Source organism: Arthrobacter sp. UKPF54-2, from assembly GCF_007858535.1.
In the GTDB taxonomy this organism is placed as follows: domain Bacteria; phylum Actinomycetota; class Actinomycetes; order Actinomycetales; family Micrococcaceae; genus Arthrobacter.
In genome coordinates, this window is sequence record NZ_CP040174.1 from 743,304 (window position 1) to 855,367 (window position 112,064).

Sequence of the window (112,064 nt, forward strand, 5' to 3'; positions counted from 1 at the left end):
GGCCTCCTGAAGGGCGGCCTCGTAGTCCAGCTCCGTCACCGAACCGCCCTTTTTGTGCAGCACCAGCCACACTCCGGGGCTTTCGGCGTGGTGCTCCTCCAGCCAGGCGCGCCATTCGGCGGCGTCTTTCACCAGCAGTTCCTTTAGCTCAGCAGCCATGGCACCATTGTGCTCCCGGCCCCGAACCATCAGGGAGACCCCCATGCTGCGTGTCCGCCCCATCCACTTCACTTCCCGCCCGGACCAGTGGGAGCGCCTGCTGGAGGATCTTGGCATGGTCAAGACCGGCGACGAGCCCACCTGGCGGGAGTTCGACGCCGGCGCCGGACGCCTCGCGCTGCACGTCGTGGAGGCCGCAGCGGCGGAGGACGGGACCACGGCGTTCGGCGTCGAGGCAGGCGACCTCGCGGAGTTTGCCCGCCGGACCAACGTGGCCGGTGCGGGCACCGCGCCCGGCACCACCGCCGAGCTCATCGAGACGGACCGCGGCCCCTCGTGCCGGGTCACCGCCGCTGACGGCTTCAGTTTCCTCGCCGACCCCGCCACCCGCGCGGCCGACGGCAGCTGGGCCGGCTCCGCGGAGGCGGAAGCGGATCTCGCCGTCGTCGGCGTCTGGTTCGCCGCGGATCCGACGGCGGCGGCCCGGACACTGCGTGACATCGGCGCCCGGCCCCGCCCGTTAGCCGGCGCTGCCGGGACCGGCGGCGCCGAGGCGGACGCTGTGGAAACGGAGACCTTCACGGCGAAGAACGGCGGGGTGCTGATGGTCGGTGCCGCCGGGGCTGCGGCGGGAACCGGCAGCGCCGGGCTGGGCTTCGAATACGGCGGCAACCTTGAAGGGCTCCGGGAACGGCTCGCCGGGGCCGGGCACGAGGTGGCGCTGGTGGAGGAGGCGGCCGTGGCGCTCCTGCACGTTGGCAACCCGGACGCCGGCGGCGCGGCCCACCCGCACGCCCTCTGGATCTCCGCAGCGCCCGCCGGCGGCCGACCCGTGTGACCACGCCCGGCGCCCGGGGATGCGGTAGAACTTAACCATGAACGTTCGCACTCCCGACCCCAATCCCGGCTGGCTCTCCGACGACGATCTTTTCGAGGCCCGCGGCCGACTGCCCATGGTCTACGTCGAGGCCGTCCCGGTCCGGCTGGACCCGCTCGGGTTTGTGAACGAGGTCGGGACCCTGCTGCAGGCCGACGAGGACGGCACCATGGTCCGCTCCCTGGTCTCCGGCCGGGTGCTGTACCGCGAGACCATCCGGGCCGCCCTGCTGCGCCACATGGAAAAGGACCTCGGCCCGCTCGCCTTCCCGCAGCTGCCGATCAGCCCGGTCCCCTTCACAGTGGCCGAATACTTTCCCTCCCCCTCGCACACCGGCTTCACCGACGACCGGCAGCACGCCGTCGCGCTGGCCTACATCATCCCCGTGACCGGCGAGTGCTCGCCGAGGCAGGACGCCCTCGAGTTGACCTGGATGACGCCGGAGGAAGTGATGAGTTCGGACGTGCAGCTGGAATTCAGCGGCGGCCGCGGTGCGCTGATCCGCCAGGCGCTGGCGTTCGCGGGCGTGGGCCACTAGGGGGATTGCGCCCCGGGCGGCCGGACCCGCGGGGACGCCCGGAGCGCCCCGGCGTCCCCGACTTCGCGCGACCGTCTTTGTAGACTGGTGAGCGGACCGAAAGAGAATTTAAGGACTCCAGATGACCCACCCCACAGCCTCCCTGAACTACAGCGAAAGGCAGGCGGGATCTCTGCGGACCGGGGATCTGCTGCTCCTGCCCGACGCCGAACGCACCGCCGAGATCGTGCGCGTGGACGTCGACAACGACGATTTCGGTTCCCCTGCCATCGTGCGCGCCACCCTCACCGGGGGCGGCGTGCTGCGGATCGCCGCCGGGTCCGTGGTCCTGGTCCTGGACCCCGTGCCGGACTCACCGGAAGCTTCCCCCGCCGACGGCGCGATCCCGGCGGCCGACGCGGCCGGCCCGGGCGCTGACTCCCCGGCCGACTCCGGGGACGACTCCGCGGACGGCGGCGCCCCCGGACTGCAGCTGGTTGAGCACCTTCCCGACGGCGACGGCGCACCCGCGGCTCCCGGCGTCGTCGTCCCTCCCCGTCCGGTGGCCCCGCCGGTGGCCAGCGGCCCCAGCGAAGCGGACCTGGCCCTAATTCCGGCCGCGGACGGAACCCCCGAGTCGGTTGTGGAAGCCGCGGCCGAAGCGCACCCCGACGCACTCGGGGTGCTGCTGCTCAGCGACCGGCTCACCAAGGGCATCAACACCAAGTCCGGCAGCTGCCTCAAGGACCTCAGCGACCTGGCCCATGAACTCTTTGTGGTGCTCAAAGACGCGGAGAACGCCCTCGCCGTCGCGGACCTGCTCAACGTGCTCCCCTTCGACGGGAACCCGGGCCGCTGGGCCTCGGTGGAGGCGTCGCTGGCGCTGGCCAGCTACATTTGCCGCCAGCGCGGGGAGGAAGAACGCGCCGAGGTTTACGAGAAGTTCCTCCGGGCGCCGGACGAGATGGAGACGGACCCGTTCAAGGCCCGGATCAACGCCAAGGTGCGCCAGCGTTCCCTCAACGAGCCGAACCTGTATGACAAGGAAATCTTCCGGGCGATCGACAACTCCAACCCGGACGCGGAGCGTGAATGGCGGCTGCTGCGGCTCGAGGCGCTGCTCTTCCTGCGCGCGCACGGCGGCTCCCAGACCATCGGCGCCCCCGAACTGGAGCGGCGGATCGGCAACGAGCTCGAGTCGGTCCGCGGCTGACCGTTTGGCCCTACCCCGCCGCGGCCGTGCGTTGTAGATTCACCCCATGACGAACAATCTCAGCGTGGTGATCAACTCCGACGCGCCGCAGGTCTGGACGATGCTGCGCGAACCCGCGAAAGTGGCCCAGTGGCACGGCTGGGAGGCCGACGACCAGGCCGCCGAGATCAACGCGATCTACTTCGGCCCCGACGTGGTCGAGAGCGCGGACCATACCTCCCTCGTCGTCGACGGCGGCGATATCTTTACCCTGAAACCGGTCCCCACCGGCACGGAAGTCAGCGTGACACGCGCGGCCATCGACCATGACTCGGAGTGGGCGGCCTGGGACGAGGACATCACCCAGGGCTGGCTGACGTTCCTGCACCAGCTGCGGTTCGCCCTGGAGCACCACCCGCACGGCAAACGGCGGACGTTTTTCTTCTCGGTCCCCGGCACCGGGGGCTCGGCGATCGACAAACTGGGCCTGTCCGACGTCCCCAAACCCGGCGAGCCGTACGCGCTCACCCTGGCCACGGGCGAGGAGATTTCGGGCAAGGTCTGGTTCCGCAGCAACCACCAGGTGGGCCTGACCGTGCACAGCTACGCCGAGCACGGCGACGGACTGGTCATTGTGGCGGACCAGCCCGTCATCCCCGACCTCCGGCCCGACGGCGGCTCGCTGGGGATCATCTCCACCTACGATCTCGGCGCCCACCAGCTCGACGCCATCCGCGGCCGCTGGGACACCTGGCGGGCTGAGAACTACCCCACATCGGACCCGCTGCACTAAGGCTTCCGCGGTGTTAGCTGGCACACTTGAACCGTGCCAGCCAATCCTGACTTTGCGTCCACGCCCGCCGCGCCTGCCAAGCAGTCCGAGTTTTCCTTCCGGGTGGGCAAGCGCCTGAGCGAAACGTGCTCGCCGTCGGCCGCGCAGGTTGCCGCCAACGGCGGGGAGTTCCTGGGCCGGACCGGCACCATCACCACCCCGCACGGCGAGATCCAGACCCCGGCGTTCATCGCCGTCGGCACCAAGGCCACGGTCAAATCCGTGCTGCCGGAGTCCGTCGCCGAGCTCGGCGCGCAGGCCGTGCTGGCCAACGCCTACCACCTGTACCTGCAGCCCGGCGCGGACATCCTGGACGAGGCCGGCGGCCTGGGCGCCTTTATGAACTGGCGCGGGCCCACCTTCACGGACTCCGGCGGGTTCCAGGTGATGAGCCTGGGATCCGGGTTCAAGAAGGTCATCGACATGAAATCGGTGGACACTTCAGGGCCGGACGACGCCGTCGCCCCCGGCAAGGAACGCCTCGCCCACGTGGACGAGGAGGGTGTGTGGTTCAAAAGCCACCTCAACGGCGACCGGCACCGGTTCAGCCCCGAGATCTCGATGAACGTCCAGCACCAGATCGGCGCGGACATCATGTTCGCATTCGATGAACTGACGACGCTGCAGAACTCCCGGGGCTACCAGGAGGAGTCCCTAGAACGCACCCGCCGCTGGGCCGAGCGGTGCATCACCGAGCACTTCCGGCTTACGGAGCAGCGCGCCGGCAAGCCGTACCAGGCCCTGTTCGGGGTCATCCAGGGCGCGCAGTACGAGGACCTGCGCCGCAAAGCGTGCCGGGACCTCGGCGCGATGAACTTCGACGGCTTCGGCATCGGCGGTGCACTGGAGAAGGAGAACCTGGGCACCATCGTGCGCTGGTGCAACGAGGAACTGCCGGAAAACAAGCCGCGGCACCTCCTCGGCATCTCCGAGCCGGATGACATTTTTACCGCAATCGAGAACGGCGCGGACACCTTCGACTGCGTCTCCCCCACCCGGGTGGCCCGCAACTCGGCCTTCTACCACCCCACCGGCCGGTACAACCTCTCCGGCGCCATGTACAAGCGCGACTTCGGCCCGCTCCAGGAAGGCTGCGACTGCTACGCCTGCCTGAACTACTCCCGGGCCTACATCCACCACCTGTTCAAGGCCAAGGAAATGGTCTCCGCCACGCTGATCTCGATCCACAACGAGCGCTTCGTGGTGAAGATGGTCGACGACGCCCGCCGCGCCATCGAAGACGGCACCTTCTTCGAGTTCAAGGCCGAAACCCTGGGCCTGTACTACTCCTAGGCTTCTGCCGGGGCCCATCCGGGCGCCAAACCCTGGACGGGCTCCTAGCTGCGTCGGCTATCCTGACCGGATGTTTATCGAGATTCCTGCCGCTGACGGCACAGCCGAGGCCCTCGTGGCGCGTCCTTCGACCGGCGAGGGCCCCTTCCCGGGCGTCATCTTCTACATGGACGCCTTCGGCCTGCGCCCCCGCATCCAGGAGATGGCGCAGCGCATCGCCGACTGGGGGTACGTCGTCCTCGCCCCCAACGTCTTCTACCGCGAAGGCACGGCAGCGGAACTGGCGCCGGCCGGTGACATGGGCACACCGGAGGGCCGTGAGGCCGCCGGCGCCGCGGCGTTCCCCCGGGTCGGGCGCCTCACCTCGGACAAGGCGCTGCCGGACATCGACGCCTGGCTACGTGATCTTCGCGAGCTCGACGGCGTCGCGGACGGCCCCATCGGCGTCACCGGTTATTGCATGGGTGCACGCCTCGCGGTCCGCACCGCCAACGCCCACCCGGATCAGGTCGCGGCGTGCGGCGGCTTCCACGGCGGGGGCCTGGCCACCGACGAGCCGGACAGCCCGCACCTGGGGCTGGAGCATGCCCGTGCCACGTTCGTGTTCGGCCATGCCGACCATGACCGCAGCATGGGGCCCGACGCCGTCGCGCGGCTGGGCGAGGCGCTCGACGCGGCAGGGCTGACCGCCATCAACACGATTTACGACGGCGCCCCGCACGGCTACTCGATGGCGGATACTTCGGCGTTCCACCCGGAAGCCACGGAACGGCACTTCCGCGAGCTCCGCGACCTCCTCGACGGGACACTCAAGGCCTGACGCACGGCCCGGCTTTGGCCGTTTCGACGGTTCCCTGCGTGCTCGATGTAACCAGACAGCCGTTCTGCAGGGAGCCGTCGAAACGGCGTTGTCCACATACCCCCACGGCGCTCTGGAGCAAGCCCGGCGCTTGGTCAATGCTGGTCCCATGCCCACCAAACTTCCCGATGCCGGGACCCTCTGGCGCACGGATCAGCTTTTGGCATCCGGACGAAATTCCCGGGCCATTGCCAGACACGTCCGGGACGGAAGCCTCGTCCGGCTCCGCCGTGGCTGCTACGCCCGCGGCGAGTGGTGGCGGGGCCTCGATGCCCCATCCCGACGTCGGCAGCTGATTTCTGCGCATGCGCTTGGAACGCTGACGACGTCGGCGGGAGGCTTCGTGTACAGCCACATCTCAGGTGCCAGCCTCCATGAACTCCAGCTGTGGAAGGTCGATGACCGCGTGCACCTGACGCAGAACGGCTGCCCCTCGGGATTTTCGCACGGGCGCGACGTTGTCGCCCACACCAGGCGGGTGACAAGCCGCGAGATGTGCTTCGTGGACGGATTGCCGTGCACGTCCCTGGAACGCACGGTCGTGGATTGCTGCCTGATGTTCACCGTGCCGCAGGCTTTGATCCTGATCGACCATGCGGCGCGCCTGGGGGCGGACCTCGGCATGATCCGCGCCCAGTGTGCCGCCCTCGCGGGGCGTAACGGCGTGGTGGCGCTGCGCCGGGCCCTCGAGTTGGCTGATCCTCGCTCCGAATCAGCCGGGGAGAGCCTGACGAGGGAACTGCTGCACCGGATCGGGATTGCGCCGCCGGAGGTGCAGTACAGCGTTCTGACGCCGCTCGGGGAATACCGGCTGGACTTAGCCTGGCCCGAGCGCAAGGTCGCCCTCGAGTTCGACGGCAAGAGCAAGTACTTCGCCTACCGGCCCACGGGAGAGGTCCTATTCGCGGAGCGGCAGCGCGAGAAGGCGCTGACGGAGCAGGGCTGGACGTTCCTCCGCGTCGAGTGGAGGGACCTGTTCAACGAGGTGGAGTTCAAATACCGGGTCCTGCGGGCGCTAAACCGCGGCGCGGGGGCTGGCTCCGCGCCGTTTCGACGATCCGCTGCCGGCTAGACGCTTACCGGCGTCGAGCGGGCACGGAAGCGTCGAAACGGCGGATTTTGCGGGCGGAGCTAGACCGCCCCGTAGCTTGGTTCGCGCTTCTTCACCCAGCCGATGGCGAGCGAGGTCAGCGGCACGAAGGCGAACTCCACGAGCGTCTTGTAGAGGAACCCCACGAGGACGTAGTTCGCGAACATCCCGACGTCGCTGATCCCGATCACCGAGGCGGCGATGCTGCAGAAGATCAGCGTGTCCACGAACTCGCCGGCCACGGAGGATCCCATGATGCGGGCCCAGAGGGATTTTTCACCCGTCCGGGCCTTCATCCTCACCAGGATCCAGGAGTTGATCGTCTGGCCGGCGAGGAAGGCCAGGAGGGACGCGAGCACAATCTGCGGCACTGGGCCCAGCGCTCCTTCGAGCGCGGACTGCTTGGCAGCGCCGTACTCGTCGTTGAAGCCGGGCAGCACGATGATGATCCAGTAGCAGAGGGACGCGAAGACGGACAGCGCGAAAGTGGTCAGGATGGCCTTGCGCGCAACCTTGAAGCCGTAGACCTCGCTGATGACGTCGCCGAGTATGTAGGCGAGCGGGAAAAGGAAGAAACCGCCGTCGGTGATGATCGGGCCGATGGCGACACCCTTGGACGCGCCGATGTTGGACAGGATCAGCACCACGGCCATAACGGCCAGCATGATGCCGAAGTACGGCGAACCGATCGAGGCGAACTTCGGCGCGGCGGCAGCCGGGAAGGTCTTGGCGGTGGTCATGGGTATTCCATTCGTAGTGGTTCGCTCGGCGGCCCGGTTCGCGTAAACGAACCCGGAACGGCCGGCTGTATTAGCACTGGGAGGCTCCGGCAATTCACGCCACGAGCCGCACCCATTCTCTCACCCGCACAGCACCTGCCGGAGCAGCCGGAGCACGCATTCCGGAGCAGGCCTTAACCGACGACAGCGGGCCGACGGCCTCCGGGACCGAAGTCCAGAAGCCGGCAACCCGCCGTCGTGGGCGTCCGAACCCTAGCGGCGCGAGGCGTCCACGAGGTCCTTGTCGTCGTCCCGGCGGCCGTCGCCCGTCCCTGCCGCGGCAGCGGCGGGCTCCCAGGCGTGGCCCTGTTCGTGGTCCAGGTGCGTGGACTTCTTGTTCTTCAACGCGAAGACGTAGACCAGCAGCGAGATGGCGATGGCCACGGTGACGTAGGTGAAGAACAGTTCCTCCTGGCCGGCTTTCTGCAGCGCCGCGCCGATCAGCGGAACCGTGCCGCCGAAGAGCGAGTTGGCGATCGCGTAGCCCAGGCCGACGCCGAGCGCGCGGATGGAGGCCGGGAAGAGCTCGGCCTTCACCAGGGCGTTGATCGAGGTGTAGCCGCCGACAATCAGCAGGCCGCCCATCATCAGCAGGAATGCCGTGAGCGGGTCCTTGGTGCCGGCCAGCGTCGAGAGCAGCGGCCAGGTGAACAGGACACCGGTGATGCCGAACCAGAGCAGCAGCGGCTTGCGGCCCACCTTGTCCGAGATGATGCCGTAGACCGGCTGGAGCAGCATAAAGATGAACAGCGCCCAGAAGTTGATCACCGAAGTGTCCGTCTTGGCGATGCCGGAGGTGTCATTCATGAACTTCAGGATGAAGTTGGTATAGGTGTAGAACGCCACGGTGCCGCCGAGCGTGATGCCGATGCAGATCAGCAGGGGCCTCCAGTAGCCGGTGAACAGGAGCTTCATGGTGCCCGGCTGCGCTTCGCCGGCCACCGCGGGTGCCTTGGCGGCTTCGAGCTGTTCGGCCGAGACGGTCTCTTCCATGGAGCGGCGCAGCCACAGGACCACGAGCGCCGCGACGCCGCCGATCGCGAACGGGATCCGCCAGCCCCACTCGCCGAGGTCGGCTTTCGGCATCACGTTCTGCAGGATGACCAGGACCAGCAGGGCCAGCATCTGGCCGCCGATCAGTGTGACGTACTGGAAGCTGGAGAAGAATCCGCGGCGCTTGGAGGTGGCGGCCTCGGACATGTAGGTCGCGCTGGTGCCGTACTCGCCGCCCACGGAGAAGCCCTGGATCACGCGGATCAGGACCAGCAGGATCATGGCCCAGAGTCCGATCACGTCCTGGGTGGGGAGCACCGCGATGGCGAACGAGCCGGCGGACATCATTGTCACGCTCAGCGTCAGCGCGGCCTTGCGGCCCTTGCGGTCGGCGTAGCGTCCGAAGAACCAGGCGCCGATCGGGCGCATCAGGAACGACGTCGAGAAGACGGCCATCGCCTCGAGGCCGGCCTGCAGCTCGTCCTTGGAGTTGAAGAAGTGCGCCTGGAAGTAGGCCGCGAAGACGGTGTAGACGTAGAGGTCGTACCACTCGACGAGGTTGCCTGCCGAGCCTTTGAGGATGTTGCCGACGGCTTTTCGGGTCTGGGCCGCTTCGGACAGTTGGGTGCTCATCAATGAACCTTCCTGGATCCGGCGTCGCAAGAGAGCAACACCGTCCGCCACCCTAGTCCCCGTGATCCAGAACACTCGGTTTTTGGTCATATTGGTCATGCGCACAATGCGGGCGGGTTTCCGGGGCTGGCAGGATGGGTCCATGACTTCTTACGCCGTGGACAACGTGACCTCCGACGCCAGCGCCTACCCCGCCGTCGCCCTGACCATCGCCGGTTCCGAGGCAACCGGCGGCGCCGGCGCGCAGGCGGACCTGAAAACCTTCCAGGAGCTCGGCGTCTTCGGCATCGCCAACCTGACCTGCATCGTGTCTTTCGACCCGAAGGACAACTGGAACCACCGCTTCGTCCCCGTTGACCAGCAGGTCATCGCCGACCAGCTGGAGGCGACGACGGCGGCGTACGGCCCCGCGTCCGGCGCACCGTCCGTGCTGGACACGGTAAAGATCGGCATGCTGGGCAGCCCGGCGACGATCTCGACCGTGGCCGAGGCGCTGGCCGACTCTGCTTTCCGGAACGTGGTGCTGGACCCCGTGCTGATCTGCAAGGGCCAGGAGCCGGGCCACGCCCTGGACACCGACCAGGCCCTCAAGGCGCAGATCCTGCCGCTGGCCACCTTCGTCACGCCGAACCATTTCGAGGCCGAGTCGCTCTCCGGGCTGGAAATCACCGACGTCGAATCCCTCAAGGCCGCGGCCGTCCGCATCCACGAACTCAGCGGCGCCGCCGTCCTCGCCAAGGGCGGCGTGCGCCTGGCCGGCCCCGACGCCGTCGACGTTTACTACGACGGCGAGACGCTGGAGGTCCTGTCGGCCCCGAAGGTGGGCGAGGTCGCAGTTTCCGGCGCCGGCTGCTCGCTGGCCGCCGCGGTGACAGCCGAGCTGGCCAAGGGCGCGACGCCGCTGGAGGCCGCCCGCGCGGCGAAGGACTTCGTCACTGCGGGCATCCGGAACCGGGTGGCCTCGGGCGCACCGTTCGACGCGCTCTGGCAGGGCGGCCCACGCTAACCGGTTCCGGCCAGTCCTGCCGTTTCGACGGTTCCCTGCGCGCTAGATGGCACGTGACATCGAAGCTGCACGGAACCGTCGAAACGGGGCGGCCGCGGGCCGGTTCAAGAGCCAGCGGCGCGCGGGTCTGACACCCTGCCCATAAAGAGCGGCAGCCCGGTCTCGACGTGGATGATCTCGTACTGGAACGGCCGGTCGAACCTGATCGCTTTTGTCTGAACCGCACCGCTGACGGCGCGGGCGTTGATCTGGGTCACGGCGGCGGCAACCGTGCCCTTCTCCGCCACCGTGATGTTGGCGGACTGGCCCGCCTGCGTGATTTCGAGTCCGGGCTGGATCGCGTTGAAGTCGGTCGCGGTCTGGAGCATTTCCCTCAGGCCCAAGGCTGCGAAGACCTTGCGCAGCTCGAAGCTGCTCTTGTGGTCCCACCGTGGCAGGAAGATCTGGGTCGGGGCGGGCGCCGCCGTCGCAAGGGTCCCGGCGGCGTCGGCGAGGGCCTGCGGTCCGGGCATGGCGGCCCCGGCGTCGGGCAGCACCAGCCGCATCACAAAACCCTCGGCGTAAGGCAGGTCCACGGCCTGCCATCCCGCACCCCGGGCGGACGCGAGGTCCTGCACCGCGGACATGGTGGGGACGGTGACCGGCCCGCCGGCCGCCGTCGTGAAGGGCAGGTCTGAGGTATCGGCCGGGTCGAAGGGGACGTTCCACGCCGACGCGAAGTACACCGTGTTGAGCAGGCTGAGGGTGTTGTCCTTGCTGTACTCCGCGGGCGCTTTTTGGATCCGGCCGCCGGTGTTCTTGTTCACCCAGGCGTCGATCGCCGGTTTGGTGGTGCTCTCATCCTGAAAGTCCACCGGGTACACGCCCGTCCCGTAGTACCGGGCCAGGGAACGCAGGTAGCCTTCCCCGGTGGGCGCGCTCTTGTCCACGAACAGGCCGTTTGCGCTGTGCAGGACCGGCTTGCGCGGCGGGTTCTTTTCGTCCACGGAACCGGGGTCGCCGTCGAAGGCTTCCAGGGATCCGAGCAGCGCATTCAGGGCCTCGTCGCGGTGTTGCGCGGGCAGGCCCAGGGCGCTGTCCATCTCGGCGGCCGTCGTCCCCGATGCTCCTGCCCGCAGCATGGCCAGGGCAATCAGCAGGCTGCCCGGCGACGCGACCACGTTTCCGTTGCCGGCGTCCCCGCCGTCGGCGAGGAGCGCGGCACCCAGTGTCCGTGCCGATGACCGGAACTGCTCCAGCTCGTCCGGGTAGGCGGCGCGGTCCGCCGCAACGCGCTCGACGCCGTCGGCCTTCAGCAGCGCCGGCGGCGAGGCCGCACAGGCGGACAGGACCAGCGCCACGCCCGCGGCGGCTGCAACAAAACGCGCCGGAATCTTCTGTTTCATCGCGCCCCCAAGGCCCGCACAACCGCGTGGAACGGCGGGGTTCCGCCTACCGCCAGTCAAGCACCGGCACCGGGAAAGAGCGACAGCACCCGGGTCACGATTTGGCGCGGATTCGTCGGGGAATGCCGGTCCGTCGCCGGACCGTCTCAGCGCCGCGGGATGTTCCGCAGGTTGCTGCGCGCCATGCTCACGGCCTCGCCGGCGCCCCGGTTCAGGACCACCTTGGACATCGCCGTGGCGAAGCCCAGGATCTGCGCGCCCTTGATCTTCGGAGGGATCGAGAGGGCCTTGGGGTCGGTGATGAGCTCCACCAGCGAAGGCCCCGGGTGCGCGAACGCCTCCCGGTAGGCGGCCTCGATTTTCGCCGGGTCGGTCACGCGGACGGCATGGAAACCGAGGGCCCGGGCAACCTCGGCGTAGTTGGCGTCCGGCACGTCCACCCCGAAATCCGGCAGCCCGTCCACCAGCATCTCCAGCTTGACCATCCCGAGGGTGGAGTTGTTGAAGACCACCACGTTGACCGGAAGCCGGTGCGCCGCGACCGTGATCAGCTCCCCCAGCAGCATCGACAGGCCGCCGTCGCCGGAGACCGAGACCACCTGGCGTCCCGGGTATGCGAGTTGGGCGCCGATGGCCTGGGGCAGCGCGTTGGCCATGGAGCCGTGCAGGTAGGAGCCGATCAGCCGCCGGGTGCCCAGCGGGTTGATGTACCGGGCGGTCCAGACGTTGCACATGCCGGTATCCGCGGTGAAGACCGCATCTTCGGCCGCCACCTGGTCCAGCAGCGACGCCGCGTACTCGGGGTGGATGGGCTGGGTTTTTTCGACCTTGCGGGTGTACGCCCCGACGGCCTTGTTCATCAGCCGGTCGTGCTTTTTGAGCATCGCGTCGAGGAAGCGGCGGCTCTTTTTCGGCTTCAGCAGCGGCACGAGCGCGGCGAGCGTGGGCAGCACGTCACCGTGCACGGCGACGTCGACGTCGGTCCGCCGGCCCAGGTTCTGCGCGGCCCGGTCCACCTGCGCGGTCCGGGTTCCGGGAAGGAACTGGTCGTAGGGGAAGTCCGTGCCGAGCAGGATCAGCAGGTCCGCATCCTCGATCCCCTCGGCCGCGGCCCCATAGCCGAGCAGCCCGGTCATGCCGATGTCGTAAGGGTTGTTGTACTGCATGAAGTCCTTGCCGCGCAACGAGTGCCCGATCGGCGCGGAGAGAAGTTCGGCGAGCGCAATCACCTCATCGTGGGCGCCTTCTACGCCGGCGCCGGCGAAGATGGCAACCTTACCGGCGTCGTTGATGGCGTCCGCCAGTTCCCGCACACTGGCCGGGTCCGGCACCAGCGCGGCCGGCCGGAACGACGCCGGCGCCGGAGTTTCGGCGGTCGCCTCCAGCCCCGCGATGTCACCGGGCAGCGTTACGACGGCGACGCCGCGGAGGGCGACGGCGTGCTGGATGGCGCTGTGCATGACCCGCGGCGCCTGCTCGGCCGTGCTGACGAGTTCGGAGTAGACCGAGCATTCGTTGAAGAGCCGGTCCGGGTGGGTTTCCTGGAAGAAGCTGCTGCCAATCTGCTTGCTGGGGATGTGCGAGGCGATGGCCAGGACCGGGGCGCCGGAGCGGTTGGCGTCGTACAGGCCGTTGATCAGGTGCAGGTTGCCGGGCCCGCAGGACCCGGCGCAGACCGCGAGCCTGCCGGTCAGCTGGGCTTCGGCCGCGGCGGCGAACGCGGCGGCCTCCTCGTGCCGGACGTGAATCCAGTCGATCCCGCCCTTTGCCGCACCGCCGGTCTTGCGGACGGCGTCGACGATCGGGTTCAGGCTGTCCCCGACAATCCCGTAGATCCGCTGCACGCCGGCAGCCTGGAGTTGTTCGACAAGCTGGGTGGCAAGTTCCTTGGCCATGGGTGCACGCTCCCGCGAGATGGATCGATGAGCTGACACTGGCCAATATAGCCCGCAAACCAGCGGACGCTCCCTCAGATCCGGCAGCGAACCACCAGACGCTCCCGCAGGTCCGGCAGCTAACCACCAGACGCTCCCGCAAATCCTGCAGCTAACCACCAGACGCTCCCGCACTAGAGGTGAGGGAGCGTCACCCGAATACACGCACGATGTGAGGGAGCGTCGGACCACGAACCGCAGGACGTGAGGGAGCGCCGGGGGTCGAGGGGGCAGGTCAGTTGCCGGAATGCGCCTGCAGGAAGGAGTAGACCTCGGTCTCGTCCACGCCGGGGAAGGCGCCCGGGGGCATCGCGGCGAGCAGGTGCGAATGCGCCCGGGCCGAGGGCCACGCGTTGCCCGCCCACTCCGAGGCGAGGGCGGCCGGCGGGCGCTTGCAGCAGCTCTCGTCCGGGCAGGTCGACTTGGAGCGCTCGGTGGTGTCTCGGCCGCGGAACCACTTGACCTGCGCGTACGGCACCCCCACGGAGAGCGAGAACTCCCCGTTGGCGGACCGCTCGGTCCTGGCCGTGCACCAGTAGGTCCCGGCCGGGGTGTCCGTGTACTGGTTGTAGGCGCTGAACTTGTCCGGTACGTCGAACACCACGCGGGAGGTCCAGTTCTTGCAGGACGGCTGGCCCTCGATGGCGCCGGTGTGGTCCTGGGGGAACGTCACGCCGTCGTTCTCGTAGGCCTTGTAGATGATGCCGCTCTTGTGCGTCTTCTGGAAGTGGGTGCGCAGGTCCAGGTGCTGGGTGGCGAGGTTGGTGAAGCGGTGCGCGGCGGTCTCGTAGGACACGGCGAACGCGTCCCGGATGTCCTCCACCGCAATCTCCTTGGCGGCCTTGGCCTTCTGCAGGAACTCCACGGTGGCCTGCTCGGGCAGCAGCAACGCCGCGGCAAAGTAATTCGTGGCGACGCGCTGCATCAGGAAGTCGCCGTAGTTGGTGGGCGTCTGGTGGCCCAGGACGTAGTGGCCCAGGGCCTGCAGCAGCACCGACCGGGGGTCGTGATCGCTCCGGGCGTTCTGCGTGAGGTAAATTCGGCGGTTCTTCAGGTCCGTCACGGAGCGGGTGGAATGCGGCAGATCGCCCACGTGGTGCAGGCTGAAGCCGAGGTGCCCGGCGATGTCCGCAATCACGTGGTGGGACAGCGGGCCGGACGTGTGGCCCACCGAGGCCAGGACCTTCTGCGCTTCCGCCTCATACTCCGGGAAGTAGTTGTTGCGCTCGCGCATCATGGCCCGCAGTTCACCGTTGGCGCGGCGTGCCTCCTCCGGGGTTGCCACCTGCTCATTGAGCCGGCGTTCGAGCTCATGCTGCAGCCCCACCATGGACTCAAGCACGTCCATCGGCAGCCGCGAACTGATGCGGATCTTGGGCAGGTTCAGGGACTCGTAGATGGGGCTGCGCTGGTAGCGTTCCAGCTCGATCTCCAGGGCCGCGCGGCGGTTCGGCGGTTCCGCGCCGAGCAGCTCGTCGATGCTGACGCCCAGCGCCGCGGCCAGCTGCTGGAGCAGGCCGAGTTTGGGTTCGCGCTTGCCGTTTTCGATCAGGCTGAGCTGGCTGGGGGCTGTTCCGACGGCGGCGCTCAGGTCATCGAGCGTCAGCCCCGCAGCCTTGCGCAGGTGCCGGACCCTCCGTCCCATGCTGATGACGTCCACCTCGGGTTCGGCGGGGACTGAGGGGGATACGGCCTGGCGGTTCCAGCTGCTCGGATGCATTTCTTGAGAATACGTGAAGAAGTGCAATTCTTTCCAGAGTTTCCCCCTAGAAAGCCCCTTGAAAGTGAAGAAAAGTAGATCTCACAGAAAGATTCACCACCCCGGAACAACCGGCGGACCCCGCACTCAAGCGGTCACCGCCGGCCCGGACACATCAAGGAGACACAGATGACTGCAGCATTTGAGCCCACCCAGCAGCCGTCCAGCCAGGACACGACAGAGCAGGCCGCCGCCCTGGAGCTCGAGTGGGCCGCCAACCCGCGCTGGGAAGGTGTCACTCGGGACTACTCAGCTTCCGACGTCGTGCGCCTCCGCGGCCGGGTCTCCGAAGAGCACACCCTAGCCCGCCGCGGCTCGGAGAAGCTGTGGAAGCAGCTCACCGAGGAGCACAAGGAGGGCAAGTACACCAACGCCCTCGGCGCCCTGACCGGTAACCAGGCCGTGCAGCAGGTCAAGGCGGGCCTCCGCGCCATCTACCTCTCCGGCTGGCAGGTCGCCGCGGACGCCAACAACTCCGGCCACACCTACCCGGACCAGTCGCTGTACCCGGCGAACTCCGTTCCCACCGTGGTCCGCCGCATCAACAACGCGCTGCTCCGCGCCGACCAGATCGAGTTCTCCGAGGGCATCCAGACGGTCGAGGACTGGATGGTGCCGATCGTCGCCGACGCCGAGGCCGGCTTCGGCGGCCCGCTGAACGCCTACGAGCTGATGAAGTCCATGATCCAGGCCGGCGCCTCGGGCGTGCACTGGGAAGACCAGCTCGCCTCGGAGAAGAAGTGCGGCCACCTCGGCGGCAAGGTCCTCATCCCCACCCAGCAGCACGTCCGCACGCTGAACGCCGCCCGGCTGGCCGCCGACGTCGCCGGCACGCCGTCGGTCATCATCGCCCGCACCGACGCGGAGGCCGCCACCCTGATCACCTCCGACGTCGACGAGCGCGACCAGGAATTCATCACCGGCGAGCGCACCCCGGAGGGCTTCTACAAGGTCCGTAACGGGATCGAACCCTGCATCGCCCGGGCCAAGGCCTACGCCCCGTACTCCGACCTCATCTGGATGGAGACCGGCACCCCGGACCTGGAACTGGCCCGCAAGTTCGCCGAATCGGTCAAGGCCGAGTTCCCGGACCAGATGCTTTCCTACAACTGCTCGCCGTCGTTCAACTGGCGCAAGCACCTCGACGACGCCACGATCGCGAAGTTCCAGCGCGAACTCGGCGCCATGGGGTTCACCTTCCAGTTCATCACCCTGGCCGGCTTCCACGCCCTGAACTACTCGATGTTCGACCTCGCCCACGGCTACGCCCGGGAAGGCATGAGCGCCTACGTCGAGCTGCAGGAAAAGGAATTCGCCTCCGAGTCCCGCGGCTACACCGCCACCAAGCACCAGCGCGAAGTCGGCACCGGCTACTTCGACGACATCGCCACCGCGCTCAACCCGAACGCATCCACCCTCGCCCTGGTCGGATCGACCGAAGAGGGACAGTTCCACTAACGCTTACGACGGCGGCAGTCGCCTACGGCCTTCGGTCCGGCATTGCTCTGCCTGCTATTCCCCATGTCCGGGTCCGACCTCGCTGAGCGAGGACGGGCCCGGACACAGGGCCCCTTTTACGCAGGCTGCCGCAATCCCGGCACCTTCGGCCTAGCGCGCACGTCACCGTCCGCCGTCGAACTTGCTTCTTCGCTAAGGAGAGATTTGAAATGAACAGCTTCACTGACAACTTCACGATCAACGGGGTTACGTTGACTGCCCAGCCGATTTGCCGGCAGAGCGAGGTTCTGACGCCGGACGCGCTGGCGTTTGTGGCCAAGTTGCACAAGGCGACGGCGGGACGGCGGCAGGAGCTGCTGCAGGCACGGCGGGAACGCCGGCAGCAGATCACCCGGGCCCAGGACCCGCATTTCCTCCCCGAGACCGCCGCCATCCGCAACGACCCCGAGTGGCGCGTCGCTCCCCCCGCTCCGGGCCTGACCGACCGCCGCGTCGAGATCACCGGCCCGGTGGACAAGAAGATGGCCATCAACGCCCTGAACTCCGGCGCCAAGGTCTGGCTCGCGGACATGGAGGACGCCTCCACCCCGTCGTGGCGCAACGTCATCCAGGGCCAGCTGAACCTCACCGACGTCCTGGAGCGCCGGATCGACTTCACTTCCCCCGAGGGCAAGGAATACAAGCTCCGCGCGGCCGAGGAGCTGCCCACCATCGTGGTCCGGCCCCGCGGCTGGCACCTGCCGGAGAAGCACATGCTCATCGACGGCGTGCCGGTGGCCGGCGGGATCGTGGACTTCGGGCTGTACTTCTACCACAACGCCCGCCGCCTGATCGCCCAGGGCAAGGGGCCCTACTTCTACCTGCCGAAGATCGAGAACCACCTCGAGGCACGTCTGTGGAACGACATCTTCATCCTGGCCCAGGACCTGCTGGGCATCCCGCAGGGCACCATCCGCGCCACCGTGCTGATCGAGACCATCACGGCAGCGTTCGAGATGGAGGAGATCCTCTACGAACTGCGCGAGCACGCCGCCGGGCTGAACGCCGGCCGCTGGGACTACATCTTCTCGCTGATCAAGAACTTCCGCACCCGCGGCCCGCGCTTCGTCCTGCCGGACCGCGATCAGGTGACCATGACCCAGCCGTTCATGCGGGCCTATACCGAACAGCTGGTCCGGGCCTGCCACAAGCGCGGCGCGATGGCGATCGGCGGGATGGCCGCGGCCGTTCCCAACCGCAAGGACGAGGCGGCCAACGCCATCGCCCTGGAGAAGGTCCGCGCCGACAAGACCCGCGATGCCGCCGACGGCTTCGACGGTTCCTGGGTGGCGCACCCGGACCTGGTGCCGGTCTGCCGCGAGGTGTTCGACGGCGTCCTGGGCGACCGCACGGACCAGCGGGACCGCCTCCGCGAAGACGTCATCCCGGATGACCGTGCGCTGATCGACATTGCCTCCACCACGGGCACGATTACCGAGCGCGGCGTGCGGATCAACATCGAGGTGGGCATCCGCTACATCGAATCCTGGCTGCGCGGCAACGGTGCCGTGGCCATCCACAACCTGATGGAGGACGCCGCGACCGCGGAGATCTCCCGCTCGCAGCTGTGGCAGTGGATCTTCTCCCGGGCCATCACGGACGCTGGCGATGTGATCACGCACGAATGGGTCGAAGACATGCTGGACGAGGAGTTTGCGAAGCTGGAACGCTTCGAGGGCGACCGTTTCGCCGACGCCCGGGACATCTTCGAGGAGGTCACGCTCAGCAACGAGTTCCCCGCCTTCCTGACGCTCCCGGCGTACGACCGCTACCTGCACGAGGCCCGCGACGGCGCCGACACGGCGATCCACGCCGCCGACCTCGTCGCGGCCTAAGCCCGCGGACTAAACCCCGCAGCTCGGGACCGGGCGCCGCTGACGGCACCCGGTCCCGGCCCTCCAGATTTCCGTCCGCCGGGCTGCCACGCCCTTCGCAACAGGCTCCCCGAGATCCGGGGCGGCAGCCCGGCAACGGAACACCCTCCCCGTCACACATCACCGGTGCGCGAACGGCAATTTGAGGCCCGTGTTTTCTCGGAAAACTCGGGCCTCAAGTGTCCGTTCGCGCTTTTGCGGGGCGGACCGGCTAGTGCGCCTTGGGGATGTGGCGCAGGGACAGCGCACAGCCGAGGATAAACAGGGCCACGGACCCCAGGATCATCAGCAGCGGCCCGGTCCACGAGTCCGAGACGCCGTGCACGTAGCCCAGCAGCGTGGGGGCCACGGCGCCGAAACTGTAGCCGGCCCCCTGGACAACGGCGGACATCCGGCCCGCCGATGCCTGGTCGCGGGCCAGCCGGATAATCGCAATAAAGATCAAGGTGATGCCGCCGCCCTGCGCCACCCCGCCGAACGATGACCAGAGCCACCACAGCTCCGGAGCCAGCAGCAGTCCCACCGGGACCGTCAGCCACAGCGCCCCCAGGGTGAGGCCGACCGCCGTCGTACTGGCGAAGCGCGCCGCCAGCGGGACGCCCAGGCCGCCGGCGATCGCGAGGATCTGGAACAGTGAGGAGCCGGCCCCGGCCGCCGACGGCGCCAGGCCCAGCTCGTCGGCAAGCAGGCTGGGCAGCCACGCGGTCACGCCGTAGTAGGAGAACGCCTGGCCGGCGAAACCCGCGGTCAGTGCCACGGTGATCCAGCGCGAGGCCGGCCGTCCCGCTGCCCGGGTGGGATCCGTCCCCGGGATCGCCTCGGGCCGGAAGGAACGGGCCCCGACGGCCAGCACCCACACGGCAGCCGCCGCGAGCGCGAAAAGTGCGCACGCCGCGATCGCCGGACGCCACCCGAGCAGTTCCGCCAGCGGGGCCGTGATCATGGACGTGACAAAGGACCCGATGTTCAGCGCCGCGGTGTAGGTGCCCATGGCGGCGCCCTGCTGTGACGGGCTGAAGTCGCGCCGGATGATCAACGGGACCACGATATTGCCGATCGTAATCGCGACGCCCAGGATCACAGTGCCCAGCATCTCGAGCGCGCCGCCGTCCGCGGAACGGACCACGACGCCGAGGAGCACACCCAGCAGAGTGAGCGTGATAGCGAACTCCGGGCCCAGCTTCCGGCCGGTGAGCGAGGCCAGCGGCGCGGCGAGCGCGAAACACAGCACCGGGATGCCGGTCAGGAACCCGATTTCGACCGGCGAGAAGCCCAGGTCGCTCCGCATGTCTCCGACGACCGGCGCCACCGCGACGAACGGGCCGCGCATGTTGAGGGCGATCAGTCCGATTGCGATCATCAACAGCCAGCCGCGGGGGCTCTTCGCCGCCGCGCTCATCCGGCGGTCCGCGGCCCGGCGGCCTGGCAGAAATATGTTTTCATCAGTCCCATTGCTATCACGGGCCGCCGCGGCCCGCGCGGCGCCCCCGCTACATGACGGCCCGCGCTTCACGAACGGCACGCGCCGGGGCCACCGGACTAGGGTCTTGGCATGACGCACCTGATCCGGAAGGCCGCCGCCGACGACGCCGGGCCGCTGGCCGAACTCGCCGCCGTCACCTTCCCGCTCGCCTGCCCGCCGGAATCCCGGCCCGAGGACATCGCCGCGCACCTGGCGAACACACTCAGCGAGGCCAGCTTCCGCGGCTACCTCGCCGATCCGGATGTCACGGTGTTTGTAATCGACGCCGGCGGGGAGCTCCGCGGCTACAGCCTGCTCGTGGACCGCCGCACGGAGGATGCCGAGGTGGACGCGGCCCTGGGCGCCGGGCGGAGTGTGGAGCTGAGCAAGTGCTATGTCCACCCCGACCACCACGGGATCGGCGCGGCGGCTGAACTTATGCACGCCAGCGTCGCCGCGGCGGAGGGCATGGGCGCCGCCGGCCTCTGGCTCGGTGTGAACAGCCAGAATGCCCGGGCCATCAGGTTCTATGAGAAGTCGGGCTTCCGGAAAGTCGGCACGAAGTCCTTCACGCTGGGGGCAAGCGTGGAACACGACTTCGTGATGGAACTCCGTCTCGCCCCTTGACCCCACAGCATGGGCGGGAATGGTCCGGGCACGTGCTCGGTTATCGCCAGCATGAAGATTGAGATCTGGTCCGACGTGGCCTGCCCCTGGTGCTACATCGGCAAGCGCCGCTTTGAAACTGCCCTCGCGGCCTTCCCGCACCGCGACGAGGTCGATGTGCAGTGGCGCAGCTTCCAGCTGGATCCCTCCCTGCCCGAGCATTACGACGGCACCGAACTGGACTACCTGTGCACGCGTAAGGGCATGGCCCCGGAGCAGGTCGCCGGCATGTTTGAGCACGTGGCCTCCCTGGCCGGCGCCGAGGGCCTCAACTACCGCTTCGACGCCGTCGTAGTGGCCAACAGCTTCACCGCGCACCGCCTGATCCACCTCGCCGCGGCACACGGGAAGCAGGACGCCGCGAAGGAACGGCTCCTCAGCGACCACTTCGAGCACGGCCGCGACATCGGCAGCCGCGAGTACCTGACCTCGCTCGGCCTCGACCTCGGGATCGGCGCCGGCGAACTGGACGAGCTGTTCAGCACCGACAAATACGCCGACGACGTCCAGCACGACTTCGCGGAGGCCCGCGCCCTCGGCATCAGCGGGGTGCCGTTCTTTGTGATCGACCGGAAATTCGGGCTCTCGGGCGCCCAGGCTCCGGAAACCTTCAGCGCGGCCCTGGATCAGGCCTGGCAGGAAAGCCACCCGCTGGTGATGGCCGACGCCGGTGCTGCCGCCGGGGCGGACGCCGGTGCATGCGGCCCGGACGGCTGCCCTGTCTGAGGCTGGTCCCCCGGCAGCCTCCCGAACCAGCGCGAACGCACCCCTGCGGCCCCAAAAAGCCGCGGGGCCCCAAGTGTCCGTTCGCGCGTCAGGCGGGCTGCGCCAGGGCTGCCGGGACGTTGGCCCCGAGGCCCGGCGTGGCCGCGGACCGGACAATGTCCAGTGCCTCGACGTCGAGCAGCTTCCGGGCACCCGTCCGGGCATCCAGGATCCAGAACAGTTCCATCAGCGGGATGGTCTGCGTGACCCGTCCGCGGTGGAACAGCTTGCCGTTGTGCCACGCCTCGATCTGATCCCCCACGGCCAGTTCCCCGCACGTCCGGATCGTCGTGCCATTCGCGTCCATTGCCAGTTCCTCCCCCTCGGCGCCCCGCCGTCGGGGAGCCCTTGCCACCAGCATGCCCGGGCGATGTTTCGCCGCGGTTTCCGGGGTGTGAGGTTCTCGCGTCGCCGACGGCGCCCCGCCCGGCAGTGCCCGCCGGAACTTGGCCGCTTTTACTGACAGATGGGGCTAAAGTGTCCGTATGCCCAGGATTTCGGCCGCGAGCAACGCCGCCCAACGTGCCGAGACGCAGCGCCGCATCCTGACAGCTTTCGGCGAACTGCTCTTCACGCACGGGCTGCCGGGCCTGACCATGACCGACGTCGCCCGGCACGCCCGGATCGGCCGCACGGCCGTCTACAACTACTACGCGGACATTGAAGAGCTGCTCATCGCCTACGCCCTGGACGAGACCGAGCGCTTCCTGGTCGAGCTGCGCGATTCGCTCGCGTCGCTGGAGAACCCGGTGGAGCGCCTGGCCCTTTACGTGCGCGCCCAGGTGGCCGACCTGAGCCGGCGGCACCTGCCGCCGGGGCCGGCCATGGGCGCGGTCCTGTCCCCCGCTTCCTTCGCCAAGCTGGCGGACCACGTGGGCGAACTCAGCCTTCTGCTCCAGGACATCCTGCGCGACGGCATGGCGCAGGGGTACCTCCCCGAGGCGGACATCACCCAGCTCGCCCAGCTCATCCACGGCACTCTCTCCTCCAGCGCCGCCCGGGGCGACGGGGCCGGCGCGGAGCCGGAGGCGGAAGCCCGGATCGCACGGACGGTGCGGTTCATCCAGCTGGGCGCCGGCGCCAGGTTCGACGACGACGGCCGCCCCCTCCGCAGCGCCGCGTAGCCGCACTCGATGCCGGAGCTCCCAGCCGCAAACGCGGCGGCGGCTCAGGGGTTGGGGCTGGGCGGTACGAGGGTAGGAACGACCGGCCATTTGGGATCGTCCACGACGCGGCGGGTTTCCCGCGGGCAGCTGAGCTTGCCGGGCGTCTGGTCCACGAGTTCCGGTTTGGCCAGGTCCTTGAAGTCGCCGGTGAGGATGACGTCCACGCTCGGGTCGCTGCGGCCGTCCTGGACGTAGTCCGAGCCGGGAAGGTTGCGCTGGACACTGAATGCCGCGGACTGGCCGGCGGCGCCGGATACCACCAGCGCCACCCCGCGGTAGCCGCTCTGCGTGTTGCCCACGGAACCCACCACAAACTTGCGCGCCAGGAACTCGTCGGCAACCGTCCGGGCCAGGCCCGGACGACTGGTGGAGTTGTAGACGTTCAGGTTGATCTTGTCGTGCGGTGTGTAGTCGAACGACGCATCCGGGCACAGCGACGCGGCCGCCTGGCTGCGCTCCGTCGTCGGGATTTTAATTTGGCCGTTCATGATGGCGAGGGCCACCACAATGGCGGCAGTAACCAGCCCGACCAGGAGCACCAGGACCACCCCGTGCAGAATCCGCCGGCGCATCCGCACCGGGTTTTCCAGCTCGTCCTGCTCCACGAACGTGGCCCGCAATTCGGAGCCGGTGATGACGTGGTGCCCGTGCAGGACGGTGGGGTCCTTTGGCGTCCTAGCCATTTATCACCAGGACGCGGGCGTGGATCGCGGTGCGCTGGTGCAGTGCAGTGCGGACTGCACGGTGCAGCCCGTCCTCGAGGTAGAGCACGCCGCGGAACTCGACCACGTGCGGGAACAGGTCGCCGAAGAAGGTCGAGTCCTCGGCCAGCAGGGCCTCAAGGTCCAGGGTGCGTTTGGTGGTCACGAGTTCGTCCAGCCGGACCGGGCGCGGCGGCAGCGCCGCCCAATCCTTGGGCGTGTTGAAACCATGGTCGGGGTACGGGCGTCCCTCGCCCACAGCTTTAAAGATCACCATGCAAGCCTAAGGAAGATCCCTGGCCAGGGGAATCACTGAGGCCACGGCGCCGGAGGTTGTGGCCAAACAGTGACCATTTGTCACTGAAATGCCGTAACGGCGGGGCGAACCGGCGCCCCGGCTGAGAGAATGGGGGCATGACTTCACCCGAGACCTCCGCCCTGCCGCCCTCGGCCCCGCCGCTGGCGCTGCTGCTCGACGTCGACGGTCCGGTGGCGAGCCCGCTGACCCGCACCGTCCGTCCCGGCATCATCGCGGACCTCCTCGCCCTGGCGTCCGCCGGGATTCCGGTCATCTTCAACACCGGCCGTTCGGACGCCTTCATCCGCGAACAGGTGATGGGGCCGATGATCGCCGCAGGCATGCCGGCAGGGCTCCTCATCCACGCCGTCTGCGAGAAAGGCGCGGTGTGGTTCAGCTTCACCGCGGCCGGACCTGGCCCGGTCCACGTGGACCAGGACCTCGCCATCCCTACGGCGTTCGGGGACGACGTGCGCCGGCTCGTCGCGGAGGACTACGCCACCCACATGTTCTACGACGAGACCAAGCTGGCGATGGTCTCCGTGGAGCAGCACGTCGCCGTCGCCAACTCCGATTACCGCGAGGAACAGGCTCTGTTCGACGCCGATGCCATGGAACTCATGCGCCGCCACGGCCTGGGGGTGGTGCGCCTGGACCACCATGCCCCGGACAGCGACGACCAGGTCGACTACCGCGTGGATCCGACGATCATCTCCACCGATATCGAATCCGTCCGGCTCGGCAAGGACCTGGGCGCCAGCCGAGCCGTCGAGCTGCTGGCGGCCCAGGGCATCACCCCGCAGGCCTGGCGGACGGTGGGCGACTCGCGCACGGACTACGCCATGGCGGACTGGCTGCACCACAATGACCACCCGGTGAAGCACGTGGACGTTCGTCCCGCCGACGGCATTCCGGTCAAGCCCTACGCGGTCCTGACCGCCGCCGACTTGGGCCTGGGCGCCGACGTCATCCACGACGACGCCGGCGCGGCGTTCCTGACCCACTGGCGCGCCGCCCTGGCCGGCTGATTTTGGCTGATTTTGGCTGATTTTCCCTGCTGGGAAGCCGGTTTGGCGGGCGTTTTTGCGCCCCGCGATATCATGCAGTTACAGATCCACACACCTTCCACAGCTCGGAGAGACGACATTACGGACGCATTGATCCAGGACGAGATTTACTACGGCAGCCAGGCCGGCGAGGAGGACCACGCCCACGCGGAGGTCACTTCGGCCGCCGCCGTTGCCAGGTTCCGCACCCGCCCCGACGTGGTACGCCGGCACGGCCGGTATGCGCTGATCAATGACAACCGCACGCCGTACCAGGCCATGGTGGAGGACCTGCTTTTCCTGCGCTCGGTGCTGGCCGGCGCCAACCTGGACTACCTGCTGGTCCGCGGCAATAACGACCGTCCGGTCATTGCGGTGGACTGGAAGAACCGCCGGGAGCTGCGGGCCGCCCTGGTCGAGGCCTGCCGGGACGAGCCGTTCTACTCCATGACCGTGGACGCAAAGAAGAAGTCCTCGGTGCTGGTGGCCGACGGAGAGCTGTCACCGAACCGCCAGGGCCGCATCTTCCGGCTGTACCGGCCCCGGGTGGAACCGGAGGGCGGCCTCGAGTTCGGCGCCTCGGCCGGGGTCCAGCTGGAGCTCTGGAGCTTCGAGGGCGACCAACTGATCCTGCCGATCGAAAACTCGCTGACCCGGCGGACCCTGCTGGCCCAGGACGCGGTCCGCGGCACCGTTGAACGCTACGGCCACACCTGGCCCACCATCGAGAACATGTTCGCCGACCATGCCAGCGACATCAACTTCGATATCGATCTGGTGTTTTCGTGGGTCGACGGCAGCTCCCCCGAGTACATCGCCGCCCGCCGGGCCCGGATGGCCGGCGTCGTCGTGGGCGAGGGGGATGACCACGAGGCCCGCTTCCGCCAGATCAACGAGCTGAAATACGCGCTGCGCTCGGTCTACATGTTCGCGCCGTGGATCCGGCGGATTTTCATTGCCACTGACTCCCCGGCCCCGGCCTGGCTCGCGGACCACCCGAGCGTGACGATCGTGCGCAGCGAGGAGTTCTTCGCCGACCCGTCGGTGCTGCCAACGCACAATTCCCAGGCGGTCGAGTGCCAACTCCACCACATCGAGGGCCTCTCCGAGCATTTCCTGTACTCCAATGACGACATGTTCTTCGGCCGAGCCGTGCGGCCGGACATGTTCTTCACCCCGGGCGGGATCACCAAGTTCATCGAGGCGGAGACGCGCATCGGCCTGGGCGACAACGCCGCGGAGCGCAGCGGGTTCGAAAACGCGGCGCGGGTGAACCGGAAGCTGCTCTGGGACCGCTTCGGCCGGATCACCACCCGCCACCTCGAACACACCGCCGCTCCGCTTCGACGCAGCGTGGTTGCCCAGATGGAGCAGGAGTTCCCGGACGAGTTCGCCAAGACGGCGGCCAGCAGGTTCCGCGGTGCGGACAACATCTCGGTGACGAATTCGTTCTACCACTACTACGCGCTGCTGACCGGCCGGGCCGTGACCCAGACGGCGGCGAAGGTGAGGTACGTGGACACCACGGCCCGGGCTGGCCTGAACTACCTGCCCAAGCTGCTCTCCAAGCGGAACATGGACTTCTTCTGCCTCAACGACGGAAGCTTTCCGGAGGTACCGGCCGAGGAACGCGCCGAACTCGTAACGGATTTCCTGGAGAAGTACTTCCCGATCAAGGCGCCCTGGGAAAAGTAGCGCGGGCTCCCTTGGCGCTGCCTCCCGCAGCGGGAACGGTAGCGGCGGGATAGGCGGGCGGCTAGTTGAGCGTGGTCATCCGGCGGTCATGGGATGCCTTCGCCGGATCCTCGGGCCGAGCCTGGGCCGGAATCCGGATGCCTGCGGCGGCAATGCGCCGTTGCGTTTCCTCCGCCGTAACGAACTCGCCCACCGCGGGCAGGGTGTCGCCCACTTGCACCACAGAGTGCACAATCGTGTGCTCGTAAACGTGGACCAGATTGAAGGACTGCCCGCTGTCCCGGCCCCGGCTTCCGCCCACGGGGACATTCAGGTCCTGGGTGTAGCAGGTGGCCGACGCAACCGAGACGGGGATGCCGGCGAACGTGGCTGACGTCGAGTAGTGCAGGTGCCCGCCCAGGATGGTGCGCACGTCGGAGTTGCGGAGCACGCCGGCGAGCGCGGATTGGCCGCGGAGTTCGACCAGCACCGCCAGGTCCAGCACGGAAGGCACCGGCGGGTGGTGCAGGGCCAGGATGGTGCCGTCCGGCGCCGGGGTGGCGAGTTCCGCGGCGAGCCACTCCAACTGCTGCGGGGTGAGTTCGCCATGGTGGAAGCCCGGCACCGAGGTGTCCAGGGTGATGATCCGAAGGCCGTCGATGAAGTAACTGTGGTCCACGGGGGCGTCGTCGGCCGGCTGGTCCAGGAGCCCGGTGCGGAAGTTGGCCCGGTCGTCGTGGTTGCCCATCGCCCAGATGACCTTGGCCCCCATTGCCCTGCAGGCCGGGTCCACGATGGTGCGGAGCTTCGCATACGCCTCCGCCTCGCCGCGGTCGGCCAGATCGCCGGTGAAAATCACGGCTTCAGGGCGCGCACCGGAGGCACGCACCTGGTCGAAGAGTTGTCTGAGCCGGGAGTCGCTGTCCACCACACCGTGCAGAGGATCCGGGCCTCCCAGCAAATGCGGATCGCTCAAGTGGAGTAGGAAATGCCGTGGCCGGGGGTGCTCGGCCTCGATGAGCTCCATTGCAACCTTCCTGGTTGGGTGGAGGCAGTTGTCTCCAGCGTCCCTCTCAGTAATATCTATCCAACCAGACATTCGGCCAGCAGTGTGCAAACTCAAGTAGGCATGTTTGAAAAAAGGCAATAACCGAGTATTCCGGCGGACACATACCTGCTCAGGTATATGTAGGTTGGTGTCCGCCGGAAAGTGGATTACTCGGCCCGGTGGCGGCTAGCTCAGGTAGCCGTTCGGGTTGAGGACATACTTAGTGGCGGCGCCGGCGTCGAACTCGGCATAGCCCTTCGGAGCGTCCTCGAGGGAGATCGCCTTGGCGTTGACGTTCTTGGCGATGTGGACCCTGTCGTGCAGGATCGCCATCATCAACCCGCGGTTGTACTTCATCACCGGGCACTGCCCCGTGGTAAAGCTCAGCGACTTCGCCCATCCGGTGCCCAGGCTGAGGGAAAGGGCTCCCTTCTTGGCCGCTTCGTCCACACCGCCCGGGTCCCCGGTGACGTAGAGCCCGGGAATGCCGAGTGCGCCGCCCGCCGCGGTGAGCTCCATCAGGGAGTTCAGCACCGTGGCCGGCGCTTCCTTGGCGTCGTGACCGTGGCCCTTGGCCTCGAAGCCGACGGCGTCCACACCGCAATCGACCTCGGGCACACCGAGGATCTGCTCGATCTGGTCCGCCGGGCCGCCCTTGGACAGGTCGACCGTCTCGCACCCGAAGCTGCGCGCCTGCTTCAGCCGGTCCTCGTTCATGTCACCGACTATCACGACGGCGGCGCCCAGCAGCTGCGCGCTCGTGGCGGCCGCCAGCCCAACCGGCCCGGCCCCGGCCACATAGACCGTGGAACCAACACCGACGCCGGCAGTGACGGCGCCATGGAAGCCGGTGGGGAAGATATCCGAGAGCATGGTCAGGTCCATGATCTTCTCCAGGGCCTGGTCCCGGTCCGGGAACTTCAGCAGGTTCCAGTCCGCGTACGGGACAAGGACGTAGTTGGCCTGGCCGCCGACCCAGCCGCCCATGTCCACGTAGCCGTAGGCGCTACCCGGGCGGTCGGGGTTGACGTTCAGGCAAATGCCGGTCTTGCGCTCCTTGCAGTTCCGGCAGCGTCCGCAGGCGATGTTGAAGGGCACGGAACAGATGTCCCCCACCTTGATGAATTCGACGTCCGGGCCCACTTCCACGACTTCGCCGGTGATTTCGTGGCCGAGCACCAGGTCGGCGGGGGCGGTGGTGCGGCCGCGGACCATGTGCTGGTCCGAGCCGCAGATGTTCGTGGCAACGGTTTTGAGGATTACGCCATGGCGCACCGAACGGCCCACGTTGGCGGGGTTGACCCCCGGGCCGTCTTTGAGTTCGAAGGTGGGGTAGTCGATGTCGATCAGTTCGACTTTTCCTGGCCCCTTGTAGGCAACGGCTTTGTTTCCTGTCATCACTTTCCTCCTGGTTTCACGGACCCCAATGCTGAGTGCCCAGTTGTGATTCACGAAGCTGGCTGATGCGCCCTCCACGGGCCTGCGCCGGCTGCGCTGCCGACGGGCGGACGCGCTTGCGCCGCGGGTGAGGCCGGAATGTTGGAGGGTTTCGCCAGTCTAGGCCGCAAGCATGCTTACAAATAGGGTCCGTTGTCCCCTTGCGCTTCCGGCGGTCGTACCGGCGGCGTCGGAGGGGGGCGACGGCGGATGCTCAGGCGAGCGCCTGCCGGACCGCTTCGATGACCTCCGGCGAGTCGGGCTCGACGGTGGGGGCGAAGCGGGCGACGATCTCACCGTCGCGGTTTACCAGGAACTTTTCGAAGTTCCACTTCACCAGTCCCGGCAGCAGGCCGTTCTTAAACTTTGTCAGCCGGGCGTAGAGCGGGTGCTGGTGCCGGCCCCGGACATCCGCCTTGGTGGTGAGCGGGAACGTCACCCCGAAGTTGCGCTGGCAGAACTCGGCGATCTCGGCGTCCGCGCCCGGCTCCTGCCCGGCGAACTGGTTGCAGGGGACGCCCAGGACCGTGAAGCCTTCCTCGCGGAACTTGTTGTGCAGGGCCTCCAGGCCGGCGTACTGCGGCGTAAAGCCGCACTGGGAGGCCACGTTCACCACCAGCACCACCTGGCCCCTGAACCGGTCAAAGTCCGTTTCGGTGCCGTCGTTGAGTATCAGCGGGATGGAGTGCAGGGCTGTCATGGGAAGTTTCCTCGCGGGCTCGGGTACAGGGGCAGTTCACCCTGTGGTTCGGCGCCGGGGCGCACCCGTATGGGTCCGGGTGCCGGCGCGGTCTTCGGCCCGGCTACGGCGTGGGCGAGGCGGTGGGTGCCAGCGATTCTGTCGGTTTCGTCGCGGCGGTCTCCTGCGGGGTCGCCGTCACGGTGGGCGCCGGCGCCGTCGCGGGCGCGGTGGCGGTGGCTGGCTGCGTCGACGCGGCCGCGGGGGCCGACGTCGGGGCGGTCACCGTCGGAGTGGGGGTGGGCGTGGCGGTCACGGCGGCGGTCACGCCCGCAGCCGTGGGGGTCGGCGTGACGGTCGGGGTGGGTGTCGCAGTAGGCGTAGGCGTGGGCGTGGCGGTCGGCGTCGCAGTTTCTGTCGGCGTCGGCGTCGCGCCCGCGGGCGTTGGGGCCGGGGTAGGCGTGGCGGTCGGGGTAGGCGTGGCGGTCGGGGTGGGCGTGGCGGTCGGGGTGGGCGTGGCGGTCACCTCCGGCGAGGGCGTCTGGGTGGCGGTCGGCGGGGCCTTGACGGCGGGAACCGGTGACTCCTGCACCCCGCCGGACACAGCGCGGGGGAGGTTTTCGGTGACGGGCACCGCCCAATCCGTGCCGGTGCTGTCCGCGCCGCCGGCGTTCGGGCTGTAGCTGACCATCTGGATGTCGTCGAGCCGGTCCACCTGCCGGGTGGGAAGGTAGTGCCAGTCCAGCGGGTTGGTGTGCGAGCCGTTCACGATCGTTTCGAAGTGGAGGTGGCACCCCGTGGACGAGCCCGTGCTGCCCACCTTGGCTATGACCTCGTCCACGCCCACCGATTCGCCCTTCTTCACAGCGATGCCTTCGAGGTGGTTGTACGTGGTGATCAGGCCGTTCCCGTGGTCGATTTCCACCCGGTTGCCGCCGCCCCAGGGATGCCATCCGACCGCCCGCACCACCCCGGCGTCGGCCGAATACACCCGGGTTCCGCACGGGGCGGCAAAGTCCTGGCCCCAGTGGAATTCCCCCGCGGTTCCGGTCAACGGGCTGGTCCGCAGGCCGAAGGGGGACGATTCCAGCAGCACTTCGAGCGGAGCCATCAGGAAACCTTTTGGCGGACGGGCCAGGCCGGCCGAGGCGACGCGGAGCTCGACCTTGCCTTCCTTAGACGCAGTCTGCACAGTGGTCCGTGCGAAGGAAAGGAGAGCCCGGCCGTCCGCGGTGAGCGCATCATTTACGGCCGGCGCAGGCTCCCGCACATCGGCTGCGTTGTCCCCGGGCTCCAGGAGTCCGGGCCCCACGGAACCCGTGGCCGGGGCCTGCTCCGGCGCCACCCGCGCGGAGGTTCCGGCGGGCGCGGGGGCCCCAAAGACCAGCACAGCCAGGGCTAGTCCCGTTGCCGCCGCGAGGGCGCGTTGGACTACCTTTGCAGTTTTGGACAGCTCACTCGTTGAGTTTCCCCAGTGTTTTCCCACGACGTGACTCCTGCATCCTGTCCGCCAGACCCCAATCTCGACGGACTCACCCTCCTATGGGACCACAATCGACCGGGTCTGTGAACCTCCGAAATCCTCGGTTTCGGGCGTCTCCGCGGCATCTCCCGGTCACCGTCCGGCGACTTGGGTGGCGTCCCAGTAGCGCCCCGCGGGCAGGCGCGTAGGACACCCGCCCTGGCCGGGTAAGAATAGGAGTATGCGCAATGTCCTCAGACAGTGGCAGGCCGAGCTCAAGCAGACGTTCACCGGGACCAGGGACGCGGTCCCGGAATGGGTGCCGCGGCTGGCGGAAGGCGACGACGCCGGCTATCACCTTCCCGGGTCCGCCGTCTGGGCCGTGCACGGGGACATGCCGACGATTGTCGCCGGCATCCGGGCACTGCTGATGCAGGCGCTGCACCCCGGCGCGCTGGCCGGCGTCCACGACCATTCCCGGTTCAGGGAAGATCCCTTGGGCCGGCTCGCCGGGACCATCCGGTGGATCTTCACCGTCACCTACGGGTCCACCGACGCGGCCCGTGCCGCCTCCGGCTGGGTGCTGCGTGTGCACGAGTCGGTGCGCGGGGACTACCTCGACGGCCACGGGGTGCGCCGGCCCTATGCGGCGAACGACCCGGAACTGCTCCGCTGGGTGCACATCGCCTTCACCGATGCGTTCCTGTCCGCACACAAGCTCTGGGGCCGGCCGATCCCGGGCGGCCCGGACGCCTACGTGCGCGAGTGGGCGCAGGCGGGACGACTGATGGGGGTTGAGTCGCCGCCGCTGAGCGAGGCCGAGATGCGCCGGCAGCTCGAGCGCTGGTACAACGACGGCGAACTGAGTTCCGGCGACAAGGTCGCCGAGACCGTGGCCTTCATCCGCGATCCCCCGCTCCACCCGGCGCTCAGGCCCGGATACCGGGTGCTGTTCGCGGCGGCGGTGGCCAGCCTCGAGCCCAAGTACCGGGACATGCTCGGGCTGCGCACCGCACGGCTCGGGCCAGTCCCGCTTCCGGTGAAGCTGGCGACGAAGGTCACGCTCGGCGTCGTCCATCTTGCCCTGGGCCGGATGGGCCCAAGCGAACAGGCCGCACGCCAACGGCTGCGCCGCCTCGGGTACGCGGCCTAGCCGGACCTGGCCGGCGCCGAGTGCCGGTTCCGGTGCCGCGGGCGGGGTTTCCGCTGCGGTTTCAGACGCACGCTCCGCGGATCCGGGGTTATAGGACAAAATGTGTGTCTGCGTGAGGCCTGCTTCCTAGTGCCGGGGCGGTAATGCGGGGTTTGCTATGCCCTGAGACTCGTAGTTGTGGCTGGTGCTGGGAATTCCTCGCGTTGTGTGCTCTGTGGTTCTGGACTCAAGCGGAACGGTAAGACCTCCGCCGGGCGGACCCGGTGGAGATGTACGGGGTGCGGTGCGAGCAGCACCAGGACCCGGCCCGATGTGGAACGCCGGGCCCAACTGGGCGCCTTTCTCGGCTGGCTCATGGGCAAGAGCTCCCAGGTCGAGTGTGTCCGGGAAGGCGCCGACCGGTCCTTCCGCCGCCGGACGGGCTGGTGCTGGAATATCGCCCCACAGATTCCCGTCACCGGCGAGGTCCACGACCAGATCCAGGTCGACGGGATTTACGTCGGCTCGTGGTGCTGCCTGATCGCGGTCGCCGGCGATTACGTCCTCGGGTGGCAATGGTGCGACACCGAGAAAAAGGCTGCGTGGGCGGCCCTGCTGGCAAGGTTCCCCGCGCCCACGGTCGTGATCACCGACGGCGGCGCCGGGATTGCCGCCGCCCTGTCTGAATGCTGGTCCGAGACCGCGGTCCAGCGCTGCCAGGTGCACGTCCAACGCAACGTCCGCACCTACCTGACCGGCCGGCCCAGAACCGAGGCCGGCAAAGCGCTCCTGCGCCTTGGCCGTGCCCTGACCAGAATCACCACGGCGACCGAAGCCGCGGCCTGGCTCGGAGGCCTGAACGACTGGTATCAGGACCACGGGCACCTCGTCCGGGCCAGGACCTACCGCAACGGCACCGCCCTCGTGCCGGGATGGGTGCGGGCAAACCAAAGCTGGTGGTTCACCCACGACCGGCTGCGCAAGGCCTACCGGCTCCTCGAACGCCTCAGCCGGGCCGGGACTCTCTTCACGTACCTGCGTGCCGAACACGCCGGGCTCAACATTGCACCCACAACCAACCGAATCGAAGGCGGCACGAACGCCCAGCTCCGTCTAATCCTCCGGGCCCACCGCGGGATGAGCGAAGAGCACCAAAAGCGCGCCATCGAGTGGTACCTCTACCTCCACAGCGAAAACCCGCTACCGCCGGCCGAGCTGATCGCGGCGCACCACTACGAGCTCCCGCGGCCGAAGCGAACGGTGATCACGGACGGTACTCCGGGCCCGGAACGTTATAGCGCCGGTCTCAGCGCCGAAGAAGGCCTCTGGGCCAGAAAAGGCTGGGCAGGACGCACCTAACACGCCCGAAAAAGACACACATTTTGTCCTATAACCCCGTTATAGCGCCGGTCTCAGCGCCGAAGAAGGCCTCTGGGCCAGAAAAGGCTGGGCAGGACGCACCTAACACGCCCGAAAAAGACACACATTTTGTCCTATAACCCCGCTTTCGGGTTTAAGCAAAAAGGCCCCGGTCCAGAGGACCGGGGCCAAGCGCGGAGAATGGGGGATTTGAACCCCCGAGGGCGTTAACCCAACACGCGTTCCAGGCGTGCGCCATAGGCCGCTAGGCGAATTCTCCAGTAGCTTCTGAATCAAAAGCAGATACTAGACTACCTGACATTCCCGGCTTAGCCCAATTCGGCCCTCCGGCCCGCCACCACCGGACATGCCCAGCGCTCACTCCGGGCTTTGGACATAGCCTGTATATGACCAGTCCAAGGCTCAAAGAATGGGCATGCCCATCCCTTCCTGGCACGGCCACACTCCGCATCAGGATGGACATGCCCGGCGTTCACGGCGCCCGTTGGACATATTCCCAATATGCCCACGCTCCAGCCCGAAGGATGGGCATGTCCGTCCCTTGCCCCGCTGGCCGCACTCCCCGAAGGATGGGCATGTCCGTCCGGCCCACCCAAGGCCATCGAGCCGGATTCGGGGCAGGCCCGATCGTCGGGTAAAGTAGTCGTCGGCCCCTCATGTGGCGTCATCCTGTTGAACTCCCCCAGGACCGGAAGGTAGCAAGGGTAAATGGGCTCTGGCGGGTGCATGGGGGGTCTTTTATGTCTGTGCCGATTGGTAGGGTTTAGCTGTGACTGTTACTACCGCTCTTTACCGCAGGTACCGCCCCGATTCGTTCGCGGACGTTATCGGGCAGGAACACGTCACCGACCCGCTGATGACGGCGTTGCGGAAGAACCGCGTCAACCACGCCTACCTCTTCTCCGGCCCCCGGGGCTGCGGCAAAACCACCTCCGCCCGCATCCTGGCGCGCTGCCTGAACTGCGCCGACGGCCCCACGGACACCCCCTGCGGCGTCTGCCCCAGCTGCGTTGAGCTCGCCCGCGGCGGCGCGGGCTCGCTCGACGTGATCGAGATCGACGCCGCCAGCCACGGCGGCGTGGACGACGCCCGCGACCTGCGTGAACGCGCCACCTACGCCCCGGTCCGCGACCGCTACAAAATCTTCATCATTGACGAAGCCCACATGGTCACTTCGGCCGGCTTCAACGCGTTGCTGAAGATCGTTGAAGAACCGCCGGAACACATCAAGTTCATTTTCGCCACCACGGAGCCGGACAAGGTGATCGGCACCATCCGGTCCCGCACCCACCACTACCCGTTCCGGCTGGTCCCGCCGGAGCCGCTGATGGCGTATCTGGAACTGCTCTGCACGCAGGAGAACGTACCCGTCGCCCCGGGCGTGCTCTCACTCGTCATCCGTGCCGGCGGCGGCTCCGTGCGTGACTCGCTCTCCGTACTGGACCAGCTGATGGCCGGCGCAGGCCCCAACGGGCTGGACTACGAACTCGCCGTAGCCCTGCTGGGCTACACGCACGCCTCCCTGCTGGACGACGTCGTAGAGGCCGTCGCCGCCTCCGACGCCGCCACCGTCTTCCGCGCCGTGGACCGTGTGATCCAGACCGGCCACGATCCGCGCCGCTTCGTCGAGGACCTGCTCGAGCGGTTCCGCGACCTGATCATCGTGCAGGCCATGCCGGAGAGCGCCCAGTCGATCCTCCGCGGCATGCCGGCGGACCAGATCGCCCGGATGCAGAACCAGGCCCACAACCTCGGTGCGTCCGAACTCTCCCGCGCGGCCGACGTCACCAATACTGCGCTCACCGAGATGACCGGCGCCACGTCGCCGCGCCTGCATCTTGAGCTGCTCTGCGCCCGGATCCTGCTGCCCAGCTCTGAGCAGACCGAACGCGGCATCGCCGCCCGGATCGACCGGGTGGAGCGGCGCCTCAACTACGCGGGGAACGACGTCGGTGCCCCCGCCGCGGGTCAGGGCCAGTCCGCACCGGCAGCGTCCGCGCCAGCACCGTCCGCTCCGGCTGCGGCTCCCGCGCCGGTCGCCGGACCCGCAGCCCCGCCCGCCCAGGCTCCCACACCGGCTGCAGCCGCCCAGGACGCACACCAGCAACGCCCGCTCACGGCGCCGCGGGTCAGCACCAACGACTGGCCGGTGGAGGACCCCGCCGCGGCGAACGGCGCCTCCCGACCTGCGCCGGCCGCCGCGCCGCAGCCTTCCCCGCCGGCTCAGCCTGCCCCGGCCCAGCCTGCCCCGGCAAGCCACCCCGAGCGGGCGCCGAGCGCTTCCGCGCCGGCGGACGCGGCCCGGACCGCGCCGGCAACGGCACCCGCCCCGGCCGCCGCACCTGCCGGGGCCGGCCCCGACGTCGAGGTCCTCCGCCGCGCCTGGCCCGAGATCCTGCAGACCCTGACGAAGATCAAACGCAGCACGTGGGCACTCGTCGAACCCAACGCCCAGGTCGGACACTTCGAGGGCCAGGAACTGACACTGTCCTTCACCACTTCCGGGCTCGCCGGCGCCTTTGGCCGCGCGGACCACGCCGAGAACCTGCGCCAGGCGATCCACAAAACGATCGGCATCGACTGCCAGATCACGGCCGTGGCCGGCGGAACCAACAGCGCAGCGAGCTCTGAGCCAAACCCAAAAGCGCCCGCTAGCCGGGAGCACGCCCCGGCCACGGAGGCGGATGTTGCGTGGGGCCTGGCCCCCGCCATTCCCGCTGCGCCCGCAGCCCCACCGGCGGCCGTAAGCGACGCGGGCCCCGCGGCCGCCTCCGCCGCGGCAACGGCCGGCCCCGTTCCGGAGCCGGCCCGGCAGCCCGCACCCCAGCCCGCCGCCGTGGCAGCCCCGCCGGCGGCCGAAAAAGACGCGAGCCCAGCGCCCGCCGCGGCGTCCGGAAGCACGGATGCTGACGCCAGCGGTTCGTACTCCTACCCCGACGACGACTGGGGGCCGCCGCGGGACGAAGACGCGCCTCCCCTGGACGAGGAACCGCCGATGGACTGGGACCCCCAAGCCGCGGCGTCCGTCCGGCCCACAGCGTCCGCACCTTCCCTGGCCGCGGCCTGGGCCTCCGACTCCGCGCAGACCGCGACGCGCGCCCGCTCCGGCGGCAGCGCGGCAGGCAGGGTACCCGCCACAGCACCGGCCACAGCCCACACCGCGGCCCCGCCCGCCCCGGATACCTCCGCCGACCCGTGGGCACGCGCCGTCGAGCAGTCCCCCGGGGTCTGGAGCGTCGGCACGGAACTGAACGTGGGGCGGCACCCCGTCCCGGAGGCACAGCAGGCCACACAGCTGGCCGCGCCGCAGCCTGCGCCGCGCAGTCCGGAGCCGCCGCATTACGAGCCTGCGGCCGCGCAGATTCCGAAGCCTGTCGGCGCCTTCCCGGGCGGATCTGGTCACGCCGGCGCCCCGGAGCGCATGCCCGCGCCGCAGCCCGCCCCGGCCGCCGGCGCGTCCATGGTCATCACGGCCGCCGCGTCCCCGGTGGCGGCCACGGCTCCGGTCGGTGCGCCGGCTGCTTCCGGGCGGCAGAGTCTTTACCAGCGGCTCTCCAACAGCCCCGAGGCGGAGGCCGGGCGCGCCAAGGCACCCGCGCGCGCCGCCGTTGCCGCCACGAGCTACGAACAGGACGTCCCCAGCGCGGACGACGAGACGATCGAGGAATCGGGCGTCTTCGGCCGCGCCGCCGTCGAGCGTATTCTGGGCGGGAAGCTGCTTGAGGAACGTTCACTGGACGGAAGCCCGCTGGCGCCACGCCTCTAGCCTTCCGGCGGCCCGCGGCCCGCCACCCCCTAAACGAACGAGGACATTGTGTACGAAGGTGCAGTTCAAGAGCTGATCGACGAGCTCGGCCGCCTCCCCGGCGTCGGACCCAAGTCGGCCCAGCGGCTCGCCTTCCACATCCTCGAAGCGGACCCGCAGGACATGAAGCGCCTGGTTGAGGCCATCACCACCGTCAAGGAACGGGTGAAGTTCTGCACCGTTTGCGGCAACGTTACCGAGCAGGAACTGTGCAACATCTGCCGGGACCCGCGCCGCGACCCGTCGGTGATCTGCGTTGTGGAGGAGTCCAAGGACGTCCTGGCCGTGGAGCGTACGCGGTCGTTCCGTGGCCGGTACCACGTGCTAGGCGGCGCCATTAACCCGATTGCCGGGATCGGCCCCGAACAGCTGCGGATCCGGGAGCTGCTCACCCGGCTCAACGACGGCGCCATCCAGGAAATCATCATCGCCACTGACCCCAACCTTGAGGGTGAGGCGACCGCTACCTACCTCGCGCGGATGCTCAAGTCGATCGGCATCGCCGTCACCCGGCTCGCGTCCGGGCTGCCGGTCGGCGGAGACCTCGAATACGCCGACGAGGTCACCCTGGGCCGCGCCTTCGAGGGCCGCCGCAACGCCCTGAGCTGACCGGGCCGTGACAGCCGCACCCGCCCCCATCCGCACCGCACGCCTGACCCTGCGCCCCCTGTCCGCCGACGACGACGACGCCCTCCTGCGGTTCCGCGGCGATCCGGACGCGACACGCTACCTGTCCCACACGGCACTCAGCCCCGAGGAGAACACGACCCGGGTGCTGAAGGTACTGGCGGCGTCGGCCGCGTCCACCCCGGACTGGTTCAACTTCGGCTGGGTCATCGAACTCCAAGCCACCGGGGAGATCATCGGCGACGCCCGGACATGGAACTCGGACAGCCCTCCCGTCCCGGGAAAGATCCCGGCGGACACGGCGCGCCTCGGCTACATCCTGAACCCGGACCACCAAGGGCTTGGCCTCGGCCGGGAGGCCGCCGCTGCTCTGGTGGAGTGGTTGTTCACGGCCCGCGCAAGCCGGACAGTGTTCGCGGGCGTCTACGAACCCAACCTGCCCTCTAGCAAGCTGCTGGAACGCCTCGGCTTCAGGAAGGATCATTACTTCACCGCGGCCGAGGACACGGCCGGAAAGAGCCTCCCGTCCTGGCGCTACCGGCTGGACCGGCCCGAGTAACCCGGCCGGCATATCCGGGCCGCATGTCCGGACCGCGACCCGCATACCCCTCCGTGACCCCTTCACGCCCATTGCGTGGCGTCGCCTGCCGGACATGTCCATCCGGTCGACCCAAGAACGGACATAGTGGATTCTGTCCACTCCCGGGCACGCACACTGGGCATGTCCATCCATGGTCTAGCCGCCCCCCGGCCCAGGAGTGGACATGCGCAACGTCCCCGCCGGATATGTCCATCGCGTCGGCCCAGGAGTGGACATGCGCAACATCGCCGCCGGACATGTCCATCGCGTCGGCCCAGGAATGGACATAGTGGGATTATGTCCATTCCCCGGCGCGCAGACTGGGCATGTCCGTCCGTGGCCCGGCTGCCCAAGCCCGCAGTCAGCCAGCCCCAGCCCGCAGTCAGCCAGCTCTGCCCCGCAGCCGGCCCCACCCACCCCAGCCCGCAGTCAGCCATCCCGGACCGGGCCGGCCCGGAACCAGCCCCACCCAGACCCCGCCCCATCGGCCCCAGTCAGCACCCCCGTTCGGTCACAATTGAACGCCGGGCCGCCAGCGGCGATAAACTGGGCGGAGAAGTCGCCGTCGCGCCGTTTGGCCGCGCCGTTGAGCGGCTTTGCCCAGAACCCCGATGATCCAGTGAGGGTGCGCGCATGAGTTTGCCCACGACCGAAGTCCACCCCGGAGTGCTGCCCGCAATTCCCGCCGTCACCAAGCAGCTCGTCGTAAAGAAGTTCGGCGGCTCCTCCGTGGCCGACGCCGAGGGCATTAAGCGCGTCGCCCGGCGCGTCGTGGACGCCCACAACGCCGGCGACGAGGTCGTCGTCGTGGTGTCCGCCATGGGCGACACCACCGACGAACTTCTCGACCTTGCCGCCCAGGTGACCGACTCCGCCCCGGCCCGGGAAATGGACATGCTCCTTTCCGCCGGCGAGCGCATCTCCATGGCCCTGCTTGCGATGGCCATCAACAAGTACGGCGCCTCGGCCCAGTCGTTCACCGGTTCCCAGGCCGGCATGATCACCGACGGCATCCACGGCAAGGCCCGGATCATCGACGTCGACCCGCACCGGATCCGCACGGCCCTGGACAAGGGACACATCGCCATCGTCGCGGGCTTCCAAGGGATGAGCCGCACCACGAACGAGATCACCACGCTGGGCCGCGGCGGCTCGGACACCACCGCGGTGGCACTGGCCGCCGCCCTCGACGCCGATGTCTGCGAGATCTTCACCGACGTTGATGGGATCTACACGGCGGATCCACGGGTTGTGCCCTCCGCCCGGAAGATCGACCGGATCTCCAGCGAGGAAATGCTCGAGCTCGCGGCCTCGGGGGCCAAGATCCTGCACCTGCGCTGCGTGGAATACGCGCGCCGCTTTGGGGTGCCGCTGCACGTCCGCTCCTCATTCAGCCAGAACGAAGGCACCTGGGTCCTGCCCAGCGCCGATGACAAGATCACGATTCAAGAGGGAGTTGCCTTGGAGCAGCCAATCATCTCCGGCGTTGCACACGACCGTTCCGAAGCAAAGGTCACGGTGGTGGGCGTCCCGGACATCCCCGGCAAGGCCGCGGCGATCTTCCAGGTCATCGCCGATGCGCACTCCAACATCGACATGATCGTCCAGAACGTTTCCACGCACGGGACGGGCCGGACGGACATCTCCTTCACGCTGCCCATTGTTGAAGGTGCCGACGCCTTGGCCGCCCTCCGCGCGGCCCAGGCTGAGATCGGCTTCGAGAACATCGAATACAACGAGAAGATCGGCAAGCTGTCGCTGATCGGTGCCGGCATGCGCTCTCACCCCGGCGTTTCCGCACGATTCTTCGCAGCGCTTTCCGAGGCTGGGATCAACATCAACATGATCTCCACCTCGGAAATCCGTATCTCGGTGGTGACCCATGCCGACCTGCTCGATGACGCCGTGCGCGCCATCCACAAGGCCTTTGACCTGGACAGCGAAGACGAGGCCACGGTCTACGGCGGCACCGGCCGCTAGGACCGCCCCAAGGGCCCCGCGCCCAAGGGCCAACGCGCGAAGGGAGCGGCATCAGTGCCGCTCCCTTCGCCGTCCCGTTCACACCCGGGTCAGACCTGCTCCTTGGGGAGATCCTCCCGGCGGACCGCGTAGTGGTGCCCCTGCGAATCGGTCTCGACTTCGAAGCCGGCCAGATCAGTCTCCGAGGCCTGCTCGAAGTCATCGTGCCGGTGCACGACCGGCGCGGAATAATCGCCGCGCGAAGCAGGGCCAAAAAGGAACCGCGCCCAGTTCGACGGGTGCAGGCGCCGACGCAATGCAGCCGCTCTCAATGCACGTGCCATATTCCCACCCCCTTTCCTGTTGACAGGCCAAGCGAAGGTGGCGCGGGCGGCGCCAGTGCCCCCATTTTACGCCCGACGGCGGCCAAAAGGGCAGGGCAGCGGCGCCTAGCGCAGGGACTTGTCGCCGGGGTTGCGGGGCACCACATAGGTGCTGCCGTCCGGCCGGTGCAGGGTTTCCCACTGCTGGGTCTCGGCCTCCCGTTGGGCCAGCAGCTGGCGGTTCTGCTCCGTCATCTCATGGCCGATCGACGTCCGGCTGGCGGGGCCGAAGACCGCCCTCAGCTTCCCGGTCGCACGCATAAACCGCTGGGCGGTGTTTTCCTTGGCCATGACCCACTCCTTCGAAACGGACGTGGCACCAGTGTACGCTAATCATTAGTGCACTAACTATTTGAAGGAGGCCCAATGGCTGTCCCCGATCTCGCCGCCCCAGCAGCACCGGAGGCCGGCGCCCCCGCGGACGAGGACCTCCTGCTCGAGCACCAGCTCTGCTTCGCCCTGACCGTCGCGTCCCGCAGCGTCGTGGGCGCCTACAAGCCGGTGCTCGACAAGCTGGGCCTCACCCACCCGCAGTATCTGGTGATGCTCTGCCTGTGGGAATCGAGCCCCCGCACGGTCCGGGAGATCAGCGAAGCCCTAGCCCAGGAACCCGCCACGATCTCGCCGCTGTTGCGGCGGCTGGAGGCCGCGGGCTACCTCACACGGCAGCGTGCCGAAGGCAACGAACGCAGTCTCGCCGTGCGGCTGACCGACCGCGGGGCGGCGCTGCGGCAGCAGGCGACGGCGGTCCCCGGCACTATGATGGCGCGGCTGGGCCTGGACCGCGAACAGGTCAGCGAACTGCATGCCGCCATGATGCGGCTCATCGCCGCCACCCGGGACGCGGACCAGGGCCACAGCGGCTAGTCCCCTTGGACACGGCCCCGGGCCCGTCTGGCCCGAAGCGCGATGTTGGACCGGCGCTAGAATGAGTAAAACCGAGGAGAGCCGACCATGCGCAAGACCCTGACTCCCACCCTGCTCGCCCTGATCACGGCTGCCGGGCTTGCGGCCTGCTCCCCGGCCGGCGGACCCGCGCCGAGCGCCTCGACCACCGGCACCGCCTCCGCTTCGGCTTCGGCCAGCAGCACGGGAACCCCCTCCGCCGACGCCGAAACCACCGCCCCGGCGCCGTCGCCGTCGGCTGCCGCCCCGACCGCCGGACCAGGGCAGGGCAACGCAGAACTGGCGATTATGGTCACGTCCGCCGAGGGCGGGAAGGCCACCAACTACACCTTGGTGTGCCAGAACGGGATTCCCGCCGCGGAAAGCCAGCACCCGACCGCCGCCGCGGGCTGCGCCGCCCTGAAGGAGAACGCAGCCCTCCTCAGCCCCGAGCCCCGGCCCACGGACAAGGCCTGTACCCAGCAGTACGGCGGCCCGGAGGAGGCGACGGTCACGGGCTCGGTGGATGGCAAGGCTGTCGAAGCCAGGTTCAGCCTGCGCGACGGCTGCGAGATCGCCCAGTGGAAAGCCGCCAAGGACATTCTGGGATCCACCGGTGGAGCTGTCTAAACTGCAGCACCTCCCGCAGGACGAGTGGCTCCGGCGCGAAGCCGCCCACGCCCAGCGCGTCCGCACCTATGCCGATCCCTACCTCGCCCGGAGGTCGGCCGGCCAGAAGCACCCGGTGGAGGACTTCCTCTTCACCTACTACACCCAGAAGCCCGGCCAGTTGCTGCGCTGGCATCCCGGCGCCGGCGTTGTGCTCTCCGGAACCGCCGCCGCGGCGCGCGCCGGTTGGAAGTACTACCGCACTGCCACCGCCGACGAACTCGCCGCCGCCGGCCTGAAGCCGGGCACGGACGCCGTGACGGTCGACGTCGAACGGTTCCTCACCGAGCGGCGCGATGCCGTGCAGTTTGCCGGCATCATCCTGGCGGGAACGGCCGCCCGGCCGGCGCAGTTCGGCTGCTTTGGCCTGCACGAGTGGGCCATGGTCTACCGGCAGGACAAGTTCGAACTGCGGCACGAATACCTGAAACTGCGGCTCGGTTCCGAGGGGACGGACAAAGTGGTGGAGGACAACAGGATCCGGTGCTCGCATTTCGACGCCTACCGGTTCTACGCCCCGGACGCGGTGCCGCTCAACACCCTGGAGCCGAGCCGCGAGAACCAGCGGAGCATGGAACAACCCGGCTGCCTGCACGCGAACATGGACCTCTACAAGTGGGCCTACAAGCTGGCGCCCGCATTGCCCAGCGAGCTGGTCATGGACTGCTTCGAACTGTCCTGGCGGATCCGCGCCATGGACATGCGCGCCTCCCCCTACGAGCTGAGCGAGTGGGGTTATCCCCCCATCCGGATCGAAACGCCGGACGGGAAAGCCGAGTACGTGGACCAGCAAAGGGCGTTCGCCGCCGCATCGCAGGAGCTGCGCGGACGGCTGCTGCTCGAACTCACGCCGCTGCTGCAGGCCGCCGGCACCGCGACCGCGGCGCCCCCGGTTCCGGCCGGCCGGGAAGGACGCCCATGACCGCCCCCGCCCAAGGGAACGCCCCGCACGAGGTGGACCTCACCGTCCGGCTGACGGAGGGGCCGGGCGCGCCCGAGTACAGCTTTCGGCTGATCGCCGACGGCGGGATCCCCGGCGCCGGGTCCACCCTGCCGGACCCCGTTGCCGCACTCGAGGCCCTGCGGCTGCACGGCGAGGCCATTTTCTTCCCCGTGCCCGGACCGCCGAAGCTATGCACCCAGCAGTACGGCGGCCCCCAGGTGGCTGTGGTGACCGGGCACTACCGGGGCCGGGAAGTCCATTGCGAGTTCAGCCGCACCGACGGCTGCGAAATCGCCCGCTGGCGTGCCCTTGCACCCGTCCTCGGCGGCATCGCGGGATCCACCGGCGCCGTCTGAGGCCCGGAGCTTAAATGGCAGTGGCCGGCGGTCCACGACCGCCGGCCACTGCTGTTTCAGGTGGTGCTAGATGGCGTTGTTCGGGGCCTTGAGCAGGTCACCATTCTGGATCTTGCCCTTTTCCTTTTTCACCTTCTTGCCCTTGTCCTTCTTTTCCTTGTGGTCCTTGCCGCTGTTTCCGTTGTCACCGCTGTCCCCGGGACCGTCGTTGCTCTCCTGGTCCTCGGACGTCGGCGGAACCACGACGGCGCCGGCCGGCGTGACGATAACACTCACGAACGTCGGATCGCTGGCGCCCGCGTAGGTCACTCGACCGATGTAAGACCCAACTGCCAGGCCCTTCCAGTTCAGCGTGACCTGCCCGGACTTGCCGTTGGCAAGGCGCAGCGGGTTGGGAGTCAACGTGGCGTTCCCGACGTTGGCGCCCAGGACGGCGGCGTCCACGCTCGCCTTCGTGGCCTGACCATTCGGGCTTGCATAGAGGTTGACAAAGATCCGGTAAGTTCCCGGCGCGGGGTTGGGGATCGACAGCGACTCACTCGCCGACGACGTGGCGACCTGCACCAGCTGGTTGGCGGGGTTCACCACGTACATGTCGAAGTCCGCATTCGGATCCGAAGAGAGAACAGAGAACTTGGCCAGCGGGGCGCCGGCAGGTACCTGGACCGTCTTTCCGAAGTTCGACGCGTTGTTCGCGCCAAGGATCGCATCGCCCGGGACAAGTTCAATCGCGGAGGAATCCGCCTTCGACAGCCCGTCCAGGGTCATGGTGATCGGGTTGCTGCTTCCCGAAACCACGTTGATGGCCCCGGAACCGTTACCGCCCTCGGAAACAAACGCGACATCGCTCGCAGCGACTACCGCCTGCGGGCGGACCGCAATCGGAGAGGCTACGTTCTTGTTGGCGCCCTGCCACGTGAGCGTGCCCATGGCGAACTTGCCGAGCGCCGCGTTCTGGTTCTCGAAGGACACCTTGAACGTCTTCTTGTCTCCGGCCGCGCCGAAGGTCAGGATGGACGGCGTTACCGTGACCTTGACACCCGGGAGATCAGTCTTGACCCGGTAGGTGCCAGGGGTCAGCGCGGTCAGGGTGCGGGTGACCTCGATCTTGCCCGTGAGGTTGCCCAGCGCGAAGGACGGAACGTTCATGTCGCGGGGCTTGGTGGCGCCCAGGTCCGGCATGCCGAGGTCGACGCCGGTGCCCTGGATGAACTTCAGGTAGTCCTCGTCGTTGGCGTCATAGACGAGGCCCGGATCCAGTACCCGTGCCGGGTCTACCTGCCCTGCGCCCGTTGCGAAGACGTCCGTGTCCTTGCTTCCGTTGGCGAGCTTGACGTCGCTGGCGGTCGTCATCATGGCGGACTTGACCATGGCCGGGGACCACTTGGGGTTCTTGCCGAGGATCAGTGCGCCGAATCCGGCCACATGCGGTGCTGCCATGGAGGTGCCGGACATGAAGCCGAAGTTGTCCCCGCCCGTGCCGATCGGTGAGACGCCGGCCAGGACGGCAACGCCGGGAGCGGCGACGTCCGGCTTCAGCAGGTCCGAGCCGGTGGCGAGCAGCGGGCCGCGGGAGGAGAAGCCGGCAATCTGCGGCTGGGCCTCGAGCGGCAGACCGGTGGTGTCTTTATTGACCAGGGACACGGTGATCGCCGGGTTGGCGGTCACCTTGGCCTTGATAGCGTCGGTGGCCGGCGGGTTCACGTGCACGGTCGGGACGGAGTGCTTGTCAGTGTCCAAGGAGGAGTTGCTCAGGTTCACCAGGATCATGCCGACGCCGCCGCCGCGCTTGACCTCTGCGCTCTTGGCGACGCGGTCGAAGACACCGCGGTCACAAACCACAACCTTGCCCGCGACCTTGGCCGGGTCCAGCGTATCCGGGCCGCACAGCGCTGCGTTGGCGTTTCCGGCCGTGGCGGCGGCGTTGGCAGCCAGGACAACGCCGGCGCCCTTGACCTCGCGGTTCATGATGCTGGCGCCGCGGAACTTGGTGCCATCGGCGAATTCCACCGTGCCCTGGAGTTCCTGGGAGAAGCTGCTGGCGGCGACCGTGGTCAGCCAGGGTGCGCCGTGGTTGACGGTGCTCGCGGTGGGACCGGAGTTGCCCGCCGAGGCAGCGACGAAGATGCCCGCTGAAGCAGCAGACAGGAAGGCCATCGAGACCGGGTCCGTTGTGGTGGTCGTGGAGCCCGAGATCGAGTAGTTCAGGACGTCAACGCCGTCCACGATGGCCTGGTCGATGGCGGCCACGGATGCCGACGAGTAGCAGCCGCCAGTGTTGGGATTCGTGTCCTCCCAGCAAACCTTGTACACAGAGAGCTTGGCGGCCGGGGCCATGCCGCTGGTCAGGCCGAAGCTGCGGCCATCCACGAACGTCTCGACGTTGGCGTTGCCTGCGGCAGTGCTGGCCGTGTGCGTGCCGTGGCTGGCGACGTCGACCGGGGAGATCTTCTCCAGTGGCGACCGGTTGTCCGGGGTGACGTACTTCAAGAAATCATCGGCGAAGTAGTGCGCGGCCAGGACCTTCGAGTTGCAGGCCGAGCCGTCGAAGTCCGCGCCGGTGCCCACGCCCTTCTGGCATTCGCCGATGAAGGTGTCGCCGTCGGACTTGAGCATGGCGATCTTGCCGTCGCTGGTGCGGTACGGCACGCCAACCACCGGGTCGCCGACCAGCGGCTTTACCTCTTCACCGGCGAAGAAGGCGCTGCCGGGCGTGTAGCCGGTGTCGATGACACCGACGACGACGCCCTTGCCGGCTGCATCCTGGCCGCCGAACTTGGTGTTCCAGGTGCCGTTGGCGCCGCTGAGTTTGAGGAAATCAGTGCTGGAGTAATCCGGGGCGTTTTCCGTGTCGGGGGCAACCACAAGAACGTCCGGGTTCTTGGCCAGTTTTATGGCCTGGTCCGAGGTGAGGTTCGCGCTGAATCCGTTGACCGCCGCCGTGAAGCTGCGTTTTATCGCAACGTTCTGCTGCGCGGCGACCTCGGTCTGCTTCTGCTCAAGGTGGGCCTCATACTGCCGGACGGCCGGCTTTTTGGTGTCCAACTTCTTGCCCGACTCGGGTTTCGTGGGCGCCAGGCCCGGTGTTCCGCCGTCGTAGGTGGCCGCCGGTTTCTCAGCAAGCACAACGATGTAGCGGCCGTCCGAGTAATTGGCGGGGTCCAGATTCTTCTGCGCGATCCCGGCGACGGTGGAACCCTGGCCCGGCGCAGCAGTGGCGGGCGAGATGGCAACTGTGGAGAGGAGAACCGGTAAACCCAGGGTCAGCGCCGCTGCCCTCCGGAGTCCCCCGCTTCGAAGGAAGCTCTTTCCTGGTGATTTCACGAGTGATTTGAACCTTTCAGAGGGTACGGTCCCGGCGCCATTGCCGGGGACGACGGACTGGTTCGGGAAGCGGAACAGGAGTTGACTCTCGCCCACGGGCGGATACCAGCCGATTCATACAGTACAGACTGAGAGCCAGATATGACATAGACCACAGCAACAAATCTGGTTTGGTCATATTGGTCGACAAATCTCGTCGTGCGGGGGACACGGCAGAGCCGGGACGGCGGCGCCGTCCCGGCTCGGGGCCCGCCCGGAGGCGGGTAATTACGGGGGTTGTTACACGCTGATGACTGTCGGCCGGCTACTGCCGGGGCGTCCGGACTACCTCGCTGATCCAGGCCTTGGTCTTCTCGTCCAGCGGGCCGGCCACGTTGCTCGCCCTCGCCGCCCGGTCTGCTTTGACCTTCTGCAGGACCATCCGGCCGAGGCCCGCGAAGACGGCGGCGGCGACCACGGGAAGCAGGACGGATCTCGGTTTCTCAGCCATCCCCACATCCTACTGAGCGCCGCCGCCGCAGACCAGAGCGGTGACCATGGCCCCGCCGCGCGCCGGGCACCGCGGCCGCCGCCCGGTCACGAATGCGGCATGGCGCACCGCGCCCGTTAGAATGAGGGTGCAAGCTCGCGGAGCGCCCGAATCACGTTGTCACCACACAACGGATCGGCGTGAGACGGCACTACTCCGCTGCGCCCTTACCCAATGCTCACGCACAGGAGTTGCCGGATGCCCCGGATCGTTGTCGACGTCATGCCCAAGCCCGAGATTCTCGACCCGCAGGGGAAGGCCATCGTGGGTGCACTGCCCCGCCTGGGCTTCACCGCGTTCAGCTCTGTCCGCCAGGGCAAGCGCTTCGAACTGACCGTCGACGGCGAGGTGACCGAGGAGATCCTGGCCCAGGCCCGCAACGCCGCGGAGACCCTGCTCTCCAACCCGGTCATTGAGGACGTCGTCAACGTTGAGGTCGTCGAGGCCTGAGATGACTGAACTCCCCCTGATCGGCGAGGCCGTCGCCGTCGCCGCGGAGCCCCGGCTCGCGGGTGCACGGATCGGCGTCGTCACTTTCCCCGGCACCCTCGATGACCGCGACGCCGCCCGCGCGGTCCGCCTGGCCGGCGCCACCCCGGTGGCCCTCTGGCATGCGGACACCAGCCTCGGCGACGTCGACGCCGTCGTCATTCCCGGCGGCTTCTCCTACGGCGACTACCTCCGCGCCGGCGCGATCGCGCGGTTCGCGCCGCTGATGGCCAAGATCATCGACGCCGCCAACTCGGACGCCAAGCTGCCCGTCCTCGGCATCTGCAACGGATTCCAGATCCTTACCGAGTCGCACCTTCTGCCCGGCTCGATGATCAAGAACGACCACCTTAAGTTCCTCTGCCGCGACCAGGTCCTGCGGGTGGAAAACAGCACCACCGACTGGACCCGCGACTACACCGCCGGCCAGGAAATCACCGTGCCGCTGAAGAACCAGGACGGCCAGTACATCGCGGACGAGAAAACCCTCGACGCCCTGGAGGCGGAGGGCCGCGTGGTGTTCCGCTACGTCGGCTGGAACCCCAACGGCTCGCGCCGCGACATCGCCGGCATCTCCAACGCCGCCGGCAACGTCGTGGGCCTCATGCCGCACCCCGAGCACGCTGTGGAGGCCGGTTTCGGCCCGGAGACCGGCGCCGGCACCGAGGGCCTCGGCTTCTTCACCTCTGTCCTGAACACGATCGTGGGAGACAACAAATGACGGAGACCCCCGCAATGGCGGCGCCCGCGCAGACCACCAAGAAGTTCAACATCGACACCGTCGAGAACGCGGCGAAGACCCCGGACGTCGAGCTTCCCTGGGCCGAGCTGGGCCTGAAGCAGAACGAGTTCGACGAGGTCGTCAAAGTCCTGGGCCGCCGCCCGACCGGCGCCGAGCTCGCCATGTACTCGGTGATGTGGAGCGAGCACTGCTCCTACAAGTCCTCCAAGAACCACCTGCGCCAGTTCGGCGAAAAGGTGACCGAGGAGATGAAGAAGGACATGCTCGTCGGCATCGGCGAGAACGCCGGTGTCACGAACCTCGGCGATGGCTGGGCCGTGACGTTCAAGATCGAGTCGCACAACTCGCCGTCGTTCGTGGAGCCCTACCAGGGTGCCGCGACCGGCATCGGCGGCATTGTCCGCGACATCATCTCGATGGGCGCCCGCCCCGTGGCCGTGATGGACCCGCTGCGCTTCGGCGCCATCGACCACCCGGACACGGCCCGCGTGATGCACGGCGCCGTCGCCGGGATCGGCGGCTACGGCAACTCCCTGGGCCTGCCGAACATCGGCGGCGAGATGGTCTTCGACTCGGTGTACCAGGGCAACCCGCTGGTCAACGCCCTCGCCGTCGGCGTCATGCGGCACGAGGACATCCGCCTCGCCAACGCCTCCGGCAAGGGCAACAAGGTGGTCCTCTTCGGCGCCCGCACCGGCGGCGACGGGATCGGCGGCGCCTCCGTGCTGGCCTCCGAGTCCTTCGACGACACCAAGCCCTCCAAGCGGCCCGCCGTCCAGGTGGGCGACCCCTTCGCCGAGAAGGTCCTCATTGAGTGCTGCCTGGAGCTGTTCAAGGGCTCCCTCGTGGAGGGCATCCAGGACCTGGGCGCGGCCGGCATTTCCTGCGCCACGTCCGAGCTCGCCTCCAACGGCGACGGCGGCATGGAAGTCGAGCTGACCTCCGTCCTGCTGCGCGACCCCACCCTGACCCCGGGCGAAATCCTGATGTCCGAGTCGCAGGAACGCATGATGGCCGTGGTCACCCCCGAGAACATCGCCGCGTTCGAAGCGGTGATGAACAAGTGGGCCGTGGAGTACTCCTGGCTGGGCGAGGTGACGGACACCGGCCGCCTGATCATCACCTGGGAGGGCGAGGTGATCGTCGACGTCGACCCGCGCACCGTCGCCCACGACGGCCCGGTCTACGACCGCCCCGACGCCCGGCCCGAGTGGCAGGACGCCGTCCAGGCGGACACCTTCACCGGTTCCGTGCAGGACACCGCACGCCCGGCCGCCCCCGCGGAGCTGGCCGCCGCCATCACCGAGCTCGTCGCCTCGCCGAACATGTGCAGCAAGTCCTGGATCACCAACCAGTACGACCGCTACGTCGGCGGCAACACGGCCATGGCGTTCCCCGACGACGCCGGCGTGGTCCGGGTGGACGAGGAAACCGGCCTGGGCGTGGCCCTGGCCACGGACGCCAACGGCCGCTACACCTACCTCGACCCGTACCACGGCGCGCAGCTGGCCCTGGCCGAGGCGTACCGCAACGTCGCCACCTCCGGTGCCATCCCGATGGCTGTCAGCGACTGCCTGAACTTCGGCTCCCCCGAGGATCCGGACGTGATGTGGCAGCTCGCCGAAGCCATCCGCGGCCTCTCCGACGCCTGCATGGAGCTCGGCATCCCCGTCACCGGCGGCAACGTGTCGCTGTACAACCAGACCGGCAGCGTCCCGATCCACCCCTCCCCCGTGGTCGCCGTGCTGGGCAAGCTCGACGACGTCGCGCGCCGCACGCCCTCGGGCTGGCGCGAGGACGGCCAGGCCATCTACCTCCTGGGCACGACGGCGGCGGAGCTGGACGGTTCGGAGTGGTCCAACCTGCGCGGCCACCTGGGCGGGCTGCCGCCGAAGGTCGACCTCGCTGCCGAACGCGAGCTCGGTGAAATCCTGATCAACGCCTCCCGCGACGGCATGGTGGACTCCGCGCACGACCTCTCCGAGGGCGGCCTCGCGGCGGCGCTCGTGGAGTCCGCGCTGCGCTACGGCACCGGCGCCCGGATCTCGCTCCAGGATGTGATGGACCGCGACGGCGTGGACCTGTTCACCGCACTGTTCTCCGAGTCCCAGGCCCGTGCCATCGTGGCGGTGCCCCGCTCGGAGGAAATCCGGTTCAAGGACATGTGCACCGCCCGCGGCTTCGCGCACGTCCGGATCGGCGTCGTGGACGCCGAGAGCAGCCAGCTGGAGATCAACGGCGTCGATACCCTGGACCTCGACGCCCTCCGCGAAGCCCACGAGGGAACCCTGCCGAAGTACTTCGGCTAGTCCCCACCCTCGCCCCGACCATCGGCTGCTCCGTAACTGCCCTTTTGAGCCCTCAAAACGGCAGCTACGGAGCAGCCGTTTCGGTTCAGCGGCCGGGGCGCCAGCCGGCTTGGACCAGGGCCACCCGGACCTTCGCCACGGCCGCCCTGGCGTCATTCGCCATATGGCGCTGGGAGATCCGGACCTCGGACCAGCCAAGCGCCTTGTAACGCTCCGAACGGGCGATGTCCCGGACGATCTGAGCCGGGTCGCCGTGGTGTTCGCCCTCGTATTCGACGCCGATCTTGTATTTCCGATAAGACATGTCGGGTTCGTGGTGACGCGCCCCCGCATCGTCGATGATCGGCACGTTCAGCTCCGGCTCCGGAAGGCCGGCACGGACCAGCGCAAGCCTGAGCAGGGATTCCTGCGGCGAATCCGAGCCGACGCGGATCAGGGTGATCGCTTCCTTGGCCTTCCTGATACCTCGTTTTCCTTTGTGCCGGTCGATCATCCGCTGCAAGTCCTCCAGTCTGCAGAGGGGCAGCTCCCGGCCCTCAAACTCAGGCCGGGGTACCCGGACGCAACTGTCCCCCGCCACCACGAGTTCGTCCACAGTCAGCATTTCGGCCAGGTCGAGCCAGGTTCGCTCCGGCGTTGTCAGGGGTATTCCGTTCAGGACCGTCACCTCGTCCTCGTAGAGCTTCATTCGGTGGACGATCACATGGGGCCGGTTGAGATGGGCTGCGCCCTCGGGCCTGATTATGTGGTACATCGGCGGTTCCTCCCTCTGCCGCCGCGCCGGAAGCGAGCCAAGCTCCGCCGCGGTGAAGTGCGACGCGGCGCATCGCTCATTGACCTCAATGAATGGCCGCACCCGCACGCTCAACGGGAGTCCCGACGTCGGGCCGTCCGACCGGAGGCCCCTACCCAGCAGGGCGAGGGAACGGTGCCGGAGCCGTTTGGGCTTCACACCTGCCAGGTTGGCCGCGGCAACGGTGAACGGAAGGCCCTGAAATTCCTGCGGGAGCGGACGTGCTGTCTTCATTGGCCCATCAGAGCAGACCGGTGCTCGGGCCGCAGAAGTTATCCACACCACCCATCGACTGCTCCGTAAGCGCCGTTTTGACGCTTCAAAAGGGCGTCTTCGGAGCAATCGACGACGGTAGTCGACAAGATGAGGGAGACAGAGGGTACTGGGCCGTCGATCCGCGTCAGTCGTCGCTGCGGAGTTCGCGCTGGCGGGCGCTGAGCAGTTCCAGTTCCGGCCTCGCCGCCACAAAACGTTCGACGGCGGTCAGCACCTCCACGAGGTGCGCCCGGTCCGCCGCGACCAGGCCTGCGCCGATCACGGTGCGCCGGTACTGGTCGTGGAACTCGGCCTCGGTCACCGAAACGTCGAAGCGGCGCCTGAGCTCTGCCAGTAGCGGCCGCACCACGGAGCGTTTCTCCTTCAGGCTGTGCACGTCGCCCAGGAGGACATCGAATTCAATCCAGCCGATCCACATGGCCCAAGCCTATCGATTGCTCCGTAGGCGCCCTTTAGGGGCCCCAAAAGGGCGTCTGCGGAGCAATCGACGGGGGTGGAGCGGCTTAGGCGATGGTGAGTTCGCCCATCCGGTCCCAGCCTTCGCCGTCGAGCTGGCGGCTGATGATCCGGGGTGTCTCGGCCAGCGCCTGGGGCATGTCCGCCATGGCCTGCTTGAAGTGGGCGCTGTTGACGTGGTCCCCGGCGGCGTCGTCCTTGAAGGCCTCGACCAGGACGAATTCGTTCGGGTCCTCCACACTGCGGGACCAGTCGAACCAGAGGTTGCCGGGTTCCTGGCGGGTGGCCTGCATGAACTCCTGCACGAGGCCGAGCCAGCGCTCGGACCAGTCGGGCTTGACCTTGAATTTAACGACGATGAAGATCACGGGTGTGTGCCTTTCGGTGTTGGTGCATGGGTCTTCCATTATTGCGATGAGGACACCGCGGGAGCTCAGCAGGCGTCGATGGCCGCCCGGGCCCGCTCCTGCTGCTGCGGTGTGCCCACCCGTTCCGCCCACTGCTCGGCAAGCTGGAACTCCACCATGGCTTCGGTGCAGCGTCCCGCCTCGTGCAGGCTCCAGCCGAGGTTGTTGTGCAGCGCCACCATCCAGCGCCTGGTGCGGGCGTCGTGTGCCGTGGACGCGTACTCCAGGGCGCTGCGCGTCCAGGTCTCGGCGTGGGCTGTGTCGGCGATCGCCAGCATGTGCAGGGCATCGACGGCCAGGAACTCCTCGCCCAGGTGGTCGGCGAGTTCGGCGGCCTGCTCGAACAGCGGGACCGCCATCTCTGCGTGGCCGCCGGAATTGAGGACGCGGCCACGTTCCAGCAGCACCCGCACCGCCACCGTGGGCTCGTCGCCGTCAATCGAGTCCAGCAGGGCGTCCGCTTCCTCGTAGCGCCCCTGCAGCCCAATGGCCCGGCCCAGCTGGGTGGCGAACTCGGCCCGTTCGTCGTCGTCGTAGGCCGGATCGGCGGCCGCCGCACGGAAGCGGGACTCCGAAAGGGCCGGGTCGTCAAAGTTCCACAATCGGTCAAGGGTCTGTTGGTTCAGCATCTACCTGCTCCTGCTCAGTTCACACCTGCGGCCAATTCCTGTGCACTCCTAAGGTATCGGGAAGTGACCAGCCGGCGCGCCCGGGCGGTGACGGCCCCGCCGGCCGCATAGAACCAGTTGGCCGGCACACCGAACGCGGTGACCTTGATCAGCACCAGGCCGTTTTCGTCGAGCGAGATTTCGAATGCCTCCTCGCCGCGGACCGGATGCCCCGGCAGCGTCCCGTAGCCGAACCCGGCGGACTGCGGCCCGCCGCCGGGGACCGGACGGCGCACCCAGACCACCTCGCAGGGCGCGTTGATCCGGAACGGCCCGACGCCGAAGCCGCTCACCACGCGCGTCCCGGGGAGCACGACGTCGGACTCGGCACGCACGCTCAGCCCGGCCCGCTTCTGCAGTTGCCAGGTCAGCATTCCCTGCACCGCGCGGCGGTAGGCGGCCTCGCCGTCGCCCACGTAGGCTTGGGTGACTTCGCCGCCGCTGCCTTCCGGCAGCAGCCCGCTTTCGGTGGTCCCGACCCCTTCGTAGTTCAGCTCGCCGCCGGCGATCCGCGGGGCGCTCATGGCCGGGCCTGTCCGCCGGCGAGCCGGGTCCAGCCGAGTTGCTCCTGCTGGCGGCGGCTCAGGGTGGCGACAACGAGGTCATAGGAGTCCTCCACCATGTCCCGGACCATGGAGTCGGCCAGCGCACCGTCCAGCCGCACCCCGTTCCAGTGCCGCTTGTTCAGGTGCCAGGCACCGGTGATTTCCGGGTGCGCGGCCCGCAGTTGCTCGGCGAGGGCCGGTTCGCATTTGAGGCTCACGGCAAGGTCGTCAGGGTCCAGCGCGGACAGGGCGAACATCTTGGCCGTGTGCCGGGCCCCGCCGTCCACCGCGGCGCGGACTTTGAAGACCGCCGTTTCAGGGCCGAACGGGTAGTCCTCGAAGGCGCCGGGAAAGCCCAGGCAAATCCGGCGCAGCGTGGCGACATTCATGAATCAAGCCTACTTTTATCCACCGACATTCTCCGGCCCGCGGGGCGGCTCAGGCGACGCCCAAGAAGTCCTCAAGCAGGACGACCTCGAGGCCGGCGGCCAGCTGGGCGGCACGGAACGCGGCCAGGTCGGCGGCAAACTCGGGCCGGAAGTGCATCAGCACAATGTCGCCCGGGCGCAGGGCCTTGCCGTACTGGTAATCCATGTGGCCGGTATTGGATTTAGCCTCCCACGTGACAATCGCCTTCATCCCCGCCGCCGCGACCGCCTGCCGCATGGCGACGGAATAGGCTCCGCCGGGCGGACGGAACAGGGTGGGGCGGCGTCCGAAGTGCTGCTGGGCGTACTCCTGCATGCCGTTGATTTCCGCGAGCTGCTGTTGATACCCCATCTGCGTGACCATGTTGATGTTGTGGCTCAACGTATGGTTTTCCACCAGGCTGCCCTGGGCGGCGAACTGCTTGAAAAAGTCCGGATTGTCCTGGACGAAATTCCTGGTCAGGAAGATCGACGCCGGATAGTCATAGTCGGCCAGGAGCCGGACCATCTCGGGGGTCTTGGTGACGCCGTCGTCGATGGTCAGGAACACCACCGGATGCTTCGTCTCAATCTTGGTGATGACGGGTGCGAGCCCGTTTTGCACGGGCGGCAGCTTGAAGTCAGGGGTGAACCGGGCACGCGGGCGCCGGGCCGGGGCATCATCGGTGAGGAGCGGCTTCCGCAGGCTGCCCGGTCGCTCAGACCCGGCAGTATTCGCCGCAGCCGGCGTTTCCGGCGTCGACGATGACGGGCCGTCGGGAGCCGCGCAGGCCCCCAACGCCGATATCATCGAAGCGCCCAGGAACCCGAGGGCGGTCCTGCGCCCAAGGGTCACCGGCGGCGCAGTCGGGTGGTCCCCACACATGTTTTTTCCTAGCATCCGCGAAGTAAGACAGGCGCAGACTACCAGAGCGAAGTGACCGGCCGTGGAGGCCGGTCCTTAGAGGCCGAAGCGCGGCGCCTCCTGGGCCGGGCAGGCGTTCATCACAACGTCCAGGCCCGCCGCCGCGGCCCGGGACGCGGCCGCCTCATCGATCACACCGAGCTGCAGCCAGACGGCTTTCGCTCCGGCAGCGATGGCCTGGTCCACCACGTCCCCCACCCTCCGGGAGTTCACGAAGCAGTCCACGACGTCGAGGGGCTGCTTCGCCGCCGGGATGTCCGCCAGCTTGGCGTAGCCAATCTCGCCGTGGACCGGGTCGGCCGGAAGATTGACCGGGATGATCTCCATGCCGAGCCGGTCCCGGATGTATAGGGAAGTGTCATAGGCGGCACGCCACTCGTTGGTGGTCAGGCCGACAATTGCCCACCGTCCCTTGGTGCGCAGGAGCCGTTCGATGACTGCGGTGTCGTTCACGTGGGCCATCTGCACAGCCTACGTGCCGCCCGCGCGGGAGCACGGCGGACCTGCCGCCGGGGCGGGCGCGCCGAACAATCGACCGCCGGGCCAGCCAGCGGAGGCAGGGTGTCCGAATATTACGCGGCCGGTTTGGGGAAAAGCTTCGTTTCCGTTTTAGTGGGTAGTGACCATCCCGAGCGGCTGAGAGACCTGGATCGATGAAGCCGCAGCAACCCTGGTCGTCGGAGTTCCTCCCCGGAATCCGTTGACAGCAAGGTAGCGAGCCACGGGAACGGCCGGACTGACACCCGGCCGAGAGGCTCGTTCCGTAGGGTGCTACTGCCAGGACCGATGGAGTAACCCTATGACTGCTGTCCTGTCCCCCTCCCCGGCCGGGGCGTCCGCCGACGCACCCGCCGGGGCATCGCACCGCACCCCGGCCCTGCCGGTGTCCTTCCGCGGCCTGCGCCGGGCCTTCGGCTCGGGCGCCGAGGAGCACACCGTGCTGCGGGAGGTGAACTTCGACGTCCGCGCCGGTGAAGTCCTCGCCATCCTCGGCACGTCCGGCTGCGGGAAATCCACCCTGCTGCGCGCCGCGGCGGGCCTGGACGCCCCGAGCTCCGGGAGCGTGGAGATCGACGGCGCCCCGGTCCAGGGCGTGGATTCACGCTGCGCCTTCGCCTTCCAGGAGCCCCGCCTGCTGCCGTGGCACACCCTGCAGGCCAACATCGCCATCGGCCTGCCCACCGGCGTCAGCGCCCGCGACGGCAAGGCCAAGGTTGCCCGGCTCCTCGGACTCGTGGGCCTGCAGGACTTCGCCAAGCACCGGCCCCGCGAAGTGTCCGGCGGCATGGCCCAGCGCGCGTCGCTGGCCCGGGCGCTGGCGCGCAATCCCGGCGTCTTGCTGCTTGACGAGCCCTTTGGGGCCCTCGACGCCCTGACCAGGATCAAGATGCAGGACCTGCTGTTGGAGGTCCACCGCGCGGAGCCGACCACCGTGCTGCTCGTGACCCACGACGTCGACGAGGCCCTGCAGCTCGCCGACCGCATCATCGTCCTGGGCAAGGAAAGCAGCGGCGGACCAGGAGCCGCGGCACCCGGCGCCACCATCATCCGGACCGTGGACGTGCCCGGGGACCGCCCCCGCGACCGGGCATCGGCCGAGTTGGCCGCGCTGCGGGCCTCGCTCCTGGCGAGCCTCGGCGTCGACGGCCACTAGCCACACCGGTCTCCGCCACCCGGCCGGACCCGCCGGCCGCGTCCCGGCCGCAATTCAGTTCTTCCTATCCGTTCGCACCGTTTTCCAAAGGAACCTCCATGCCCTTCGCCCGCACCAGCACCCGCCGTCCTCTCTCCCGCCGCGCCCTGCTCACGGCCGCGGGGGTGTCCGCCGCCCTGGCCCTGACCGGCTGCGTGGCCGGGGAAGGCTCCGGCCAGCCGGCCGCCGGCACCAACGCCGCGGGTGCCACCGCCGCGGCGGGCACCCTGAACATCGACTTCGCCACGTACAACCCGCTGAGCCTCGTGATCAAGAAAAAGGGCTGGCTGGAAACCGCGCTCAAGGACCAGGGTGTGAGCGTCAAGTGGGTCCAGTCCGCAGGCTCCAACAAGGCCAACGAGGCCCTGCGGTCGGGCGCGATCGACGTCGGCTCCACCGCCGGCTCCGCCGCGCTGCTGGCCAAGGCCAACGGTTCGCCGATCAAGGCCATCGACATCTTCTCCCAACCCGAGTGGGCGGCCCTCGTGACCAAGCAGGGTTCCGCCATCACCAAGGTGTCGGACCTCAAGGGCAAGTCGGTGGCGGCGACGAAGGGCACCGATCCGTACTTCTTCCTGCTCCAGTCGCTGGCCGAGGCCGGGCTGTCCGCCAAGGACGTCACGGTGCAGAACCTGCAGCACGCCGACGGCCGCGCCGCCCTGGAAAACGGCTCGGTGGACGCCTGGTCCGGCCTGGACCCGATCATGGCGGGTGCTGAGCAGAAGGGCGCCACGCTGTTTTACCGAAACCTCTCCTTCAACACCTACGGCTTCCTGAACGCCACGGAGTCCTTCCTCAAGGACAAGCCGCAGCAGGCGCAGGCCGTCGTCAACGCTTACGAGAAGGCCCGCGCCTGGGCCGCGGCGAACCCGGACGAGACCGCGCAGATCCTCGCCGAGGCCGCCGGCCTGGACCTCGCCGTCGCGAAGACCGTGGTCCTGCAGCGCAGCAACCTCAACGTCAACCCGGCCCCGGGCGAGGCGCAGCGCAAGGTCCTCGCCAAGATCGGGCCGACGTTTGTGGAGACCGGGGACGTTGCGAGCCAGCGGCAGATCGATGACGCCGTCGCCTCCCTGCTCGATGACTCGCTGGTCAAGAAGGCGGATGCATCCGCCATCAAGGACTCGTAATGACGCGCCTCGAAACTCCCGCCCTCACCGGCCCCGGCCGGCGCGCCGCGGGCCTCCCTGCAGATTCGGCGTCCCGCGCGGGGCTCCCCGCCAACGGCTGGGCGCGCCTGCTCCTGGGACTGCTCATCCCCGCCGCGGTGCTGGCCGCCTGGCAACTTTCGACGGCGGCCGGCGTGTTCAGCGTGGTCCAGCTCCCGCCGCCGGCCATGGTGCTGGAGGCCGGCCTGGACCTGCTACAGCGCGGGCAACTCGGCCAGCACATCGCGATCTCCACCCAGCGGGTGCTGATCGGCTTCGCGGCCGGGGCGGCGCTGGGGCTGGTGTTTGGATCGCTGGTGGGCCTGTCCCGTTTCGCCGACGCCCTGCTCGCCCCGACCATTGGCGCCCTCCGGGCCGTCCCCTCGCTGGCGTGGGTGCCGCTGCTGATCCTCTGGATGAAGATCGGCGAGGATTCCAAGATCACCCTGATCCTGATCGGCGCGTTCTTCCCCGTTTTCACCACCGTCTCGCTGGCACTGCGTCACGTGGACCGGAACCTGGTGGAAGCGGCGCGCGCGTTCGGGCTCAAGGGGGTGAAGCTCCTGACCACGGTCCAGCTCCCCGCCGTGGTGCCGGCCGTGTTCTCCGGCCTGCGGCTGGCGCTGGCCCAGGCTTGGCTGTTCCTGGTGGCCGCCGAACTCATCGCCTCCTCGATGGGCCTGGGCTTCCTGCTCACGGACTCTCAGAACAACGGCCGTACGGACCGGCTCCTGCTGGCGATTGTGCTGCTGGCCGTGATCGGCAAGATCACCGATGCGCTGCTAGGCCTGGCCGAGAAGTGGGCGGTGAAACGATGGGCATAACCCTCAGCGACCCCGCCGTGCGCGATCCGCAGACCGAGGCTCCGCAGACCGAGGAAGAACGCATCGCGTTCTGGGAGTCGGCCGCCCTCCGGCTCGACTGGGAGGACGTGCCCGGGCAGGACAAGCCCTGGCACACCGCCCACCGCCGCATCCCCGCCGACGCCGCGGCCGGCACCGGCCCGCAGATCACCTGGTTCGACGGCGGGAAGCTGAACGTCGCCTACAACTGCGTCGACCGCCATGTAGCGGCGGGACGCGGGGACAAGGTGGCCCTGTTCTTCGAGGGCGAGCCCGGCGACCGCCGCACCGTCACGTATGCCGAGTTGCAGCGCGAGGTCGCCCAGGCCGCCAACGCCCTGCTGGAGCTCGGAATCAGTCGGGGCGACCGGGTGGTCATCTACCTCCCGGTGATCCCTGAAACGGTGGTCATCGCCCTGGCCGCGGCCCGGATCGGCGCCATCCACTCGCTCGTCTTCGGCGGCTTTTCCGCCGAGGCGCTCAAGTTCCGGGTGGAGGACACCGGCGCCAAGCTCCTGGTCACCACGGACGGGCAGTTCCGCCGCGGCGCCGCCGTGCCCGTGAAGGCAAACGCAGACGCCGCCGTCGCCGGCGACAACGCCATTGAGCACATCCTGGTGGTCAACCGCACCACCCCCTCGGGCGAACTGGACACGGTCCCGATGACCGCGGGCCGCGACGTGTGGTGGCACGACGCCGTCGGGCGCGCTTCCGAGGTCCACGAAGCGGAGGCGTTCGACGCCGAAACGCCGCTGTTCATCATGTACACCTCCGGCACGACCGGCAAGCCCAAGGGCCTGGTCCACACCTCCGGCGGCTACCTCACGCAGGCGTCCTGGAGTTTCGAGCACCTCTTCAGCAACCCGGACCCCGCCCTGCGGGATGCGGACGTCCACTGGTGCACCGCGGACCTCGCCTGGGTCACCGCCCACACCTACGAGCTCTACGGCCCGCTCTCCAACGGCGCCACCCAGGTCATCTTCGAGGGCACCCCCAACACGCCCCACCCGGGCCGACACTTCGAAATCATCGAACGCTACGGCGTGACGCAGTACTACACCGCCCCCACCCTGGTCCGCTCCCTGATGGGCTGGTTCCCCGAGGGCGTCCCGGCCGACTACGACCTATCCTCCATCCGCCTGCTCGGCACCGTCGGCGAAGCCGTCAACCCCGAGGCGTGGCGCTGGTTCCGGGACAACGTCGGCGCCGGCACCGCCCCTGTCGTGGACACCTGGTGGCAGTCCGAGACCGGCGCCACCATCCTCTCCCCCGCCCCGACGGACACCGCGTTCAAGCCCGGCTGCGCGGCCAGGCCGCTGCCCGGCGTCGGCACCCGGATCGTCGACGCGGCCGGCAACACCGTCCCGCCGGGCGTGCAGGGCTTCATCGTGGTGGACGCCCCGGGCCCCGCGATCGCCCGGACCGTGTGGGGCAACCCGCGCCGCTACTTCGACTCCTACTGGCGCCAGTACGCGGACCAGGGCTGGTTCCTCGCCGGCGACGGCGCCAAATACGACGACGACGGCGACATCTGGATCCTCGGGCGCGTGGATGACACCCTCAACGTCTCCGGGCACCTGCTCTCCACGATCGAGATCGAATCGGCCCTCGTCTCCCATCCGGACGTGGTGGAGGCCGGCGTCTGCCCCGTCGCGGACCCCACGACCGGCCACGCCATCGTCGCATTCGTCGTGCTTCGCGAATCAGCGGCCACCCCCGATATCCACGGCGCGCTCAAGGCCCACGTCGCGACGGCGATCGGGCCGATCGCGAAGCCGCGCGACGTCGTCGTCGTTCCGGATGTGCCGAAGACCCGCAGCGGCAAGATCATGCGCCGGCTGCTGACCCAACTGTTCGAGGGGACCGCGCTCGGGGACACCACCTCGCTCCAGAACGAACCATCCATCGCGGACATCCAGGATGTCCTGCGAATCCGAAATACCCCAGAAGTAAGGAACACCCATGACTGACATCAGCAGCGTCGCCCGTCTTTCCGAACCGCTCAAGTTCGCCTACTGGGTCCCGAACGTCTCCGGCGGCCTGGTGGTCTCCACCATCGAACAGCGCACCGGCTGGGACTTCGAGTACAACAAGAAGCTGGCCCGGATCGCGGAGAACTCCGGCTTCGAATACGCCCTGACCCAGACCCGGTACGCCGCCTCCTACGGCGCCGACAAGCAGCACGAGGCGACGTCGTTCAGCCTGGCCCTCCTGGCCGCGACAGAACGCCTCAAGGTGATCTCCGCCGTGCACCCTGGCATGTGGCACCCCGGCGTGCTGGCCAAATACATCATCACCGCGGACCACATCTCCAACGGCCGCGCCGCCGTGAACATCGTCTCCGGCTGGCTCAAGGACGAGTTCACCAACTTCGGCCTTGAATGGCTGGAGCACGACGAGCGCTACGTCCGCACCGAGGAATTCATCCGGGTCCTCCGCGGGCTCTGGACCGAGCAGGACTACAGCCAGTCCGGCAAGTACTACAACATCAACAACTTCACCCTGCAGCCGGCCCCGGTGGACGTGCCGGGACGGGCGCACCCGGAGATCTTCTTCGGCGGCAACTCCACCGCGGCCCAGGCCACCGCCGGCCGGGTCGCCGACTGGTACTTCTCCAACGGCAAGGACCTCGAAGGCTTCAAGGAGAACATCGCCGGCGTCGTCGCGGCGGCCGGTGAGACCCGGCGCGGCGCTGAGGGGGCGCTACCCAACCCGAGGTTCGGCCTGAACGGCTTCGTGATTGCCCGCGATTCCGAGAAGGAAGCCCGCGACACCCTCCGCGAGATCGTCGAGAAGGCGCACAAGCCCGCCGTCGAGGGTTTCCGTGCCGCCGTGCAGGAGGCCGGCGCGTCCACGAAGGACGGCAAGGGGATGTGGGCCGATTCCAGCTTCGAGGACCTGGTCCAGTACAACGACGGCTTCAAGACCCAACTGATCGGAACCCCGGAGCAGATCGCCGAGCGGATCGTGGCTTACAAGAAGATCGGTGTGAACCTGTTCCTCACCGGCTACCTGCACTTCCAGGAGGAAGTCGCGGCGTTCGGCGCGGACATCCTGCCGATCGTGCGCGAGCTTGAGACGGACCTGGCCCGGAAGAGCGGCGTCGAACTGGACCTCTCGCAGACCCCGGCGGCAAATGTGGAGGTGGCCGCGTAATGGCTGAGCGCAAGTTCGGGTTCCGCACCCGCGCCCTGCACGCCGGCGGCACCCCCGACGCCGAGCACGGCGCCCGTGCGGTGCCGATCTATCAGACCACCTCCTTCGTGTTCAAGGACACCCAGGACGCCGCCAACCTCTTCGCGCTGCAGAAGTACGGCAACATCTACTCCCGGATCGGCAACCCCACGGTCGCCGCCTTCGAGGAGCGCATCGCCTCCCTCGAGGGCGGCATCGGCGCGGTGGCCACGTCCTCGGGCATGGCCGCGGAGTTCATCACCTTCGCCGCGCTGACCCAGTCCGGCGACCACATCGTCGCGGCCTCCCAGCTCTACGGCGGCACGGTCACCCAGCTGGACGTCACGCTGCGCCGCTTCGGCGTGGACACCACGTTCGTGGCCGGCACCGACCCGGCGGACTACGCCGCGGCCGTCCGGGACAACACCAAGGCGATCTTCGTGGAGGTGGTGGCCAACCCGTCATCGGAGGTCCAGGACCTGGCGGGGCTGGCGAAGGTGGCGCACGACGCCGGCATCCCCCTGGTCGTCGATGCCACCTTGAGCACCCCGTACCTGGTCCGGCCGATCGAGCACGGGGCGGACATTGTGATCCACTCCGCCACGAAGTTCCTCGGCGGCCACGGCACCACCCTGGGCGGCGTGATCGTCGAGAGCGGCCGCTTCGACTGGGGCAACGGCAAGTTCCCCACAATGACCGAACCCGTGGCTTCCTACGGCAACGTCTCCTGGTGGGGCAACTTCGGCGAATACGGCTTCCTGACCAAACTGCGCTGCGAGCAACTGCGCGACATCGGGCCGGCGCTCTCCCCGCAGTCGGCGTTCCAGCTGCTGCAGGGCGTCGAAACCCTCCCGCAGCGCCTCGACGAACACCTGAAAAACGCCCAGGCCGTGGCCGAATGGCTGGAAGCGGACGAGCGTGTGGCGTATGTAAACTACTCCGGCCTGCCCTCGCACCCGCACTTCGAGCGGGCGCAGAAGTACCTGCCGCTCGGCCCCGGCTCGGTGTTCTCCTTCGGTGTGAAGGGCGGCAGGGCCGCGGGCCAGAAGTTCATCGAGTCCCTGCAACTGGCTTCACACCTGGCCAATGTCGGCGACTCCCGCACGCTGGTGATCCACCCCGGTTCCACCACGCACCAGCAGCTCAGCCCCGAACAGCTCGAGTCTGCCGGAGTCCCCGAGGACCTGGTCCGGATCTCGATCGGGCTCGAGGACATCGAGGACATCCTCTGGGACCTGGACCAGGCCCTGGACGCCGCGGCTGACGTAACAGCCTCGGATGCCCTGTCGGCCGACACCTGCACGATCGGAGCAAACGCATGAGCACGCAAGAACGAACCTGGACCGGCCCCTCGGCGCCCGAACGGCTTGCCCTGCTGCGCCAAGCCAAGTCGATCGCGATCGTGGGCGCCTCGGACAAGCCCTCGCGTGCAAGCTACTTCGTGGCGACCTACCTGCAGTCCTCCACCCGCTACAAGGTGTACTTCGTGAACCCCGTGGTGAAGGAAATCCTGGGTGAACCGACCTACGCCTCGCTTGCGGACCTGCCGGAGAGCCCGGACATCGTGGACGTGTTCCGCAAGCACGAGGACCTTCCGGGTGTCCTCGACGAGGCCGTCGCAGCCGGCGCCAAGACACTGTGGCTGCAACTGGGCTCGTGGCACGAGGACGTCGCCAAGGAAGCCGAAGCGGCCGGGCTCGACGTCGTGATGGACCGCTGCGTGAAGATTGAGCATGCCCGGTTCCACGGCGGCCTGCACCTGGCTGGCTTCGACACCGGGGTGATCTCCTCCAAGCGCCAGGTCCTCGCCTAACGGCACACTCCCTGGCGCCCACACCCAAGTAGCTCGCAGTTGTTGTCGTTATGAGCACTCAAAACGACAACAACTGCGAGCTACTTGGGCTTTGGCGGGACCTTACGGCAGGTCGGACGACGACGTCGGCAGTTCCGGAACCGACGGGACGGTCGGCAGCGGGCTGCTGGGAGTGTTGCGGCCGTCCTGGCCGTCCTGGCCGTTCTGGCCGGGGACCACGGGGCGCTGTCCCGGCGTCGGCAGCACACCCCCGCGTCCCACTGCGGGAGGCGTGGGAACGGGGCCTGGGTGCTTCGGCGCCGGCACGGTTGCCGCCGGGGAGGGCTCCGCCGGAGTCGTACCGTGCGGGGAGGTGATTGCCGGAACCGGCACGGGAGCGGCGGGGAGATCCGAGGGCGAGGGCACGGGGGTGGCGGGAGCCGGGGCCGGTGCCGCGGGCTGGAAAATAACGGTGAAGGCGTGGCCGACGTTCGCGCGGAAGTCCGGGCCGGCAGCGGCTACGGCGCCGGCGCCCAGGCTCATGGCACCCACGACGGCCCCGCCGACGAGCGCCATCCGGCGCTTGCGGCCGCGCCGGCGTTCTGCGAGGCTGCTGACCCCGGCCGGAAGGGCCTCGGCGGGAACGGCGTCGATGGCAAGGGTGTCAACGGTGCCGGCTGCCAGCCCTGCCGGGGCGCTTGAGCCGCCGGCGAGCAGCGCCGCGAGGTCCGCGCGGGGCGCCGGGGCCTGCTCCGGGATGAGGGCCTGCAACTGTTCAAGAGTGCTGCGGAGTTCGGTGGCAGCTTCGAGGCCGGAGTCGCGGAGCATCGCCTGGATGCTGCCATCCTGTGGGGTGTTGCGCGTGCCGGTCATGATGCTGCGTGGTCCTTTTCCGTTACAAGTTCGCGCAGGGCACTGAGCCCGCGCCGCTGAAGCTGTTTGATGGCACCGGGGGTCTTTCCCATGATGCCGGCCACCTGTTCGATGGAGAGGTCTGCGACGATCCGCAGGACCAGAACTTCCCGTTGCTCCTCGTTGAGCTGGGAAAGTGTGTGGGACAGCCCGCCCAGTGAACCGAGCGCCTCGTCCTCGGCCGAGGCTGAATGCCGTGCGTCGTTCAGGGGGTCGTATTCGGCCAGGTGTGGTGTACGTTCGGAACGCCGGTGGTGGTCAACCAGCCTGGCGTGCGCAATTGAAAAAACAAACGTCCGCAGGCCTTTGTGGCCACCGGTGACGTTCTCCAGTTTCGGCAGGACGTCCACGAACACGTCCTGCGTCAGGGCCTCGGCATCTTCAACGCCCTTGGCCCGGAAGTAGCCAAGCACTGCCGGGGACATCACGGTGTATACGGCGCTGAATCCTGACGGGTCGCCAGCCAAGGCTGCTGACAGTTCGTCATCGCTCAGCTGGTCTGCCAAGTGGCTTTCCTTCCGTTACTGCTCGGGGTGCGGCCCCCGATAGTCTAGCGGCCGCACCCCGTCACCTCCGAAAGGAGGCGTTTGATACTTACTTGTCGAGCTTGGGCAGCTCTGCCGACGGCTTCGCCGGGCCAGTAACGTTCAGCCGGGTATCGGCATGCGCGGCACCGGGAGCGCCCTCGGCACCGGCGTTGCCGTTGACATTGGCGCCGTCCTCGTTGGCACCGGCGTTGCCGTTGACACTGGCGCCGTCCTCGTTGGCACCGGCGTTGCCGTTGACACTGGCGCCGTCCTTGTCAGCGGATACCGAACCCTCGGCGGAACCCTCGGAACCCTCGACGGCGGCGTCGCCCTTGGCGGAGCCGTCAGCGTTCGGGGTTGCGGGCACGGCCGGAACAGCCGGAGTGGCGGGCAGTTTCGGGGTTGCCGGAACAGCCGGCACGGCGGAGGTGGCGGGCGTAGCGTGGTTCACTTCAGCCTGCTGGGTGCTGGACATCTGGGCCGCGTTGGCCAGGCCGATTCCGGAGAAGCCTCCGACCGCGAGAATAGCGGCGCCGACAGCAATCTTGGTGGTCTTGCTAACACTCTTCATGAAAAACGTACATCCTTTGGTTGGTTGAAGGCTGGCCGGCGCCTGATGGGGGCAGGCGCCAGCCGGCACTTACAGTCGAAGTCCTGTCAGCACCTGATGGGGGCAGGTGCCCGTCGGAACTTTCTCTCGAAGTCCGTGGCGCCTGATGGGGGCAGGCGCCGCACGGGACTTGCTCTGACAAGGCCGGCCGTTCCTGGTGGGGGGACCAGATTCCGGGCGGCGCTTACAAAGGAGTAATCGCTGAGGCACCCCGAAAGGTTACGCAGGATCCGAGATTCTTTTTCTTTCTTCCGGGCTGCCGGCGGGGACCCCAAATGCGGCCCTTAACGACGACGGCGGCGGGCCACCTTTTGCAGGTGGCCCGCCGCCGTCGTGCGTCAGTTAATGCGTCAGTCGTTGATGAGGTCGTTGACCACGATGGTCTGGTCGCGGTCCGGGCCGACGCCGATCGCGGAGAAGCGGGTGCCGGAGAGCTTCTCGAGGGCCAGCACGTAGTTCCGGGCGTTCTCCGGCAGGTCGTCCAGGGTGCGGGCGCCCGTAATGTCCTCGGTCCAGCCTTCGAAGTACTCGAAGATCGGCTTCGCGTGGTGGAACTCGGTCTGCGTCATCGGCATTTCGTCGTGCCGGACGCCGTCGACGTCGTAGGCCACGCACACCGGGATCTGCTCGATGCCGGTGAGCACGTCCAGCTTGGTGACGAAGTAGTCGGTGAAGCCGTTCACGCGGGAGGCGTGGCGGGCCAAGACGGCGTCGTACCAGCCGCAGCGGCGCGGCCGGCCGGTGTTGACGCCGAACTCGCCGCCGGTCTTCTGCAGGTACAGGCCCATGTCATCAAACAGTTCGGTGGGGAACGGACCCGCGCCGACGCGCGTGGTGTAGGCCTTGATGATGCCGATGGAGCGGGAGATCCGGGTGGGGCCGATGCCCGAGCCCACGGAGGCGCCGCCCGCCGTCGGGTTCGAGGAGGTCACGAACGGGTAGGTGCCGTGGTCGACGTCCAGGAACGTGGCCTGGCCGCCCTCCATCAGGACCACCTTGCCCTCGTCCAAGGCCTTGTTGAGCACGAAGGTGCTGTCGATGACCAACGGGCGCAGGCGCTCGGCGAAGGACAGGAAGTAGTCCACAATCTCGTCCACCTCGATGTCGCGGCGGTTGTAGACCTTGACCAGCAGCTCGTTCTTCTGCCGCAGCGAGCCCTCGACCTTCTGGCGGAGGATGGAGGCGTCGAAGACGTCCTGGACGCGGATGCCGAGGCGGGCCACCTTGTCCATGTAGGCCGGGCCGATGCCGCGGCCGGTGGTGCCGATGGCGCGGCTGCCGAGGAACCGTTCGGTGACCTTGTCCAGCACCTGGTGGTAGGGCGCCACAAGGTGGGCGTTGGCGGAAACGCGCAGCTTGGAGGTGTCCGCGCCGCGGGCTTCGAGGCCGTCGATCTCCTGGAACAGGGCCTCGAGGTTCACCACGCAGCCGTTGCCGATCACCGGGACCGCGTTGGGGCTCAGGATGCCGGCCGGAAGGAGCTTCAGCTCATACTTCTCACCGCCTACGACGACGGTGTGCCCGGCGTTGTTGCCGCCGTTGGGCTTGACAACATAGTCGACACGGCCGCCGAGCAGGTCAGTGGCCTTACCTTTGCCTTCGTCGCCCCACTGGGCTCCGACGATCACGATTGCTGGCATGGGATCCTCCCCCATTCGTTCGGGCCGAAATCCGCGTGATTCACCAGGGTGGTCACCGGAATTCAGCGCCGTTCATGAGAATGCCCCGAATCTACCGCTGTGCTCAGTACCACTATGATCTGCACCATCAACGCCAGAGTCCGGGGCTCTTACCACCCAAGTTTAGCCGAAAACGCAGGTCGGCACCGTTTTGGCGCCCGATGTGGACGCAGCGCCACATAGCGGGCATGACTTGCGGGACGCGGCCGGCGTGGAATGTAGTGGGAGGGACCATCCCGAGCGGCCGAGGGACCTGGACCGTTGACGCCGCAGCAACCCCGCCGGACACGGCCGCCCGCTAAGGCATCCGTGACCGGCAACGGTGCTACCGCCAGGACCGATGGAAGGAAACCGCGCCATGTCCCCGAACACGCCGTCCCTGAACACCGACCACATCCGCGTCACCCATGCCGGCTCGCTGCCTCGCACCCCGGAACTGATCGCCGCCAACGAGGCCAAGGAAACCGACGGGATCACCCCCGAGTTCCTCGACCTGCTGGAGACCTCGGTGGTGGAGGCGGTGCAACGCCAGAAAGATCTTGGCATCAACATTCCCAATGACGGAGAGTACGGGCACACGATGTCCAGCTCGGTGGATTACGGCGCCTGGTGGAACTACTCGTTCTCCCGGCTGGGCGGCCTGGAACCGACCGAGGTGGACCGCTGGGCAGACGCCAAAGTGCACCGTTCCACGCCGGGCCACATCGTCCTGACCTCGTTCCCGGACCGGCGCGACCGGCAGCTGTTCAACGACGCGTACAACGATCCCTCCTCCGGGATCCTCGCCCACCGCAAAGCCGTCACCCAGCCCAAAATCGCCGGGCCGCTGACGTACACCGGGCAGGAGCTGGTGGCCTCGGACATCGCCAACCTCAAGACCGGCCTGGCCGCGGCCGGCCTCACCGAGGGATTCGTCGCCTCCCTCTCCCCCGGCTCCTGCGCCCGGGTGGCCAACGAGTATTACAAAAGCGACGAGGAACTGCTCTACGCCTGCGCCGATGCAATGCGCGAGGAGTACAAGGCCATCATCGACGCCGGCCTGACCGTCCAGCTCGATGACCCGTCCCTGGCCGAGAGCTGGGACCAGATCAACCCGGAACCGAGCCTCGAGGACTACCTGAAGTTCATCCAGCTCCGCGTCGAGGCGACAAACTGGGCGTTGCGCGACCTGCCGCAGGAGCAGATCCGGCTGCACGTCTGCTGGGGCTCCTGGCACGGCCCGCACACCACGGACATCCCCTTCGCGGACATCATCGGTTCCGTCCTGCAGGTCAACGCCGGCGCCTACTCCTTCGAGGCGGCCAACGTCCGGCACGAACACGAGTGGCGGCTCTGGCAGGACACCAAGCTACCCGAGGGCAAGTCGATCATCCCCGGCGTCGTCTCCCACGCCACCAACGTGGTGGAGCACCCGGATCTGGTCGCGGACCGGATTGTGCGCTTCGCCGAGCTGGTGGGCCGGGAAAACGTGATTGCCTCCACCGACTGCGGCCTTGGCGGCCGCGTCCATCCGCAGATCGCCTACGCCAAGCTGGAGGCCCTCGGCGAGGGCGCCCGGCGCGCCAGCAAGCGGCTCTGGTAGCCGGCGCGGGTCGGGCCGGCCGTGCTCGCCGGCCCGACCCGCCGGGCATTTCGCGGGGCTTGATAGACTGGTAATGACCGAACAGGAATCGGTCCACACCACATTTTCACACCACACCGGCCGCCGCGCGCCCTCCCTTTGGCGTGCCCGTAACCGGTCTGGTTGCTTTACCAATCCCGCAGGAGACCCAGCAAGACATGACAGCCCTGGCCACTGAAAATTTCCGCGAACAGCTCCTGAGCCGCCGTTACGACGCTAACGTCGCGCCCGTCAACGAGCTGTGCGACGCACTGCAGACCGCCAAAGCTGGCACCACCGTCCCCTACGTGGATCCCGCGCACGACATCGACGAGTGCCGCATCATCAGCCTCTACTCCAACATCGGCACCGCGGATCCGTCCGGCTTCATCACCGCCGGCGACGAGGAAGCCGCCACCCGCATGCTGGGCATCCAGTGGAAGCTGGGCCTGCGCCCCGAATTCGTGATGCCGTGGAACGTCCACCCGTGGCACGTCGACGGCGAACCCAACGGCAAGTTCACCCCGGACCAGATCTCGGCCGGGCTCAAGCCGCTGCTGAAGTTCCTTGCCCTGGTCCCGCGCGCGTCCGTGATCGTGGCGCACGGCACCGAGGCGAACCGCCTCGCCAACCTGCTGCTCAAGACCGAGGTGCCGATGATCTGGCGCCGCGGCCTGAAGACGTACAAGGTCCGTTCGCTCAGCGGCCGCGCCTTCGCCGGCACCCCGGCCCGCCAGGAGCAGTACCTGGAGGACATGCGCGTGGCCTACGCGGACGCCATGGCCCGCACCGGCCTGGCCAAGGCCTAGCCCGGCCAAACGTGAACGACGGCGGGCACCCACCGAAAGGTGAGCGCCCGCCGTCGTCGTTTAATCCGCAATGCCTGGGGCTAAGCCCCGTCAGCCCTGGCCTTCGATGGCCGCCTTGGCGGTGGGGTCGGAATCCTTGAGGAATTTCTCGATCCGCTCCGGTTCCTCGGCTTCGCCGATCGCCGCGGAGGCCCGGCCCAGCGAGTACAGCGCGCGCAGGAAGCCGCGGTTCGGTTCGTGCTCCCACGGGATCGGGCCCACGCCGCGCCAGCCGTTGCGGCGCAAAGAGTCCAGGCCGCGGTGGTACCCGACCCGGGCGTAGGCGTAGGAGTCGATGGTCCGACCTTCCTTCCACGCTTCCTCGGCCAGCACGGCCCAGAGCAGCGAGGACGTCGGGTGCTTCTCCACCAGGTCCAGCGCCTCGTGGCCCGCGTCCAGCCCGGCGTTGACCTCGGTCTCGGCGGGCAGGAGCGTGGGCTCGGGGCCCATCAGGTTCTTGCGGAACTCGTCGGACATTATTAGAAGGTCTTTCCGGTGGAGCCGAGCTGCTGGGCAGCCTCGACCACGCGGGCGGCCAGGCCGGCCTCGGCGGAGGCGCCCCAGACGCGGGGGTCGTACAGCTTCTTGTTGCCGACCTCGCCGTCGACCTTCAGGACGCCGTCGTAGTTGCGGAACATGTGGTCCGCGACCGGGCGGGTGTAGGCGTACTGGGTGTCAGTGTCGATGTTCATCTTGATCACGCCGTAGGAGACCGCGTCCGCGATTTCCTGCTCGGAGGAGCCGGAGCCGCCGTGGAAGACGAGGTCGAACGGGCTGGTCTTGCCGATCTTGGCGCCGACCTGCTCCTGGATGTCCTTCAGGATCTCCGGGCGCAGCTTCACGCCGCCCGGCTTGTACACGCCGTGCACGTTGCCGAAGGTCAGGGCCGTGATGTAGCGGCCGTTTTCGCCGGAGCCGAGCGCGTCGATGGTGGCGAGGGCGTCCTCGACCGTGGTGTAGAGCTTGTCGTTGATGGCGTTCTCGACGCCGTCTTCCTCGCCGCCGACGGTGCCGATCTCGACCTCGAGGATCATCTTGGCGGCGGCGGTGCGCTCGAGCAGTTCACGGGCGATCCGCAGGTTCTCCTGCAGGGTCTCGGCGGAGCCGTCCCACATGTGCGAGTTGAACAGCGGGTTGCGTCCGGCCTTGACCTCGGCCTCGGAGGCGGCCAGCAGCGGCAGGACGAAGCCGTCGAGCTTGTCCTTGGGGCAGTGGTCCGTGTGCAGGGCGATGTTGACGCCGTAGTTCTTGGCGACTTCGCGGGCGAACGCGGCGAAGCCCAGCGAGCCGGCCACCATGTCCTTGGTGGAGGCGCCCGACCAGTAGGCGGCGCCTCCCGTGGAGACCTGGACGATGCCGTCGGACTCGGCCTCGGCGAAGCCGCGGAGGGCGGCGTTCAGGGTCTGGGAGGAGGTGACGTTGACGGCCGGGAATGCGAAGCCGCCCGTCTTTGCGCGGTCGATCATCTCGGAGTAGATCTCTGGGGTTGCGATGGGCATGCTGACTCCTAAAGTGAATTTCGTCTGCGGGCTGGGTTGACCCTGGAGTGAACCTCGACGGCTACGCACCATCCTAGCCATTCCTGCGCCAGGGCAGTGGTTCCGGTCACGTGGGGGCTGTAACACGGGCTCCGCCGAGATGGCATACCGCGGCAGTGTCTGCGGGGCACACTGCCGCGATCTGTCACTTCGCGCGCCAGCCGCGGCTCTCCAGGGCGGCCCGGACCTTGAGGACGACTCCGGGGCGGTCACCGGCGAGGTCAATGCGGGAAACCCTGAGCTCCGACCAGCCCAGTGTCGCCGTGGTGTCGGCCCGGGGGATGTCCCTCAGATACTGCTCCTCCCCATTGTGGTGCGCCCCCTCGTACTGCAGGGCGAGCCTCCACTGCGGGTACGCCGCGTCGGGCCAGAGCACGGGCGCGGCGCCCCCACCCCAAAGGGCTTCGCCCCACACGATGTGGTTCAGCACCGGCTCGGGCAGCCCCGCGCGCACCAGGGCCAGCCGCATCTGCGTTTCCGGCGCCGAGTCGGCACCAACCCGGATGAGTCCGACGGCGGCCCTGGCCTTGCGCACACCGCGGACTCCGGGGTGCCGGGCCACCATCTGCTCCACGTCCGTGATGCCGCAAAGGGCCCGGCGGGGATAAGGGTGCTCGGCGCCGTGGCTGCACACGAGGGAGTCGCCCACGGCCACGAGCTCGTCCACGCTTAGAAGTGGGGCCAGATCCAGCCAGGTCCGGGCCGGCGAGGTGAGCCGCACGCCGTCGAACTCCACCACTTCATCCGGCAGCAACGTCAGCAGATGTCCGACGACGTTGGCACGGCGCGGCATGCTGGAGCCGCGGCGGCGGGCCAGGTGGATGCGCCAATCCGCTTCATGCCGGCCGGGCAGCGGGGCGTTCCACAGCCGCGCCGCTGATCCAAGGCTGAGAATGGACTGGTCATCAAGGTCGGTGTAGGCGCGGAGGGCGGCCGCTCCGGTGGCGGCAGAGCCTACCGGGACCCTGATGCCGCGTGACACGGTCACCAGATCCCGCGCAGCGGTCCGCGTGCGGGTGACGCCGGCCTTGTCTGAGGCACGCAGCGAAAAGGATCCGGTGGTCAGGTGGAGCGGCAGTGGGGCCCGGCGCATAGGCCCAGTCTTGCCGCTGCGGCCACCCGCCGCTCGGGTTATCCACAGCCTCGGCCCGCTGCACGCGCCGGGATGGCATTTCACGGCAGTGTTCCCGGGAAACATTGCCGCGATCTGTCACTTCGCGGCAGCGGGACGCTACCCCGGAAGCTGGCCGAAGACGTGCCGGCGGATCCAGGCGTGCATCGCAATCGCGGCGGCGGAGGCGGCGTTGATCGAGCGGGTGGACCCGAACTGTTCGATCGAGAGCGTCGCGACGGCAGCGGCGTGGACTTCCGGGGTCAGGCCGGGACCCTCCTGGCCGAACACCAGCACGCAGTCCCGGGGCAGCTCGTAGGTCTCCAGCGGGACGGAGTCGGGGAAGATGTCGATGCCGATCACGGCCAGCCCGTCGCCCTGCGCCCAGGCGACAAAATCCTCGACGGTGGGGTGGTGGCGGACGTGCTGGTAGCGGTCGGTGACCATGGCCCCGCGGCGGTTCCACCGGCGTCGTCCGATGATGTGCACTTCCTTGGCCAGGAACGCGTTCGCGGTACGGACGACCGTGCCTATGTTCATGTCGTGCTGCCAGTTTTCGATCGCGACGTGGAAGTTGTGGCGCCGCGAATCCAGCTCGGCGACAATCGCCTCGTGTTTCCAGTAGCGGTACTTGTCCAGCACGTTGCGGCGGTCCCCGTCGGCGAGCAGGTCCGGGTCCCAATGGTCGCCCTGCGGCCACTCCCCCGGCCAGGGGCCGACGCCGACCTCCGCCCGCGCCTCCGGTTCACCGTCCGGCGCCGCCTCGGGACCGGCGGTGGGTTCGCTGGGAGTCTCGGGTTCAGTCACGACTCAACAGTAGACTGGGTCCTGTTGCGGCACACTATCGGCGGAGGGCACCATGGCGGATCAGCACGAAGACCACGGCACGGACCGGCGTTCAGATTCTGACGGCGCGCGGGACTCGTCCTCGCTGTACCGCAGCGGCCAGGAGATCGAGTGCTGGCTGACGGACATGGACGGTGTGCTGGTCCATGAGAACCAGCCGATTCCGGGCGCCTCGGAGCTCATCCAGCGCTGGGTGGACACGTCCAAGCGGTTCCTGGTCCTGACCAACAACTCCATCTTCACGCCGAGGGACCTCGCCGCGAGACTGAAGAGTTCCGGCCTGGAAATTCCGGAGGAGAACATTTGGACGTCGGCACTGGCCACGGCCCAGTTCCTCAAGGACCAGGTCCGCGGCTCGGAATCCGGGAACCGCGCCTACACGATCGGCGAGGCCGGGCTCACGACGGCGCTGCATGAGGCGGGCTTCATCCTCACCGACCAGGACCCGGACTTTGTGGTGCTCGGCGAAACCCGGACCTACTCCTTCGAGGCCATCACCATGGCCATCCGACTGATCCTCGGCGGCGCGCGCTTCATCGCCACCAACCCGGACGCCACCGGCCCCTCCAAGGACGGGCCGATGCCCGCCACCGGGGCGATCGCGGCGCTGATCACCAAGGCGACCGGCCGGGAGCCGTACATTGTGGGGAAGCCGAACCCGATGATGTTCCGCTCGGCGATGAACCAGATCGACGCCCACTCGGAGACCACGGCCATGATCGGGGACCGGATGGACACCGACATCATTGCCGGTATGGAGGCCGGCCTGCACACCGTACTGGTGCTCAGCGGCATCACGCACCGCGATGACATCGCGGCCTACCCGTTCAGGCCCAACCAGGTCCTGAACTCGGTGGCGGACCTGAAAAACCAGATCTGAGGGCTGGTCCCCGGCGCGGCCTGGGCCACGCTAGAAGGCCGTCTTCTTTCCCCCGCCCGAAGGCAGCGGGAGGAACTCGTCCTGGAGTTCTTCGATGAGCGGCCGGTAGACACCCGGGTTCCACTGCGGGCTGGCGTGTGCCGGGCGCGCCCCGTCCGTCCGGAGCGTATCGGAGACCATGTTTGCCTTGAACCTCAGCATCCAGGTGTCCCGGGCCGTTTCGTAGCTCACGGTCTGGTCCTTGGGGTTGCCGATGAAGGCCATTTTGGCGTCGCCGAGCTTCCCGACGAAGCGGTTCAGGTCGAAGTGGTAGATGTAGGCCGATTCGGTCTGGATCAGCACGCTCGACGGCGCGATTGGTGAGAGCTGTTCCTGGGTCTGGTCCAGCACCTGGCTCCAGCTCCGCTCATGTTTGTTCAGCACCCGTTCGCCGAGTTCGTAGCCGCCGCGAAGCACGGTGGGGAACCGGAAGCCGCTCTCATAAAGGAACACCACGCCCTCGAACCAGCTCTGGTCCAGGACGTCGTACCGGCTCGACGGGCTGGAGTCGAGCAGGATAAACGCCACCTTGACGCCGTGCAGCTCCAGCAACCGGGCGGCCACCTGCACCGCCACCATGCCGCCGAAGCTGTGCCCGTAGAAGTAGAGGGTGTCGAGCCGGTGTGCGCGGACGTGTTCGATCACGGCGATCACAATCTTGTCGATTTCCAGCCCGACGTTGGAATAGCCGACGGCGGCCAGCTGGCCGCGCTTGTTCAGGGCGCCGCGCAGCGAGTTGAGGATCCACTGGGCCTCCTCCCAGCTGGTTTTGTAACCGGGGAAGAGGAACCAGCTGGCACGCGGAAAGTAGCGTTCGGCGACGTCGTCGGCCACCGTGAGGATCTTGTTGACCCGGCGTTCGGCCTGCACCCGGCGCGTAAACAGCATGTCCGCAGCCAGGGCGGACGCTGCACCGGCGCCGAGGAGGAAGTTCCGGCGCGAGAAGCGTTCGAGTTCCGCGGCGTGCCGGAGCACACGGGCCTCGGCACTGCCGGGTCCGCTCCGGTCGTTCGCTTCCGTCTCACGCGGCACACCTCTACCGTAGCCACAGCGGCCCGCGGAGCAGAAACGCGGGCGGCGCGGAACGGGGGCCGCCGGTTAGGCTGGTTCGGCCTCGCGGTCGATTTCGCGCCGGGTCAGCTCGAGGGTGATGTCGTCGTAGCGGGCCAGGAGTTCCGACGGCGCCCCGCTGGCCGGGTCGTCGAGCTTGCCGAAGACGCAGTCGCTGGCCGCCAGCAGTTCGTCGTCGGAGTAGCGGGCCAGCGGCCGGGTCCCTGAGGGGTCGACGGAGGCCATAAAGTCCACGGAAAGATCCAGTGGCTGGAAAACCTTGCCGTAGTCGCTGCCGAACATCTGCAGCTCCAGCGACACCCCGGCCGGCAGGCTCACCGAGCCGGCTATCTCGTGCCGCGCGGCACCGGTGTCGATGGCGTTGAGGTCGTTGCGCAGTCCGGCAAGGGCCAACGATTCGACGAACTCGGCGTTGGCGAGGTCCACGCGGACATGGGAGGTGATGCCCATGCGGCGGATGCGCTGGATCAGCTGCATCAGGGCCGGGCGGGTAGTTTGGCTAAGGCTGCCCCGGACATCAATTCGGATGACATCTAACGCGACATCAAGTTTGACCTGGGCATTAAGCGAGTGGTCCATAGGTACTCCAAATAAAGTGTCTATGGCCGACGGCTCAACCTCACTCAGCGTAACTGCACGATGGGTAGGGCACAAGTCCCCGGTCTAACCGGTCGCTTGCCGTCCGGGTTCCTGGAAGTGCGTGCGGGTGGCCGAGCCGCCCACGGATTCCACCAGCGAGGTGGCGATGTCGCGGAGCTTGACGTTGCCATGGCTCGAGGCGTCCGTAAGGATCTGGACGGCCGTCGCCTGGTTGCAGCGGTTCTGGGCCATCACGATCCCGATGGCCATGTCAATGACCGTGCGGGACTCCAAGGTGGCCCGGAGGTTGGTGGCGCTGTCCGTGTGCAGCGAGAAGCGCACGGCCATGCGCAGCGCCTGGGAGATCTGCCGGGTGAAGTCGCGCGCCCGGACCGCGACGTCGCCGTCGAACTTGTGCGGCGCGTCCGAGTACAGGTTCAGCGCCGCCTGCGCTTCGCCCTGCAGATGGAATGGCACCGAAAGCACCGAGCGCAGCCCGTGCGACGCCACGGCGGAGGCGTAGTCAGGGCCCCAGCGGTCTTCCTCGAACAGGTCCGGGACGTAGACCTCCCGTTCCTCCTGCGCCGCCGTCAGGCACGGGCCCTGCGCCAGCCGGTACTGGATCTCGTCGACTTCCCTGGCCGAATCGCTGCTCCAGCCGATGGTCGCGGCCTTCCGGTCCCGCAGCAGGGTGATGCCGCACAGCGCGTCGTCGCCCTCGCCGGCCACCTGGTGCGCGGAAAAACGCGCGAGTTCATTGAGGAACTCCTCGAAGTCCGTGCTGTCGAGAATGAGGTTCTGGACCTGGTCGACGGTACTGACGGAGGCAGGGTATTCCTGGGGCGGGAGCATGGCGCGTTCTCCAACTAAGGGTACGGACAGTACCGATGGGGGTATTTAAGCCATGATAAGTCACCCCCCAAGCACGGTCCACACGTGTCCGCCGCCGGTGAAACGCCTAGTCGAGGCCCAGTTCGTCCTTGCCGAAAGCGAACAGGTAGGGGACGCCGGCCTCGGCTTCGATCTTTTCCTTGGCCCCGGTGTCGCGGTCCACGATCACCGCTACGGCCACCACGTTGCCGCCGGCCTTGCGCACACCCTCGACGGCGGTCAGCGCCGACCCGCCGGTGGTGGAGGTGTCCTCCAGCACCAGGACCTTGCGGCCCGCCACCGAGGGGCCCTCGACCTGGCGGCCCATGCCGTAGGACTTCTGGGCCTTGCGGACCACAAAGGCGTCCACCGGGCGGCCGGCGTCGACGGCGGCGTGCATCACGGCGGTGCCCACCGGGTCCGCGCCCATGGTGAGTCCGCCGGCGCACTCGAAGTCGATCCCGGCGTCGTCCAGCAGCGAGAGCATGACCTGGCCCACGAGCTTGGAGGCCTCGTGGTGCAGCGTGATGCGGCGCAGATCGATGTAATAGTCTGCCTCGGCGCCGCTGGAGAGAATGACCTTGCCGCGCACGACGGCCAGCTCCTTGATCAGTTCCAGGAGGCGGGCGCGGGCGGCAGCGGCGTCGGCTGCAAAGTCACGGGTGGCAGTCATGGCACTTAGTTTAGTGGCAGGCCGGGCACCGGTTGCCCGTCGGGCGGCCAGATGTCGGAGCGGTGGTGGCGGCCGGGGACGTACTGCACGGGACTTCCGGCACTGGCAACCGGGACGGGGCGGGCGTCCGATGTAAGCATGACGGCAGGAACCGAACCTTCCACCCGCTGGCCGGCGATCCGCAAGGATCCCGGCAGCTTCCGGGTCCGGCCCAACCTGGTGGACTACGAGGCGAGCCGGGCCGCGTTCTCGTGGCAGGAGGCCCGCCGGGAGCTGTCCGGACTGCCCGACGGCCGGGGTCTTAACATCGCCTACGAGGCGGCCGACCGCCATGCCGCCGGCGGCCACGGCGCACAGGAGGCGCTGCGGTTCATCCGGGCCGACGGGAGCAGCCATTCGCTGAGCTACGCGCAGCTGGCGGAGCAAAGCAGCCGCTTCGCCGCGGTGCTGCACAGCCTCGGCGTCGGGCGCGGCGAGCGCGTCTTCTCCCTCGCCGGCCGCAGCCCCGCCCTGTACATCGCGATGCTCGGCACCTTCAAAAACGCCAGTGTGTTCTGCCCCCTGTTCTCGGCCTTCGGCCCGGACCCCGTGCGGCAGCGGCTGCAGCTCGGGTCCGGCCGGGCGCTGATCACCACCAGGGCCCTGTACCGGCGGAAGGTGGCCCAGCTGCGCGGCTCACTCCCGGAGCTGCGCCATGTGCTGCTCACGGACGCCGACGGCGACCCGGAACCGGGCACCCTGGACCTGGCCGCGCTCATGCAGGCGGCCCCGGCGGACCGGGAGATCGCGGCGACCCAGCCGGAGGACATGGCCCTGCTGCACTTCACGTCCGGCACCACCGGGACGCCGAAGGGTGCCATCCACGTGCACGACGCCGTTACCGCCCATCACGCGACCGGCACCTTCGCCCTGGACCTGCACCCGGACGACATATACTGGTGCACCGCGGATCCCGGCTGGGTGACCGGGACCTCCTACGGCGTGATCGCGCCGCTCAGCCATGGCGTGACGTGCATCGTGGACGAGGAGGAAATGGACGCGGACCGCTGGTACCGGATCCTCGCCGGGCAGCACGTCAGCGTCTGGTACACCGCCCCCACCGCCCTGCGGATGCTGATGAAAGCCGGGGCGGAACGCGCCGAGGGGCACGACCTCTCGGCCCTGCGCTTCGTGGCCAGCGTCGGCGAACCGCTTAACCCGGAGGTGGTGGTGTGGGGCCAGGAAGCCTTCGGCCAGCCCGTCCACGACAACTGGTGGCAGACCGAAACCGGCGGCATCATGATTTCCAATTTCGCCGCCACCGAGATCCGGCCCGGGTCCATGGGGCGGCCGCTGCCCGGCATCGACGCCGCCCTGGTGTTGCGGGACGAGCAGGACAAGCCGGTGGTCCGGGACGGGCAGGCGGTGCTGGTCACCGAGCCGGAGACCATGGGCGAACTGGCGCTGCGGCCCGGCTGGCCGTCCATGTTCCGCGGCTACCTGCACGAGGAGGAGCGCTACCGCCGCTGCTTCGCCGGCGGCTGGTACCTCACCGGCGACCTCGCCCGGCGCGACGCCGACGGCTACTACTGGTTCGTCGGCCGGGGCGACGACGTGATCAAGTCCTCGGGGCACCTGATCGGCCCGTTCGAGGTGGAAAGCTCGCTGATGGAGCACGACGCCGTGGCCGAGGCGGGGGTGATCGGCGTCCCCGATCCGGTGGCCGGGGAGGTGGTCAAGGCCTTCGTGGAACTGCGCGCCGGCTTCGAACCGTCCGAGGAACTCCGGCTGGAGATCATCGGCTTCGCCCGCAAGCGGCTGGGCCCGGCGGTGGCGCCCCGGCTGCTGGATTTCACCGCCGCGCTGCCCAAGACCCGCAGCGGGAAGATCCTGAGGCGGCTGCTGAAGGCCCGCGAGCTGGGGCTGCCGGAAGGCGACACGTCCACCATCGAGGCGCCGGCGCCGGAGCGTCAGCCGGGAGGCCCGGAATGAGCGGGCCCTTGGGGGCGCCGGCCGGCCCCCTGGATCCTGTGCACGGCCGGCACCTGCTGCTGCAGATGCTGCGGATCCGCCGGCTCGAGGAGAAATGCGTAGAGCTGTACAGCGCCGCCAAGATCCGCGGCTTCCTGCACGTCTACATCGGCGAGGAAGCGGTGGCGGCCGGGGTGCTGGAGACGCTCGAGCCGGAGGACGCCGTCGTGGCCACCTACCGGGAGCACGGCCACGCGCTGCTGCGCGGTGTGTCCGCCGGCGCGATCCTGGCCGAAATGTACGGCCGCGTACAGGGCTGCTGCCGCGGTCGCGGAGGCTCCATGCACCTGTTCGACGCCGCCACCCGGTTCTACGGCGGCAACGCGATCGTCGCCGGCGGCCTGCCGCTCGCCGTCGGGCTGGCCCTCGCGGACAAGCTGGCCGGGCGGTCCCGCGTCACCGTTTGCTTCTTCGGCGAGGGCGCCGTCGCGGAGGGCGAGTTCCATGAAAGCCTCAACCTGGCCGCCCTCTGGCAGCTGCCGGTGCTGTTCTGCTGCGAAAACAACCTCTACGCCATGGGCACGGCGCTGGGCCGCTCCGAGTCGCAGACCGACATGGCGTTGAAGGCCGCCGGGTACGAGATCGCCGCCTGGGCCGTGGACGGCATGGATGTGCTGGCCGTCGAGGAAACCGCCCGGCGCGCCGTGGATGCGGTCCGGGCCGGCGGCGGCCCGCACTTCCTGGAACTGCGCACCTACCGCTTCCGGGCGCATTCGATGTTTGATCCGGAGCGGTACCGGGACAAGGCCGAGGTCGCCCGGTGGCTCGAACGGGACCCGATCACGCTGCTGCGCGCCTCCCTCGAGGCTGCGGGCCAGCTGACGGACGCGGACTGGCAGCAGCTGCAGGCCGACGCCGAGGCCGAGGTCGCCGCCGGCGTCGAGTTCGCCGAGGCCGGCACCCCCGAGCCGCTCGAGGACCTCACCCGCTTTGTGTACAGCGAACCCGGCGGCCCGGGAGAGGGGCGCCGGTCATGAAATCCAGCTACCGGGAGGCGCTCCGGGCCGGAATCCGCGACGCCCTGCAGCGCGACGACCGGGTGTTCCTGATGGGCGAGGACGTGGGCGCCTACGGCGGTTCCTTCGCCGTGAGCCTGGGCCTGCTGGAGGAGTTCGGGCCGGACCGGATCCGCGACACCCCGCTCTCCGAATCCGGGTTCGTCGGTGCCGGCATCGGCGCCGCGCTCGGCGGGATGCGCCCCATCGTGGAGGTCATGACCGTCAACTTCAGCCTGCTGGCCCTGGACCAGATCGTGAACAACGCCGCGTCCCTGCTGCACATGTCCGGCGGCCAGTTCCACGTGCCGCTGGTGATCCGGATGACCACCGGCGCCGGCCGCCAGCTCGGGGCGCAGCACTCGCACAGCCTGGAGGGCTGGTACGCGCACATTCCCGGGCTGCGGATCCTCACCCCCGCCACCCTCGAGGACGCCCGCGGCATGCTGTGGACCGCGCTCCAGGACCCGGACCCGGTGCTGATCTTCGAACACGGCTCGCTCTACAACGTCCAGGGTGACCTCGCGGAGGACGCCGGCGCGGTGGACATCAGCAGCGCTGCCATCCGGCGCACCGGCGCCGACGTCTCGCTCATCACCTACGGCGGGACCCTGCCGCTGACGCTGGAGGCAGCGGAACAGCTCGCCCGCGAGGGCATCGACGCCGAGGTGCTGGACCTGCGCACGCTCCGGCCGCTCGACGACGCCGCTATCCTCTCCTCGGTGGCCCGGACGCACCGCGCCGTGGTGGTGGACGAGGGTTGGCGCAGCGGCAGTATCTCCGCCGAAATCAGCGCCCGGATCAGCGAACACGCTTTCTTCGACCTGGACGCTCCGGTCGGCCGGGTCTGCAGCGCCGAGGTGCCGATCCCGTACGCCAAGCACCTTGAACTGGCCGCCCTGCCCTCCGTGGAACGGGTGGTCGCGGCGGCGCGGGAGGCGGTCGGGGCGCGTGGCTGACTTCCTGATGCCCTCGCTGGGCGCCGACATGGAGCACGGCAAAATCGTCGAATGGCTGGTCAAGCCCGGCGATTACGTCCGCCGCGGTGACCTCGTGGCCGTGGTGGACACGGACAAGACCGTGATGGACGTCGAATCCTTCCAGGACGGTGTGGTCGCGGACCTCCTCGTGGACATCGGCGAGACCGTGCCGGTGGGGACGCCGCTGGCCCGGATCACGCAGACCCCGGCAGAAGTGGGGCCGCCGGGCCCGGACGTGCCGCAGCGCGGGCTGGCCGACGCGCAGGCTCCCCCGGCGGCGCCCGCCGTCGCGGCCGAAGCGGCGCCCCCGGCAGCGCACGCCGGCCCGGAGCAGGCGGCGCCCCCGATCGCGCCGCCGGTCCGGCACCTGGCACACCGCCTCGGCGTCGACACCTCACGGCTCCACGGCACCGGCAAGGACGGGGCGATCACCCGCGCCGATGTGGAACACGCGGTGGCCTCCCGGCCGCCGGCAGCCGGGCGGGTGCGGTCCGCACCGCGGGCCCGTCGACTCGCGGCCGAGCTCGGCGTCGAGCTCTCCTCGGTTCCGGGCACCGGGCCGGAAGGAGCCGTGACCGTGGAGGACGTGCAGCGCGCCGCTGCGCGGGAAGAAGGTGCTCCAGCGGAGGGCGCGGCACCGGCTGCCGGACCGCAAGCACCGGCCGCCACATTGCCGGCCGCCACACCGCCAGCCGAAGCGGCCCCGGAGCAGCCCTCCGCGGCCCGCGAGCGCGTGGCGACCCTGCGCCGGGCCATCGGGGCGCTGATGTCCCGCTCGAAGCAGACCATCCCGCACTACTACCTCAGCACCACCCTGGACCTGCGTGCCGCCGTCGGCTGGATGGAGTCCGTCAACGCCCAGCGGCCGGTGGCGTCCCGGCTGGTCCCCTCGGCCCTGTTGCTGAAGGCGGCGGCGCTCGCGGCCAAGGACGTCCCGGAAGTCAACGGCTTCTACGTGGACGGCGCCTACCGGCCCAGCGCCGCGGTGCACCTCGGCGTCGCGGTGGCCCTGCGGCAGGGCGGCCTGGTGGCGCCCGCCATCCACGACGCCGACACCCTCCCCCTCGATGTGCTGATGGAACAGTTGCGGGACCTGGTCAGCCGGGCGCGGGCCGGGCGGCTGCTGCGCGCCGAGATGGCGGACCCCACCATCACGGTGACCAACCTGGGGGACCTCGGTGTGGACAGCGTCTACGGGGTGATCTACCCGCCGCAGGTGGCCATGGTGGGGTTCGGCCGCGTCCTCGAACGGCCCTTTGCGGAGCACGGGATGCTGGGCGTGCGCGCCGCCGCGACCGCCACCCTTTCCGCCGACCACCGGGTCAGCGACGGGCTCCGCGGCGGGCGCTTCCTGGCCCGGATCGACGAACTGCTGCAAAAACCGGACGAACTGTGAAGGCGGAGACCCCATGAATGAACAGGATGCCCGGGCCGCGGTGCGGGCCGCGCTAGGGCAGGTCGCCCCCGAGGTGGAACTGGACGACGTCGGCGGCGATGCCCGGCTCCGCCAGGACCTGGACCTCGACTCGCTGGACTTCCTGCGGCTGGTGGAAACCATCGACACGGCCACCGGTGTGGACATCCCGGAGCGGGACTACCCCGCCGTCGCCACAATCAACGGCCTGATCAGCTACCTCGCCGCGCACGGCTGAGGCGCATCCGCTGCTCCGTACCTGCCGTTTTGGCGGTCCAAAAGGGCCGTAGCGGAGCAGTCGACGGGGGTCGGGGGCTAGGGCTGCGGCTGCGGCGCGGCCCCGGTGCGCCGCGCGAACGCCGGCGCGTGTTCGGGGCGCGGCCCAAAGCCGATCAGCCGCGGCATGATTTTGCGGACCGCGGGCACACGCCGGGCCACGAACAGGGCCGCGGCCGGGAACTTCGCCTGTTTCCCGGCCATGATCGGGCCAAACACGGCCCGGTGCATCACCCGCTGGGCGGTCTGCACAATAACGGTGGGCGGCCGCCGCCGTCGTTCGACGCGGTGGAGGTCCGCGCTGGTGACCTGGCCCCGGAGCAGGGCGGGCGCCAGCAGTTCCGCCGCCGCCACGGCGTCCTGGACGGCGAGGTTGATCCCGACGCCGCCGGCCGGGGACATGGCGTGCGCGGCGTCGCCAATGCAGAGCAGCCCGTTGATGTGCCACGACTGCAGCCGGTCCAGGCGCACGTCGAGCCAGTGCAGGTCCTCAAGGGACGCGATGGCGTCAACACGGTCGGCGAGGTCGGGCCGGAGCGCCGCGATCCGGCGTCGGAAGCCTTCCACGCCCTCCGCGCGGATCCGGACGTCGGTGCCCTTCGGGGCGAGGTAGCCCATCTGGTAGAAGTCGGTCCGGGTCAGGCCCACCAGCGCCTCGCCGGGGCCGAAGGCCGGCACCAGGCCGGCCACCTCGCCGGTTTCATCGGGACGGCGGGGCAGCCTGAACCACCAGGTGTCGAACGGGACGGGGAATTCTTTCGGCGCCAGCCCGGCGGCGGCGCGGAGCGCGGAGTGGCGGCCGTCGGTGGCAACCACCAGGTCCGCCCGCAGTTCCTCCTGCGTGCCGTCCGGTGTCCGCACGCGAACGCCGCGGACCCGTCCCCCGTCCCGGACCAGTCCGGTGGCGGCGTGGCTCATCAGCAGCGTGAACCCCGGTTCCTCGGCCGCGGCGCGGGCCAGGAAGTTCAGGAAGTCCCATTGCGGCATCATGGCGATGTAGTTGTACGGCGGCGGGAGGGCGTCAAAGTCGCCCATGGTCACCGGCGGGCCGCCCGGAACGGGGAACACCACACTTTTCAGCCGGCTCTGCGGCAGCCGGCGGAACTCCTGGCCTAGGCCGAGTTCGTCAATCAGCCGGACCGTGGAGGGGTGCACGGTGTCGCCGCGGAAATCGCGCAGGAAGTCGGCATGTTTCTCCAGGACCGTCACCCGCACGCCGGCCCGGGCCAGCAGCAGGCCAAGCATCATGCCGGCCGGGCCGCCGCCGACCACCGCGCATCCGGTCTTCTCCATGGCCATACGCTACGCCTGGCGCCGCGTCCGCGGGAGGGCTTTTCGCGGCGGATCCGGGTTTGCACAGTTGAGCCGGATTGACACCGCTGGCTAGGCTGTGAGGCATGCGTGAACTCCAGGCGAAGATCATCGAAGAAATGGGCGTACAGCCCCGGATCGACCCCGCCGGGGAGGTGCGCAAACGCGTCACGTTCCTCAAGGAATACCTCAAGGCCAGCCACACCAAGGGCTATGTCCTGGGCATCTCCGGCGGCCTGGATTCCTCCCTCGCCGGCCGGCTGGCCCAGCTGGCGGTCGAGGAGCTCGACGCCGAGGGGGTCGAGGCAAACTTCGTGGCCGTCCGCCTGCCGTACGGCGTGCAGCACGATGAGGACGACGCCCAGGCGGCCCTGGATTTCGTCCGGGCCAAGACCGAGTGGACCTTCAACATCTCCGCCGCGGTGGACGGCTTCGAGGACGAGTTCGAGAAGACCGTGGGCAACGGCATCTCCGACTTCCACAAGGGCAACACCAAGGCCCGCACGCGCATGATCGCCCAATACGCGCTGGCCGGCGAACACAACTACCTGGTGATCGGCACCGACCACGGCGCCGAGTCCGTGACCGGTTTCTTCACCAAGTTCGGCGACGGCGGGGCGGACATCCTCCCGCTGTTCGGGCTCAACAAGCGCCAGAACCGGGCCCTGCTCGCGGAGCTCGGCGCCCCCGCGCGGGTCTGGGAAAAGGTGCCGACCGCGGACCTGCTGGACAACAAGCCCGGCCGCACCGACGAGGATGAACTGGGCCTGAGCTACGACACGATCGATGACTATCTCGAGGGCCGCGACGTTCCCGTTGCCGCGGCCGAGCTCATTGAGCAGAAGTACCTGCGGACCCGGCACAAGCGCACCGTCCCGGTCACCATTTTTGACACCTGGTGGAAGCAGTAACCCGCCGGTAGCGGCTCCTGCCTTACACCGGACCGGTGCGCCAGGACGGTCACTTCCGCACTTCCACCGTTCCCTTCATGCCCATGAAGTCGTGCAGCGCGCAGATGTAGTCGAATTCGCCGGCCTTGGTGAACGTCACCTTGAAGCTCGTCTGCGGCGGCATGATTCCGGAGTTCAGATCCCCTCCGCTGAATTGGGTCGGATCACCCAGCTGGGCAAAGAAATTGGCCGGTTCCTTGCCGAACGTGACGGTGTGCGGGGCTCCCATGCCGTCGTTGACGAACGTCACCGACTCCCCCACCTTGATTTCGATCTTCTGATGGATGAACCGCATCACCATCGAGGTGCCGTTGTCCGTTCCGGCGATCACGGTGTGCTTGTCCGTCCGGTCCCGGGCCGCGTCCCACTGCCGGTGTCCGTCGCGCAGGATGGCCCGTTCCTGCTTTTCCGTCTGGTGGTCGTACTGCGATTGCCGGTACGGGTACTCGGTGCCCGCCGCCCGGACGTGGACCGTGCCTTTCATGGCCATGCCGTGGACCAGGCAGTAGTAGGTGAAGTCGCCCTCGTTCGGGAACGCCAGCGTGTATTTCTTGACCTGCTTGAACCCGCTATTGGACACGTTGGTCATGACGCCGGAGTTGTAGTAGGAGTGTCCGTCATAGTCCTTGCCGCCCACCTGGTTGACGTCTTCCGGAACTGCAGGGTCGAAGGGCTGCGTGGACTCCAATGACTGGCCCTCGGCGAGGAACGTCACGGTGTGGATTTCTGCGGAGTTGGCCCGCCAGGTGACCTTGTCGCCCGCGTTCACGTAGATGTTTTCGGGCAGGAAGGCCATGCCCTGGATGGCCTGGTCCGAGGATTCAGACCCGACTTGGACCGTCCAGGTCCGGGTGGACTTTCCGCCGTCGGCGGTGGCGGCGCCGCTGACGGCAACCGGCAGCACCAGGGCGGCGGTGAAGGCAATAAGAAGGCGCAACAACGGCGCGTGGTGGATTTCAGTGTGGCGAGTCATCAGACTCATTCCTTCGTGGCTTGAGGCAAACAGCCGGGGAACCGGCCAGTCAAGTGCGCCGCCGTCGCCGATGGCGACGCCGGTTGGCTCCGGCGTGGACTGCGTCCGCCGCGCTCTTCTTCTGCTCCCAGTCCCCCAGCATCAAGGCGGGGAAGTAGTTGTTGGGCCAGACGCGCCACCCGGACAAAGGAGGAGGCGCAGTGTCTGCGCATGCAGCTGCGGCTGCAGTTCCCATCGTGCTCCGCGGCCGCCGGTTTGTCGAGACGTCGCGCGCACCGGTGCGCTGACCGCTTAGCTGCCCTGGAGCTGGAGGGAGATCCGGTGCGCCTCATCCATCAGCAGCCGCCCCAGGTAGTCGCGGCGGTCGGCGCGGAAGCGGGGTTCGATTCCGGTCAGGGACAGCGCCCAGGCGGGCCGGCCGCGCTGGTCGAAGACGGCCGCGCCCATCCCCCAGCTGCCTTCCAGCACCAGGCCGGGATTGACCGCGTAGCCCGCCTGCCGCGTGGCTTCCAGGTTCGCCCGGACCAGCTCCTCCGTGTTGGCGTTGGCGAAGCTGCCGGCGTGGGCGGCCCAGCCGGACAGCAGCTCCTCCTGCTCCGCCGCGGGCAGGAACGCCATGATTGCGGTACCGGCGGACGCGACGCCCAGCGGGAAGCGGACGCCCTCGTGCAGCACGAAGGAACGCACCGGGAAGCTGCCCTCTTCCCGGAGCAGGCACACCGTCTCGGCGCCGCGGCGGATCGAGAAGAACGCGCTCTCGCCGGTTTCCTCGGCCAGCCGGCGCAGGCTGGGCCGGGCGATGTCCTCCAGCGGGAAGCGCGCCGACGCGACCGACCCCATCAACAGGATCTCCGGGCCGAGCACCCAGTTGCCGCTGTGCGCGTCCTGGTCCAGCAGGCCCTCGGCGGCGAGGGACGTGAGCAGCCGGTGGGCGGTGGGCCGGGTCAGCCCGGATTCGCGGACCAGCTCCACGAGCGGAGAGCCTTCCGGTTTCCGGCCCACGATCCTCAGCAGAGCCGCGACCCTGCTCACCACCTGGGCACCCTGCACGGGGACAGTCATCATTTTCCTCGCGGTTTCTCGGACGAATCCATCTGGATATCTGCCTCAGCATCCATATTGTGGACACTGATCATCCTACCGTCCACACTGTAAAACCGCACCCTATTTTGGCGAATTGCGGCGTTGACAGTGCTCCACGCCACACCATAGGCTCCTTCATCAGGCAAACAGTCCACAAAGTGGATCACGGAAGCAGGTCCGGGGTAGCCCTCCGGCAACCACCAGCTCAATGAGGAGATGCAAATGTCAAAGGTGAAATCCAGCGCGGCCGCCGCGCTGCAGGACGTGCTGCGCGACGGCATGACGCTCGCCGTCGGAGGCTTCGGGCTCAGCGGCATCCCGGCGGACCTGATCGAGGCCGTGCGGGATTCGGGCGTCAAGGACCTTACCGTGGTCTCGAACAACATGGGCGTCGACGGCAAGGGCCTCGGCGTGCTGATCGAGGCCGGCCAGGTCCGCAAGGTCATCGCCTCCTACGTGGGCGAGAACAAGCTCTTCGCCGAGCAGTACCTCGCCGGCCAGCTGGAGGTCGAGTTCACCCCGCAGGGCACCCTCGCCGAGCGCCTCCGCGCCGGCGGCGCCGGCATCCCGGCGTTCTACACCAAGACCGGCGTGGGCACCCTCGTCGCCGAAGGCAAGCCGCTCGCGGAGTTCGACGGCGAAACCTACCTCCAGGAGCGCGCCATCAAGGCCGACGTCGCCCTGGTGCACGCGCACACCGCCGACACCGACGGCAACCTGATCTACCGCTACACCGCGCAGAACTTCAACCCGGTGGTCGCCACCGCCGGCGCCGTCACGGTGGCGGAAGCCGAAGTGATCGTCGAACCCGGCCAGCTGGACCCGAACCACATCGTCACGCCGGGCGTTTTCGTCCAGCGCCTGGTCCAGGCCACCGACCGGGTCAAGGACATCGAACAGCGCACCGTCCGGCCCCGCGCCGAAGCGGCCGCAGCGGCCGACGCCGCCGCCGTCGCCGTCTGATCCGGCCCGAGCGCCGCCACCCCACACTTTTAGGAGAATCATCATGGCTTGGACCCGGAATGAAATGGCCGCCATCGCGGCCGAAGAACTCAACGACGGCGATTACGTCAACCTCGGCATCGGCATCCCCACGCTGGTCGCCAACAACCTGCGCGACGGCGTGCGGGTGGTGCTGCAGAGCGAAAACGGCCTGCTCGGCATGGGCCCGTTCCCCTACGAGGGCGAGGAGGACGCGGACCTGATCAACGCCGGCAAGCAGACCGTCACGGTGCTGCCCGGCGGCAGCATCTTCGACTCCGCCACCTCGTTCGGCATGATCCGCGGCGGCCACGTCAAGGTCGCCATCCTCGGCGCCATGCAGGTCTCCGGCGCCGGCGACCTCGCCAACTGGACCATCCCGGGCAAGATGGTCAAGGGCATGGGCGGCGCCATGGACCTCGTCGCCGGTACCCCGCGCGTTGTGGTCCTCACCGAGCACAACGCCAAGGACGGCACCGCCAAGATCGTCAAGGAATGCACCCTGCCGCTCACCGGTCTGAGCTGCGTGGACCGCATCATCAGCGACCTGGCCGTCTTTGATTTGGAGAAAGTCGAAGGCGGCCGCCGTCTCACGCTGACCCGGCTCGCCCCCGGCGTCACGGTGGAGGAGATCCGCGAGAAGACCGAGGCGGAGTTCGACGTCGAACTGGACAACGATTCCGCCGCCCTGGAAGGAGCCGCCGCGTGAGCCTCAAAGACCAGTTCGGCAAAGACGTCCTGCTCACCGGCTGGGGCCACAGCCGCTTCGGCAAGCTCACGGACGAGACCCTCGAATCCCTGATCGTCCAGGTCGCCACGGAGGCGATCGACAACGCCGGGATCGAACCTGGCCAGATCGACGAAATCTACCTCGGCCAGTTCAACTCCGGCATGATGCCGCTGGCGTTCCCGTCCTCGCTGGCCCTGCAGGTCTCCGAGCAGCTCGCCAACATCCCGTCCACCCGGGTCGAGAACGCCTGCGCCTCCGGCTCGGCCGCATTCCAGCAGGGCACCAAGTCGCTGCTGGCCGGCACGGCCAAGACCGTCCTGGTGATCGGCGCGGAGAAGATGACCCACGCCGGCGCCGACGTTGTGGGCGCGGCCCTGCTCGGCGCGGACTACGACATGGCCGGCAAGCCGTCCACCACCGGGTTCACGGGCCTGTTCGCCGAGGTGGCCAAGCACTACGAGAAGCGGTACGGCGACGGCAACGGAAAGCTTGGCGACGTCCTGGGCACGATCGCCGCCAAGAACCACCGAAACGGCGTGGACAACCCTTACGCCCAGCTGCGCAAGGACCTCGGCGAGGAGTTCTGCCAGACCGTCTCGGACAAGAACCCGATGGTCGCGGACCCGTTGCGCCGCACCGACTGCTCTCCCGTCTCCGACGGCGCCGCCGCCGTCGTCCTGAGCGTCGCCCCCACCAGCGGCGCCACCGCCCCGGTCCGGCTGGCCGGTTTCGGCCAGGCGAACGACTTCTTCCCGACCGACCGGCGCGACCCCACGGCCTTCGCCGCGACGCGCACCTCCTGGCAGCGCGCGCTGGGCATGGCCGGCGTCGGACTCGACGACCTGGACTTCGCCGAGGTGCACGACTGCTTCACCATCGCCGAACTGCTCATGTACGAGGCCATGGGCCTGACCGAGCCGGGCCAAGGCGCCCGCGCGCTCCAGGAAGGCTGGGTCTTCAAGGACGGCAAGCTGCCCATCAACGTCTCCGGCGGGCTCAAGGCCAAGGGCCACCCGGTCGGGGCCACCGGCGTCTCGCAGCACGTCATCGCGGCGATGCAGCTCACCGGCACCGCCGGGGACATGCAGCTGCCCGCGGCCCGCCGGGCCGCGGTGCAGAATATGGGCGGCGTCGGCATCGCCAACTACGTCAGCGTGCTGGAAGCCGTCTAGAACAAAGTTCCCGGCACGAGGCAAGCACGGGGCCCGGGCTAGACTCGATGCCACCCCCATTCACCACCAGGCGAGGAGACCCCATGCGCGCCACCATCATCCACGGCCCCGGCGACGTCCGCGTCGAAGACCGCGACTACCCCACCATCCAGCAGCCCACCGACGCCGTCGTCAAGGTCACCGCCGCCTGCGTCTGCGGCTCCGATCTGTGGCCGTACCGCGGGGTCAAGCCCACGCACAAGCCCTCCGCGATCGGCCATGAATTCATCGGCCTGGTGGAAAGCGTCGGCGACGCTGTGACGGACCTCGCCGTGGGCGACCTGGTCATCGCGCCGTTTGTGGTCAGCTGCGGCAAGTGCCCGCAGTGCCTCAACGGCGTCACCGTCGCCTGCGACCACCTGGCCGGCTGGGGCGGCAAGGACGACGCCGGTTACGCGATCGACGGCGGCCAGGGCCAGGCGGTCCGGGTCCCGCTCGCCGACGCCACCCTCGTCAAGGTCCCCGGCGTCACCGATCCCGACGACGCCCTGCGCGCCAGCCTCCTGACCCTCTCCGACGTCATGGCCACCGGCCACCACGCCGCCCTCGCCGCGAAGGCCGGCCCCGGCCGGACCGTCGTGGTGGTCGGCGACGGCGCGGTGGGCCTGTGCGGGGTCCTGGCAGCCAAGCGGCTCGGCGCGGAGCGGATCATCGCCATGTCCCGGCACGCCGACCGGCAGGCGATCGCCCGCGAGTTCGGCGCCACCGACATCGTTGCCGAGCGCGGCGAGGACGGCGTCGCCAAGGTCCGCGAACTGCTCGGCGGGGTGCTGGCCGATTCCGTCCTGGAATGCGTCGGCACCAAGGAATCCATGGAGCAGGCCCTGCACAGCGTCCGCCCGGGCGGCGCCATGGGCTTTGTCGGCGTGCCCACGGGCGGTGCCGAAATCCCGGTGCGCTACCTCTTCGACACCAACATCACCATCGGCGGCGGGATGGCGCCGGCCCGGACCTACATCCCGGAGCTGCTGGCCGACGTGCTCGACGGCAGCATCAACCCGGGCCGGGTGTTCGACGTCGTGATGGACCTGGAGGAGGCCCCGGAGGCCTACCGGGCGATGGACGAGCGGCGGGCCATCAAGGTCCTGCTCACCCCGTAGCCACGTGGTCTTGCACAGCCGGGACGGCAGGTCTAGCGTGATGCGCATCAGCACCCCGCAGCCGTCAAGGAGCCGTCATGGCCAGGTTTGTGCAGATCATCGAATTCCAGTCATCCCGCATCGACGAGATCGAGGCGCTCGGCCGGCCCTCGCGGACGGAGGGGGACACCGCCCCGACCTTCCGCCGGATCCTGAACACCGCGGACCGCGACCGCCCCGGCACCTATCTCACCATCGTCGAATTCGACTCGTACGAGTCGGCCATGGAGAACTCGGGGCGGCCGGAGACCTCGGAGTTCGCGGCGCGGATGGCCGCGCTGTGTGATTCCCCTCCGGTGTTCCGCAACCTGGACGTCCAGTGGGAGGACGCCGGCGACGCGGCGACCGCCTAGGCGGTGCACCATGTGCGCCGAACGGGTTGACCACATGCCCGCCGGCCGCGTGCTGGAGGGCCTTGTCCTGGAGCTGGGCAGCACCGGTTCCGCCCCGCTGCCGCTGGTCGGCGGCAAGGCCCTGAACCTGGGGAAGCTCGCCGCCGCCGGCTTCCCGGTCCCGCGCGGCTTCTGCCTGACCACGGAGGCGTACCGGCGGGCGGCGCCGGCGGGGATCGACGCGCTGGCGGCCCGCCTCGACACCGCCGCAGCCACGGCTGGCCGGCCGGAGCCGGGCCACGCCGAGCCGGACCCCCTGGCCGCCAGTGCCCGCGAACTGATCGGCGCCGCGGCGGTCCCGCCCGACGTCGACGCGGCGGTGCGGGCGGCCTACGCGGGGCTGGGCGCGGAGCCGGCGGTTGCGGTGCGCTCCTCCGCCACCGCCGAGGACCTGCCCTTCGCCAGCTTCGCGGGCCAGCAGGATTCGTACACCGGCGTCGTCGGCCCTGACGCCGTCATCGACGCAGTCCACCGCTGCTGGGCGTCGCTCTGGACCGACCGGGCGGTGGCCTACCGGTCCGCCAACGGGATCAGCCACCGGGAGGTGGGGCTCGCCGTCGTCGTCCAGATCATGGTCGACGCCGCCACCGCCGGTGTTATGTTCACCGCCAACCCGGTGACCGGCACACGGACCGAGACGGTGATCAACGCCAGCCCCGGGGCGGGCCAGGCCGTGGTGTCCGGCGCGGTGAATCCGGACCAGTTCACCGTGGACACCGAGACGGCCACGGTCCTGGCCAGGGTGCCGGGCGACGACGATCCCGCCCGCGGCTGGAGCCTGGCGGACGCCGAGCTCACCGAGCTGACCCGCCTCGGCGACGCCGTCCAGCGCCTCTTTGGGGCGCCGCAGGATATCGAGTGGGTTTTCGACGCCGCGGGCAAGGCATGGCTGACGCAGTCCCGGCCGATCACCACGCTGTATCCGCTGGAGGATCCGTTCTCCGGCGACGCGTCCGCCCTCAACCCGGATCCCGCGGGCGGGACCCGCGTCTACCTGTGCGGAACCCTGCTCCAAGGGCTCACGCGCCCGATCACGCCGATCGGGCTCGCTGCACTCGGGCTGATGCGGAACAGCAAGGGACTCTGGCGCTATGTGAGCCCCGGGCTGAGGATGTACGTGGACCTGACGGCGGTGGTGCAAAACAAGTGGGGCCGCCGCTACCTGGAGCGGGTGCTGCCGCTGGCTGACGGCAGGTCCGCCGCGGTCTTCCCGGAACTGCTGGCCGATCCTCGGTTCGCGCTCAGGGAACGCCCCCGGAAGTCCCGCCCCAGGCCCGCCCGGGCTGCCGGCGGAGGGCCGGCGCGGGGCGCCGAGGCCAGTGCCAGCCTGGCCATGGTCCTCGGCCTGGTCCCGGCGCTGATTGGGGCCGCGGTCCGGCCCGAGGAGGAGCTCCGCCGGGCGGATGCCTACGGAAAGCGCCTTGACGCAGCGCTGGTGCTGGCCGAGCCGGCGAGCGCCGGGCAGCGGCTCGACTACGCCGAACAGATCACCCACCGGACCGTCGACGGGCTGATCCGAGCCACCCTGCCCGCGCCGTCCGTCGGCTACATCATGCTGGCCGTGGCCCGGCGGCTGCTGCGCGGCATCGCCCCGCCGCGCGAGCTGGAGGCGGTGCTGCGCGGGCTGCCGCACAATGTGACCACCGAGATGGACCTGGAGCTCTGGCAACTGGCGGTGGGCATCGGTGCCGATCCCGTCTCGCGGGATGTCTTTCTGGCGCAGGACCCGGCGCGGCTCGCGGCGGCGTACCGCGCCGGCGCGCTTCCCGGGCCGGCGCAGGCCGGGGTGCGGGGCTTCCTGGCCCGCTACGGCCACCGGGCGGTGGCCGAGATCGATCTGGGTATGCCGCGCTGGTCGGAGGAGCCGGACCACATCCTCGGGATGATCTCCAACTACCTGCGCGTCGAGGACCCGGAACAGGCCCCGGACCGGCAGTTCCGGCGGGCCGCCGAGCACGCGGAGGAGAGGATCCGCAACCTGGTGGAGCGCGCCGGCGCCCGGGGCCGGTGGCGGGCCCGGGCGCTTGAGCTGTCCCTGCGCCGGGTCCGGGAGCTGTCCGGCCTGCGTGAGCTGCCCAAGTTCCACATCGTTAAGATCCTTGGCGAGATGCACCGCCAGCTGTTGCTGGTTGGCGAAGAGCTGGTGCGCGCCGGCGTCGTCGCGGCCGCGGAGGATGTGTTTTTCCTGGACTTCGCCGAGCTCCGGGTGGGACTGCGCGGCGCCCGGATGCAGGACCTCGTCGCGAGCCGCCGGCGCTTGTACGACGTCGAACTGCGCCGCCGCCACATCCCGCGGGTGCTGCTCTCGGACGGGACCGACGTCGAGGCCGCGGTCATGGCCAAGGCACCGCCCACCGGCGCGCTGGCCGGAACCCCAGCCTCGGCCGGCACCGCCACCGGCACCGTCCGGGTGATCCTGGACCCGGTGGGCGCCCGCGTTGAACCCGGCGAAATCCTGGTGGCACCCTCGACCGACCCCGGCTGGACCCCGCTCTTTATGACGGCGGGCGCCCTGGTGATGGAAATGGGCGGCGTCATCTCGCACGGGGCCGTTGTCGCGCGCGAGTACGGGATCCCGGCGGTGGTGGGCGTGCCGGATGCCACCACCAGGCTGCATACCGGCCAGCGCGTCACCGTGGACGGGGCCGCCGGCATCGTCCGGGAGCTGCCCGACTGAATCCCGCGGCGCTCGCACCGGCGCGGCTGCACCGGCGCGGCCGCCAAGGGGCCGGGCGGCCCTCCGCCCGTGCTAGCACAGCCGTGCCAGTTAGACTGGGGCCATGACCCCGGCACCCCGGTCACCCCAGCTGCCCTCCGGCGGAACCTTCGGCCTGGCCCGCCGCGCGCGGGGCGTGCTGCGCCGGGTCCCGGTCTGGGCCTGGCTGGCTATGATGCATGCGCTGGGCCCCGGCGAGCGGACGCGATTCAACGCCGAGCCGGTGACCGGCGTCGACTACTTCCACGACATTGACTTCGTTGGGGACGGGATCCGTGCCCACCGCCTGGACGTGATCACCCCGGCCGGCGCCGGGGTGGAAGACACCGCTCCTCTGCCGGTCTACGTCTACTTCCACGGCGGGGGCTGGACCTCCGGGGACAAGGCCGCGCTGACCAAGTACTGCGCGAACCAGGCCGCCGGCGGGATGGTGGCTGTCAACGTCAATTACCGGCGGGCTCCGCGTTTCCACATGGCGCACGTCCTCCAGGACGCCAACGCGGCACTGGCCTGGGTCCGCGAGCACATCGCGGACTACGGAGGCGACCCCGCCCGGATTGTCCTGGGCGGGGACTCCGCCGGCGGCCAGATCGCCGCGCTCCTGACCTCGGCCAGCCTCCGCCCCGAACTTGCAGGCCACTACGCCCTGACGCCGGCGGCCCCCGGCTCCAGCCTGCGCGGTCTGGTGCAGCACTGCAGCGTGGTGGACTTCTCCGTGTTCTTCGAGAAGGGCTTCGTGCTCAGCCTGGACTTCGTCCGGATGCTCCTGCCCCGGGCTGCCGGCGGACGCGGCCGTCCCCGCGCGGCGGAACTGCGCGCCGCGGCCGGGTTCCTGTCCCCGATCGAATGGCTCGACGCCGGCTTCCCGCCGGTGTTCGTCACCACCTCGGAGCGCGACTTCTTCTACACCGCCAATCTCAAATTCATCGCGCGCCTGCTGGAGCATAAGGTGCCCGTGGACACCCTGATTTACGGCTGGGACGCCCCGAATACGGAGCACACCTGGCAGCAGGACTTCCGCCATCCCGAGTCGCAGGAGGTGTACCGCCGCCTGCACGCCTTTGTGCGCCGGGTGGCGGGCGCCTGAGGACCGGCGCCGGAACCGGGGTCTATGTTTAGTCCATGGCGTCAACAGGCCGCAATCTTCCCGGCGCACCGGAGCCAGACCCGGAGGTCTTCGGGTCCGGGCTCATCGACGAGGCCGCCTGGCTGGACGCCGCCCTGGCCGACGTCGACTGGTTCGACCCGCCGCCCGGCGCCGTGCGCGGCGAATTCCGGGCCCCAAGCGGGACGCTCGCGACCCTGTCGATGGGCGACCCGGCCAATCCGCGGGTGCTGATGATCCCGGGGGCCACCGGGTCCAAGGAAGATTTCTCGCTGATGCTACCCCGGCTCGCGGCCGCCGGATACTTTGCGCTCAGTTGCGACATCGCTGGCCAGTACGAGTCGGCCGGCGCCGGGCCGGAGCACCTTGTGCCGCCTCGGGAGCACTACGACTACCAGCTTTTCGCGGACGACCTGATCGCCCTGCTCGAGGCCGGCGACGGCGCCGCGCACGTCGTGGGGTACTCCTTCGCCGCGATCGTTGCCCAGGTTGTGTTCGCGCAGCGGCCTGAGCTGTTCCGCAGCCTGACCCTGCTCAGCTGCCCGCCCGAACCCGGGAACAGCTTCCGCGGAGTCCAGCGGATCGGGCGGTTCAGCGGCTGGGCCAGCGGCCGGGTGGGCGCGGCACTGATGATCTGGGGAATCCGCAGCAACGTGGTCAAGGTGGCGCCGAACCGGATTCGGTTTGTGCGGTACCGTTTCGGCTTCACCCGCCGGAAGTCCGTGAGCGACATCTTCGCCCTGATGCAGCACGCCCCGGACCTCCGGCCGGTCCTGGCCGCTGCGACACTGCCCAAGCTGGTCGCCGTCGGAGAACACGACCTCTGGCCGCTGGCGCTGCACCGCCGCTTCGCGCAGGCGATCGGCGCGAAGATCGCCGTCTACCGGGGCGGCCACAGCCCCAGCGAGACCTCGCCGCACCAGATGAGCCGGGACCTGATCGCGCTCTACGCCGACGCCGACTGAGTGAGGGTCAGCGCGGCCCCGGCGCGGCTACCGGAGGTGGCGGCGCTCCCACTGCGTCCGTCGCCGGCGCCGCCGCAGCGGCGGCTCGGATCTGAACTCGACGCCGAACGTCGTCCACGCCATCGCCAGCCTGCGCCCGACCGCGTGCCAGCTCTCGAACGGCCGGGCCGAGACGCCCACCCTCAGCGTCGGGTCGCAGATCACGGCCACCTCGGGCGGAATCTGGTACGAAATGTCGAGGTCGTCGTGGACCGGCGGCACGCCCCGGTGGACGGCGCCGCGGATTCGTTCCCACACCTCGGTCCGCAGGGCGAAGTTGGAGCCGAACAACGGCGGGTGCCCCAGCAGGAGCCCGACCGCCCAGAAATAGCCTGCGATATAGACGCTGCGGCCCACCCAGCGCGCAAAACGGTTGCCGCCGTAGAAATCTCCGGGGCCGGTCACGGCGGACAGCGGCCCGGCGCGCTCAAGGATGGCCGCCACGCGCTCCAGCCAGTCCACCGGCGGGACTGAATCCGTGTCCAGCCTGGCGATTATGGCGCAGCGGGCCTCGTCGAAGCCGAGGGCCGTGGCGGCCGCGATTCCGGGTACCTCAGCGGCGATCCGCCGCACCCCGGCGGCCGCGCAGACCTCGGCCGTGGCGTCCGTGCTGCCGTTGTCCACCACGATGACCTCGTCGGCGCGGTGGCTCTGCCGGGCGAGCGCCTCGAGGCAGACCGCCAGGAGCCGGGCGTCGTTCCGGGTGGGAATGACCACCGAGATTGTTGACATGGTGAGCCGACTATAGCCGCCGCCCGGGATTAACTCCCGTAGTCAGACTCTTGCACCGGGGCCCCGCGCCCCGTACGTTGGGGACAGCGGACGAATGTCTCCGCAGCCGTTGGCCTTGCGTGGCCCCCGGAGATCAGCAGCGTTTCAGAAGGATAAAGGCATGGCTACAGGCACAGTTAAATGGTTCAACGCCGAAAAGGGTTTTGGCTTCATTGCCCCGGATGACGGGTCGGCCGACGTTTTCGCCCACTACTCGGCAATCGCTTCCAGCGGCTACCGCTCGCTGGACGAGAACCAGAAGGTCGAGTTCGACGTCACCCAGGGTCCGAAGGGCCCCCAGGCTGAGAACATCCGCCCGCTCTAAGCTTTCAGGAAGGCCCGGCCTGCCGGAACACTTCTCCTAGAAGACCACTCAGCCCCTCCGGAGTAACCCTCCGGAGGGGCTGCTGTGTTTCCGGGCCGCGCGGGCCCGGCAGCCGCGGCTACACTGTGATGGCGGCGGCCGAAAGTCTGCCCGTACCGTGATCCACTCTTCCCGGAAGCAGCCCTAATGGTCGAACAACTCCTGGCCTTTACGCTGACCTGCGTTGTGGTGGTGGTGGTCCCCGGCCCCGATTTTGCCCTCGTGCTGAAGAACGCGCACCGGGCCCCCGGTTCCGCCGCGGCAACGGCCGGCGGGATCATGGTCGGCAACACGGTCCTGGCCCTTCTCGCCGTGCTCGGTGTGACGGCGCTCCTGGCGGCATCGGAAATCCTGGGCACCGCCGTCCGGATCGCCGGCGCCGCGTACCTGCTTTTCCTGGGCATCAGCGCCCTGCGGGAGGCCTTCGGGCCGCGCCGCAGCCAGCCGAGCGCGGCGGAACCCCGGCCGCGGTTCGGCGGCGGCTCGCCGTTCCTGCAGGGGGTGGTGAGCAATTTGCTCAACCCCAAGGTCGCCGTGTTCTACCTGTCCCTCTTCCCCCAGTTCGATCTGGGCCCGCTGCCGCCCCTGGCGCAGCATGCGTTGATGGCCTGCATCTTCCTGCTCACCGCGCTGGTGTGGTACGTGGTGCTGGTGCAGGCGATTCGGCGGGTCTCCGCGGTGCTGGCCCGTCCCCGCGTGCACCGGGCGGTCACGGCAGGATCCGGTGCCGTCCTGGCCGGCGTCGGCGGGACCATCCTGGCAAAGTCCGCGGTGACCGGGTAGCGGCCACCGGCCGGCCGCTAGCCGACGTGGACCCAGGGCCGCCGGGTGACGTCGGGTTCAGCTTCGCGCAGCACCTCGCGGGTGACCGGCGCGATCTCCCCCTCGCCGAAGGCCAGGAACCGCAGCAGGTTGGTCACCGGGTTGCCCTCGGTCCAGCGGAAGTAGATGTGCGGCATCAGCCCGGTCACGTCGCGGATGTGCAGCAGTACCGAGGCGATCGTGTTGGGGACGACGGGGCCGTGTACCTCCAGGATCCGGTAGCCGTGCCGGGTGATGCCGCGGACCTCCAGTTCGGTTTCAAAATCCGAAGAATCGTCCACGATGACCTCGAGGAAGAGTGCCTGGTAATCCAGCGGCAAGTGGCTGACCTCGATCGCGGACTCCAGCTTCTGCCGGTAGGCCTCCGCGCTCAGCCGGAGCGGCTCGTGGGCCACGATGCGCAGCGGACCGTCGAGTTCATCGGACATGAACTCGAGCGCCTGCCGGTCCATGTGTACGTGGGTGGCGTGCAGTTCGAAGGAGCGCCGCGCCCGCGACAGCAGGGAAATGACGATGATGCCCAGGATGAAGATCGAGGCGATGCGGATGCCTTCGGGGCGTTCGACGACGTTCGCCACGGTGGTGTACACGAAGACGACGGCGATCACGCCGAAGCCGACGGTGCGTTTGCGTTGCCGCTTCCGGCGGGCCGAAAGGGTCACCGCAATGGCCGCGGAGGTCATCAGTACCAGGACGCCGGTGGCGTACGCGCCGCCCTGGGCGTCGACGTCGGCGTCGAAAATCCACGTGATCAGGAAGCCGATCAGGGTGAAGACCAGCACCAGCGGCCGGACCGCCCGGGCCCAGCCGGGCGCCATGCCGTAGCGCGGCAGGTAGCGCGGGACGAGGTTGAGCAGCCCGGCCATGGCGGACGCTCCGGCGAACCAGAGGATGGCGATGGTGGAAACGTCGTAGACGGTGCCGAAGCCCACCCCGAGCTGTTCGTGGGCCAGGAACGCCAAGGCGCGGCCGTTGGCCTGGCCGCCCGGCTGGAACTCGTTCTCCGGGATCAGCACCACGGTGGTGAAGCTGCTGATGATCAGAAATGTGCTCATGATCAGCGCGGCCGTCGTCAGCAGCTTGCGGGCGCCGTCGATCCTGCCCTCCGGATTCTCCTCGGTGTCCTCCGGGTGGCCCTTGATCTGCGGCATCACCGCGACGCCGGTCTCGAACCCGGACAGGCCCAGGGCCAGTTTGGGGAAGACCAGCAGCGCGAACCCCACGGCCAGCAATGGATTCCCGTGGGAGGAGGAGATCGCTTCCCACCAGTTGCCGACCGCCAGCGGATGGGTCAGTACCTCCCACAGCGATACCGCAACCACCACGACGTTCAGAGCCAGGTACACGCCCACAATCCCGACCGCGACCCCGATCGCCTCCTTGAAGCCGCGAAGGAACACCGCGGCGAGCAGGGCCAGCAGGACCAGCGTGATGGCCACGTTCTGGCCGTGCAGCCAGTCCGGGCTGATCGGGTTCTCGACCAAGTGGGCTGTCGCGTCCGCTGCGGAGAGCGTCATGGTGATCATGAAGTCCGTCGCGGCGAAGCCCAGCAGCACCAGCACGAAGAGCTTCCCGCCCCAGCGCGGCATCAGCCGCTCCAGCATGGCGATTGAGCCTTCGCCGCGGTGGCTCTCGCCGGCGACCCTCCGGTAGACCGGCAGCGCACCCAGCAGGGTGATCGCCACCAGGACCAGCGTGGCCAGCGGCGAGATCACGCCGGCGGCGAGCGCGGCGATGGCGGGCTGGTAGCCCAGGGTGGAGAAGTAGTCGACGCCGGTCAGGCACATGACCTGCCACCAGGTGTGCTTCTTCTCGTGGGCCGTGGGCACCCCGCCCGGGCCCTGGTGCGCGCCCTTGCTGTCCTGCAGCCCCACCAGCAGCCACTTCCGGAGCGCGGTCTTGCGGCCGGGCCTCGGCGCCGATGGGTCGGCCGGGGGCCTGCTCAGGGTGGTCATGGTGTGCCTTTCTCCCGGCGCCTCTCTGACGGGCGGGCGCCACGTTCTGCCCCTCAGTTGTGAAGCTAGCAGCGGCCGGGTGGCCGGACCCCACCGCGGCGCGGATCTTGATGAATCCTTGACGCCGCCCTCCCCCGCCGGACGCTGGCCGGAATGGAAGAATGACTGCATGGCACGTGGAACGCTGCGCATCTTCCTGGGGTCCGCGCCGGGGGTCGGTAAGACCTACGCCATGCTCCGGGAAGGGCACCGGCTCCGGAGTGCCGGCGAGGACGTAGTGGTCGCCTTCGCCCGCGACCGCGGCCGGAGGGACACCCGGGAACTGCTGGCCGGCCTTGAAACGATCAAGCCCAGGCGCGTGCCCCTTGGCCAGGTCGACGTCGAGGAACTGGACCTGGAAGCGGCCCTGCGCCGGGCTCCCTCCACCGCGATTGTGGACGAGTATGCCCACGCCAACGCCCCCGGCAGCCGGAACCGGCACCGCTGGCAGGACATCGACGAGCTGCTGGCGGCCGGGATCAACGTGCTGTCCACCCTGGACATCCAGCAGCTGGACTCCCTGGCGGACGTCGTCAGCGCCATCACGCACGTACGCCCCACGGAGACCGTTCCCGACGGCATCGTCCGGCGGGCCGACGAACTGCAGCTGGTGGACCTCTCTCCCGAGCTGCTCCGGGAGCGCCTCGCCGCCGGGAAGATCGTGCCGGCCGACCGCATTGACGCGGCGCTGTCCAACTATTTCCGCCCCGGAAACCTGGCGGCCCTGCGTGAACTCGCCCTGTTGTGGCTGGCCGACAGGGTCGACGAGGGCCTGGCCGGCTACCGGGAGGGGAGCCGGATCGACGCCAACTGGCCGGCCCGCGAGCGCGTCGTGGTCGGGCTGGCGGGCGGGGCCGAGGGCGAGACGCTGATCCGCCGCGGCGCCCGGCTGCTCAACCGCGTCAGCGGCAACGACCTGCTGGCCGTCCATGTCCGGGCTTCGGACGGCGCGGGAGCTGAGTCGCTGCAGGCCCTTGAGGCGCAACGGCAGCTGGTCCAGAGCCTCGGCGGCAGTTACCACGTGGTCACCGGCGACGAAACGTCCGAGGCGCTCCTGGACTTCGCCCGCAGCGTCAACGCCTCCCAGCTGGTGCTCGGCGTCTCCCGCCGGGGCACGGCGGCACGGCTGATGACCGGGCTGCGGGGCGGAGGCACCGCGGCCAAGGTACTCCGCGACTCGTCCGGCCTCGATGTCCACCTGGTGCCCCAGCAGAGCGGGCCAAGCGGCGTCCGGCGGAGCAGGCGGGGGGACCTGGGCCGGACCCGGGTCACCGTCGGCTTTGGCCTGGCAGTAGTTGTTCCTGCGGCGCTCCAGCTGCTGCTGGAACTGAATCCGGACAAGAACCTGGCCACCTCCATGCTGGTCCAGCTCACGGGCTCCGTCGCGGTGGCCCTGGTAGGCGGCCTCTGGCCGGCAGTCCTCGCGGCCCTGTGGAGCAGCCTGCTGGTGAACTATTTCTCCACCCCGCCGGTGGGCAACCTGACCATCAGCGACGCCCAGAATGTCCTGGCCCTGCTGGTGTTCGTCGGCGTGTCCGCCGCCGTCGCCGCCGTCGTCGACCGCTCCGCCCGGCGCTCCAAGGAGGCTGCCCGGGCCAGGGCAGAAGCCGCCACCCTGGCGGAACTCTCCCGCGGCGCCGCCGGCTCCGAGGACACCGTGACGGGCCTGCTGGAACAGGCACTGGATGTCTTCCAGGTCCGCGGCGCGGCGCTGTACGGCCTCACGGGCGGTGACGCCGACGCCGGCCCCGCACCGGCGCAGCCCGGCGGCACGGCGCAGCCTGAAGGAGCCCCGCGATGGCGGCTGCTGGCCGGCGTCGGCGATTTTAGCTCCGCGGCAGCCCCCGACGGCGGGGACGTCGGGGACGCCGGCCCCACCGGCGACAACGTCGAAGAGATCAACGCCGGCACCCGGCTGGTCCTCTCCGGTCGGGTGCTGCCGGCCAGCGACCGACGCCTGCTCGGCGCCTTCGGCGTACACCTCCTGGCCCAGCTGGAGAACCAGCAGCTGCTGGCGAGCCGGAGCCAGCTACGGCGTCTGGCCGAGAGCAACACCATGCGCACCTCGCTGCTGCGCGCCGTCTCGCATGACCTCCGCACGCCCCTGGCCGGCATCAAGCTCGCAGTCGGCGGCCTGCGCCAAGACGGCGTCCGCTACACCCGGGAAGAGGAACGGGAGCTGCTGGAGACCATCGAGGAGTGCTCGGACCGGCTGGAGGCCCTGGTGGGGAACCTGCTGGACATGTCCCGAATCACCTCCGAGTCCGTCCACCCACTCCTGCGGCCCGTGCGCTGGTACGAGGTGGTCAGCGGCGGCCTGCACGGAGTTCCGGCGGACCGGGTCCGGGTGGAGCTGCCGGCGAACATGCCGGAGGTCGAGGCGGATCCCGGCATGCTGGAGCGCGTGATCGCGAACATCGTCGAAAATGCCGTCAAGTATGCCCCCGATTCGGACATTGTGCTGACCGGCACCGCCGGCGGCCTCGGCGCGGCCACCGTGGGCGGCCGGCCTGCCGGGGAGCTGCGGATCATCGACCACGGCGCCGGCGTCCCGGCGGAGGACGTGGTGGAGATGTTCCAGCCCTTCCAGCGCCTGGACGACGCGGGCCGCGCCGGCGGCGTCGGCCTCGGCCTGGCGGTGGCCAGGGGGTTCACCGAGGCGATGGGTGGCCGGTTGAGCGCGGAAGCCACCCCGGGCGGCGGGCTGACCATGGTAGTCAGCCTGCCGCTGTCCGAGGGGGCGCCCGTCCAGAAGCGGCCGGGTCAGGCGCCGCTGGAGCCCCAGTCGGCCATAGTCGGCCGGCACCACGCACCGCCGATCCTCTCGTCCCCGACGGATCTGCCATGACCGCGGTGCTGGTGGTTGACGACGACCCCTACCTGCTGCGCGCCCTGCGCATCACGCTGCGGGCCCACGGCTACGAGGTCAACGTGGCGGAGAACGGGCAGTCCGCCCTCCTCGCGGCGGCCCGCACGCCTCCGGCGCTGGTCATCCTGGACCTGGGCCTGCCGGACATGGACGGCACCGCGGTCCTGGCGAAGCTCCGCGGCTGGAGCCAGGTTCCGGTGCTGGTGCTCTCGGCCCGCCACGGCTCCGAGGACAAGGTCCAGGCACTGGACGCCGGCGCGGACGACTACATCACGAAGCCGTTCGGACTGGACGAACTGCTCGCCCGGCTGCGGGCGCTGCTGCGCCGCAGCGCCGACGGCGCCGAGCCGCCGGTGGTCGCCACCGATGCCTTCACCGTGGACCTCGGCAAGCGCCGGGTCACCCGCGACGGCGAGGATGTCCGGCTCACCCCGACGGAGTGGAAAATGCTCGAGGTGCTGGTGCGGAACCCGGAGAAGCTCATCACGCAGCAGCAGCTGCTCTCCGAGGTCTGGGGCCCGGCCTACGCGAAGGAGACCAACTATCTCCGCGTGTACATGGCCCAGCTGCGCCGCAAGCTGGAACCGGACGCCGCCACGCCCCGGCACCTGCTCACCGAGGCCGGGATCGGCTACCGGTTCCTGCCCTAGCTGAGTCCGGGGGTCAGCAGGCGTCCGCCTCGGCGTTCAGGTCCCGGCCCCGGGTTTCGGGGGCGAAGAAACCAGAGACCCAGCCGATGGCTGCGTAACTCATCAGGATCCCTGCCACGGGGAGCCATCCCGGCCCTGTTGCGGCGACTACGGCGGCGGCCAGGATGGGGCCAAGGCCTCCGGAGAGGACGGCGCCCACCTCCTTGACCGTGGTCATGAAGGAGAACCGGCGCTTGGAACCGAACATTTCAACCAGCCACGTTGATTCCACGCCGTACATGTTGGGAATCGGGCCGCCAATGTAGATGACGAACACCAGTGCCACCAGGACCGGGTTCCGGGTTTCGATCAGGAGCATCGCGGGGATGGTGAAGGCGAACTGGAAGGCCGAGAGCCACAGCCACACGATTCTGCGGCCATACTTATCGGTGAGCTTGCCGGTCAGCAGGACGGTGAGGATCCCCAGAATAGAGCCCAGCGTCACGCCGGTGGTGACAAGGTTGGCATCCATCTTCACGACGGACACGGTCCAGCCGATGAGGAAGCCCTTGACGAGGTACACCGAGCCGTTCTCGCCCAGCTTGATTCCCAGGGACACCAGGAACGGCTTCCGGGCATCTGCAGCATCGCGCCACACGCTTTGCTGTTTCGCTCCGGCGCGGGCCGCCTCCCGGCGCTGCTTGACGATCTCAAAGACGGGCGATTCGTTCACGGTGCGCCGCAGGTACAACGCGACGAGGGTGGTGGCAACGCTGAGCAGGAACGGGATACGCCAGCCCCAGCTCAGGAACTGCTCTTTCGGCAGCTGCGACATCAGCAGCCACAGGGCGCTGGCCAGCAACACCCCTGTGGCAGTCCCCAGGGCCACCACCGCGCCGTAGAAGCCGCGGCGGGCGCTGGGCGCCGACTCCACGAGCAGGAGCGAGGCGCCTGAAAGTTCGGCGCCGGCGCCGAACCCCTGGATGAGGCGCAGCAGGACCAGCAGGGCCGGCGCGGCGACCCCGATTTGGGCATACGTGGGCAGCAGGCCCATCCCGAGGGTGGCGAGCCCCATCATTCCCACCGTGATGACCAGGACGGATTTGCGGCCGTACTTGTCTCCCAGGTATCCGAAGTAGATGCCGCCGAGGGGCCTGACCAGGAACCCGGAACCGTAGGCGGCGAAGCTGGCCAGCAGGGCCATCGCCGGGTCGGTGTTCGGGAAGAACAGCGGCCCGAACACCAGGGCGGCTGCCAGCGTGTAGAGCGTGAAGTCCATGTATTCCAGCGCCGAGCCGAGCCAGGAGGAGATCGAGGTCCGGCGCAGTTCGGCCGGCGGCACCTCCGGGTCGGCAGCAAAATCCACTGCCTCTGGCTCTGCGTATTTCACGTTCATGTTTTCAGTAACCACGGATTATCTTCCTAGTGTGGAGCCGGCAAGCCGGCTCAGCCGCAACTTCATTGTTCGGATGGTGTTGGTGCAGTTTCGTGCAGTGGAGCAGAGCGGACCCTGCAGTCGCCTCAAATCCTCAGGAGGGACACAGTCTCGGCGATGCAGGCCGGCTTTTCGGAGCCTTCCAGCTCGATCCGGTGCAGGACCTTCAGCTGCCGGCCGTTAGCCGTCCCGGTCACGGAGGTCAGCGTCAGCCGGTCCCGGATCCGGGAGCCGGCCCTGGCCGGGGCCGGGAACCTGACCTTGTCCAGGCCGTAATTGATGACCGATTCCGCGCCCTGAACCCGGTACACCTGTCCGGCCAGGTACGGCAGCATCGAGAGGCTCAGGTAGCCGTGGGCCACGGTGGCGCCGAAGGGACCGTGGGCAGCCCGCTCCGGGTCGGTGTGGATCCACTGCCGGTCCAGGGTGGCGTCGGCGAAGGCCTGGATCTGCGATTGCTCCAGCCGGTGCCAGCCGCTCACGCCGAGTTCCTGTCCTGTGACGCCCTCCAGCTCGGCGATATTTTCAAACAGCCTCATCATCAGACCCTCTCCAGCAGCATTGCGACGCCCTGGCCCAGGCCCACGCACATCGTGGCCAGGCCGCGGGCGGCGTTTTCGCGTTCCATCCGGCCCAGCAACGTCACGACGATCCGTGAACCGGAGGATCCCAGCGGATGACCCAGAGCGATAGCGCCGCCGTCATTGTTGACCGTGCCGGGATCAAGCCCCAGCAGCCGCATGCAGGCGAGCGACTGTGCGGCGAAGGCTTCGTTGAGTTCGACGGCCCCGACGCTGTCTGGGCCCCAGCCGGCCTTCGCCAAAGCCTTGCGCGTTGCCGGGACCGGGCCGACGCCCATGACCTCCGGGGCGACCCCGGCCGCCTGGCTGGTGACGATCCGAGCCCGCGGCGTAAGCCCGTAGCGGGCCACCGCCTCGCCGCTGGCCACCACCACGGCGGAGGCGCCGTCGTTGAGGGAACTGGAGTTGCCCGCGGTGACGATACCTTCCGTCCGGACGATCGGCCGCAGGGCCGCAAGCGCCTCCAGGGTGGAGCCGCGCCGCGGTCCCTCATCGGTGTCGACAAACGTAACTTCGCCACGGCGGCCGGTTACCGGCACGGGAACGATCTCGTCCCGGAACCGGCCCGCGTCAATCGCCGCCAGCGCCCGCTCATGTGAACGCAACGCGAAGCTGTCCGCATCGGCCCGGGAGATCCCCTCGCGCCCGGCCACTTCCTCAGCCGTCTCCGGCATCGAGAACCGGGCACCGGCCTGCATCCGCGGATTAACGAACCGTGCGCCAATCGAGGTGTCCGCCAGTTCCCCCGGCTTCGCAAACGGCTGTTCCGGCTTAGCCATTACCCAAGGTGCCCGGGTCATGGACTCGACGCCGCCGGCCACCACAACGTCGGCGTCGCCGTTGCGGACCGACTGCGCCGCCATGCTGATGGCGGTCATTCCCGAGGCGCAAAGCCGGTTGACGGTGACCGCGGGGACGGCGTCGGGCAATCCCGCCAACAGCACCGCCATCCGCGCAACGTTGCGGTTGTCCTCCCCGGCTTGGTTCACACAGCCGAGGATGACTTCCTCGATGCTGTCAGGAGCGAGGCCCGCCCGGGCCACGGCGGCCTGCAGGACGAGGGCGGCCAGGTCGTCGGGCCGGACCGAGGCGAGTGCACCGCCGTGGCGGCCCACCGGAGTGCGGACACCACCGACGAGGAACGCTTCCGCCATCAGCGCGCCCCGCCGTTGATGTACAGCGTCTGGCCCGAGATGTAGGAGGCGTCGTCGCTGGCGAAGAACGCCACGGCGGCGGCCACTTCTTCGGGCTGCCCCACCCGGCCCAGCGGTGTCCGGGCGGCGACCGCCGCCTGGTGCTCTTCCGGGCTGCTGCCGACGCGCTCGGCGGTCGCGGCGGTCATGGACGTGGCGATGTAGCCGGGGGCCACGGCGTTGACGGTGATGTTGAACGCGCCGAGCTCGATGGCGAGAGTGGCCGTCAGGCCCTGGATGCCGGCCTTCGCAGCCGCGTAATTCGCCTGGCCGCGGTTGCCCAGGGCGCTGCGGCTGCTGAGCGAGACAATCCGTCCGGACCGGGCCGGGACCATGTACCGTTGCGCGGCCCGGGAGCAGAGGTAGGCGCTGGTCAGGTTGGTGGCGAGTACCGAGTCCCAGTCCGGGCGCTCCATTTTGAAGAACAGGTTGTCCCGGGTGATGCCGGCGTTGTTGACGAGGATGTCGAGCCGGCCGAACTCCCGGTGGAGTTCGGCGAAGACCCGGTCCACGGTGGCCTCGTCCGTGACATCGCAAACGGCTGCGACGGCCCGGCCGCCGGCCGCGAGAACCTCCGGCTGGGCGGAGATCCGTTGCGCCGTGTCCTTGGCGCCGCCCTCGTTGAGGTCCAGGACGACGACGGTTGCACCGCCGGCCGCCAGCTTCAGGGCGGTGGCGGCGCCGATCCCCTGGGCCCCGCCGGTGACGGCTGCCACCTTGTTCGTGAAGTTGCTCATGGTGATTCCTTTGACTACGTGGGGGTGGAGATCTAGCTGAAGGCTGAGATGCCGGTGATTTCCCGGCCGATGAGCAGGGACTGGATGGAGTCGGTGCCCTCGTAGGTGGACACCACTTCCATGTCCGTCATGTGCCTGGCCACGTGGTTCTGAAGCAAGACGCCGTTGCCGCCGAGCATGTCCCGGGCTTCGGAGCAGATCCACCGGGCCTTCTGCGCCGTGTGCATCTTGGCGAGGGACGCCATTGGCCCGGTCATCCGCCCGTCCTCGGCCAGGACGGCCAGCCGGAAGCAGATCAGCTGCATGGCTGTCAGCTCGGCCAGCATGTTGGCGAGTTTGTTCTGCACCAGCTGGAAGCTGCCAATTGCTTTGCCAAACTGCTGGCGGGTCTTCGCGTAGTCCACGGCAGTCTCATACGCGGCCATGGCGTGGCCCAGGGACTCCCAGGATGCCCCGCTGCGGGTGGCGGTCAGGACGCGGGTGACGTCCTTGAAGGAGTGGCAGCCGGTGAGCCGGTTGTCCGCCGGGACGCGGAGGTTGTTCAGGGTGATGTCCGGCTGGAGGATGGCGCGCTTGCCGATCTTTCCGGTGATGACCTCAGGGTGGTAGCCGGCTGGGTAGCTGCCGTCGTCGTTGCGCTCCATAACAAAGGCCTTGACCTTGCCGTCGTCCTCGTCGCGGGCGAAGATAATGACGACGTCGGCCATGCTGGCATTGCCGATCCACCGCTTGCGGCCGTTGAGGATGTAGCTGTCGCCATCCCGTCTGGCGCTGGTTTCCAGTGCCACCGAGTCGGAGCCGTGATCCGGCTCGGTCAGGGCGAAGGCACCGATTTTGTCCAGTGTGGCCATCGACGGAAGCCAGCGTCCCTTTTGCTCATCGCTGCCCAGCATGTTGATAGTGCCCATGGCCAGGCCCGACTGGACACCGAGGAAGGTGTTGACCGAGCCGTCGCCGCGGGAGACCTCGGCCGCGACGATCCCGGCAGCGAGCCGGCTCAGCCCCGGGCACCCATAGCCCTTGATGGTGGTGCCCACAATGCCAAGGGCTGCGAGCTTGGGGATCAGTTCAAACGGGAACTCCGCCCGTTCCCAATAGCCGTTGATGACCGGAAGCAGGTCCTTGTCCACGAAGCTTCGGACCTTCAGCCGCAGGGCGCGGTCCTCCGCGGTCAGGAAATCGTCCATCAGGTAGAAGTCAGTGCCGTATTCGGCGGGATCGGTAGTCATTGGGTTCAACTCCAGGGGTGGGATGGGAATTCTGGGGGCCGGGTGCTTAGGTGCGGCAAGGGCTGAGCTGGAACTGAGCGAGCCAATGCCGTTCCGCGTCCGCCAGTGGCCTGGCCGCGCCGGTCTCTGGCGAAACCGCGACCAGGACGGTCCGGCCGTCCACGGCAACTTCGCCGCTCTGGGTGGCTGCGCACTCGAGCGTGTAGGAACTGGTGCCGATCCTGCTGACCGTCAGCTCGACCGTCAGGTCCCGGCCGTGGAACACGGGACGGCGGTAGTTCAGCTCCAGGGCGGCCACCACGGTCGGCGTCGCCGCGGCGGTCCGGGTGCCCGGCGTCGTCGCGCGCCACTGGATCCGGGCCTCCTCGAGCAGCGTCACGACGGCGGCGTGGTTCACGTGGCCATTGAGATCCTGGTCCGACCAGCGCGGGGAGATCCGTGCCCGGTATGGCTCAGGCATGCGCCAGGATTTTCTGCTGGAGCAGCCAGTCGCGGACCAGCTCGGAACTTTCGTTGAGCTCTGGAGGCGCGAGCGGGTACTCGACGGGGGTGCGGGAGTACTCCACGGGGTGCCGGACGGTGGGGATCCTCCGCGTCCCGCTGCCGGCGAGGACCACCGGCTGCAGTCCCAGGCGTTCGGCGAAATCGACACCGCCGCGCACGTCCTGGATCGGGGCGCAAGGCAGGCCGGCGTCGGAGAGCTGCGAGAACCACTGCGCGGCGGATTGCGTTGCCAGGACGGTGTGAAGGATCTCCCGGAGTTCATCCCGGTGCGCATTGCGCTGCAGTGTGGTGGCGAACTTCGGGTCCGTGGCGACGTCGGGGATGGCCAAGGCAGCGCAGAGCCGCACGAACTGGGCATCGTTGCCCGTCGCGATGATGATCATGCCGTCCCCGGTCTGCATCGGTGCATAGGGGTACATACTGGGATGTTCGTTGCCCATCCGGGTCGGCACCACACCGCCGGTCACGTAGGCCGCGGACTGGTTGACCATGCCGGACAGAGCCGAGGTCAGCAGGTTCAGCTCCACCAGCTGGCCCTCACCGGTCCGGTCTTTGTGGTGCAGGGCCCCCAGAATGCCGATGGCCGCGTGCAGGCCGGTGATGACGTCAAACAGGGCGATGCCGGCCCGGTACGGCTGCGTGCCCTGGTCACCGGTCAGGCTCATCATCCCGGAGGCTGCCTGCACAAGCAGGTCATACCCCGGGATGTGCGCGCCGGCGCCGGTGCCGAACCCGGTGATGGATGCGTAGATGATGTCCGGCTTCAGCTCGGCGGCGGCGGTGTAGTCCAGCCCAAGGCGTTCCATGTTGCCCGGCTTGAAATTTTCGATCATGACGTCCGCGGAACGGATCAGCGCACGCGCCACCTCCAGGTCCTCCGGGTCTTTGAGGTCAAGTGCGATTGAGTGTTTGTTGCGGTTCACTGCCAGAAAGAACGTGGCCTTCCCGTCGCGGACCGGGGGCATGTAGCTGCGGGTGTCGTCACCCTCGGGCCCCTCAACTTTGATCACCGTGGCGCCCATATCGGCCAGCAGCATGGTGGCGTAGGGGCCGGCAAGTACCCGGCTGAAATCTGCGATCACGACGCCGGCCAGCGGACCCGACCCTGCGCGGCCGAGCGGTCCGGGGGCCGGGCTGGCAGCGTCCGGGAGCGGACCGCGGCCCGCCCCGGCGGCCGATTCAGCGTTCGGTTGATTCATGTGGTTCCTCCGATATGTGGTCTGCATCACCTACCTTGGCAAGCCGATTGATCCGCGTCCAATACGCATTTGTGCCGAATTGATACCCCAGCCGCATCACTGCCTGGGCCGGTTTGTTCGGTATCTTGGGCAGATGAACAACGACGTTTACCCGGGCCGGGCGTGAATCGGGATGGAAATCCAACAGATCAGGGCCTTCCTCGCGGTCGCCGATGAGCTGCATTTCGGCCGGGCGGCACAGAAGCTCCACATGGCGCAGCCGCCCCTGAGCCGGGCCATTCAACGCCTGGAGCACGAGCTCAAGGCGCCGCTCTTTGTCCGGAATACCCGGACGGTCCGGCTGACTCCCGAAGGCGAGGCACT

At 68.7% G+C, this 112,064-nt stretch carries 107 protein-coding genes, 1 tRNA gene, 1 other RNA gene and 1 pseudogene (2 of these 110 cut by a window edge); 59 read left to right on the plus strand and 51 right to left on the minus strand.

Annotated elements, in window-relative coordinates:
- A protein-coding gene (locus E7Y32_RS03235; protein ID WP_146335853.1) for a YdeI family protein crosses the window boundary here: on the minus strand, window positions 1-159 show its 5' portion. Its footprint begins 459 nt before the window's first position; only the first 159 of its 618 coding nucleotides appear in the window; it begins with the start codon at window positions 157-159; its stop codon lies off the left edge, out of view.
- 43 nt (window positions 160-202) lie between these two features.
- Between E7Y32_RS03235 and E7Y32_RS03240 the strand changes: the two genes are divergently transcribed.
- From E7Y32_RS03240 to E7Y32_RS03270, 8 genes and pseudogenes are all read left to right on the plus strand, one after another.
- Window positions 203-997: a VOC family protein gene (locus E7Y32_RS03240; protein WP_146335854.1), complete on the plus strand. Its 795-nt coding sequence runs from the start codon at window positions 203-205 to the stop codon at window positions 995-997.
- Window positions 998-1,034: 37 nt separating this feature from the next.
- Window positions 1,035-1,574, plus strand: coding sequence for an NUDIX hydrolase family protein (locus tag E7Y32_RS03245; protein WP_146335855.1), 540 nt, complete (start codon window positions 1,035-1,037; stop codon window positions 1,572-1,574).
- Between the two features lie 121 nt (window positions 1,575-1,695).
- Window positions 1,696-2,766, plus strand: coding sequence for a DUF6707 family protein (locus E7Y32_RS03250; RefSeq protein ID WP_146335856.1), 1,071 nt, complete (start codon window positions 1,696-1,698; stop codon window positions 2,764-2,766).
- A gap of 46 nt (window positions 2,767-2,812) precedes the next feature.
- The gene (locus E7Y32_RS03255) at window positions 2,813-3,538 is read left to right on the plus strand and encodes an SRPBCC domain-containing protein (RefSeq protein WP_146335857.1); all 726 of its coding nucleotides are present in this window, start codon (window positions 2,813-2,815) and stop codon (window positions 3,536-3,538) included.
- A 33-nt stretch (window positions 3,539-3,571) separates the two neighbouring features.
- On the plus strand, window positions 3,572-4,870 hold the full coding sequence (tgt, locus tag E7Y32_RS03260) for a tRNA guanosine(34) transglycosylase Tgt (RefSeq protein ID WP_146335858.1): 1,299 nt from the start codon (window positions 3,572-3,574) through the stop codon (window positions 4,868-4,870).
- Between the two features lie 70 nt (window positions 4,871-4,940).
- Complete coding sequence (locus tag E7Y32_RS03265) at window positions 4,941-5,690, plus strand: dienelactone hydrolase family protein (RefSeq protein ID WP_146335859.1); 750 nt, start codon at window positions 4,941-4,943, stop codon at window positions 5,688-5,690.
- Window positions 5,691-5,838: 148 nt separating this feature from the next.
- Window positions 5,839-5,928, plus strand: a pseudogene (locus tag E7Y32_RS16515) (hypothetical protein); the annotation flags it as partial.
- Window positions 5,929-6,072: 144 nt separating this feature from the next.
- On the plus strand, window positions 6,073-6,801 hold the full coding sequence (locus tag E7Y32_RS03270) for a hypothetical protein (RefSeq protein WP_315897999.1): 729 nt from the start codon (window positions 6,073-6,075) through the stop codon (window positions 6,799-6,801).
- A 59-nt stretch (window positions 6,802-6,860) separates the two neighbouring features.
- On the opposite strand, the gene E7Y32_RS03275 is transcribed toward E7Y32_RS03270, so the two are convergent.
- On the minus strand, window positions 6,861-7,559 hold the full coding sequence (locus E7Y32_RS03275; protein ID WP_146335861.1) for a queuosine precursor transporter: 699 nt from the start codon (window positions 7,557-7,559) through the stop codon (window positions 6,861-6,863).
- A 252-nt stretch (window positions 7,560-7,811) separates the two neighbouring features.
- Entirely contained in the window at window positions 7,812-9,224 is a 1,413-nt protein-coding gene (locus E7Y32_RS03280) for an MFS transporter (protein WP_146335862.1), read from the minus strand.
- 142 nt (window positions 9,225-9,366) lie between these two features.
- Between E7Y32_RS03280 and E7Y32_RS03285 the strand changes: the two genes are divergently transcribed.
- On the plus strand, window positions 9,367-10,230 hold the full coding sequence (locus E7Y32_RS03285; protein WP_146335863.1) for a hydroxymethylpyrimidine/phosphomethylpyrimidine kinase: 864 nt from the start codon (window positions 9,367-9,369) through the stop codon (window positions 10,228-10,230).
- Between the two features lie 104 nt (window positions 10,231-10,334).
- On the opposite strand, the gene E7Y32_RS03290 is transcribed toward E7Y32_RS03285, so the two are convergent.
- The 3 genes from E7Y32_RS03290 to E7Y32_RS03300 all read right to left on the minus strand — a co-directional run bounded on the left by E7Y32_RS03290 (window position 10,335) and on the right by E7Y32_RS03300 (window position 15,296).
- Complete coding sequence (locus E7Y32_RS03290) at window positions 10,335-11,615, minus strand: serpin family protein (protein ID WP_146335864.1); 1,281 nt, start codon at window positions 11,613-11,615, stop codon at window positions 10,335-10,337.
- Between the two features lie 146 nt (window positions 11,616-11,761).
- Window positions 11,762-13,510: a pyruvate dehydrogenase gene (locus E7Y32_RS03295; protein ID WP_146335865.1), complete on the minus strand. Its 1,749-nt coding sequence runs from the start codon at window positions 13,508-13,510 to the stop codon at window positions 11,762-11,764.
- Window positions 13,511-13,784: 274 nt separating this feature from the next.
- Window positions 13,785-15,296 (minus strand): helix-turn-helix transcriptional regulator, encoded by a 1,512-nt coding sequence (locus E7Y32_RS03300; protein ID WP_146335866.1) that lies wholly within the window; start codon window positions 15,294-15,296, stop codon window positions 13,785-13,787.
- Window positions 15,297-15,437: 141 nt separating this feature from the next.
- Here E7Y32_RS03300 and aceA point away from each other — a divergent pair, with 141 nt between their 5' ends.
- Together aceA and aceB are read left to right on the plus strand one after the other, a co-directional pair.
- Window positions 15,438-16,766: an isocitrate lyase gene (gene aceA / locus E7Y32_RS03305; RefSeq protein ID WP_146335867.1), complete on the plus strand. Its 1,329-nt coding sequence runs from the start codon at window positions 15,438-15,440 to the stop codon at window positions 16,764-16,766.
- Between the two features lie 209 nt (window positions 16,767-16,975).
- The gene (aceB, locus tag E7Y32_RS03310) at window positions 16,976-18,640 is read left to right on the plus strand and encodes a malate synthase A (protein ID WP_146335868.1); all 1,665 of its coding nucleotides are present in this window, start codon (window positions 16,976-16,978) and stop codon (window positions 18,638-18,640) included.
- Between the two features lie 250 nt (window positions 18,641-18,890).
- On the opposite strand, the gene E7Y32_RS03315 is transcribed toward aceB, so the two are convergent.
- Window positions 18,891-20,078 (minus strand): CynX/NimT family MFS transporter, encoded by a 1,188-nt coding sequence (locus E7Y32_RS03315; RefSeq protein ID WP_146335869.1) that lies wholly within the window; start codon window positions 20,076-20,078, stop codon window positions 18,891-18,893.
- Window positions 20,079-20,231: 153 nt separating this feature from the next.
- Here E7Y32_RS03315 and E7Y32_RS03320 point away from each other — a divergent pair, with 153 nt between their 5' ends.
- Window positions 20,232-20,768, plus strand: coding sequence for a GNAT family N-acetyltransferase (locus tag E7Y32_RS03320; RefSeq protein ID WP_146335870.1), 537 nt, complete (start codon window positions 20,232-20,234; stop codon window positions 20,766-20,768).
- Window positions 20,769-20,819: 51 nt separating this feature from the next.
- Entirely contained in the window at window positions 20,820-21,533 is a 714-nt protein-coding gene (locus E7Y32_RS03325) for a DsbA family oxidoreductase (protein ID WP_146335871.1), read from the plus strand.
- A gap of 88 nt (window positions 21,534-21,621) precedes the next feature.
- On the opposite strand, the gene E7Y32_RS03330 is transcribed toward E7Y32_RS03325, so the two are convergent.
- Window positions 21,622-21,879: a hypothetical protein gene (locus E7Y32_RS03330; RefSeq protein ID WP_146335872.1), complete on the minus strand. Its 258-nt coding sequence runs from the start codon at window positions 21,877-21,879 to the stop codon at window positions 21,622-21,624.
- Window positions 21,880-22,057: 178 nt separating this feature from the next.
- Here E7Y32_RS03330 and E7Y32_RS03335 point away from each other — a divergent pair, with 178 nt between their 5' ends.
- Window positions 22,058-22,696 carry a TetR/AcrR family transcriptional regulator gene (locus E7Y32_RS03335; RefSeq protein ID WP_146335873.1) on the plus strand — a complete coding sequence of 213 codons (639 nt, stop codon included), beginning with the start codon at window positions 22,058-22,060 and terminating at the stop codon, window positions 22,694-22,696.
- A 44-nt stretch (window positions 22,697-22,740) separates the two neighbouring features.
- Here the strand turns inward: E7Y32_RS03335 and E7Y32_RS03340 are convergent, their stop codons facing one another.
- Both E7Y32_RS03340 and E7Y32_RS03345 read right to left on the minus strand, forming a co-directional pair.
- On the minus strand, window positions 22,741-23,421 hold the full coding sequence (locus E7Y32_RS03340) for a LytR C-terminal domain-containing protein (protein ID WP_146335874.1): 681 nt from the start codon (window positions 23,419-23,421) through the stop codon (window positions 22,741-22,743).
- Window positions 23,414-23,713, minus strand: coding sequence for a type II toxin-antitoxin system VapB family antitoxin (locus tag E7Y32_RS03345; protein ID WP_175322235.1), 300 nt, complete (start codon window positions 23,711-23,713; stop codon window positions 23,414-23,416). Before E7Y32_RS03345 ends, E7Y32_RS03340 begins: the two co-directional genes overlap by 8 nt.
- 140 nt (window positions 23,714-23,853) lie before the next feature.
- Here E7Y32_RS03345 and E7Y32_RS03350 point away from each other — a divergent pair, with 140 nt between their 5' ends.
- Window positions 23,854-24,765 (plus strand): hypothetical protein, encoded by a 912-nt coding sequence (locus E7Y32_RS03350; RefSeq protein ID WP_146335875.1) that lies wholly within the window; start codon window positions 23,854-23,856, stop codon window positions 24,763-24,765.
- Between the two features lie 72 nt (window positions 24,766-24,837).
- Window positions 24,838-26,478, plus strand: a complete 1,641-nt coding sequence (locus E7Y32_RS03355) for a stealth family protein (RefSeq protein WP_146335876.1) — start codon at window positions 24,838-24,840, stop codon at window positions 26,476-26,478.
- Between the two features lie 61 nt (window positions 26,479-26,539).
- Here E7Y32_RS03355 and E7Y32_RS03360 read toward each other — a convergent pair whose 3' ends face one another.
- The 4 genes from E7Y32_RS03360 to E7Y32_RS16325 all read right to left on the minus strand — a co-directional run bounded on the left by E7Y32_RS03360 (window position 26,540) and on the right by E7Y32_RS16325 (window position 30,813).
- Entirely contained in the window at window positions 26,540-27,484 is a 945-nt protein-coding gene (locus E7Y32_RS03360) for a phosphodiesterase (RefSeq protein ID WP_146335877.1), read from the minus strand.
- A 207-nt stretch (window positions 27,485-27,691) separates the two neighbouring features.
- Complete coding sequence (fdhA, locus tag E7Y32_RS03365) at window positions 27,692-28,903, minus strand: formaldehyde dehydrogenase, glutathione-independent (RefSeq protein WP_146335878.1); 1,212 nt, start codon at window positions 28,901-28,903, stop codon at window positions 27,692-27,694.
- A gap of 253 nt (window positions 28,904-29,156) precedes the next feature.
- Window positions 29,157-29,642, minus strand: a complete 486-nt coding sequence (locus E7Y32_RS03370) for a glutathione peroxidase (RefSeq protein ID WP_146335879.1) — start codon at window positions 29,640-29,642, stop codon at window positions 29,157-29,159.
- Window positions 29,643-29,745: 103 nt separating this feature from the next.
- Window positions 29,746-30,813, minus strand: coding sequence for a M23 family metallopeptidase (locus E7Y32_RS16325; protein ID WP_261382524.1), 1,068 nt, complete (start codon window positions 30,811-30,813; stop codon window positions 29,746-29,748).
- Between the two features lie 511 nt (window positions 30,814-31,324).
- Between E7Y32_RS16325 and E7Y32_RS03385 the strand changes: the two genes are divergently transcribed.
- Both E7Y32_RS03385 and E7Y32_RS03390 read left to right on the plus strand, forming a co-directional pair.
- Window positions 31,325-32,236: an oxygenase MpaB family protein gene (locus E7Y32_RS03385; RefSeq protein WP_146335880.1), complete on the plus strand. Its 912-nt coding sequence runs from the start codon at window positions 31,325-31,327 to the stop codon at window positions 32,234-32,236.
- A 207-nt stretch (window positions 32,237-32,443) separates the two neighbouring features.
- Window positions 32,444-33,574 carry an IS1249 family transposase gene (locus E7Y32_RS03390; RefSeq protein ID WP_261382595.1) on the plus strand — a complete coding sequence of 377 codons (1,131 nt, stop codon included), beginning with the start codon at window positions 32,444-32,446 and terminating at the stop codon, window positions 33,572-33,574.
- A gap of 195 nt (window positions 33,575-33,769) precedes the next feature.
- Here the strand turns inward: E7Y32_RS03390 and E7Y32_RS03395 are convergent.
- Window positions 33,770-33,854, minus strand: a tRNA-Ser gene (locus E7Y32_RS03395).
- Between the two features lie 386 nt (window positions 33,855-34,240).
- Here E7Y32_RS03395 and ffs point away from each other — a divergent pair.
- From ffs to E7Y32_RS03420, 5 genes are all read left to right on the plus strand, one after another.
- Window positions 34,241-34,337: signal recognition particle sRNA small type (ffs, locus tag E7Y32_RS03400), an RNA gene on the plus strand.
- Between the two features lie 27 nt (window positions 34,338-34,364).
- A complete protein-coding gene (locus tag E7Y32_RS03405; RefSeq protein WP_146335882.1) occupies window positions 34,365-37,361 on the plus strand; it encodes a DNA polymerase III subunit gamma and tau in 2,997 nt (998 codons plus the stop codon).
- A gap of 48 nt (window positions 37,362-37,409) precedes the next feature.
- Complete coding sequence (gene recR / locus E7Y32_RS03410) at window positions 37,410-38,009, plus strand: recombination mediator RecR (protein WP_146335883.1); 600 nt, start codon at window positions 37,410-37,412, stop codon at window positions 38,007-38,009.
- Window positions 38,010-38,016: 7 nt separating this feature from the next.
- A complete protein-coding gene (locus E7Y32_RS03415; protein ID WP_146335884.1) occupies window positions 38,017-38,586 on the plus strand; it encodes a GNAT family N-acetyltransferase in 570 nt (189 codons plus the stop codon).
- A 654-nt stretch (window positions 38,587-39,240) separates the two neighbouring features.
- Window positions 39,241-40,587, plus strand: a complete 1,347-nt coding sequence (locus tag E7Y32_RS03420; protein ID WP_146335885.1) for an aspartate kinase — start codon at window positions 39,241-39,243, stop codon at window positions 40,585-40,587.
- An 89-nt stretch (window positions 40,588-40,676) separates the two neighbouring features.
- Here E7Y32_RS03420 and E7Y32_RS03425 read toward each other — a convergent pair whose 3' ends face one another.
- Both E7Y32_RS03425 and E7Y32_RS03430 read right to left on the minus strand, forming a co-directional pair.
- Window positions 40,677-40,883, minus strand: coding sequence for a hypothetical protein (locus tag E7Y32_RS03425; RefSeq protein ID WP_395940447.1), 207 nt, complete (start codon window positions 40,881-40,883; stop codon window positions 40,677-40,679).
- A 132-nt stretch (window positions 40,884-41,015) separates the two neighbouring features.
- Complete coding sequence (locus E7Y32_RS03430; RefSeq protein ID WP_146335887.1) at window positions 41,016-41,240, minus strand: hypothetical protein; 225 nt, start codon at window positions 41,238-41,240, stop codon at window positions 41,016-41,018.
- A 75-nt stretch (window positions 41,241-41,315) separates the two neighbouring features.
- On the opposite strand from E7Y32_RS03430, the gene E7Y32_RS03435 reads away from it, so the two are divergent.
- From E7Y32_RS03435 to E7Y32_RS03450, 4 genes are all read left to right on the plus strand, one after another.
- Window positions 41,316-41,816 carry a MarR family winged helix-turn-helix transcriptional regulator gene (locus E7Y32_RS03435; RefSeq protein WP_146335888.1) on the plus strand — a complete coding sequence of 167 codons (501 nt, stop codon included), beginning with the start codon at window positions 41,316-41,318 and terminating at the stop codon, window positions 41,814-41,816.
- An 87-nt stretch (window positions 41,817-41,903) separates the two neighbouring features.
- The gene (locus E7Y32_RS03440; protein ID WP_146335889.1) at window positions 41,904-42,464 is read left to right on the plus strand and encodes an SSI family serine proteinase inhibitor; all 561 of its coding nucleotides are present in this window, start codon (window positions 41,904-41,906) and stop codon (window positions 42,462-42,464) included.
- Entirely contained in the window at window positions 42,361-43,425 is a 1,065-nt protein-coding gene (locus E7Y32_RS03445; RefSeq protein WP_146335890.1) for a 3-methyladenine DNA glycosylase, read from the plus strand. The genes E7Y32_RS03440 and E7Y32_RS03445 overlap by 104 nt, the downstream gene beginning before the upstream one ends.
- Window positions 43,422-43,802 carry a serine protease inhibitor gene (locus E7Y32_RS03450; protein WP_146335891.1) on the plus strand — a complete coding sequence of 127 codons (381 nt, stop codon included), beginning with the start codon at window positions 43,422-43,424 and terminating at the stop codon, window positions 43,800-43,802. The genes E7Y32_RS03445 and E7Y32_RS03450 overlap by 4 nt, the downstream gene beginning before the upstream one ends.
- Window positions 43,803-43,868: 66 nt before the next feature.
- Here the strand turns inward: E7Y32_RS03450 and E7Y32_RS03455 are convergent, their stop codons facing one another.
- Together E7Y32_RS03455 and E7Y32_RS03460 are read right to left on the minus strand one after the other, a co-directional pair.
- Window positions 43,869-47,069, minus strand: a complete 3,201-nt coding sequence (locus E7Y32_RS03455; RefSeq protein WP_146338188.1) for a S8 family peptidase — start codon at window positions 47,067-47,069, stop codon at window positions 43,869-43,871.
- 361 nt (window positions 47,070-47,430) lie between these two features.
- Window positions 47,431-47,616 (minus strand): hypothetical protein, encoded by a 186-nt coding sequence (locus tag E7Y32_RS03460; protein ID WP_146335892.1) that lies wholly within the window; start codon window positions 47,614-47,616, stop codon window positions 47,431-47,433.
- A gap of 237 nt (window positions 47,617-47,853) precedes the next feature.
- Between E7Y32_RS03460 and purS the strand changes: the two genes are divergently transcribed.
- The 3 genes from purS to purL are packed head-to-tail and all read left to right on the plus strand — an operon-like array spanning window position 47,854 to window position 51,195.
- Entirely contained in the window at window positions 47,854-48,105 is a 252-nt protein-coding gene (gene purS, locus E7Y32_RS03465) for a phosphoribosylformylglycinamidine synthase subunit PurS (protein ID WP_011690410.1), read from the plus strand.
- A 1-nt stretch (window position 48,106) separates the two neighbouring features.
- Entirely contained in the window at window positions 48,107-48,865 is a 759-nt protein-coding gene (gene purQ, locus E7Y32_RS03470) for a phosphoribosylformylglycinamidine synthase subunit PurQ (protein WP_146335893.1), read from the plus strand.
- Between the two features lie 14 nt (window positions 48,866-48,879).
- Complete coding sequence (gene purL, locus E7Y32_RS03475; RefSeq protein ID WP_146338190.1) at window positions 48,880-51,195, plus strand: phosphoribosylformylglycinamidine synthase subunit PurL; 2,316 nt, start codon at window positions 48,880-48,882, stop codon at window positions 51,193-51,195.
- 85 nt (window positions 51,196-51,280) lie between these two features.
- On the opposite strand, the gene E7Y32_RS03480 is transcribed toward purL, so the two are convergent.
- From E7Y32_RS03480 to E7Y32_RS03515, 8 genes are all read right to left on the minus strand, one after another.
- Complete coding sequence (locus E7Y32_RS03480) at window positions 51,281-52,222, minus strand: hypothetical protein (protein ID WP_261382525.1); 942 nt, start codon at window positions 52,220-52,222, stop codon at window positions 51,281-51,283.
- Window positions 52,223-52,388: 166 nt separating this feature from the next.
- A complete protein-coding gene (locus E7Y32_RS03485; RefSeq protein WP_146335894.1) occupies window positions 52,389-52,682 on the minus strand; it encodes a DUF503 domain-containing protein in 294 nt (97 codons plus the stop codon).
- An 85-nt stretch (window positions 52,683-52,767) separates the two neighbouring features.
- Complete coding sequence (locus E7Y32_RS03490) at window positions 52,768-53,088, minus strand: putative quinol monooxygenase (RefSeq protein ID WP_146335895.1); 321 nt, start codon at window positions 53,086-53,088, stop codon at window positions 52,768-52,770.
- Window positions 53,089-53,153: 65 nt separating this feature from the next.
- A complete protein-coding gene (locus E7Y32_RS03495; RefSeq protein ID WP_146335896.1) occupies window positions 53,154-53,756 on the minus strand; it encodes a hypothetical protein in 603 nt (200 codons plus the stop codon).
- A 14-nt stretch (window positions 53,757-53,770) separates the two neighbouring features.
- Window positions 53,771-54,319: a DUF1990 family protein gene (locus E7Y32_RS03500; protein WP_146335897.1), complete on the minus strand. Its 549-nt coding sequence runs from the start codon at window positions 54,317-54,319 to the stop codon at window positions 53,771-53,773.
- Window positions 54,316-54,729: an MmcQ/YjbR family DNA-binding protein gene (locus E7Y32_RS03505; protein WP_146335898.1), complete on the minus strand. Its 414-nt coding sequence runs from the start codon at window positions 54,727-54,729 to the stop codon at window positions 54,316-54,318. The genes E7Y32_RS03500 and E7Y32_RS03505 overlap by 4 nt, the downstream gene beginning before the upstream one ends.
- Window positions 54,730-54,778: 49 nt before the next feature.
- Entirely contained in the window at window positions 54,779-55,603 is an 825-nt protein-coding gene (locus E7Y32_RS03510; protein WP_261382526.1) for a polysaccharide deacetylase family protein, read from the minus strand.
- A 105-nt stretch (window positions 55,604-55,708) separates the two neighbouring features.
- Complete coding sequence (locus E7Y32_RS03515) at window positions 55,709-56,134, minus strand: CoA-binding protein (RefSeq protein ID WP_146335899.1); 426 nt, start codon at window positions 56,132-56,134, stop codon at window positions 55,709-55,711.
- Window positions 56,135-56,471: 337 nt separating this feature from the next.
- On the opposite strand from E7Y32_RS03515, the gene E7Y32_RS03520 reads away from it, so the two are divergent.
- The 7 genes from E7Y32_RS03520 to E7Y32_RS03550 all read left to right on the plus strand — a co-directional run bounded on the left by E7Y32_RS03520 (window position 56,472) and on the right by E7Y32_RS03550 (window position 64,342).
- A complete protein-coding gene (locus tag E7Y32_RS03520) occupies window positions 56,472-57,326 on the plus strand; it encodes an ABC transporter ATP-binding protein (RefSeq protein WP_146335900.1) in 855 nt (284 codons plus the stop codon).
- A 98-nt stretch (window positions 57,327-57,424) separates the two neighbouring features.
- The gene (locus E7Y32_RS03525) at window positions 57,425-58,495 is read left to right on the plus strand and encodes an aliphatic sulfonate ABC transporter substrate-binding protein (protein ID WP_146335901.1); all 1,071 of its coding nucleotides are present in this window, start codon (window positions 57,425-57,427) and stop codon (window positions 58,493-58,495) included.
- On the plus strand, window positions 58,495-59,337 hold the full coding sequence (locus tag E7Y32_RS03530) for an ABC transporter permease (RefSeq protein WP_146335902.1): 843 nt from the start codon (window positions 58,495-58,497) through the stop codon (window positions 59,335-59,337). Before E7Y32_RS03525 ends, E7Y32_RS03530 begins: the two co-directional genes overlap by 1 nt.
- Window positions 59,328-61,325: an acetate--CoA ligase gene (acs, locus tag E7Y32_RS03535; RefSeq protein ID WP_146335903.1), complete on the plus strand. Its 1,998-nt coding sequence runs from the start codon at window positions 59,328-59,330 to the stop codon at window positions 61,323-61,325. Before E7Y32_RS03530 ends, acs begins: the two co-directional genes overlap by 10 nt.
- Window positions 61,318-62,511, plus strand: coding sequence for a dimethylsulfone monooxygenase SfnG (gene sfnG / locus E7Y32_RS03540; RefSeq protein ID WP_146335904.1), 1,194 nt, complete (start codon window positions 61,318-61,320; stop codon window positions 62,509-62,511). The genes acs and sfnG overlap by 8 nt, the downstream gene beginning before the upstream one ends.
- Window positions 62,511-63,851: an O-acetylhomoserine aminocarboxypropyltransferase/cysteine synthase family protein gene (locus E7Y32_RS03545; protein ID WP_146335905.1), complete on the plus strand. Its 1,341-nt coding sequence runs from the start codon at window positions 62,511-62,513 to the stop codon at window positions 63,849-63,851. The genes sfnG and E7Y32_RS03545 overlap by 1 nt, the downstream gene beginning before the upstream one ends.
- Window positions 63,848-64,342: a CoA-binding protein gene (locus tag E7Y32_RS03550; protein ID WP_146335906.1), complete on the plus strand. Its 495-nt coding sequence runs from the start codon at window positions 63,848-63,850 to the stop codon at window positions 64,340-64,342. The genes E7Y32_RS03545 and E7Y32_RS03550 overlap by 4 nt, the downstream gene beginning before the upstream one ends.
- A gap of 102 nt (window positions 64,343-64,444) precedes the next feature.
- Here E7Y32_RS03550 and E7Y32_RS03555 read toward each other — a convergent pair whose 3' ends face one another.
- The 4 genes from E7Y32_RS03555 to E7Y32_RS03570 all read right to left on the minus strand — a co-directional run bounded on the left by E7Y32_RS03555 (window position 64,445) and on the right by E7Y32_RS03570 (window position 68,010).
- Complete coding sequence (locus tag E7Y32_RS03555; RefSeq protein WP_146335907.1) at window positions 64,445-65,194, minus strand: hypothetical protein; 750 nt, start codon at window positions 65,192-65,194, stop codon at window positions 64,445-64,447.
- A complete protein-coding gene (locus E7Y32_RS03560; RefSeq protein ID WP_146335908.1) occupies window positions 65,191-65,739 on the minus strand; it encodes an RNA polymerase sigma factor in 549 nt (182 codons plus the stop codon). The genes E7Y32_RS03555 and E7Y32_RS03560 overlap by 4 nt, the downstream gene beginning before the upstream one ends.
- Before the next feature lie 88 nt (window positions 65,740-65,827).
- Complete coding sequence (locus E7Y32_RS03565; RefSeq protein ID WP_146335909.1) at window positions 65,828-66,331, minus strand: hypothetical protein; 504 nt, start codon at window positions 66,329-66,331, stop codon at window positions 65,828-65,830.
- A gap of 389 nt (window positions 66,332-66,720) precedes the next feature.
- A complete protein-coding gene (locus E7Y32_RS03570) occupies window positions 66,721-68,010 on the minus strand; it encodes an adenylosuccinate synthase (protein WP_146335910.1) in 1,290 nt (429 codons plus the stop codon).
- 397 nt (window positions 68,011-68,407) lie between these two features.
- Here E7Y32_RS03570 and E7Y32_RS03575 point away from each other — a divergent pair, with 397 nt between their 5' ends.
- Together E7Y32_RS03575 and E7Y32_RS03580 are read left to right on the plus strand one after the other, a co-directional pair.
- Window positions 68,408-69,631, plus strand: coding sequence for a cobalamin-independent methionine synthase II family protein (locus E7Y32_RS03575; RefSeq protein ID WP_146335911.1), 1,224 nt, complete (start codon window positions 68,408-68,410; stop codon window positions 69,629-69,631).
- 197 nt (window positions 69,632-69,828) lie between these two features.
- The gene (locus E7Y32_RS03580) at window positions 69,829-70,458 is read left to right on the plus strand and encodes a uracil-DNA glycosylase (RefSeq protein ID WP_146335912.1); all 630 of its coding nucleotides are present in this window, start codon (window positions 69,829-69,831) and stop codon (window positions 70,456-70,458) included.
- Between the two features lie 90 nt (window positions 70,459-70,548).
- Here E7Y32_RS03580 and E7Y32_RS03585 read toward each other — a convergent pair whose 3' ends face one another.
- From E7Y32_RS03585 to E7Y32_RS03600, 4 genes are all read right to left on the minus strand, one after another.
- Entirely contained in the window at window positions 70,549-70,974 is a 426-nt protein-coding gene (locus E7Y32_RS03585; protein ID WP_146335913.1) for a DUF3151 domain-containing protein, read from the minus strand.
- Between the two features lie 2 nt (window positions 70,975-70,976).
- The gene (gene fbaA / locus E7Y32_RS03590; RefSeq protein WP_146335914.1) at window positions 70,977-71,996 is read right to left on the minus strand and encodes a class II fructose-bisphosphate aldolase; all 1,020 of its coding nucleotides are present in this window, start codon (window positions 71,994-71,996) and stop codon (window positions 70,977-70,979) included.
- A gap of 184 nt (window positions 71,997-72,180) precedes the next feature.
- A complete protein-coding gene (locus E7Y32_RS03595; RefSeq protein ID WP_146335915.1) occupies window positions 72,181-73,128 on the minus strand; it encodes a hypothetical protein in 948 nt (315 codons plus the stop codon).
- 138 nt (window positions 73,129-73,266) lie between these two features.
- A complete protein-coding gene (locus E7Y32_RS03600) occupies window positions 73,267-73,953 on the minus strand; it encodes a TrmH family RNA methyltransferase (RefSeq protein WP_146335916.1) in 687 nt (228 codons plus the stop codon).
- A 52-nt stretch (window positions 73,954-74,005) separates the two neighbouring features.
- Here E7Y32_RS03600 and E7Y32_RS03605 point away from each other — a divergent pair, with 52 nt between their 5' ends.
- Window positions 74,006-74,872: an HAD-IIA family hydrolase gene (locus E7Y32_RS03605; RefSeq protein WP_186467035.1), complete on the plus strand. Its 867-nt coding sequence runs from the start codon at window positions 74,006-74,008 to the stop codon at window positions 74,870-74,872.
- A 30-nt stretch (window positions 74,873-74,902) separates the two neighbouring features.
- Here the strand turns inward: E7Y32_RS03605 and E7Y32_RS03610 are convergent, their stop codons facing one another.
- From E7Y32_RS03610 to pyrE, 4 genes are all read right to left on the minus strand, one after another.
- Window positions 74,903-75,943, minus strand: a complete 1,041-nt coding sequence (locus E7Y32_RS03610; RefSeq protein ID WP_146335917.1) for a thioesterase domain-containing protein — start codon at window positions 75,941-75,943, stop codon at window positions 74,903-74,905.
- 66 nt (window positions 75,944-76,009) lie between these two features.
- A complete protein-coding gene (locus E7Y32_RS03615; protein ID WP_261382527.1) occupies window positions 76,010-76,459 on the minus strand; it encodes a hypothetical protein in 450 nt (149 codons plus the stop codon).
- Window positions 76,460-76,645: 186 nt separating this feature from the next.
- A complete protein-coding gene (locus tag E7Y32_RS03620) occupies window positions 76,646-77,413 on the minus strand; it encodes a GAF and ANTAR domain-containing protein (RefSeq protein WP_146335919.1) in 768 nt (255 codons plus the stop codon).
- A 106-nt stretch (window positions 77,414-77,519) separates the two neighbouring features.
- A complete protein-coding gene (gene pyrE, locus E7Y32_RS03625) occupies window positions 77,520-78,104 on the minus strand; it encodes an orotate phosphoribosyltransferase (RefSeq protein ID WP_146335920.1) in 585 nt (194 codons plus the stop codon).
- 138 nt (window positions 78,105-78,242) lie between these two features.
- Here pyrE and acsA point away from each other — a divergent pair, with 138 nt between their 5' ends.
- From acsA to E7Y32_RS03650, 5 genes are read left to right on the plus strand one after another with little or no spacing between them, the layout of a single operon-like run.
- A complete protein-coding gene (gene acsA, locus E7Y32_RS03630) occupies window positions 78,243-80,075 on the plus strand; it encodes an acetate--CoA ligase (protein ID WP_146335921.1) in 1,833 nt (610 codons plus the stop codon).
- The gene (pdhA, locus tag E7Y32_RS03635; protein WP_146335922.1) at window positions 80,072-81,091 is read left to right on the plus strand and encodes a pyruvate dehydrogenase (acetyl-transferring) E1 component subunit alpha; all 1,020 of its coding nucleotides are present in this window, start codon (window positions 80,072-80,074) and stop codon (window positions 81,089-81,091) included. The genes acsA and pdhA overlap by 4 nt, the downstream gene beginning before the upstream one ends.
- The gene (locus E7Y32_RS03640) at window positions 81,088-82,068 is read left to right on the plus strand and encodes an alpha-ketoacid dehydrogenase subunit beta (RefSeq protein ID WP_146335923.1); all 981 of its coding nucleotides are present in this window, start codon (window positions 81,088-81,090) and stop codon (window positions 82,066-82,068) included. The genes pdhA and E7Y32_RS03640 overlap by 4 nt, the downstream gene beginning before the upstream one ends.
- A complete protein-coding gene (locus E7Y32_RS03645; RefSeq protein WP_146335924.1) occupies window positions 82,061-83,485 on the plus strand; it encodes a dihydrolipoamide acetyltransferase family protein in 1,425 nt (474 codons plus the stop codon). The genes E7Y32_RS03640 and E7Y32_RS03645 overlap by 8 nt, the downstream gene beginning before the upstream one ends.
- A 13-nt stretch (window positions 83,486-83,498) precedes the next feature.
- Complete coding sequence (locus E7Y32_RS03650) at window positions 83,499-83,741, plus strand: phosphopantetheine-binding protein (protein WP_146335925.1); 243 nt, start codon at window positions 83,499-83,501, stop codon at window positions 83,739-83,741.
- Between the two features lie 77 nt (window positions 83,742-83,818).
- On the opposite strand, the gene E7Y32_RS03655 is transcribed toward E7Y32_RS03650, so the two are convergent.
- Window positions 83,819-85,072, minus strand: coding sequence for an FAD-dependent oxidoreductase (locus E7Y32_RS03655; RefSeq protein WP_146335926.1), 1,254 nt, complete (start codon window positions 85,070-85,072; stop codon window positions 83,819-83,821).
- Window positions 85,073-85,176: 104 nt separating this feature from the next.
- On the opposite strand from E7Y32_RS03655, the gene nadE reads away from it, so the two are divergent.
- Window positions 85,177-86,001, plus strand: a complete 825-nt coding sequence (gene nadE / locus E7Y32_RS03660) for an ammonia-dependent NAD(+) synthetase (protein WP_146335927.1) — start codon at window positions 85,177-85,179, stop codon at window positions 85,999-86,001.
- Window positions 86,002-86,050: 49 nt separating this feature from the next.
- Here nadE and E7Y32_RS03665 read toward each other — a convergent pair whose 3' ends face one another.
- A complete protein-coding gene (locus E7Y32_RS03665; protein WP_146335928.1) occupies window positions 86,051-87,013 on the minus strand; it encodes a plastocyanin/azurin family copper-binding protein in 963 nt (320 codons plus the stop codon).
- A gap of 291 nt (window positions 87,014-87,304) precedes the next feature.
- Window positions 87,305-88,078, minus strand: a complete 774-nt coding sequence (locus E7Y32_RS03670) for an IclR family transcriptional regulator (protein ID WP_146335929.1) — start codon at window positions 88,076-88,078, stop codon at window positions 87,305-87,307.
- Window positions 88,079-88,318: 240 nt separating this feature from the next.
- Between E7Y32_RS03670 and E7Y32_RS03675 the strand changes: the two genes are divergently transcribed.
- From E7Y32_RS03675 to E7Y32_RS03710, 8 genes are all read left to right on the plus strand, one after another.
- Entirely contained in the window at window positions 88,319-89,059 is a 741-nt protein-coding gene (locus E7Y32_RS03675; RefSeq protein ID WP_146335930.1) for a CoA transferase subunit A, read from the plus strand.
- Window positions 89,060-89,102: 43 nt separating this feature from the next.
- The gene (locus E7Y32_RS03680) at window positions 89,103-89,786 is read left to right on the plus strand and encodes a CoA transferase subunit B (protein ID WP_146335931.1); all 684 of its coding nucleotides are present in this window, start codon (window positions 89,103-89,105) and stop codon (window positions 89,784-89,786) included.
- Entirely contained in the window at window positions 89,783-90,979 is a 1,197-nt protein-coding gene (locus E7Y32_RS03685) for an acetyl-CoA acetyltransferase (RefSeq protein ID WP_146335932.1), read from the plus strand. Before E7Y32_RS03680 ends, E7Y32_RS03685 begins: the two co-directional genes overlap by 4 nt.
- An 83-nt stretch (window positions 90,980-91,062) precedes the next feature.
- Window positions 91,063-92,118, plus strand: a complete 1,056-nt coding sequence (locus E7Y32_RS03690; RefSeq protein ID WP_146335933.1) for a zinc-dependent alcohol dehydrogenase family protein — start codon at window positions 91,063-91,065, stop codon at window positions 92,116-92,118.
- Between the two features lie 77 nt (window positions 92,119-92,195).
- Window positions 92,196-92,510, plus strand: coding sequence for a hypothetical protein (locus tag E7Y32_RS03695; protein WP_146335934.1), 315 nt, complete (start codon window positions 92,196-92,198; stop codon window positions 92,508-92,510).
- A 10-nt stretch (window positions 92,511-92,520) separates the two neighbouring features.
- Window positions 92,521-95,226 (plus strand): PEP/pyruvate-binding domain-containing protein, encoded by a 2,706-nt coding sequence (locus E7Y32_RS03700; protein WP_261382528.1) that lies wholly within the window; start codon window positions 92,521-92,523, stop codon window positions 95,224-95,226.
- 103 nt (window positions 95,227-95,329) lie between these two features.
- A complete protein-coding gene (locus E7Y32_RS03705) occupies window positions 95,330-96,352 on the plus strand; it encodes an alpha/beta hydrolase (RefSeq protein ID WP_315897984.1) in 1,023 nt (340 codons plus the stop codon).
- A gap of 35 nt (window positions 96,353-96,387) precedes the next feature.
- Window positions 96,388-97,335, plus strand: coding sequence for an alpha/beta fold hydrolase (locus tag E7Y32_RS03710; RefSeq protein WP_146335935.1), 948 nt, complete (start codon window positions 96,388-96,390; stop codon window positions 97,333-97,335).
- A gap of 27 nt (window positions 97,336-97,362) precedes the next feature.
- Here the strand turns inward: E7Y32_RS03710 and E7Y32_RS03715 are convergent, their stop codons facing one another.
- Window positions 97,363-98,106 (minus strand): glycosyltransferase family 2 protein, encoded by a 744-nt coding sequence (locus E7Y32_RS03715; protein WP_146335936.1) that lies wholly within the window; start codon window positions 98,104-98,106, stop codon window positions 97,363-97,365.
- Window positions 98,107-98,266: 160 nt separating this feature from the next.
- On the opposite strand from E7Y32_RS03715, the gene E7Y32_RS03720 reads away from it, so the two are divergent.
- Both E7Y32_RS03720 and E7Y32_RS03725 read left to right on the plus strand, forming a co-directional pair.
- Window positions 98,267-98,470, plus strand: coding sequence for a cold-shock protein (locus E7Y32_RS03720; RefSeq protein ID WP_013599688.1), 204 nt, complete (start codon window positions 98,267-98,269; stop codon window positions 98,468-98,470).
- A gap of 186 nt (window positions 98,471-98,656) precedes the next feature.
- Window positions 98,657-99,292 carry a LysE family translocator gene (locus tag E7Y32_RS03725; protein ID WP_146335937.1) on the plus strand — a complete coding sequence of 212 codons (636 nt, stop codon included), beginning with the start codon at window positions 98,657-98,659 and terminating at the stop codon, window positions 99,290-99,292.
- Between the two features lie 17 nt (window positions 99,293-99,309).
- Here E7Y32_RS03725 and E7Y32_RS03730 read toward each other — a convergent pair whose 3' ends face one another.
- Window positions 99,310-101,286, minus strand: coding sequence for an amino acid transporter (locus E7Y32_RS03730; protein ID WP_146335938.1), 1,977 nt, complete (start codon window positions 101,284-101,286; stop codon window positions 99,310-99,312).
- Between the two features lie 169 nt (window positions 101,287-101,455).
- Between E7Y32_RS03730 and E7Y32_RS03735 the strand changes: the two genes are divergently transcribed.
- Window positions 101,456-104,173, plus strand: coding sequence for a DUF4118 domain-containing protein (locus E7Y32_RS03735; RefSeq protein ID WP_146335939.1), 2,718 nt, complete (start codon window positions 101,456-101,458; stop codon window positions 104,171-104,173).
- Window positions 104,170-104,844, plus strand: coding sequence for a response regulator (locus tag E7Y32_RS03740; protein ID WP_146335940.1), 675 nt, complete (start codon window positions 104,170-104,172; stop codon window positions 104,842-104,844). Before E7Y32_RS03735 ends, E7Y32_RS03740 begins: the two co-directional genes overlap by 4 nt.
- 13 nt (window positions 104,845-104,857) lie before the next feature.
- Here E7Y32_RS03740 and E7Y32_RS03745 read toward each other — a convergent pair whose 3' ends face one another.
- From E7Y32_RS03745 to E7Y32_RS03775, 7 genes are all read right to left on the minus strand, one after another.
- Window positions 104,858-106,234, minus strand: coding sequence for an MFS transporter (locus E7Y32_RS03745; RefSeq protein ID WP_146335941.1), 1,377 nt, complete (start codon window positions 106,232-106,234; stop codon window positions 104,858-104,860).
- Window positions 106,235-106,344: 110 nt separating this feature from the next.
- Window positions 106,345-106,800: a MaoC family dehydratase gene (locus E7Y32_RS03750; RefSeq protein WP_315897985.1), complete on the minus strand. Its 456-nt coding sequence runs from the start codon at window positions 106,798-106,800 to the stop codon at window positions 106,345-106,347.
- Window positions 106,800-107,993 (minus strand): acetyl-CoA C-acyltransferase, encoded by a 1,194-nt coding sequence (locus tag E7Y32_RS03755; protein ID WP_146335942.1) that lies wholly within the window; start codon window positions 107,991-107,993, stop codon window positions 106,800-106,802. Before E7Y32_RS03755 ends, E7Y32_RS03750 begins: the two co-directional genes overlap by 1 nt.
- On the minus strand, window positions 107,993-108,769 hold the full coding sequence (gene fabG / locus E7Y32_RS03760; RefSeq protein ID WP_146335943.1) for a 3-oxoacyl-ACP reductase FabG: 777 nt from the start codon (window positions 108,767-108,769) through the stop codon (window positions 107,993-107,995). Before fabG ends, E7Y32_RS03755 begins: the two co-directional genes overlap by 1 nt.
- Window positions 108,770-108,801: 32 nt before the next feature.
- Window positions 108,802-109,998, minus strand: a complete 1,197-nt coding sequence (locus tag E7Y32_RS03765) for an acyl-CoA dehydrogenase family protein (protein ID WP_146335944.1) — start codon at window positions 109,996-109,998, stop codon at window positions 108,802-108,804.
- Window positions 109,999-110,044: 46 nt separating this feature from the next.
- On the minus strand, window positions 110,045-110,458 hold the full coding sequence (locus E7Y32_RS03770; RefSeq protein ID WP_146335945.1) for a thioesterase family protein: 414 nt from the start codon (window positions 110,456-110,458) through the stop codon (window positions 110,045-110,047).
- Window positions 110,451-111,701 (minus strand): CaiB/BaiF CoA-transferase family protein, encoded by a 1,251-nt coding sequence (locus E7Y32_RS03775; RefSeq protein WP_146335946.1) that lies wholly within the window; start codon window positions 111,699-111,701, stop codon window positions 110,451-110,453. The genes E7Y32_RS03770 and E7Y32_RS03775 overlap by 8 nt, the downstream gene beginning before the upstream one ends.
- A 172-nt stretch (window positions 111,702-111,873) precedes the next feature.
- On the opposite strand from E7Y32_RS03775, the gene E7Y32_RS03780 reads away from it, so the two are divergent.
- Window positions 111,874-112,064: the 5' portion of a LysR substrate-binding domain-containing protein gene (locus E7Y32_RS03780; RefSeq protein ID WP_146335947.1), read on the plus strand. It continues 718 nt past the right edge of the window; 191 of the gene's 909 nt are visible here — the first part of the coding sequence; its start codon is at window positions 111,874-111,876; its stop codon lies beyond the right edge, outside the window.

Coding starts and splice junctions, on each gene's coding strand:
- E7Y32_RS03720 (WP_013599688.1), top strand. CDS start 98,267: ATGGCTACAGGCACAGTTAAATGGTTCAACGCCGAAAAGGGTTTTGGC.
- E7Y32_RS03420 (WP_146335885.1), top strand. CDS start 39,241: ATGAGTTTGCCCACGACCGAAGTCCACCCCGGAGTGCTGCCCGCAATT.
- E7Y32_RS03315 (WP_146335869.1), bottom strand. CDS start 20,078: ATGAGCGCGGCGGCGAAGAGCCCCCGCGGCTGGCTGTTGATGATCGCA.
- E7Y32_RS03460 (WP_146335892.1), bottom strand. CDS start 47,616: ATGGCTGAGAAACCGAGATCCGTCCTGCTTCCCGTGGTCGCCGCCGCC.
- E7Y32_RS03730 (WP_146335938.1), bottom strand. CDS start 101,286: ATGACCACCCTGAGCAGGCCCCCGGCCGACCCATCGGCGCCGAGGCCC.
- E7Y32_RS03285 (WP_146335863.1), top strand. CDS start 9,367: ATGACTTCTTACGCCGTGGACAACGTGACCTCCGACGCCAGCGCCTAC.
- E7Y32_RS03700 (WP_261382528.1), top strand. CDS start 92,521: ATGTGCGCCGAACGGGTTGACCACATGCCCGCCGGCCGCGTGCTGGAG.
- E7Y32_RS03750 (WP_315897985.1), bottom strand. CDS start 106,800: ATGATGAGGCTGTTTGAAAATATCGCCGAGCTGGAGGGCGTCACAGGA.
- E7Y32_RS03755 (WP_146335942.1), bottom strand. CDS start 107,993: ATGGCGGAAGCGTTCCTCGTCGGTGGTGTCCGCACTCCGGTGGGCCGC.
- E7Y32_RS03335 (WP_146335873.1), top strand. CDS start 22,058: ATGCCCAGGATTTCGGCCGCGAGCAACGCCGCCCAACGTGCCGAGACG.
- fdhA (WP_146335878.1), bottom strand. CDS start 28,903: ATGACAGGAAACAAAGCCGTTGCCTACAAGGGGCCAGGAAAAGTCGAA.
- E7Y32_RS03545 (WP_146335905.1), top strand. CDS start 62,511: ATGGCTGAGCGCAAGTTCGGGTTCCGCACCCGCGCCCTGCACGCCGGC.
- acs (WP_146335903.1), top strand. CDS start 59,328: ATGGGCATAACCCTCAGCGACCCCGCCGTGCGCGATCCGCAGACCGAG.
- E7Y32_RS03450 (WP_146335891.1), top strand. CDS start 43,422: ATGACCGCCCCCGCCCAAGGGAACGCCCCGCACGAGGTGGACCTCACC.
- E7Y32_RS03690 (WP_146335933.1), top strand. CDS start 91,063: ATGCGCGCCACCATCATCCACGGCCCCGGCGACGTCCGCGTCGAAGAC.
- E7Y32_RS03605 (WP_186467035.1), top strand. CDS start 74,006: ATGGCGGATCAGCACGAAGACCACGGCACGGACCGGCGTTCAGATTCT.
- E7Y32_RS03325 (WP_146335871.1), top strand. CDS start 20,820: ATGAAGATTGAGATCTGGTCCGACGTGGCCTGCCCCTGGTGCTACATC.
- E7Y32_RS03770 (WP_146335945.1), bottom strand. CDS start 110,458: ATGCCTGAGCCATACCGGGCACGGATCTCCCCGCGCTGGTCGGACCAG.
- purS (WP_011690410.1), top strand. CDS start 47,854: ATGCCCCGGATCGTTGTCGACGTCATGCCCAAGCCCGAGATTCTCGAC.
- E7Y32_RS03340 (WP_146335874.1), bottom strand. CDS start 23,421: ATGGCTAGGACGCCAAAGGACCCCACCGTCCTGCACGGGCACCACGTC.
- E7Y32_RS03575 (WP_146335911.1), top strand. CDS start 68,408: ATGTCCCCGAACACGCCGTCCCTGAACACCGACCACATCCGCGTCACC.
- E7Y32_RS03240 (WP_146335854.1), top strand. CDS start 203: ATGCTGCGTGTCCGCCCCATCCACTTCACTTCCCGCCCGGACCAGTGG.
- E7Y32_RS03585 (WP_146335913.1), bottom strand. CDS start 70,974: ATGTCCGACGAGTTCCGCAAGAACCTGATGGGCCCCGAGCCCACGCTC.
- E7Y32_RS03505 (WP_146335898.1), bottom strand. CDS start 54,729: ATGAATGTCGCCACGCTGCGCCGGATTTGCCTGGGCTTTCCCGGCGCC.
- E7Y32_RS03555 (WP_146335907.1), bottom strand. CDS start 65,194: ATGACCGGCACGCGCAACACCCCACAGGATGGCAGCATCCAGGCGATG.
- E7Y32_RS03570 (WP_146335910.1), bottom strand. CDS start 68,010: ATGCCAGCAATCGTGATCGTCGGAGCCCAGTGGGGCGACGAAGGCAAA.
- E7Y32_RS03735 (WP_146335939.1), top strand. CDS start 101,456: ATGGCACGTGGAACGCTGCGCATCTTCCTGGGGTCCGCGCCGGGGGTC.
- E7Y32_RS03430 (WP_146335887.1), bottom strand. CDS start 41,240: ATGGCCAAGGAAAACACCGCCCAGCGGTTTATGCGTGCGACCGGGAAG.
- pdhA (WP_146335922.1), top strand. CDS start 80,072: ATGAGCGGGCCCTTGGGGGCGCCGGCCGGCCCCCTGGATCCTGTGCAC.
- E7Y32_RS03295 (WP_146335865.1), bottom strand. CDS start 13,510: ATGGCCAAGGAACTTGCCACCCAGCTTGTCGAACAACTCCAGGCTGCC.
- E7Y32_RS03250 (WP_146335856.1), top strand. CDS start 1,696: ATGACCCACCCCACAGCCTCCCTGAACTACAGCGAAAGGCAGGCGGGA.
- E7Y32_RS03500 (WP_146335897.1), bottom strand. CDS start 54,319: ATGAGCGCCCCGCGGATCGCCGGCGGCGAGCTGAACTACGAAGGGGTC.
- pyrE (WP_146335920.1), bottom strand. CDS start 78,104: ATGACTGCCACCCGTGACTTTGCAGCCGACGCCGCTGCCGCCCGCGCC.
- E7Y32_RS03330 (WP_146335872.1), bottom strand. CDS start 21,879: ATGGACGCGAATGGCACGACGATCCGGACGTGCGGGGAACTGGCCGTG.
- E7Y32_RS03565 (WP_146335909.1), bottom strand. CDS start 66,331: ATGAAGAGTGTTAGCAAGACCACCAAGATTGCTGTCGGCGCCGCTATT.
- E7Y32_RS03675 (WP_146335930.1), top strand. CDS start 88,319: ATGTCAAAGGTGAAATCCAGCGCGGCCGCCGCGCTGCAGGACGTGCTG.
- purL (WP_146338190.1), top strand. CDS start 48,880: ATGGCGGCGCCCGCGCAGACCACCAAGAAGTTCAACATCGACACCGTC.
- E7Y32_RS03440 (WP_146335889.1), top strand. CDS start 41,904: ATGCGCAAGACCCTGACTCCCACCCTGCTCGCCCTGATCACGGCTGCC.
- aceA (WP_146335867.1), top strand. CDS start 15,438: ATGACTGCAGCATTTGAGCCCACCCAGCAGCCGTCCAGCCAGGACACG.
- E7Y32_RS03775 (WP_146335946.1), bottom strand. CDS start 111,701: ATGAATCAACCGAACGCTGAATCGGCCGCCGGGGCGGGCCGCGGTCCG.
- E7Y32_RS03480 (WP_261382525.1), bottom strand. CDS start 52,222: ATGAAGACAGCACGTCCGCTCCCGCAGGAATTTCAGGGCCTTCCGTTC.
- E7Y32_RS03350 (WP_146335875.1), top strand. CDS start 23,854: ATGACTTCACCCGAGACCTCCGCCCTGCCGCCCTCGGCCCCGCCGCTG.
- E7Y32_RS03595 (WP_146335915.1), bottom strand. CDS start 73,128: ATGCGCCGGGCCCCACTGCCGCTCCACCTGACCACCGGATCCTTTTCG.
- E7Y32_RS03245 (WP_146335855.1), top strand. CDS start 1,035: ATGAACGTTCGCACTCCCGACCCCAATCCCGGCTGGCTCTCCGACGAC.
- E7Y32_RS03370 (WP_146335879.1), bottom strand. CDS start 29,642: ATGACAGCCCTGCACTCCATCCCGCTGATACTCAACGACGGCACCGAA.
- E7Y32_RS03580 (WP_146335912.1), top strand. CDS start 69,829: ATGACAGCCCTGGCCACTGAAAATTTCCGCGAACAGCTCCTGAGCCGC.
- E7Y32_RS03280 (WP_146335862.1), bottom strand. CDS start 9,224: ATGAGCACCCAACTGTCCGAAGCGGCCCAGACCCGAAAAGCCGTCGGC.
- E7Y32_RS03740 (WP_146335940.1), top strand. CDS start 104,170: ATGACCGCGGTGCTGGTGGTTGACGACGACCCCTACCTGCTGCGCGCC.
- E7Y32_RS03485 (WP_146335894.1), bottom strand. CDS start 52,682: ATGTGGATCGGCTGGATTGAATTCGATGTCCTCCTGGGCGACGTGCAC.
- E7Y32_RS03525 (WP_146335901.1), top strand. CDS start 57,425: ATGCCCTTCGCCCGCACCAGCACCCGCCGTCCTCTCTCCCGCCGCGCC.
- E7Y32_RS03710 (WP_146335935.1), top strand. CDS start 96,388: ATGGCGTCAACAGGCCGCAATCTTCCCGGCGCACCGGAGCCAGACCCG.
- E7Y32_RS03290 (WP_146335864.1), bottom strand. CDS start 11,615: ATGAAACAGAAGATTCCGGCGCGTTTTGTTGCAGCCGCCGCGGGCGTG.
- E7Y32_RS03680 (WP_146335931.1), top strand. CDS start 89,103: ATGGCTTGGACCCGGAATGAAATGGCCGCCATCGCGGCCGAAGAACTC.
- acsA (WP_146335921.1), top strand. CDS start 78,243: ATGACGGCAGGAACCGAACCTTCCACCCGCTGGCCGGCGATCCGCAAG.
- E7Y32_RS03640 (WP_146335923.1), top strand. CDS start 81,088: ATGAAATCCAGCTACCGGGAGGCGCTCCGGGCCGGAATCCGCGACGCC.
- E7Y32_RS03275 (WP_146335861.1), bottom strand. CDS start 7,559: ATGACCACCGCCAAGACCTTCCCGGCTGCCGCCGCGCCGAAGTTCGCC.
- E7Y32_RS03670 (WP_146335929.1), bottom strand. CDS start 88,078: ATGATGACTGTCCCCGTGCAGGGTGCCCAGGTGGTGAGCAGGGTCGCG.
- E7Y32_RS03650 (WP_146335925.1), top strand. CDS start 83,499: ATGAATGAACAGGATGCCCGGGCCGCGGTGCGGGCCGCGCTAGGGCAG.
- E7Y32_RS03515 (WP_146335899.1), bottom strand. CDS start 56,134: ATGGCCCACGTGAACGACACCGCAGTCATCGAACGGCTCCTGCGCACC.
- E7Y32_RS03550 (WP_146335906.1), top strand. CDS start 63,848: ATGAGCACGCAAGAACGAACCTGGACCGGCCCCTCGGCGCCCGAACGG.
- E7Y32_RS03620 (WP_146335919.1), bottom strand. CDS start 77,413: ATGCTCCCGCCCCAGGAATACCCTGCCTCCGTCAGTACCGTCGACCAG.
- E7Y32_RS03615 (WP_261382527.1), bottom strand. CDS start 76,459: ATGCAGCTGATCCAGCGCATCCGCCGCATGGGCATCACCTCCCATGTC.
- E7Y32_RS03255 (WP_146335857.1), top strand. CDS start 2,813: ATGACGAACAATCTCAGCGTGGTGATCAACTCCGACGCGCCGCAGGTC.
- E7Y32_RS03695 (WP_146335934.1), top strand. CDS start 92,196: ATGGCCAGGTTTGTGCAGATCATCGAATTCCAGTCATCCCGCATCGAC.
- E7Y32_RS03320 (WP_146335870.1), top strand. CDS start 20,232: ATGACGCACCTGATCCGGAAGGCCGCCGCCGACGACGCCGGGCCGCTG.
- aceB (WP_146335868.1), top strand. CDS start 16,976: ATGAACAGCTTCACTGACAACTTCACGATCAACGGGGTTACGTTGACT.
- E7Y32_RS03385 (WP_146335880.1), top strand. CDS start 31,325: ATGCGCAATGTCCTCAGACAGTGGCAGGCCGAGCTCAAGCAGACGTTC.
- E7Y32_RS03530 (WP_146335902.1), top strand. CDS start 58,495: ATGACGCGCCTCGAAACTCCCGCCCTCACCGGCCCCGGCCGGCGCGCC.
- E7Y32_RS03495 (WP_146335896.1), bottom strand. CDS start 53,756: ATGCTGAACCAACAGACCCTTGACCGATTGTGGAACTTTGACGACCCG.
- nadE (WP_146335927.1), top strand. CDS start 85,177: ATGCGTGAACTCCAGGCGAAGATCATCGAAGAAATGGGCGTACAGCCC.
- E7Y32_RS03360 (WP_146335877.1), bottom strand. CDS start 27,484: ATGGAGCTCATCGAGGCCGAGCACCCCCGGCCACGGCATTTCCTACTC.
- E7Y32_RS03355 (WP_146335876.1), top strand. CDS start 24,838: ATGCAGTTACAGATCCACACACCTTCCACAGCTCGGAGAGACGACATT.
- E7Y32_RS03435 (WP_146335888.1), top strand. CDS start 41,316: ATGGCTGTCCCCGATCTCGCCGCCCCAGCAGCACCGGAGGCCGGCGCC.
- E7Y32_RS03725 (WP_146335937.1), top strand. CDS start 98,657: ATGGTCGAACAACTCCTGGCCTTTACGCTGACCTGCGTTGTGGTGGTG.
- E7Y32_RS03520 (WP_146335900.1), top strand. CDS start 56,472: ATGACTGCTGTCCTGTCCCCCTCCCCGGCCGGGGCGTCCGCCGACGCA.
- fabG (WP_146335943.1), bottom strand. CDS start 108,769: ATGAGCAACTTCACGAACAAGGTGGCAGCCGTCACCGGCGGGGCCCAG.
- E7Y32_RS03655 (WP_146335926.1), bottom strand. CDS start 85,072: ATGGAGAAGACCGGATGCGCGGTGGTCGGCGGCGGCCCGGCCGGCATG.
- E7Y32_RS03265 (WP_146335859.1), top strand. CDS start 4,941: ATGTTTATCGAGATTCCTGCCGCTGACGGCACAGCCGAGGCCCTCGTG.
- fbaA (WP_146335914.1), bottom strand. CDS start 71,996: ATGCCCATCGCAACCCCAGAGATCTACTCCGAGATGATCGACCGCGCA.
- E7Y32_RS03445 (WP_146335890.1), top strand. CDS start 42,361: ATGGCAAGGCTGTCGAAGCCAGGTTCAGCCTGCGCGACGGCTGCGAGA.
- sfnG (WP_146335904.1), top strand. CDS start 61,318: ATGACTGACATCAGCAGCGTCGCCCGTCTTTCCGAACCGCTCAAGTTC.
- purQ (WP_146335893.1), top strand. CDS start 48,107: ATGACTGAACTCCCCCTGATCGGCGAGGCCGTCGCCGTCGCCGCGGAG.
- E7Y32_RS03715 (WP_146335936.1), bottom strand. CDS start 98,106: ATGTCAACAATCTCGGTGGTCATTCCCACCCGGAACGACGCCCGGCTC.
- E7Y32_RS03765 (WP_146335944.1), bottom strand. CDS start 109,998: ATGACTACCGATCCCGCCGAATACGGCACTGACTTCTACCTGATGGAC.
- E7Y32_RS03665 (WP_146335928.1), bottom strand. CDS start 87,013: ATGACTCGCCACACTGAAATCCACCACGCGCCGTTGTTGCGCCTTCTT.
- E7Y32_RS03705 (WP_315897984.1), top strand. CDS start 95,330: ATGACCCCGGCACCCCGGTCACCCCAGCTGCCCTCCGGCGGAACCTTC.